We start from the raw sequence: 115,343 nt of genomic DNA, 5'->3' as shown, positions 1-115,343 counted from the left end.
CCTGAAGGACTACCGACCATGACTTTCCATCTGATCAACGCCGCCGTTCTCTGCGCCGCTACCATCTTCCTGGTCAACCGCGCCTTCGCACTGTACGACCTGGTCAACGCAGCGACCGTTTCCGAGCACATCTGAAACGGCCGCGCCGCCCCGGTTGTGCCCGGCAAACGCTGAGGCCGGCTTCAGGCGAACGGGTCCATCTGCCGCTTCAATTGCTCCCTTGCCCGAGACAAACGCGAACGCACCGTGCCGATCGGCACCCCCAGCGACGTCGCCGTCTCCTGATAGTTGCCGTCCATTTCCAGTGACACCTCGATCACCTGCTGCATGTTCGACGGCAGTGTGCCGATGGCCTTGACCACGCGCACCAGTTGCCGGTGGCCGTCTACCTGGTGGCCGATGTCGCCCTGGCTTTCGAGTTCGGTGTGGGTGTGGTCCTCCCAGCTTTCCTGATAAGGCTGGCGATACATCTTGCGAAAGTGATTACGGATCAGGTTAAGCGCGATCCCGCATAGCCATGTCTGTGGTTTGCTCGCGTTCTGGAATTTGTGCTCGCTGCGCAGCGCCTCAAGAAAAGTGCATTGCAGGATGTCGTCGACATCGTCCGGATTCATCACCCTCTTCTGAATGAACCCACGAATCATCTTCACCTGATCGCTGGTCAACTGCCGAATACCAGGCGCCGGCTGACGACGGGTTGGGGAATCAATGTCGAGTATCGCTAGGCTTTGAAACATCAGGGCTCTTCCTTGTTTGAAGTGTGTTAGCCCTATAGCGATATGCATGCCACCCGATAAAGCTTCTCAACTTGCTGATTTATATAGCTAAATATTTTTAACAGAGATATCACTGTGCAAAATCTTGCGCGAAGGCACTGATTCTCAGACGGTTTTTGGCACAGATTCGTCGAATGCCGGGTTGATGGAACCGGACACCCCGCACGACCACTCAGAGCGCATGACCACGCTCAGAACCGTCCTATGAAAATCACCGCCCCAGCTGCTCCTCAAGCGCTGCACAGCCCTGCGCCTGCACCCGCGAGCAATAACGCAGCGCCGGTCACGCCTTTGCGCAGCAACACGGCCAACACGGGCGGAACCTCGCCCCAGCAGGTCTCGCGGCTCGCCGCCGCCCTGGTGCAGCAAAGCCGTGGTTTGAGCCAGCGCGAACTGATCGCCGGCAGCAACGCGCTGCAATCGCGAGCGGTGAAACTCGGCGAACTGTATTCACTGTTGATGGGCACCCAGGACACTGGTTTGGACGACGCCGCGCGCAACATGCGCAAGCAATTGCAGAAACAGCGGGCCGCCAGCCTGGCGCAGATACTGAGTTTTGCCGATGGTGATCCGGCAAAGGCCCATGTGGTGTTGCAGGCCGCGAGAAAGCAGGCGCAGGCCGATGGCGCCACCGGCGAGCATGTGCTGCTGACCCAACAGCTGAAGCTGCTGCGGCGCAAGTACGGCAAACGTGCTCGCGCAGGCACCAACAGCGCCAAGGGGTTCGCCAGATCCGGGGTCGACAGCAAGCGGCGTGGCGCGGTGCGCAACCTGTATGGCGTCGCGGTTTGCGGTCAACAGAACATCACCGGGCTGATCGATGCGCTGCTCAGCGAGCAGGAGGAAGCCGGCGGCTTCGAACTCGATCTGCGGGACATGCGCAGCGCCATCGCCGACGATTTTTCGGCCCTCACCCCTTCTACCTCGGCGCAACAGTTGCGCACCTTGATGCACGGCCTGAACACCGCGCGTCACGTCGCAACCCTGCTGCAAGGCTGCGAGCATCTGTTGGGCCGCATGCGCAACAAGAACCCCGGCCTGCAAGTCGATCCCGCCGCCTTTCTCAAGCACCTGCTGGCGCTCTCGGGCAAAGGCATGAGCCTTAACGAAACCCTGCAACTGACCCAACACATCGGCGGCCCGCAACTCAGGCATCAGTTGGCATTCCTCAATGGCCTGCGGCCGATGCTGCAACAGCTGCCGGTTCTGCTCTGGCGCGACATGAAAAGCCGGCAGAACGCACTGGGCAATCTGCTCATTCTCATGGCCGAACTGACTCGGCAGGAACAGAACCAGCTCCAGGGGGGCCTCGCCTGATGGATCGTGTCATCAACCTGCTCAACCAGCTCGCGCTCGCGGCCATGCGTCGTTCCGAAATCGTCGGCGCATTCGTGGTCATCGCCATCGTATTCATGATGATCACGCCGTTGCCCACCGGCCTGGTGGACGTGCTGATCGCGATCAACATCTGCATCTCGTGCCTGCTGATCATGCTCGCCATGCATTTACCAAGGCCGCTGGCGTTCTCGACCTTCCCGGCGGTGCTGCTGCTGACCACCATGTTCCGGCTGGCGCTGTCGATTTCCACCACCCGCCTGATCCTGCTCAATCAGGACGCCGGGCATATCGTCGAGGCGTTCGGTCAATTCGTGGTCGGCGGCAACCTGGCGGTGGGCATGGTGATTTTCCTGATCCTCACGGTGGTCAACTTTCTGGTGATCACCAAGGGTTCAGAGCGGGTTGCCGAAGTCGGTGCGCGCTTCACCCTGGATGCGATGCCCGGCAAACAGATGTCCATTGACAGCGACTTGCGCGCCAACCTGATCAGTGTGTTCGAAGCCCGCAGGCGGCGTTCCGAACTGGGCAAGGAAAGCCAGCTGTTCGGCGCCATGGACGGCGCGATGAAGTTCGTCAACGGCGACGCCATCGCCAGCCTGATCATCGTCGCCATCAACATGATCGGCGGCATCGCCATCGGCGTGGTGCAGCACAACATGAGCGCGGGCGACGCGTTACAGGTCTACACCGTGCTGACCATCGGCGACGGCCTGATCGCGCAGATTCCGGCGCTGCTGATCTCGGTCACCTGCGGCATGATCATCACCCGCGTGCCTGATGAAGACCGCGCCGAAGCCAACATCGGACGCCAGATCGCCGAGCAGATCACCAGCCAGCCCAAAGCCTGGATCATCGCCGCTGTGGCGATGCTCGGGTTCGCCGCCCTGCCCGGCATGCCGACGGCGGTGTTCATCGTCATTGCGATCATTTGTGGCTGCGGCGGGCTGTTGCAGTTGCAACGGGCAAAACCCAAGGCCGAACAGGCCCAGGCGGCCGCCGTCGCGCCCGAGATGAATGGCCGCGAAGACCTGCGCACCTTCTCCCCCAGCCGCCAGTTCGTGCTGCAGTTTCACCCCAGCCAGAACCCGGCGCAGATCGAAGCGCTGGTCAGCGAGATTCGCCAGCGGCGCAATCGGCTGGTGGTGCAGTACGGTCTGACGCTGCCCTCGTTCATCATCGAGCAGGCCGAGCACCTGCCCCCGGACGAATTCCGCTTTTCGGTCTATGAGGTGCCGTTGCTCAAGGCAACTTTCACCCAAAGCCATGTCGCGGTGGACGCGCGCGCGCTCGACGCATCGCCCGACAGCGCGGTATACGGCAGCACCGAGCGCCAGGAGGGCCAGTGGGCATGGCTGCCGGCGGACGCCCCTGAACTGCTGGACCAGCATGTCGAGCGGGTCGATGCCATGACGTTGATCATCGAGCGCATGGAGCGCGCGTTGCAGTCCTGTGGCCCGCAGTTCATCGGGCTGCAAGAGACCAAGGCGATCCTCGGCTGGCTGGAAAGCGAACAACCGGAGCTCGCGCAGGAGATGCAGCGGGTCCTGCCATTGGCGCGGTTCTCGGCGGTCTTGCAGCGCCTGGCCTCCGAATGCGTACCGCTGCGGGCGATCCGGGTGATCGCCGAAACCCTGATCGAACACGGCCAGCACGAACGGGAAGTGACGGTGCTTGCCGACTATGTGCGCATCGCCCTGAAGTCGCAGATCTACCACCAGTATCGCGGCGCCGAGGGCTTGCTGGTCTGGGTGCTGACTCCGGAAAGCGAAGGCATCCTGCGCGACGCGCTGCGTCAGACCCAGACCGAAACCTTCTTTGCCCTGAGCAACGAAACCAGCCAGTTGCTGGTGCAACAGCTGCACATCGCCTTCCCGTTGCGCGCGGCCGAACAGGCCGTGTTGCTGGTGGCGCAAGATTTGCGCAGCCCGCTGCGGACCCTGCTGCAGGAGGAGTTTTATCACGTGCCGGTGCTGTCGTTCGCTGAAATCAGCAACGCGGCGCAGGTCAAGGTGTTGGGCCGGTTCGAGCTGGAAGACGACCTCGAAGAGGCATTCGAGGATGAGCACGATCAAGGCCTCGACGCGCTGGACAACGAGGACGCGGCTTGAGTACCTGGAGAATCGCGCATGTTTGAATTACGGGTATTGACCGGCCTGCATCAGGGCGCGGCGTTGCCACTGGTGGGCGAGCAATGGTCGATCGGTTCGGATGCCGAACAGGACCTGGCCCTGCACGATCCCGGCGTCGAACAGCTGCATTGCCGGCTGCGACGTCAGGGCGACAGCTGGGCGTTGAACGCCGCCGACGGCAGCATCTGTGACGAGGAAGGTCATCGCCATGCAACTGCCGAACTGACGCCCAACAGGGCGTTCGTGCTCGGTTCGGTGTGGCTCTGCGTTTCCCCCGCCGAAGACGCCTGGCCGTCGGTTCCGGCGCTGATCCCGCCCCCTGCACCCGAGCCGCAACCGGAGCCTGCGGTCAGCGCGCCGCCGCTGGAGAAAATCGAATCGCGCTCACGCATTCTCAACCGCACCACCGGGATCGTGATCGGCGTGTTGCTGGGGATCGCCGGCAGCGCCTGGAGCCTGACCCGCAGTGCCGGTGTTGCGCCTGAGTCCGTGCCCGTCAGCGCTGTAGCTCAAAGGCCGATCCCGCCTGCAAGCAAGCCCGGATCCGCAGCCGAGCCTACGCACAAACGCATTCAACTGGCCGACCTCGAAGACACCAGACGTCAGCTCAACACCATGCTCAGCGACCGCCTTCTCAGCGAGGTCAATGTGCAGCAAACCCCCGAGGGCCTGGCACTGAGCGGCAACCTCAAGGCCGAGTCGCGGGTGGTGTATCAACGCATGCTGCAACGCTTCAAGGATCGCTACCAGTCGCCTGTCGCGTTGATCGACAACGTCAGCACCTCCAGCAACGGTCTGCCGTTCACCATCGTGCAAATCATGTCTGGGCCCCACGCGCATCTAGTCACCGCCGACGGCCACCGGTTGTATATCGGTGACGAGCTGGAAGGCCTGCGCCTGACCCGCATCGACGACAAAAGCATTCAGTTCGATGGCGATCGGCATTACGAGGTGAACTGGTGAACGCCGCCCTCGACCAATGGCAAGCCGCACATGCCAGGCGCTTGAGTTCCTTCTCTGCGGTGCAGGTGAGCGGCCGGGTCAGCGCCGTCAGCGGGATTCTGCTGGAGTGCCAGATTCCGGCGGCGAAAGTCGGGGACCTGTGCGAAGTGAGCAAAGCCGATGGCAGCACCATGCTGGCTGAGATCGTCGGTTTTACCCGCGATTGCACCCTGCTCAGCGCCCTCGGCACGCCGGACGGGATTCAGGTGGGCGCGCCTATCCGTCCTCTCGGCATGGCCCATCGCATCGGGGTCGATGACAGCCTGTTGGGCAGCGTGCTCGATGGCTTTGGCCGGCCGTTGCTGGAAGATTCCCAGGGCGCGTTTGCCGGGCCGGGTGATCGGCGCGTGACGCTGCCGGTGATCGCCGATGCGCTGCCGCCGACGCAACGCCCACGGATCACCCACGCCCTGCCCACCGGTGTGCGCGCCATCGACAGCGCGATTCTGTTGGGCGAAGGCCAGCGGGTCGGGCTGTTTGCCGGTGCCGGTTGTGGCAAGACCACGCTGATGGCCGAACTTGCGCGCAACATGGCGTGCGACGTGATCGTCTTCGGTCTGATCGGCGAGCGCGGTCGTGAACTGCGCGAGTTTCTCGATCACGAACTGGACGCCACTCTGCGCAGTCGCTCGGTGCTGGTCTGCGCGACATCCGACCGTTCCAGCATGGAACGGGCCCGGGCGGCGTTCACCGCCACGGCCATTGCCGAGGCCTATCGCGAGCGCGGCATGAAGGTGCTGCTGTTGCTGGACTCACTGACCCGGTTCGCCAGGGCCCAGCGGGAAATCGGCATTGCTGCGGGCGAACCCCTCGGGCGCGGCGGCCTGCCGCCTTCGGTATACACCTTGCTGCCGCGCCTGGTGGAACGCGCCGGGATGAGCGAGCGCGGCTCGATCACGGCGCTGTATACGGTGCTGATCGAGCAGGACTCGATGAACGATCCGGTGGCCGATGAAGTGCGTTCGTTGCTCGACGGTCACATCGTGCTGTCGCGCAAACTCGCCGAGCGCGGGCATTACCCGGCCATCGACGTGCAAGCCAGCATCAGCCGGATCCTCAGCAACGTCACCGGCCGCGAGCACCAGCAGGCCAACAACCGTTTACGACGGCTGATGGCGGCCTACCGGCAAGTGGAGATGCTCCTGCGCCTTGGCGAATACCAGCCCGGTGGCGACCCTGTGACCGATTGCGCGGTGCGACTCAACGAGCCGATCAACGCCTTCTTGCGTCAGGACTTGCGCGAACCGGTGCGGCTGCAGGACACCCTCGATGCGCTGATGCAACTGACTTCGCAGTTGCCGGAGTGATGCGATGAAAACCTCGCATGAACTTCCATTACGCCCGAACGCCACCGTGTCTTCTGGCAAGCGCAGATCCATTGTGGGAGAGAGGTTGCTCGCGAGAGCGGGCCGTCTGGCGTTGCAGGTGCTGACTGTGCCGGCGCTTTCGCGAGCAAGCTCCCTCCCACGGCTATTGGAGCATCAACAAAAATGGGGGAGACACGGCGTTGGACGAAGACCTTGAAATCGACCCGCAGCGTCAGGCGCTGGAACAGGTGATCGGTGTACTCACGCCCTTGCGTCAGCACCGCCAGGCCAGCGCCGAGCGGGCTCAACGTCGCGCGCAACAGGCGCTGGAGCAGATGCAGACCCAGCTGCAACACACCCGCGAATCCCTGACCCACGAGCGCGATAACCAGCGCCAGAGACGTCAGGGCTTGAGCGATACGCACCTGAACAAGCCAATGTCGCTCAACGACCTGGAGCGCTGGCATGAAAAGGAGAACCGCATGCTCGATCGCCTGGCTTACATCCGTCAGGACTTGCAGCAACAGCGATTGGGCATCGATCAGCAGTACGCATCCCTTGAGCAGGCCAGGGAAGCAGTCAAGGCCTCGCAACGCGCAGTGGAAAAACTGGCCTGTCTGGCCGAAGCCCTCGATGAACAAGGTTGAATCGCCATGAACAGTCCAATCAAAGCCCCGACTCATCCACGCCCTCAGGTCCAACCCCGTCCCGCACCGAGTGAGCCGGCTGCCACAGCCGACAATCGCCCCGCCCTGGGCAATCTGCGCCGCGGTGAATCGGATCGCTTGCGCTCTGCCTGGAACCAACCGGCTGCGCAAGAAGCCCTGAACGCTGACGGCCTGTTTTTCTCGCAATTGCTGGTGCTGCCGGTGGGCGAAAAAACCGATCAATCGGGGTATTCGGGCAGCGGATTCAGCCTGTTGCCACCCAGCGATGGAGTACCGACGCAGTTAATCGATGAACTGGCCCAGCGCCTGCCGGATCAGCCCGACGGCCCGTTCAGCGTCACGTTGCTGATGCCCAACCTGGGCAAGATTCAGGTCAACGCCAACAAGCGCGACAACCAATGGACCGTCGAACTGGGTTTTGCCCGCAGAGGCCTGCTCAAACGTCTGCAACCTCATCAACACGCCTGTGAAAGCGCCCTCGCCGATGCGTTGGGACAGGACGTCGATCTGTCCTTTCGTGAGGACGATCGGGCATGAACGCTCTGTCTCTGCGTAAGGTCAACGCACGCGAAGCGCTGCTCAGCCGTCGACTGGGCGCGGGCGTGCGCCTGAGGTTCAGCGCTCATGGGTTCGACGGCGAATTGAATCTGGGACCCTTGCAGGGCGATGCAACGGCCGACTATCCGCTGAGCTGGTTCGCCAGCGCTGTCGGCGTCATTGGCTTGAGCGACGCCGAAGCTCTGCTCAATCTGCTGGGCGAACTCCCGGTCACCCTCGCCGGAGAAACTCAACCCTGGTACTGGCAGGCGATCAATCAACGCTTGAGTGCGCCCATCGCGGAACTGCTTTGCCCTCTCGAACCACACAGCGATATCACTGCACTGCCTGCTGCCCTGACAACGCTGCGGATTCAGGTTCAATTGGGCGATCAGTCGTTCACAGGCCTGATCCGTGGCGAGCCTGAGACGCTATTGCGCTTGCTCGATGGCGTCCTCTGGGATGCCCATCGGCAAACGCTCGACGACCACTGGCCGCTGAGCCATCCGCTCGAACTCGGGGAGCTGTCGTTGACCCAGGCGCAACTGGCTTCGCTGCAACCGGGCGATGTGTTACTGGCGCCGGTCTGTCACTTCGACAGCGACGGCAGCGGCCGCCTGCATCTGGCGGGACGGCAATGGGCAGTGCGAACCGACCGCCACGAACGGCAGCTGTATGTGCAGTTCAGCCACGAGGAAATTCTGGAACATGGCCAATGAAGCGCTGTACGACGAAGCACTGGACATCGCGCCTGACAATGAATACGACGAGACCTCTGACGGCTACGAGGATGAACAACCGCACACTCATGCCGAGCCGGATTGGCAGGAACCTGCGAGCGAACACCCTGAGGCTGAAAAGCCGCTGAACCTCGACCCGCTCGATCAGCTGCCGATGGCCCTCACCCTGCGTTGCGGCAGCCTGAATCTGACCCTTGGTGATTTGCGCCGAATCGCCGCCGGAAGCGTGCTCGAAGTCAGCGGCGTGACGCCGGGCTACGCCACCCTTTGCCATGGCGACCGCGTGGTGGCCGAAGGTGAACTGGTGGACGTCGAAGGCCGACTGGGGCTGCAGATCATCCGGATGGCGACGCCGGCATGATCATGGACGGGATGAACCCGGTACTGCTGGCGCTGGTTCTCGGCGCCTTGTCGCTGATTCCGTTTCTGCTGATCGTCTGCACGGCCTTTCTCAAGATCGCCATGACCCTGCTGATCACCCGCAATGCCATCGGGGTGCAGCAAGTGCCACCGAACATGGCGATGTACGGCATCGCGCTGGCCGCGACCATGTTCGTCATGGCGCCGGTCGCCCATGAAGTCCAGCAACGGGTTCACGACCATCCGCTGGAAATGGGCAGCACCGACAAGTTGCAGGCCAGTGCCAACACGGTGATCGAACCGCTGCAACGCTTCATGACCCGCAATACCGATCCGGACGTGATCGCCCATCTGCTCGACAACACGCAACGCATGTGGCCCAAGGACATGGCCGATCAAGCCAGCAAAAGCGACCTGCTGCTCGCGGTTCCGGCCTTCGTGCTCTCCGAATTGCAGGCGGGGTTTCAGATCGGCTTTCTGATTTACATCCCGTTCATCGTCATCGACCTGATCGTCTCCAATCTGCTGCTGGCGCTGGGCATGCAGATGGTCTCGCCGATGACCATTTCCCTGCCGCTCAAGCTGTTGCTGTTCGTCCTGGTGCAAGGCTGGACGCGACTGCTGGACAGCCTGTTCTACTCCTACATGTGAGGCGGTCATGGAAGCGTTGGCGTTGTTCAAGCAAGGCATGTTTCTGGTGGTCATTCTCACTGCGCCGCCACTGGGTGTCGCGGTGCTGGTCGGGGTCATCACCTCGCTGGTGCAGGCCTTGATGCAGATCCAGGACCAGACCCTGCCCTTCGGCATCAAGCTGGCCGCCGTCGGGCTCACCCTGGCCATGACCGGGCGCTGGATCGGGGTCGAGCTGATCCAGTTCATCAACATGGCCTTCGACCTGATTGCCCGTTCCGGAGGCCCGCACTAGATGCCGTTCGACGCTCAGGGGCTGTTCGAACTGATGCTCGGCATGGGCCTGGCAGCGGCGCGATTGCTGCCGTGCATGATTCTGGTCCCCGCCTTCTGCTTCAAATACCTCAAGGGCCCGCTGCGTTATGCGGTGGTGCTGGTGGTGTCGATGGTCCCGGCGCCAGCGATCAGCCGGGCGCTGTCGTCCTTCGAGGATGACTGGTTTTCCATCGGCGCATTGCTGCTCAAGGAAGCGGTATTGGGGACGTTGCTCGGCCTGTTGCTGTACGCGCCCTTCTGGATGTTCGCCTCGGTCGGCGCACTGCTCGACAGCCAGCGCGGCGCATTGAGCGGCGGCCAGCTCAACCCCGCGCTGGGCCCGGATGCAACGCCGCTGGGCGAGCTGTTTCAGGAAACCCTGATCATGCTGGTGATCCTGTCCGGCGGGCTGTCGTTGATCACCCAGGTGATCTGGGACAGTTATCAGGTCTGGCCACCTACCGCCTGGCTGCCGGGCATGACCGTCGACGGGCTGAATGTGTTTCTCGAACAGCTGAATCAGACCCTGCAACACATGATGCTCTATGCCGCGCCGTTCATTGGTCTGCTGCTGTTGATCGAAGCCGCGCTGGCGATCATCGCCCTGTACGCCCAACAACTGAACGTATCGATTCTCGCCATGCCGGCCAAGAGCATGGCCGGCATCGCGTTTCTGCTGATTTACCTGCCGACCCTGCTGGAACTGGGCAACGGGCAGATTCTGCAACTGGCTGACCTCAGGCATCTGCTGACGCAACTGGTGGCGGTGCCGTGAGCGAAAAAACCGAAAAGGCCACGCCCAAACAGCTGCGCGACGCTCGCGAAAAAGGCCAGGTGGGACAGAGTCAGGACCTGAGCAAATTGCTGGTGTTGCTGGTGGTCAGCGAGATCACGCTGAGCCTGGCCGATGAAAGCGTCGCGCGCTTGCAGCACCTGATGTCGCTGTCGTTTCAAGGCATTGGCAAGCCGTACATGCACACCCTCGAGCAAGTGGCAAGCGAGGGCGTGACGGTGCTGATCGGCTTCATTCTCAGCAGCGTTGGCATGGCGATGCTGATGCGCCTGGTCGGCAGCTGGATGCAGATCGGTTTCCTGTTCGCGCCCAAGGCCTTGAAGATCGACATCAACAAGCTCAACCCCTTCGCCCACGCCAAGCAGATGTTCTCAGCGCAGAGCCTGACCAGCCTGTTGCTCAGCGTGCTCAAGGCGGTGGCGATCGCAGCGACATTGTATGCGGTGGTCAAGCCGTCACTGGGGGCGCTGATCCTGTTGTCGAACACGGACCTGACCACCTACTGGCACTCGTTGCTGCAACTGTTTCGGCACATTCTGCGCGCGACCCTGGGTCTGTTGCTGGTGATCGGTATCGTCGACTTTGGACTGCAGAAGTACTTTCACGCCAAGAAACTGCGCATGAGCCATGAAGACATCAAAAAGGAATACAAGCAGTCCGAGGGCGACCCTCACGTCAAAGGCCATCGCCGGCAACTGGCCCACGAGCTGTTGAACCAGGCCCCGACCGCACCGCCCAAGCCGGTGGAGGAGGCCGACATGCTGGTGGTCAATCCCACCCACTTTGCCGTGGCGCTGTACTACCGACCAGGACAGACGCCGTTGCCGCTGATCCACTGCAAAGGCGAAGACGACGACGCGCTGGCGCTGATCGCTCGCGCGAAGAAGGCCGGGATTCCGGTGGTGCAAAGCATCTGGTTGGCGCGCACGCTGTACAAGGTCAAACCCGGCAAACACATCCCCCGCCCGACCTTGCTGGCGGTGGCGCATATTTATCAGGTGGTGCGGCAACTGGAAGACGTGACCGATGAGGTGATTCGGATCGAGGAGGATTAGCCTTTGCATGGCCACCGTGTTCTGACGTGGGAGCTGATCGGGCACGCAAACCCTGTAGCAGTCCACCTCACGGCATCGGGCGGGTTTCCTGGGACATGAATTCGGTGATCCGTGAACGCAACCAGCGCTCGGCCGGGTCGTTGTCGTGGACCCCGCTCCAGACCATCGACAGTTCCGCAGGCTCGATCGGGAATGGCGGATCTTCGGCACGCAGCGCGCAGCCTTCAACCAACGCGCAGGCCGCGTAATCCGGGACGGTGGCGATCAGTTCGGTCCCCGCCAACAGCGCACGCAAGCCGCTGAACTGGGGCACTGCGACCACCACCCTTCTCGCCCGCCCGACCTTGGCCAGGTCGATGTCGATGTTGCCGCTCAGATCGCCCGAGAACGAGACCATGGTATGCGGGCGCTCGCAGTAGTCGTCCAGGGTCAGCGTGCCGGGGCGTTTATCGCCGCGCAGCACCTTGCAGCCGATATCGCGCAGCTTCTTGCGCTTGGCGTTGGCCGGCAGATCGGTGGTGTAGCTGATGCCGACCGAGATCTCCCCCGACGCCAGCAATGCCGGCATCAGCAGATAATTGGCCCGGCGCACCACGACGATGATCCCCGGTGCTTCTTCGCGCAGTCGATTGAGCAGCGGTGGGAACAGGCCGAACTCGGCATCGTCCGACAGGCCGAGGCGGAATACGTCGCAACTGGTGGCGGGGTCGAACTCCTTGGCCCGGCTCACCGCCCCGGAGATGGTGTCCAGCGCCGGTTGCAGCTCCCTGAGAATATCCAGAGCGCGGGCAGTCGGCTCCATCGCCCGGCCGTTGCGCAGCAGCAGCGGATCGTCGAACAGGTCACGCAGGCGCGCCAGCGCGGCACTGATCGCAGGCTGGCCCATGAACAGCTTCTCGGCCACGCGGGTCAGGTTTCGTTCGAACATCAGCGATTCGAAGATCACCAGCAGGTTCATGTCGACGCGGCGCAAGTCGTTGCGATTCATTGAGCGATTCCGGGTTGGGCGTGGAAATACAGATTTTTGCCAAAAGCTTCCCAGATATACACATCTGACGCACATCTGAATTGAACGAATGTGCTGTCTGCGCGGCGATTGGCTTTTCCGACGCAAGAGCACTCTCGGACTAAAAAGCGCACAGCACATCAATCGTCGCGGGCGCGCGCCTGTCAGATTGGCTGTCTGAATCCGTACTCTTTAGAAGGCCGTCTGATGGCAAGCCGATTGTCCCTGCTGACCCTGGCGTTACTCGCCTGCTCTTCCGACCTGATGGCGGCCACCGAGGACGGTGAGCATGGTTTTCTCGCTGACACCACGCTGAACGTGCTGGCGCGCAACTTCTTCCTGCAAAACGACTACCGCACCGGCCACCCTGACCAGAGTTATCGCCAGGAATGGGCACAGGGTTTCATCGCCAACCTGCAATCGGGGTTCACTCAGGGCACGTTGGGCGTCGGCGTCGATGCTCACGGTTTCTATGGGCTCAAGCTCGACAGCGGACGCGGACGCGCCGGCACCGGTCTGTTGCCGCTGGACAGCGAAGGTCGGGCCGCCGATGACTACTCCGACGCGGGTGGCGCGCTGAAACTGCGGCTGTCGAAGACCACGCTGAAGATCGGCGAGATGGAAGTGGAAACGCCGGTGCTGGACACCGGCGACAAGCGCCTGCAACCGGAATACGCCACCGGCCTGTTTCTCGACAGCCGCGAGATCGAGGGGCTGAAACTGGTCGCCGGGCATTTCAGCGCATTCAAGAACGAAAACGCCTCGACCTCACATGGTGATTTCGACGGCTACGGCGCCAGCACCCGAGGCCGTGCGATGAGCCTGGCCGGCGTCGAGACCACCGGCAGTGCGCCGGTTGGGGGCTCGGTCTATGCCTCGCAGCTCACCGACACCTGGCGCCAGTACTACGGCAACCTGCATTACCTCGATGTGCTCTCGGACGGCAGCTCGCTGCTGCTGGACAGCAACCTCTATCGCACGCTGGATCAGGGCAGCGAACGCGCCGGGGCCATCGACAACACCGCCTACAGCCTGTCGGCCAAGTACAGCCTTGGCGTCCAGGCCTTCACGCTGGCCTGGCAGAAGATCGATGGCGACACGCCGTTCGACTTTGTCGGTGGCGACTCGATCTATCTGGCCAACTCGATCAAGTACGCCGATTTCAATGGCGCTCACGAACAGTCCTGGCAGCTGCGTTACGACCTGGATGCCAGTGCGTTCGGCGTCCCGGGCCTGCATTTCATGACCCGCTATGTGCGCGGCAGCCAGATCGACGGCACCCATGCGCCACAGGGCGCGGTGTACCAGCCGTTCGATGACGAAACAGGCAGCTATCAGCCGATTCAGGGCAAGGGCGGGCGGCACTGGGAGCGCGACATCGATCTCAAATACGTGGTGCAGTCAGGCCCCGCCAAGGACCTGTCGCTGAACGTGTCGCACGTCTCCCATCGCGGCAACGATGCTCAGGGCGGCGACGATATCGACCGGTTGTATGTTGTGGTGCAGTACCCGCTGGATCTACTCAAGTAAGCGTCGCCGATAACCGCCCGGCTCGTTGGGCTGGCACACAATCCTGCACGAGGGAGCTTGCTCGCGAAGGCTTGGGATCAGACGCTGAAAATTGGCCGGATGTATCGGCCTCTTCGCGAGCAAGCTCCCTCCCACATGGGGTCGCGGTGATATTGACCAATGTGGTCGACGTCTCAGTCAGACGATACGAAGGTGCCTGGTAAAACCGAGGTCCATCGTGGGAAGGAGCTTGCTCGCGAAGGCTGGGCGTCAGACGCTGAAAATTGGCCGGATGTATCGGCCTCTTCGCGAGCAAGCTCCCTCCCACATGGGGTCGCGGTGATATTGACTAATGTGGTCGACGTCTCAGTCAGGCGATACGAAGGTGCCTGGTAAGCCGAGGTCCATCGTGGGAGGGAGCTTGCTCGCGAAGGCTGGGCGTCAGACGCTGAAAATTGGCCGGATGTATCGGCCTCTTCGCGAGCAAGCTCCCTCNCCGAGGTCCATCGTGGGAGGGAGCTTGCTCGCGAAGGCTGGGCGTCAGACGCTGAAAATTGGCCGGATGTATCGGCCTCTTCGCGAGCAAGCTCCCTCCCCACATGGGGTCGCGGTGATATTGACTAATGTGGTCGACGTCTCAGTCAGACGCCACGAAGGTGCCTGGTAAACCGAGGTCCATCGTGGGAGGGAGCTTGCTCGCGAAGGCTGGGCGTCAGACGCTGAAAATTGGCCGGATGTATCGGCCTCTTCGCGAGCAAGCTCCCTCNCCGAGGTCCATCGTGGGAGGGAGCTTGCTCGCGAAGGCTGGGCGTCAGACGCTGAAAATTGGCCGGATGTATCGGCCTCTTCGCGAGCAAGCTCCCTCCCACGTGGGGTCGCGGTGATATTGACTAATGTGGTCGACGTCTCAGTCAGGCGATACGAAGGTGCCTGGTAAACCGAGGTCCATCGTGGGAGGGAGCTTGCTCGCGAAGGCTGGGCGTCAGACGCTGAGAATTAGTCGGATGCGCTGGGAGATTTCAATCCGCGCAGCACGCCAGCGCCTGAGCCATTGAGCGACGCCAGTTGAACGGAGTCACACCGATCACGCGCGTGAACACTCGGGTGAAGTGCGACTGATCGGCAAAGCCGCAGTCCAGGCTGATCTGGGAAATGGTCAGCCCCGAGTCGCTCAACAGGCCCTTGGCTTTGTCCAGGCGCATCTGCAGGTACCAGTCGCGGGGAGACAGGCCGGTGTTTTTCTTGAAGGCGCGGGAGAAATGACTGCGCGACAGCGAACACTCGCTGGCGATGCCGGCAATCGACAGACCCTTGTCCATCTGGCTGGACATCAACTCCTTGGCCCGCCGCTCCTGCCACGGCGACAAGGCGACTTTTTCGGCGCAAGGCTGTGCGTGCTTGAGCTCGGCGCCGGAGGTGAGATGCGCCGACAACTCGCGAACGACCTGCTCGAGCAGCTCGGGTTCATCGGTGGGCAACGACCGCAGGGAGGCCAGCAGCGCACGAAACACTGACGGGTTGATGGCATTCATTCCAGGCTCTCCAGCTCACGAGGGGGCGTCTATGGAGTCTGGTTCGGCGAGACCTTAAAGTCCTTTTCCCGGCATTAAATGTTCTGAATGGTTAATAATTCAACCCCTTGAAAAGCGGCGTTGCAGAGGCTTTAAGAAGTTTTAAGGATCGCCACAAGGACACCGTCGACGGACGGGACTATGGTCAACCCTCTGTCTGTAAGGCACGGTTCGCTGCGAGGGACGCAAGTGACCACCCGATACGTTGCTGGTATCTCGATCCCTGACAGCGCGATGGCACGCGCGGCGACCGAGTTGATGCGCGAGACCCAATCCGGGCTGCTGTTCGATGCAGCCCTGCGTACTTTTGTGTTCGCCAGCCTGCTGGGCAAAAGCCACGAACTGCGCCACGACCCCGATCTGCTGTACATCGCCGCGCTGTTTCTGCGCATTGGCGTGACCGCGCTTTATCGGCATTCCCAGCAGCGCTTCGAGGTCGACAGCGCCGATGCCGCCGCCGAGTTTCTCTGTGGCTACGGCCGCTGTCCGGAGGACATCGCTCAGGTCTGGGACGCCATCGCGCTACACACCACCCCCGGCATTCCGCAACACAAGCCCGCCCTGCCCGCGCTGCTGTCGGCGGCAGTGGAAACCGATCTGTTCGGTGTCCATTGCAAGGCACTATGCCCCGGCGTGCTGGCCCGGGTGCTCAGCGCATTTCCCCGGGAGCCGGGGTTCAAGATCAAGCTGCTGCACACCCTGGCCCGCGGTCAGATGCACCGACCACAAAGTACCTTAGGGACGATTAATGCCGATGTCCTGTCGTTCCATGATCTGCATCTAAAGGTCGGGTTTTGCGAACGCCTGCTGGAGTCCAAATGGCCGTATTGAGGCATTGGCTTCGCTCAGCCAGCACATGACCTAAAGAAAACACAGCCCCCTGTGGGAGCAACCGCAGGCACGACGGTCGCGATGGGGCCGGGACATCCAATCGATCTCTGCAAGCCGAACCTACGCATTCGCCAGCGTCGTAACCTGCGCAAGCTCCCACAGGTTTTGTGCATGGCAACAGACCTGCAGCGTGAGCCAGCAATGCCGAATCTCGTCAAGAAGGCACTTCGCTCAGCCAGACCCAATGCGGATTAAGTAGCAGCGGTTCGATCAGAGAGCCCATAACCAGAGGCAAACACAGGCCCTTGTGGGAGCAACCGGAGGCACGACGGTCGCGATGGGGCCGGAACATCCAGCCCATAACCAGATGGCAAACACAGCCCCCCTGTGGGAGCAACCGCAGGCACGATGGTCGCGATGGGGCCGGAACATCCAGCCCATAACCTGAGGCAGGTCTGAATCTAACCCGCCACCGGCAGCGTAAACACGAACGTCGCGCCGCCGTAACGGGCCGGCATGGCGTGCAGCTGGCCGCCATGGGCATTGATGATCGAGCGACAGATCGCCAGCCCCATGCCCATGCCTTTGTCCTTGGTGGTGAAGAAGGCGTTGAACACCTTGTCCAGATGCTCGACCTCGATCCCCGGCCCGCTGTCTTCGATGCTGACCACCAGGTATTCGCTGCCCACCACCTCGCTGGTGATCGACAGCCGCCTCAGCACCTGGTCACCGGGGCTCAGGGCGTCCAGCGCGTTGAGGATCAGGTTCAGCACCACCTGCTGCAATTGCAGGCTCGAACCGTAAACCAGTAACGGCGAGCGGGTCAGGTGGGTGGTCATCAACACGCGGTGCTGCTCGACCTCCGCCTGAGTCAGGGCCACCACATGGCGAATAACGTCGTTGATCAGCAATTGTCGCCGGTGCTGCTCGCCCTGTTGCGCCAGCGATTGCAAGGCATTGACGATCGCCCCGGCGCGCCTGCCGTCCTGCACGATGTCGCGCAGCCCGCAAAGCGCTTCCTCGATGTTCGGCGTCTCGCGGCTAAGCCAGCGCAGGCTGGCGGCGGCGTTGGAGACCATGGACGCCAGCGGCTGATTGATTTCGTGGGCAATCGAGGCCGCCAGTTCTCCCATCGCCGTGGCCTGAGAAACCTGAGCCAGTCGCGCCCGAGCGTTACGCAGGGCGGCTTCGATGTCCTGACGACGGGCGTTTTCTTCCAGCAATTGCTGCTGCAAGTGCGCCAGCATTTCCACCAGCCGCTCCTGTCGCGTTTCGTCGGCCAGATCCTGAGTCGCCTTCAACACCGAAGCGAGATCGAGCGTGCCCTGCCCGTCGGGAATGGGAATCGACGCGTGGGCGTCGAGCACAGCTTGCTGCTGGCGCGCCTGACTGTCGCGCTGCGCTTCACGATGCTCAGCACTTTGATCGAAGCCCAGATCGGGAATGTCCTGGAACTGTTGCCACTGGCATCGACACGAGCGCAGATCGGCCAGCAGACCGGCAGTACTCTGATAACGCTCGTCGGGGTTTTTCGCGATCAGCCTGAACACCAGCTGCGACAGCGCGGGTGGAATGTCGCCGCGAAACAGGCTCAAGGCCGGCGGTCGGCGGGCGACATGGCTGTACACCCATTCCAGCGCATCCGCAGCGTCAAAGGGCAAGCGCCCGGCCAGCCACTCGTAAAAGGTCATGCCCAGGGAATACAGATCGCTACGCTGGTCAGCGCGGCGATCGACACGGCGCGCCTGCTCCGGCGCCATATACGCCAGCGTGCCGCAGATCGAATCCGACACCGGCGGGAAGCCCGACGGGTCAGCCTCGACACTCAACTCCAGACCACCGAGGCGCACGACCCCGTCGGCACCTTCCAGCAGATTGCAGGGCTTGATATCGCGATGCAGCCGACCGCTGGCATGCAGCTCGGCCAGCGCCGCCGCAGCACCTGTGGCCAACTGCAAAAAACGCTCGATGGCGAAGGGCTGCTCGGCCCGTGCGTCGAGGGGCTGACCCTGCGGATCGTTGGGGATCATTCTGCCGACGCACTCATGCGCTGGTGCATTTTCAACAACTCGATGACATTGCGCGCGTCCATCTTGGTCATGACGTGCTTCTTGTGAACCTTGGCGGTGACCTCGCTGGTGCCCAGTTCCACGGCAATCTGCTTGTTCATCTTGCCGGTGACCAGCAACGCCATGACCTCTTTCTCTCTGGGGGTCAGGCTGTTGAAGCGCGCTTTCACGTTGCAGGTCAGGCAGCGCTCGGTCAGATTGAGCGCGTCGCTGGCCAGCGCTTCGCGCACCAGATCCAGCAGTTGCTCGGGCTCGAAGGGCTTGGTCAGGAATTCCCTTGCGCCGGCCTTGATCGCCTTCACCGACATGGCGATGGTGCCGTAGCCGGTCATGAAAATGATCGGGAAATGCAGCCCTCGAAGCTGTAACTCGTCCTGCAGGTCGAAACCGGTGCCCTGCGCCAGATTGACGTCCAGCAGCAGGCAGCTCGGCGCCTCCTCCACGGGTTGCGCCAAAAACGCCTCGGCGCTTTCAAACGTGCGGCAGGCAATGTCTTCCGAATGCAGCAGACGCTGCAGTGCGGTGCGGATGGCTGCATCGTCATCGACCACATACACCCTGGGTGTCGCTCTCATAAACACTTCCGTCGGTTCAGCGGCCAGCCGCCAAGGCTCTCTGATGTCGGGCATGATACCCGTCAGGACCAATCGGCGTAGCCCTGCTGGCCTGCAAGCTGGCCATTGACGATGGAATTTCTCGGCTTCTCGGATCTGGTTTGAACGTATCGCCGGCCAGCTCCTGAGTCTGACCGATGCGCAGGCACGTACGGGTTGCCGCCAGCATCCGGTAAAAGCGGAACGGCCCTTGAGCCGACACCATCAACAGCGACTTGGTGGCCAGCCGCACCATGCAGTCCATGATGCAGGAGCGCGCCAGCGTCGCGCATTGCAATGCAGTGCAGGCCTGTTCAAGGGTGAAGCGCCCTTCCAGATCGGCCAACTGCCGCAGCACGGTACGCTCATCGCGACTGAGCAGCCGATAACTCCAGGCCAGCGAGGATTGCAGGGTTTGCTGGCGCGGCGGCGCGGTACGCAAGCTGGCCGACAGCAGGTGCACGCTGTCATCCAGCGTCCCGACCAATTGATAAAGGCCCAACGCACAGGCGCGGGCGGCCGCCATTTCCAGCGCCAACGGGATGCCATCGAGCCGTCGGCAGACCTCACCCACCAGCTCGATGCTGTAGTCGTCGAGTTCGCCATCGGCCGTGCTCGCCACCTGGCAATCCAGCGCTCGCCAGTGCCGCAGAAACACCTGGGCCGAGTGGCAATGCAGGATGGCTTCACGGGTTGCGTCCGGCGCAGGCGCAGTCAGTGGCGGCACCTGAAGGCTGCGCTCACCGGCAATCCGCAACGGCTCGCGGCTGGTCGCGAGAATCTGCACGCTGAATGCGCCGGACAACAAGACCTCCACCAGCCCGGCGACTTCATCGATCAGGTGCTCACAATTGTCGAGGATGATCAGCCCGGGGTGCCGGGCCAGGTGCTGCATGATCAATGGCAAAAGGGGATCAGCACTGCCACTGTCGACTCCCAGCGCAGCAGCCAATGCCTGTGGCAATGATTCGGCGCTCTGGAATTGTGCCAGCGCCACGAACCACACCGGGGTCGAACCGGCGTCGAGCCGTTGCCGCCCCAGTTCCACCGCCAGGCTGGTCTTGCCCACACCGCCAGGGCCCGTCAAGGTGATGAACGCCCGAGGGTCGCTCAATGCGGCGTTGATCTCGTCCAGCAGGGTTTCGCGCCCGACCAGATCGACCGCTGCCGGAAGCCGCTGCACTCCGACCGGCGAATGCAATGTTTGTGTCTCTTCGAGCAATGCGCCTTGCGCACAAACCTCGCTACCCAGCAACAGATAACCCCGGCCGGGAATCGTGCGGATCAGGTCGCGGTCGCTCCCCAGCGCCTTGCGCAGTGCCGAGATATGCACTTGCAGGTTGTTTTCCTCGACGACCGTGTCCGGCCAGACCCGCTGCAGGATCTGCTCCTTGGTCACCAGTTGCCCCTGTTGGCGAATCAACAGTTCGAGAATATCGAAGGCGCGGGTGCCAATACGCAGGGCAACGCCGTCTTTGAAGACATCCCTGAGTTCCAGGGACACGGTAGCCTGACCGAGACTTATCATCTTATTCACGCAGTCCTTAGAGTGGATTCGCACGCCCTGAATTCGCCGACAGTCACGCAGCGTCTATCGCTTGCGTGGCCGTACAACGCAGCAGATCCATTTTTAGTCAGTGCCCATCTAATCAGCAAAAAACGTTAACCGATATTATCCGTAGGGGTAGTTACTTGGCAGTAATCGCTCTAAGCCTGCAATCTTTGTGCACTGTGTGAACCCATTATCAACAGATGTCCGGCCGGCGATAAAGGCTTATGTCGTTGCGTCGGGGGCAATACCCTTTTGCGTTCTCGGCCCATTCTCCAAGGGTGCCGACTGCTCTAACTTCGCTGGCACTGGATGACCTCACCGGTCGATCCGCCCCTTGCCACTGACATGAGCAGACCGCCATGACCACTCCGCTGACCTCCACGCTGCAGGCACCGGCCCGGGAACTGACCCGCGCCATGGTGCTGCTGTTCGCCTTCTGCTGCGGCGCCATCGTCGCCAATCTGTATTACGCCCAGCCTATCGTTGAACTGATTGCGCCGGATCTAGGCCTTTCTGCGAGCAGCGCCAGCCTCATCGTTTCCCTCACCCAGGTGGGCTATGCCCTCGGCCTGTTGTTTTTGGTGCCCCTTTCTGACCTGATCGAAAACCGCAGGTTGATGATCGCCACCGCTGTGGTCGCCGCGGCCAGTCTCCTGGGTGCAGCCACCATGGAGCATGCCAACGGTTTTCTGCTGGTGTCGCTGATCGTCGGTTTCAGTTCGGTGTCGGTGCAGATGTTGATTCCGCTGGCCGCGCATCTGGCCCCGGAACAGTCACGCGGTCAGGTCGTCGGCAATATCATGAGTGGTCTGCTGCTGGGGATTCTGCTGGCGCGGCCGCTGTCGAGTCTGGTGGCCGACCACTTCGGCTGGCGTGCGGTGTTCATGTACGCAGCGGTGGTGATGCTGGCGATCATCGCGGTACTGGCCTTGACCATTCCTCGGCGAGTACCGGATCACAAAGCCTCTTACGGCCAATTGCTCAAATCCCTGGTAACGCTGATGGGGCGGCATGCCGTGTTGCGCCAACGGGCGCTCTATCAAGGCTTGTTGTTCGCCGCCTTCAGCCTGTTCTGGACGGCGGTACCGGTTGAACTGGCGCGGCATTATGGTCTGTCACAAAGCCAGATCGCGCTGTTCGCTCTGGTCGGTGCCATCGGTGCCATTGCCGCGCCCATTGCCGGTCGCCTGGCCGACGCAGGTCTGACGCAACGGGCATCACTGATCGCACTGATTCTTGCCCCTGTGGCGTTTCTGCTGGGCTTGAGCAAACCGGGCTACAGCGTCATCGGCCTGGCGATTACCGGTGTGCTGCTGGATTTCGCGGTGCAGATGAGCATGGTGCTGGGGCAACGGGCGATCTATGCGCTGGACCCGGCCAGCCGTGGACGCTTGAACGCGCTGTACATGACCAGCATCTTCGTCGGTGGCGCCATCGGTTCGGCGCTGGCCAGCGGGCTTTACGAGCGTCACGGCTGGGAAGGCGTGATCGCCCTCGGCGCGGGGTTGCCGGTGCTGGCGTTGGTGGTGTTTGTACTGATCAACCTGAAACGATCACAGGTCGACTGATCGACCGTTGGGCCCGTTTCGCACATAAGCCCTGAAGCCTCGCTTCAGGGCTTTTCGCTTTGCGCGAGCTATATTCGCTGCTGCCAGCCTTTGCGCGCCAATGGCAACGCCTGCAGGCGTTTGCCCAACGCTTCGCTCATGGCATTGCCCAGCGCCGCAGCCATGGGCCCCTGAACGATTTCAGCCGCCCCGAGAAACGCTTGCCCGGGTTGATCGATCAAGTGCACTTCAACCTGTTTCGGCAAGGCCGGGAAGCGAATGATCGGATAGCCGCTCCAGTCATAACTGCGCACGCCCCCGGCGTCGTAGTCCACCTGTTCGTAGAGTGTCCAGCTGGCGGACTGCACGATGCCGCCCTCGACCTGATTGCGCAGCCCGTCTGGGGTGACGATCTGCCCGACGTCCACGGCGGTCACCACCCGGTCGATGATCACGTCTCCGGTCTGGCGCTGCACGTGCAGCTGAACGGCGATGGCGCAGTAACCCATGATGTTCTTGTAGCGAGCGAAGGCGAAACCGATACCGCTGCCGGGCCCGGCCGCCTTTTGCGGCCAGTTGAAGGCCTTCGCGACTTTCTCGATCACCGCCCGGGCGCGCGGGTCGCTGAGGTTCTGCAGACGGAACTGCACCGGATCGGCCCCGGCCTGAACCGCCAGCTGATCCATCGCGCTTTCGATGGCGAAAACGTTGATGTGCGCCCCCAGTGAGCGCATCGCCGAGGTGCGGAATGGCATCTGCGTGACGAAGGTCATGTTGATGCGGCTGCTGGCGACGTCATACAGCGGCACGACGTTACGATCACCATCGCCTTCGGGCTGGGCAATCGGCACCGAAGGCGCCGGCGTGAAGGGTCTGGCCAGCAACCAGGCAGGCATCAGGCGCCCGGCGTTGACGATGCGTTCGTTGTGCGGCGTGGTCCACAGTTCTGTATTCCAGCGCTGCAAGCGGCCGGAATCATCCAGCCCCACGTCCAGCTCGACCCGCATGGCCGAGCTGTAGGGTTCCCACAGGTTCTCCTGCTCGCGCATCCATTGCAGGCGCACCGGTTTGCCTGGCATCGCCATGGCGATCAGCGCGGCATCGGCGGCGGCGTCATCGGCACCGTTGTGCCCGTAGCACCCGGAACCCTCGACGTGAATGCAGCGCACCTGCGCCATCGGCAGCCCGAGCATTTCGGCGATCCCCGCACGCAACGGATATACGCCCTGAGTGTGGGTCCATACGGTGAGCAGGCCTTCCTTGAACCAGGCGACCGAACACGAAGGGCCGATGGAGCCGTGCATCAGGTATTGCTTGGTGACTCTGGACTTCCAGCCGTGCGGCGCCGGCGCATCCGGCGTGCCTTTGTTGGTGATGGGGTAACGCCGGGCGGGCAATTCGGTGAGCAGTTGATGAATGTCTCGCGAGTCGGGTATCGGGTCGCCGTTCGACCATCGGGCCAGTTCGTAACCCTTGCGCATCGCCTTGATCGCCTGCCATTCATCCTCGGCGACCACCGCCAGGTAGCTGCCATCGCGAACCAGCCTGATGACGCCGCTCATCTGCTCGATAGCCGCCTGATCGATGTCCAGCAACCGACTGCCGCGTCTGGGCGGACGAATGACCCGCGCATGCAACATGCCCGGCAGACGCATGTCCTGCACGTAACTGGCGCCGCCGCTGACCTTGGCGGGAATGTCCAGACGTGGCAGCGAGTGCCCGATCAGGGTGAAGCTGTCGGCAGGTTTGGGCGGTGAATCCTTGCTCGCGTAACGGTGTAGCTGAACACCCGCCACGGCCTGAACGTACGTCATCGAACGGCCGTCGCGGCCATGAACCACCGCGTCGCGGGTACTCAGCGCTTCGACCGGCTGAGCCCACTGCCGGGCTGCGGACTCCAGCAACAACTGCCGCACCTGAGCGGCGGCATTGAACAACGCCGTACCACTGTCGAACATGGTGTGGCTGCCAGCGGTATAGCCCTCGTTGGGCGTCAGCGCAGTGTCGGCGGTCAAGAAGCGGATGGCCTGGGGCGCAACGTCCAGACGCTCGGCCGCCACTTGCAGCAGTGCAGTCCTGACCCCGGTCCCCAGCTCGACCTTACCGGTGTAAACGGTGATGCCGTCTTTTTCGTCGATGCGTATCCAGGCATCGAGAAACGGATTGGTGCGCAGGCTGCCCGGAAGATCGGGCGCCAGCACCTGGGTGCCCAAGGTGTCGACCTCCGTGTCGGCAAACGCGCGACCGGCGCCGGGGACCATGGCAAACCCCACCACCAGCGCGCCATTGATGAGGAACGCGCGACGACTCTGGTCCACTGTCTCCTGCGAACGGCTCATGGCTTCACCCCGCTGGCGATCACCGCCTTGATTGCGGAAAAGATCCGCAGGTGGGTGCCGCAACGGCAGAGATTGGGCGCCATGTGTTCGCGAATCTGCTCGTCGCTGGGATTGGCCACCTCTTCGATCAGCGCCTGTGCGCGCATGATCATTCCGGCGATGCAATAGCCGCACTGCGCAGCCTGCTGCTCGATGAACGCCTTTTGCAGCGTGCCCGGTTTCTCGGCGCTGCCAAGACCCTCTACCGTCCTGACCGCTTTGCCGGACGCAGCCTCAGCGGGCAACAGGCAGGAAAACACCGGTTTGTCGCCGACCATGACCGTGCAGGCGCCGCATTGGCCGAGACCGCAGCCGTATTTGGCGCCATTGAGCTGCAGATGATTACGCAGGGCGTACAGCAGTGGCATGTCGGGATCGATGTCCAGTTGATGATCCTTGCCATTGACGTTCAAGGTGATCATTTCGACGCGCCCTCCTGACGAATAGTGGTCACGGTCTTTTCAAGGTCCGCCCAGGGTTGCGCGGCACAGGCCTGACTGCGCAGATAGCCAGCCAGCGCGGCGATGTGCGAGTCGTCCAGTGAATCGGCAAATGCCGGCATGTAATGGCTCGGTGCGCGGGGGGACATTGGAATGCCTTCGAGAAGGGTCTTTATCAGGTTGCGCGGAGTGTCAGCAGTCGCTGCCGAAACGACGCTCAGACCCGGGCGTCCGTCGACCGTGCGCATCGGCGCCCCGCCACCATGGCAGCCGGCGCAGGCACCGACGAAGAGCGCCGCACCCGCTGCGTTGTCGGGCACGGCCGAGGTGCTGGCAGCGCAATCGGGACCCGCTTTTGCGCCAGCGCCGCGAAGGCTCAGAATGTAATCGGCCATGGCCTGCGCATCCTCCTCGGGTAGCTGGGCGATGCTCAGGCTGACCGGCAACATCGGTCCGGCGGCGCCGCCGTGATGATCGGCCACCTCACCTCTGAGGTAGGCGACCAGTTGCGGCGCAGACCACGGATTGGCGGCCTGCGCCATGCCGGTCAGCGCCGGCGCGTGCCAGCCGTCCACCAGCCCACCGGCCAGATGCTCACTGGCCTTCTCGCCACCAATGAAATTCAGCGGTGTGTGACAGGACGAACAGTGACCGGCACCTTCGACCAGATAACGGCCGCGATTCCACATGGCCGACTGCCCTGGCACGTCCACCAACGGGTCATTGCGCAGGAACAGCAGATTCCAGAACGAAACCAGCGGGCGGAAGTTCATCGGGAACATCATGTGGTTTTCCGGCGCACGGGCCCGCACCGGGTCGACGCTCATCAAATAGGCATAGGCGTCGGCAATGTCGGTGTCGGACATTCGGCTGTAGTGCACATAGGGGAACGCCGGATAGAGAAAATGCCCGTCGCGGGAGACACCTTTACGCATGGCCCGCACGAACGCCTCCGGTGGCCAGGCGCCGATGCCGGTTTCACGATCCGGGGTGATATTGGTGGTGTACAGCGTCCCGAACGGCGTCACCAACGGCAGACCGCCCGCCATGTAAGCGCCGCCGGGTCGGGTATGGCAGACGGCGCAGTCGCCCTGCTCCACGACCCGGGCACCGCGCTCGACACTGGCGGCGTCCGCCATCGCCGGTTTGTCGAGGGGGGCAATAGAGGGGCGCCACATCATTGCCGCACACACAGCCAGGCCGATCAATGCGATCAGCGATAATGCCCAGAGCGATTTTCGCTTCATGGTCGGGCCTCTCAGGATTCACGGTTATCGAGCGAAAAATCTAGCTATACCGCCATCGCCTGACTTGTACGGCTGTGCTCAATCGATCAAAGGCACATGCGCCGCACGCTGATACGGCCCGTATTCCACCGGCACCCACTGGAAGTGTTTGCTGACGCTTTCGATGTGGCCAGTGCCAGGGAACGGCAAGTGCGCGGCGGCAACCCAGATTTTGCTGCTGGCCGCGCTGGTGAACACCGTGTCGCGGCTGGCGATGGCGTTCTTGCTGTTTTCATCGAAGGCGATGCTCACTTCGGGGTGCTCGAACTGCACGGCGAGGTTATGCACCAGATCACCGATGAACAGGATGCTCTGGCCTTTGGAAGTGAACTGGTAGGTGGTGCTGCCCGGCGTGTGCCCGGCTTCCAGCGTGGTGCGCACTTCGGCGACCGGCGCATCGCCCGGGTTGAAGGTCTTGAAACGCCCCGCCGCGATGTACGGCGCAGTCGATTCCTGGGCAATCTTGAAGAACGGTCTGGCCTGCTCCGGAACACGTGTCAACGCTTTCGGGTCGAGCCAATAGTCGGCCTCAGGCTTGGCTGCGTACACCGTCGCATTGGCGAAGATCGGCTGTTTGTTGGCATCCACCAGCCCGCACACGTGATCCAGATGCAGGTGGGTAAGCAAGATGGTATCGACCTGATCGGGCTGATACCCCGCCGCTTTCATGTTCTGCGAGAGCATGCCGGCGGTTTCGCCGATGCACTGCCCGGCGCCGGTGTCCACCAGAATCAGGTTTTTGCCGGTGTTGATCAGAAAGGCGTTGAACGCAGTCTGGACGCCGGGGGTTTCGATGGCGTGCCGGGCCAGCATCGCGCGAATCTGCTCGGGCTTCATGCCCTTGAGCAGCTTGGGGGACAAATCGTTGTAGCCGTCGAACAAGGCCGTGACTTCGTATTCGCCTACCGCCAGGCGAAAATAACCCGGCGCCTGGGTTTTCTGCTGGGCCGGTGGTTGCGCGGCGGCCACGGCTGAACCCAAGGCCAGAGCCAGGCCGATGCTGCCAGTCAGAAAAAGCAGGGATGAACGCATGAGAAGCCTCGAAGCACTGGAGAGAGAGGCGCTCGATAGTGCGACTGACAAGAATGTCGGGATTGAAGCAATGTGCTTGTTTTGCGCACGCCCGCGTGGCCCGGGACAGACGCCCCATCCGTTATAGACATCCTGCCCTCAGAGTCCCTACCATCCGCTGCGCGCGTGCCACGGCGACCTGCATCTTTCTAGCGGATATCCCTCAATGTCGACAGCTGTCCCCCATTACTCGCTGGCCTGGAGCCTGCTTCTGTTGCTGGCCGATGTGATCGCCTGGCATCTGCTGGCCGATCGCAACCGGATGACCCGCATCGCCATTCGCCTTGGCGGGTTCATCGCTTTCAGCCTGGTGATCATCAACGCCGGCATCAGCCCGCTGGAAGCGCCGGCCTGGCCCGATAACAGCGCGCTGCAGTTCGGCGCCACGGCACTGGCCATCGTCTGGTGGATGTACGCCGCCCGTACCCTCACGGTGTTACTGGGCCTGTTGCTGACCGGGCGGGTTGGGCACAGCGGGCGTCTGTTGCAGGAAGTGATTGGCGCGGTGATCTTCCTGATCGCCATCGTGGCTGCAGCCGGTTACGTGTTGCAGCTGCCGGTGAAAGGTTTGCTGGCGACATCCGGGGCGATGGCGATCATCGTCGGTCTGGCGTTGCAAAGCACGCTGGCCGATGTGTTTTCCGGGATCATCCTCAATACCACCAAGCCCTATCAGGTCGACGACTCGATTTCCATCGACGGCATGGAAGGCAAGGTCATGGACATCGACTGGCGCGCCACGCACCTGCTGACCGGGGTCGGGACCATGGTAGTGATCCCCAACTCGGTGGCGGCCAAGGCGAAAATCGTCAACTTGAGCCGACCGGTCAATATTCACGGCGTGTCGATCAACATCATGATGTCGCCGCACATTCGGCCGCGCCGCGTGCTGGATGCGCTGGAGCGGGCGCTACAGGGCTGTAGCGCGCTGCTGCAAACGCCAAGGCCGCGGGCGGTAGTCAAGGACACCAGCCCGACCACCATCGAATATTCGGTCACCGGTTTCATCAGTGATCTGGGCACCAAGAGCGATGTGCGCAACCTGCTGTTCGATCTGGCCTACCGGCACCTGGAAGCGGCGGGCATCGCCTGGCAATCGGAAACCACTGCCGAAGCGGTCTCGCGGCCTCGCGCTCTGCTCGATGAAGTGAAGATCTTTCGCACCAGCTCCGCCGATGAGAAGGCTGAACTGGCGCAGGCCATGGTCGCCCGCGAGTACGCCACCGGGCAGACCATCATCGAACTGGGGGAAGTCACCGACGGGCTGCTGGTCATCGCCACCGGCGTCGTCTCAGCGAACATTCCGGACGGCAACGCCATGGTCGAGGCCGGGCGCATGGGCCCGGGCGAAGTGATGGGCGAACAGAGCGTCCTCGACGATACGCCGTCCGAGGCACGCTTCATCGCCCTCACCTCCTGCGTCATCTACCGCATCGAAAAAGCTGCCACTCGCAAGTGCATGGAGCACCGTGCGGACATCACCACCGCCCTCAACAAGCTGCAGGCCATTCGCAAGCAGAGCAGCCAGCATGTGTTGCTGCGCAAACCGGTGGTGATCAAGAAGAACAACTTTCTGGGGTGGCTGCAGAAGCGCTGACTCAAGGGACGGTCCGCAGCGGGCTGGTTATTTTTCCCAATCCGCCTTGGCGATCTTCAAGCCGTGCAGCCCGTTGTACTCGGCGCGTTTCGGTTGCTCCCAGCCCTGCAGCAAGGTGGTGTCCACGTCGTAGATTTCCACGCCCAGCGGACGACAGACGCTCAGCGGGTCCTGCGCTTGCGGGCCCCACATCGGCAGCGACAAGTCGCCACCCGGGCAGGTCGACAGCGCGCACAACAGGTCGATTTCAGCGAAGAACTCCAGGTAGTCGCCCTTCTGCGCCGGGCAGGCTTTCATGAAGTACATGTCGTCATGGTTCAGACCGGTGCACTGGAAGATGTTCAACACGTCATGCACGTCGAACTCGGTCAGGCCGTGGGGCAGCACCGCGCGGGTCAGGTTGGAATGGCAGTGATGATGAAAGTCCTCACCAGTGAGCATCTTGTTCACGTATGGGTCGCAGCGGGTGCCGAGCAAGTCGTGCAGACGACCGCCGTGTTCGTCGATGCCGTAACCGGCCAGGCTGTCATCGGTGATGGTGACCATCGGCCGCAGAAACGGCAGGTTCGACCACAGACGGTCGTGAGTGGTGACATGCGCGCCTTGCAGTTGGCGGGTACGTGCCGCCCACATGCGTTCCCGCGGGTCATTGGCGTTCCAGACGTTGAAGTCACCGACCTGCGGGCCGACCGGCGTGGTGACGCGAAACACCTGGCCAGCCTTGACCTTCCACGCCCGCCCGGTGCGAATCGGCACTTCGAATTGTTCGACCAGCGTGCGGCGGTCCCGACCTTCGCGAATACGTTCATAGAACGCAGTATCGACCTGCAAGGCCGCGCCTTTGCTCACCTGGTAAGCGGCTGGGTAGTCTTTGTACATGGCAATCTCCTGACGTAGTGATAATGCTGTAGCTGTCCGGCTTGCCAGCGATAGCGATTCCCAGAGCGCCACCGCCGACAAGCCGTGGCGCTACCGAGGCCGCGGATCCGGGCGGGAACTGGTCAGCAATTCCAGTGCCTGGTGTTCGGAATCGTTGAGGTAGCTGTCCATGGCCTCGCCCGCTTCGACGCGAAGGCCGTCGATCAGCAATTGATGAATGTGCCGGTCGCGTTCGAGCCAAGGCGCCTGGTAGCGGGCTTCGTCGGGAGCGGCGGAAAACACCAGACGCATCTGCGCCACGATGTTGGTGAAGAATTCGTCGAATGACGGGCTGTGCAGTAAACCCACCACCTGCTGATGAAAGCGCAGGCTGTGAGTGCCGAATGCGCGCCAGTCTTCACGTTCGCAGGCCAGTTGCGCCGCTTCGATGGCATCGGCCATGCGCACGGATGAATGATCCGCCAAAGGCTTGCCGAGCAGTATGGCTTGGGATTCGAGGGTGCGCCGGACCATGAACAGATCGCGCACATCGTCCACGCTAAGGCGACGAACGATCACGCCCTTGTGGCGCACGTATGTGGTCAGGCCTTCGCGACCCAGCAGGTGCAACGCCTCGCGCACGGTGTTGCGCGAAGCGTTGTAACCGCGCACCAGTTCGCTTTCCACCAGCGACATGCCCGACAACAAGCGCCCGTTGATGATGTCTTCGCGCAGCTCGTGCGCAACCTGATCGGCCAGCGACAGGCCGTTTTCCTTAGCGATGGACACAATGCGCTTCCTGAAGAGTCTGGATTGTTCACAACACTGCTCACCACATTGTTCAACAACCCGGTTTCATTCAGGACAGCACATGCCGTGCCAGCTTGGTTAGATTCTTTTTCCAATACTCCGCGTACACCCTGCCCAGATATCTCGAATCAACGCCTTCATCATCAATGACTCCTCCCACCGATCGGTAACATCCTGGCCGTTGCGATCAGTCATCGCGTACGGAGGCGGCCCGAGTTCGCAGGTAAACGACAGACTGCCCTGCACGTCCGTGCGCTTTAGCCAGTCTTCGATGCCGTATTTCCACCACTCACTGAACAGCGCGACCCACGGCTGGTGTTGTTCGAAACTGATCGGCAACTGCACCTGCTCACAGCTCGCCACCCGCCCATGAAAGCCCCAGCTGTTACGCAAGATGGTCTCGATCTGCTCTCGGTCATCCTCCCCTGGCGGCAAGGGGATCTCGCGACCCACTACGTAATGCGACAAGTCCGCCAGGAGTTTCAGATCGGGCAATTCCTTGAGCAGATCGAGGGTGAAATGCAGGTCGTTGGTCACCCGATAGCGATGGGTTTCCAGTAGCACCGGAAAATCCACCTGCTCGGCCAGCCGTTGCCAGCCGTCGATAAGCTGCACCGCTTCTTTCAAGGAGCGGGGTCGGGCGTCGGCCTGAATGGTCAGGTGATGGCAACCATACTGACTGGCAATCTCCAGTACAGGCTTGAGGTCATCCACGGTCTGGGGAAACAGCTGCCCTTCGATCTGCAACCCAAGACTGCTGGCCAACCTCGACAATTCCCGGGCCGTGTCCGGCGCATAGTAGTGATCGGTGATGCCATCGAAGCCCGCCTCGGCGATCTTCGTCAGTTCATGTTCAAGGGCCGTGGGCAACACCCCCTGCGCGTTCTGCATGGCCCACATCGATTGAAAGACCACGAACTCCCGCTTCGAGGCCTCAGACATGGGCACCTCGCAGTAAGGCTTTTAGCGAAACGCTGGTGTCTGGCAATTGCTCCAGCGGCAACACCAACCGGCTCTCGATCAGCCGCTCGCAGAGCTTGATGTCCTTGGCGAGGCTGTTGCCGATGCCCCAGCCGCTGGCCCCCTGCAAACGCGCCTGTGCGTCGAGATACAACAGCAGAAAACCTGCATCGGCGAGCTCCCGTTCGATCACCTGAGCGTTGGGCGCCAGGGTGCCGACGGTCTGCAAACCGAATTCGTAATGATCGGACCAGAAGCCCGGCACCGTGCTGAACGCCTGCCGCTGACCGAGCATGTTAAGCGCAGCAAGGCGTCCCTGGGCTTCGGCATTGCGCCAGGTTTCCTGGCGGTGAAACTGGCCATCGTCACGCTGAAATTCACACACGTCCCCTGCTGCGAAAATGTCCGGCGCACTGGTTTGCAGAAAGTTGTCGACCTTGATGCCACTGCCAATTGCCAGACCCGCCTGTTGCGCCAGTTGCAGATTGGGTTGCATGCCGATGCCCACCAGCAGCACATCGCAGGCCAGTCGCTCGCCACTTGCCAGTTGTACTGACTCGACTCGGTCAGCCCCGTGAAATCGCTCGATTTGCGCACTGAGGTGAATGCTCACGCCCATGCGCCGGTGCAGGGTCAACAGCGCCTCGGACAAACGTTCAGGCAAGGCTCTGGCGGCCAGTCGAGCACCGGCTTCCAGCACCGTCACTTCGCAACCTTTGTCACGCGCCGTAGAGGCGACTTCCAGGCCAATGAAACCGCCGCCCGCCACCAATAAGCGGCTGCCGGGTTGGAGGCGTTCCTGAAGCGTGATGGCCTCGTCGAACGTGCGCAGATAATGCACGTTAGTGAAGTCCCGGCCACCCAGATCGAGACGGCGGGATTGCCCGCCCGTGGCCAGCAGCAACTTCGTGTAACCCAGCGACACACCGCTGTCCAGATCGACACGATGCTGAGCCGGATCGATGTTGAGGACCCGGACGCCGCTCAGATGTTCGATCCCCGAAGCAATGAAACTCGCCTCGCTGAACAAGCTGCAAGTCTGGAGCGAGGATTCGCCCTTGAGCAGTGCCTTGGACAGCGGCGGGCGTTCGTAGGGCAGATGCGCTTCATCACCGATCAGCACGATGCGCCCGGCATAGCCGGCCTCGCGCAGGGTCAACGCCGCACGCCCTCCGGCGTGTCCGGCGCCGACAATCACCATCGCCTCGTTCTGGCTCATGCGCCGGTTCCTTGCGTGTCCAAAAGCACCCTACCGCCCTCGACCTTGACCGGATAAGTCTTGAGGTTGACGCAGGCCGGTGCGTTCAGCGCCTTGCCGTTGCGATAGTCGAAGCGGCCATTGTGCTTGGGGCACTCGATCACGAAGTCCATCACCAGCCCATCGGCCAGGTGAATCTTTTCGTGGGTGCAAAGCCCGTCGGTGGCGAAGTATTCGCTGTTGTGCGAGCGGTAGACCGCATAGGTTTTCTGCTGGTGATCGAAGCGGATGACATCCTCTTCATCGATCTCGTCGACGTGACAAACCTCTACCCATTGATTGCTCATGGCAGTGCTCTCTTGTTCTTCGGTGAGTGGCGAGTGGCGAGTGTTTCAGCTGAACGCCGATTCCTGACGTTCAGTGGCTGCAGCGGCTTCCACTGGCGCTTCCTTGATCGGACGCTTGATATAAAACGAGGGATCTTTTCGCTGCTTGAGCAAGGTTGGAATGATTTCCCGATACGCCTCGACAAGGCTGCTGTACGGCGGCGGGCAATCGTGTTTTATTTCTTCGTGAAGTTTCGCCAGCGCGTGATAAGGCACCATCGGAAACATGTGATGTTCCAGGTGATAGTTCATGTCCGAATAAAAGAACCGAAACACCGGATTCATATAAATGGTGCGGCAGTTTTTCCGGTGATCCAGTTCATCTTCCGCCAGGCCCACATGTTGGGTCAGGCCGAACACATAACTCAGCCAGCCGCCGTACATCGTCGGCAACAGCACGTACATCAGCGGCAGCCAGGAATTGAGGTACAGCGCCGAGGCGATCACCAGACCATGCAACGCCAGCCAGACTCGTGCAGTGCGATACACCTTGGGCCATTCGGACTCGGGAACGAAGACTTTCTCTTCGGCACTCATCTGCCCCGATGCGTGCAGGAACAGCGATTTGAAGCTGTTGTAGACGTGGGGCAACGAGAGCAACTTGAGCACGATCATGTTCAGGCGCGGCGGACGCGGTTCGACGATCTCCGGATCGCGGCCGACGATGATCGTGTCGGTGTGATGACGGGCATGGCTCCAGCGCCAGACCTGCGGCTCGTACATGACCATGAAGCAGGCCAGTTGATAGACCACGTCGTTCATCCAGCGGGTCTTGAATGCGGTGCCGTGGCCGGTCTCGTGCCAGCGCGAGTTGGCGGCAGTGCCGTACAGCAGGCCATACACCAGAAAGAACGGCACGCAGGCCGCGCTACCCCAGAACACATAACCGCCCAGACCGCTGAGGAGCATCGCGCCGAGCCACAGCGCGGTGTCGCGAATCGCCCGGCCATCGCTGCGCTGCATCAACTCTTTCATGCGCTTGCGCGGCACCGGGCACTGATACCAGACCGCCGAAACGAGCCCGGCCTCCTCGGCCAGCCGCGCCTGTTCGCCGGTCAGGCTGTAGTCTCTTCCACGTTCAGGATCGAAGGGTATCTGGGACATTGTTATTGTTCTCCGAAGATTGAAAACCGCGTTGTTTAATCACTTCGCTGATTCAAACTATAGAGATGCCAACCGCCGCAACAAGCGCTTGAAAGTATTCTCTCTCAAGCTATCATCCAGCGCTGTCAGCGCTTGATAGTTTTCTATCAAGCCATCTTCAAGGGGCAGTATGAATAACAAGAAACGCCCGACCATCGCCACCGTTGCGCAGCATGCCAACTTGAGTGTCGCCACTGTCGATCGAGTGCTGAATGCCCGTGCGCCGGTCAATCCGGACACTGCGCAAAAGGTCCATGAAGCCGCTGAAGCGGTGGGTTATTTCGCCGCCCGCCTGATCTCGCAACGCATCAATGAAAAGAAACCCGCCTATCACTTCGGCTTCCTGCTGCTGGGCACTTCGCAGACCTTCTACAAGACCCTGAGCGATGCCATTGTCGAACAGGCGCGGGAGGCACGGGCGGCGAATATCGTCTGCCACGTCAAGCTGATTCACGACCGCGCGCCTCAGTCCATCGCCCGGCAGATTCATCAGATGGCCGAGCACTGCGACTGCATCGCCTTGGTCAGTTTCGAGCATCCACTGGTCATCGAAGCCATCGAGCAAGTGCGGCAGCAAGGCGTGCCAGTGGTGTCGCTGCTGACCGAGCTGCCGACCCGGCAACCGGGGGCTTATGTCGGCACCGACAACCATGAAGTGGGGCGTACCGCCGGCTGGCTGATCGCCCACGGGTCGCACCCGGCGGGCGGCAGCGTGGCGGTGATGCTTGGCGGGCACCGGTTTCTGGGGCATGAGCAACGTGAGGCCGGAGTGCGCAGCTTCTTCGAGGAAAAGGCCCCGCAGTTTCGCGTGCTGCCGCCGATCGTCACCCTCGACAATGGTGCGATTACCGAAGAGGCAACCCTGGATTTGCTGGCCCGGCACTCGGACCTGCGCGGCATTTATGTGGCGGGAGGCGGTGTCGAGGGCGTGATCAGCGCGCTGGCGGCCACACCGCAGCGCCCGCCAATGTGCGTGATTCTGCAGGAGCCCACAGTGGAATCGCGCCAGGCCATGCGCAAAGGCCTGGTGACCCTGGTCATCGACTCACAGCCACGCCTGATCGCCAAGGAGCTGATCGAGTTGATGGTGCAATTGCCCGGCGCCGAGCAGATCGACCCGCAACGGCACAGGGTGCTGGTGCCGTTGCAGATCGTGACGCCGGAGAATATTTGAACATGCACTAGAGTGGCGTGCTGCTGTGGGGGGAGTCAGCTCGCGAACGCATTCGGTCTCCCACCTTTCTGTTTCTGATACATCGCCTTCGCGAGCAAGCTCCCTCCCACGGCCTTCGGCCAGAAGCAGACCTTCGCGCACCGTAATACCTGACACGCATCGATCATCGTGGGAGGGAGCTTGCTCGCGAATGGCGAAATGTCAGCCAGTGCAGTTGTCACTGACACTATGCCGTCGCGAGCAAGCTCCCTCCCACGGCCTTCGGCCAGAAGCCGCCTTCGCACACCGTAATACCTGACACACATCGATCACATGGGAGGGAGCTTGCTCGCGAATGGCGAAATGTCAGTCAGTGCAGTCGTCACTGACACTATGCCTTCTCGAGCAAGCTCCCTCCCACGGCCTTCGGCCAGAAGCAGAACGTCGCACACCGTAATAGCTGACACGCATCGATCATCGTGGGAGGGAGCTTGCTCGCGAATGGCGAAATGTCAGCCAGTGCGGTTGTCACTGACACTGTGCCTTCGCGAGCAAGCTCACTCCCACGGCCTTCGGCCAGAAGCAGACCGTCGCACACCGTAATACCTGACACGCATCGATCATCGTGGGAGGGAGCTTGCTCGCGAACGCATTCGGTCTGACACATTTCTGTTTCTGATACACCGCCTTCGCGAGCAAGCTCCCTCCCACGGCCTTCGGCCAGAAGCCGCCTTCGCACACCGTAATACCTGACACACATCGATCACATGGGAGGGAGCTTGCTCGCGAATGGCGAAATGTCAGTCAGTGCAGTCGTCACTGACACTATGCCTTCTCGAGCAAGCTCCCTCCCACGGCCTTCGGCCAGAAGCAGACCGTCGCGCACCGTAATACCTGACACGCATCGATCATTGTGGGAGGGAGCTTGCTCGCGAATGGCGAAATGTCAGCCAGTGCAGTTGTCACTGACACTGTGCCTTCTCGAGCAAGCTCCCTCCCACAGGTTCAGTGGTCGCCAGATCCTCTGTAAACCAGCCTCAAGCCAGCCGCTTGACCCGCATCGCCTCCACCGCCTCGGCAAACCGTCCAGCCTCCCATCGTTCACCCAGAGCCAGTGCCATCAACTGCTGTCCGGTCTGTGGCGCCATGCCGTGCAGCGGCGGATCGGTGTCCAGGTTGGTGGGGAACGAATAGCCGTCCGCACTCATGGCGATCACCGCGTGCATGCCCTCCTCGTTCAGCTCGCCCTGCTCCAGCCGTTTGAGCATCACGGGATACAACGCCAGCATCATCTTGTCACGGTTGACTGTTTCCATCGGCTTGCCGAACGCCGAGGAAATCTGCAGCAGATTGGCCATGCGAAACTGGTCCGTCGTGCGATTGGTTCCCGCCGCATGAAACAGCGCCGGGTTGAAGAACAGCAGATCGCCCTTGTTCAACGGGACCTGAATCGCGTGAGCGGCAAAGTAGTCGATGAACGCTGGATCACGCCACGCCAGATAGCCCAACTCATAGTGCTGAGAGAACGGCAACAACAGCGTCGGCCCCGTCTCCAGCGGCATGTCGGTGTGCGCCACCGCCCCTTGCAGGGTCAGGTTCTGTGACAGCCGATGCATCGGCAGCGGGAAACGCGCGGCCACTTCATCGCTCTGGAACCCCAGGTGATAGTCGCGGTGAGGCTGTTGCGCCTGCCCGCCCGGCGTCACCACATTGACCTGCGCCGTGGCCTGAAACCAGGGCCCCAGCCAGGCCTCGGCAATCAGGCCGAGCAACGGATTGGCGTAATACTCGATGAACGAATCCGGTGAATGTTCGGCCGCCTTCTGCAACGAGTTCCAGATCCGCTGATTGGCCCCGGCCTTGGCGAAATGGTCGGCGCGTACCACGCTCTGCGCTTCAGCCGCGATGATCTGGCGGAACACCTCGCTCTGGCGGTCGATAACCGACAAATCAGGATACGTATTACGTACTGCCATAACACCTGAGCCATCGCGGAATACAGCGTGAAGCTCGCTCAGCGTTCCCTCTCGATCCCGCTCGGCGGCAGCCCGAAGCGTGTTGGCGTCGTAGATCACCACGCCGCTGACCACCTCTTGCGCGAGGGGAAAGTCCGCGAGATTTACCCGCTGCTCGCACAGCGCGGCGAACGCCCCGACGTCGATGTCCCGGGATGTTGCAAACAGGCTCACAGCCCGACTCCGGCGACCCCTTCCAGCGTCAGCGGTGCATCCGGACGCGGGGTCGAGCCATCGCCACAGCCCATGATGCCCTGCTCCATATCGATCACGGCGCCAGTGGTCATCCCGGATTGATCGGACAGCAGATACGCGACGCTGTTGGCCACTTCCTGAGGTTTGAGCAAGCGGCCGAACGGTGCCTGGGCTTCGGCGCGTGCAAGCCAGCCGTCGTCGGCACCGTGGTACTGGCGCTGGATCTGGTCTTCGTGAGGCGTGTCCATCCAGCCGATGTTCAGGCCGTTGACCCGGATGCGATTGCGCAAGGTGCTGAAGGCGACGTTCTTGGTCAGGACGGCCAGTGCGCCCTTGGATGCGGCATACCCCGACAGGAACGACTGCCCGCCATGGCCGGAGACGCTGAGAATGCTGACGATCGAGCCTTCGACATTATTGGCGATCATCAGCTTGATGCATTCCTGCATGAGGAAAAACGGCGCCTTGACGTTGACCGCGAAGATGCGGTCGAACAGCTCCGGTGAGGTGTCGATGATGCTGCCGCGATCCGACATCCCGGCGCAGTTGACCAGGCCGTGAACCGTACCGAAATGTGCCTTGGCGGCAGCGACGACCCGGCGGCAGTCGTCGACGTTCTCCATGTCGGCTTCGACGAAAAAGGCCTGGCAGTCCAGTTCAGCCAGTTGACGCACCTGCTGTTCGCCCTTGTCGCGGCTGCGACCGCAAATGATCAGCCCCGCCGCGCCGCGTTGCGCGAGGGTATGGGCCACCGCGGCGCCCAAGCCTTGGGTGCTGCCGGTGACGACGAAATAACGACCGGTGAACGAGGTAGAAAGATCCAATGCTGACATGCCTGTCTCCTGCTGTTGTTGTTTTTGGCTGCGGGTAATCGTCATGACAATAGAATTTAATTTCCATCTGTACAACGAATGGAACTGAGACTAGCATTGCGATCACCTCACAGAGGCCCGAATCGACCTCAACAAGACCTCAGCAGAGGCTCAGGGGATTCCCATGCTCGACCGCGCCAGACGTTTTTCCATCAAGCAGATCGCCGCCCAGGCGGGTGTCAGCAAAGCCACGGTCGACCGTGTTCTGCATGAGCGCGGCAGCGTGCATTACCAGACCAACCGGCGCATCCAGCAAGCCCTGGAAGAACTGGAAGCCCAGGAAAAATCCGGACCCGCCGTGGGCCGCACCTTTCACATCGACATCATCCTGCACACCCCGAAACGCTTCAGCGACGCGGTGCAGGAAGCCATTCATGCGCAACTGGGCAGCCTGGCGCCGTTCCGCATCTTTCCGCGTTTACACATGTACCAGGAGATCGACACCCAGCAGATGCATGACCTGATCCTGCGCTGCGCGGGCAAAGGCAGTCAGGGCCTGATCCTCAAGGCCGCCGATGAACCGCAGATCAACGAAGCGGTGAATCAGGTAACGGCGGCCGGTGTTCCGGTGGTGACGCTGGTGTCCGACCTGCCTCAGAGCGAGCGCATCGGCTACATCGGCATGGACAACCGCACCGCCGGGCAAACCGCTGCCTACCTGATGGCGAGCTGGCTGGACAAGGTCGCGCAGGACGTCGCCGTGGTGATCAGCAGTGAGTTGTTTCGTGGCGAAGAAGAGCGCGAGATGGGATTTCGCACCTGGCTGCGCAGCCGTGCGCCGCATCTTCGGGTGGTCGACATCACCGGTGGGCTCGGCGTTTATGAGCCCACGCTGGAGCGGGTGACTCAGGCGTTGAAGGCCAACCCTTCGATCAAGGCCATCTACAGCGTCGGGGGCGGCAACCGCGCCATCGTCGATGCCTTCGCGGCGCTCGATCGCGAGCTCGCAGTATTCATTGGTCACGATCTGGATCAGGAAAACCGGCAGTTGCTCGCCGAGGAAAAAATCGCCGCGATCATCGATCACAACCTGCAGGTCGACGCCCGCCATGCGTTCCTGCACATCCTGCAGTTCCATCGCCTTTGGAAGGTCGATCCGATCCCCGCCTCACAGGTGCAGATCGTCACGCCGTTCAACCTGGCGCACTGAATATTGTTTCAACCCCGAAATCGACACCCGCAACCGATCTACCCGACAACAACAATCCCAGGAGATCCACCCATGCTACGCATCGCAGTTCTCGGCGCAGGCCGCATCGCCAACATCCACGCGGCCAACGTCGCGGCCAACCCTGATGTGCAACTGTCGGTGATCGCCGACCCATGGCGCGAAGGCGTCGACACGCTGGCGGCGAAACTGGGTTGTGCTGCCGCCTATGACTGCGCCGAAGCGATTGCCCGCGACGACGTCGATGCGGTGGTGATCGGCACCCACACCGACACCCACATCGATTACATGCTGCGTGCGGTCAAGCTGGGCAAACCGGTGCTCTGCGAGAAACCCATCGACCTGGATTTCGGCAAGGCGGCGCAAGCGGTTGAGGATGTCGAGCGCCTGAATGGCAAAGTCATGCTCGGCTTTAACCGTCGCTTCGACCCGGACACCTTGCAGATGCGCAAGGCAATCGCCGAGGGCAGCATCGGCGAGGTACGTCAGGTGGTAATCACCAGCCGCGATCCGGGGCTGGCCTCGCTGGACAACCTCAAACACTCCGGCGGCATTTTCCGCGACATGACCATCCACGATTTCGACACCGCGCGCACCCTGCTGGGCGAAGAACCGGTTGAGGTATTCGCCATTGCCAGCCGCCTGGTGGAGCCTGCGTTGGCGCAACTGGACGACTGGGACAGCGTGATGGTGCTGTTGCGCACCGCCTCGGGCAAGCAATGCCACATCAACTGCTGCCGCGAAGCGGTTTATGGCTACGACCAGCGCCTGGAAGTGTTCGGTTCCAAAGGCATGATCCTCAACGACAACCATCGGCCGAGTACCGTGCGCAGCTACAGCGCCAGCCAGACCGAGGTGCGCGAGCCGCTGCTGAATTTCTTCCTGGAGCGCTACGCCGACTCGTACCGCAATGAGTTGAACCAGTTCATCGACGCCGTGCGCGCCGACGAGCCGTTGCCGACCAACGCGCGGGATGGCTTGAAGGCGCTGCATCTGGCGAACTGCGCGCTGGAATCGATCAAGACCGGGCGTGCAGTGAAGGTCGAGGTTTAGAAATCCTTTAGCGCGTCTGGGGGTTAAGACAGTGGCGAAGGCGGTGTGTGAGGCAGTTCCTCTATAACTGACACACCGCTTCGCTGCCGTCGTGACCTCCGGCGTCTCCCACAGGACCGTGTAGAAGCGCGGATCGTTGGCACAACGCAATACCTGTGGGAGCTGCTGGAGCTGTGCGACAGTGGCGAAGGCGGTGTGTCAGGCAGTTCCTCTATAACTGACACACCGCTTCGCTGCCGTCGTGACCTCCGGCGTCTCCCACAGGACCGTGTAGAAGCGCGGGTCGTCGGCACAACTCAATACCTGTGGGAGCTGCTGGAGCTGTGCGACAGTGGCGAAGGCGGTGTGTCAGGCAGTTCATCTACCATCAGCGTGCCGGGTGGACCGGGGATTTCGATGTTTATCCCGACTCGACTCTAGGCGACTGGCTCAAGGTTCAGGAAAGGCGCGGCCGACGTCTGGCCGCCAGCTGCAACGACGGTTGAGTATCACTTGAAATCCCGGCTGCGCACATCCAGCCCGGTGAGCAGCGGGGTCAGGTCGAACAGCCGTTGGGCGATGATGTGGCGGACGCCTTTCTGGTACTCGAACTTGCCGAACACCTGCATCAATTGCGACCCCACCAACACCTTGCGCTGACGCTCCGCCAGGTCGCGCCAGACCACCACGTTGATCATGCCGTGTTCGTCCTCAAGGGTGACGAAGGTCACGCCGCTAGCCGTACCGGGCCGTTGCCGTCCCACCACCAGCCCCGACACGCTGAAGCTGCGCCCATGCTCCTCGGTCAGCAGATCTTTCGAACTGCGAAAGCGCTTCGCCGCCAGTTTGGTGCGCAACAAGGCGAGCGGGTGCGGGCCCAATGTGGTGCCGAGGGTGTCGTAATCGGCCACCAGATCCTGGGCCACGCTGGGCAATGGCAAAGGCACCTGCGCTTCTTCACCAAAGCAGTCATCGCCAAACAAGGGTCGCTGCACTTCAACGCCGGCGATCTCCCAGCGCGCGCGATGACGATGCCCCACCAGCCCGCGCAATGCCCCGGAATCGGCCAGCGACGCACGGGCGCGATTGTCCAGATCCGCGCGCACGCACAGGTCGGTGACATCCTTGAATGGCCGCTGACTGCGCGACTGTTCGATGCGGCGCGCGTCGTCCTCACGAAAACCACGGATCATCCGCAGCCCCATGCGGATCGCCAGATTGCGGGTGTATTCGGGGGTTTCGACCGGTTCCAGCGAACAGTCCCAGTCGCTGTAGCGCACATCCACCGGACGCACTTCGATGTGGTGACGACGGGCGTCCTGCAACAACTGATCAGGGCTGTAGAACCCCATGGGCCAACTGTTGATCAGCGCGCAGGTGAAGGCGGCAGGCTCGTGGCATTTGAGCCAGCAACTGGCGTAGGTCAACAGCGCGAAACTGGCGGCGTGGGACTCGGGAAAACCATAGCTGCCGAAGCCCTTGATCTGCTCGAAAATCCGCTGAATGAATTCATCCGAGTAGCCCTTTTCCTTCATCCGTTCGCTGAGTCGAAGGCGATGGGGTTCCAGCCCGCCGTGACGTTTCCAGGCAGCCATGGAGCGGCGCAACTGGTCGGCCTCGCCGGGCGAATAGTCAGCGGCAACGATCGCCAGCTGCATGACCTGCTCCTGGAACAAAGGCACGCCGAGTGTGCGCTCGAACACTGCCCTGAGCTCTTCGGAAGGATAAGTGACGGGCTCCTCTTTGTTCCTGCGCCGCAGAAACGGATGCACCATGTCGCCCTGAATCGGGCCGGGGCGCACGATGGCCACTTCAATCACCAGATCATAAAAACTCCTCGGCTGAAGGCGCGGCAACATCGACATCTGCGCCCGGGACTCGATCTGAAACACGCCGACGGTGTCGGCGCGGCTGATCATTTCGTAGGTCGGTGCGTCCTCACCCGGAAGCGTGGCGATGGTCCAGCGCTGGTGCCGGTGAAGTTCGATCAGATCGAAGGTGCGGCGCAATGCACTGAGCATGCCCAAGGCCAGAATATCGACCTTGAGCAGCCCCACGAGGTCCAGATCGTCCTTGTCCCATTGAATGATCGTGCGGTCGGCCATGGCCGCGTTTTCAACTGGCACCAACGTTTCCAGCGGGTGCTCGGAAATCACGAAACCACCGGGATGCTGGGAAAGATGACGAGGGAAGCCGATCAGTTCGCCGGTCAGGGTCAGGACCCGGCGCAACACCGGGCTGTCGGGCTCGAAACCACATTCGCGCAGGCGCTCGGCTGGCGGCATGCTGTCGCTCCAGCGGCTGAAGCAATCGGCCAGGGCGTTGATCTGGTCCGGGGGCAAACCCAGCACCCGTGCGACATCGCGCACCGCACCCGCGCCGTGATAGGTGCTGGCGACAGCGGTGAGCGCCGCCCTGCCCCGACCATAACGCCGAAACACATATTGAATGACTTCTTCGCGCCGTTCGTGCTCGAAATCGACGTCGATGTCCGGCGGCTCGTTGCGTTCTTCGGAGATGAAGCGCTCGAACAGCAGATTGCTGTTCGCCGGATCCAGCTCGGTGATGCCCAGCGCGAAACACACCGTCGAGTTGGCCGCCGAGCCTCGGCCCTGACAGAGAATGCTCTTCTCGCGGGCAAAGTTGACGATGTCGTGCACGGTGAGGAAGTAGCTTTCGTACTTCATCGTGGCGATGATTTTCAGTTCTTTCTCGATGTTCGCCCGTGCCACGGCGGGCACACCTGCGGGCCAACGCCAGCGCGCGCCCTTCTCGGTGAGGTGCCGCAGCCAGCTGCTGGGTGTCTGATCGGCGGGCACCAGTTCGCGGGGGTACTCGTAACGCAACTGGCCCAGATCGAAGGTGCAGCGCCGGGCAATGTTAAGGGTCTCGGCCAGCAAGTGCGGCGGATACAACTGCGCCAGTACTGATCGCGGACGCAAATGCCGCTCGCCATTGGCAAACAGCCGATGCCCGGCCTCGGCCACGGTGGTGTGATGGCGCACGGCGGTCATGGTGTCCTGCAACGCGCGCCGGCCTCGGGCATGCATATGAACATCACCACTGGCTACGGCGGGAATCCCGTGCATGCGTGCCAATGCGAGCAGCATCGACAGCCGTTTCTGATCGTCCGGGCCACAGTGGAGCTGCACGCTCAGCCACAGAGACTGCCCAAAGATTTCCCGCAACCAGTGCCCTTGCTCCTCGAGCACCTCGGCGCGCTGATCCAGATCCGGAACCCACAGCGCCAGCAGGCCCGCAACCGGTCGCTGAAGGTCTTCGCGCAATAACCGGTACTCACCCTTCTTGCTGCGCCGTCGGCCTTGGGTGATCAAACCGCACAGAGCCTGATAGCCCGCCAGATTCTCCACCAGCAGCACCACTTTCGGGCCGTTCTCGATGGAGATCTCGCTGCCGATGATCAACGGCAGTTCGCAATCCTGTGCTGCTTGCCACGCTCGCACTATTCCGGCGAGGGTGCATTCATCGGTGATCGCCAAAGCCTTGTAGCCATGCTGCTTCGCGCGCTCGAACAACTCCCTGGCGCTGGACGCCCCACGCTGAAAGCTGAAGTTGGACAGGCAGTGCAACTCGACGTAATCGCAGCTCATGCGAACCAGCCATGCAGCGACAGGCCGCTGTCATCGCCGACGCTGCGATACGCCCAGCCACGCTGGCCGTTGCGGGTTTCGATGAGGAAATAATCGCGACGCATGTCGCCGCCGTCCCACCAACCTGACTCGATACGTTCGGGGCCTGCCAGCACCCGTACGCCGGATTCGCTCAGTTGCTCGGGTTCGCGCAACAGCCAGCCCGGACGCGGCACCTTCTGGCTCGCAATGCTGGGCTTGCCCGGGCTGGTCGGTAACCACGTGCACTCCGGGCGGTGGTCTGGACGAAACCCCAGACCGCTCACGGCCTCGTCTCCCAAGCGTGCACGCAAGCGCTCACGCAGTTGCTCCCAAGGCATGCTCTGTTGCGGGCGGTCATCGAACAGCTCACGGCGTGAAGGCACGAACGCGGGTAAGTCTTCGGCCTGCAAACGCAAGGCGCGCACCGGCGACGGCACCACGACTTGCTCCAGACGGCCGCGTGCCAGTTCGAAAAGCATGTTGGCTTCGCGCTCGGCGCTGAGCAGCCCCACCGGAATCTGGGTGTCGGGCGCCACACTGCCCACGCTGGGCACGTGCTCCAGATGAATGACGAAGCGCTGCACCCCGCTGTCGCGCCCGCCGAGGAAAAGCGCCAGGTCGGCGATCATGCGCTTGAGCGGAAACAGCAAGGCTTGATGGGATTCGACGTCGAAGTTGAGTTCGATACGGGTGTTGAACCGATCCGGTGGCACGTAACACTCAAGCGCCACGGGCCTGCGCCCGAGCACGCTGTCCAGATGTTGCAGCACCTGCGCCGGGAAGCGTCGTGCCAGAGTGTCCCGAGGCAAGGCCAATACCTGACGCAGCCTGTGCAGGCCCATGCGGCCAAACGCGGTCGACACCTCCTGGGACAAGCCGATGCGGTTGACCGGCATCTGTTCCAGAGTCCGTTGCAGGCTCTCATTGCAGGTCACTGCCAGCCCGTCGTGGGCGTTGGCCAGCATGCGCGCCGCCACCGGGTTGGGCGCCACGACGATGCGATGAGTGAAGCCCAGCTCGGTCAACTCCTGACGCAGGCGGGCTTCGAATACCGGCCATGGCCCGAACAGACCAAAGCTGGATTCGACCTCCATCAACAAAACACGCGGATATTTCAGGCTGACCTGCGAACTGAAGCGATATGCCCAGGCTGCCAATAGCTGCTGCCAGCGCTCGGTTTCGTCAGGGTCATATTCGACCGTGGCGAATTCGCGAGTCATGGCGTGCGCTGCGGTCAGCGACTGGCCGGGACGCAAGCCCAGCTCCCGAGCAGCCGCGTTGACGGTTTGCAGAACGCGACGCTGCGCTGTGCCGCTGATCAACGCCAGCGGTTCTTCGGGGTTGGCGCGACGACGCATGACGCCGTCCAGCGCCAGTTGCGGCAGCAGGACACAGGCCCAGAGCATGGAAACCTCAGGCGTCAGTAGTAAACGGGATGGGAGATGAAGGTGCCAGCCCGCCACGGCACTTGAGTACTCGAAGCTGGCTCGGCCGCACGTCGATGGCGATGCGCAAGGCAGCGGGCGACGGGTTGGCAGCGGCCTGTTGCCCTCGACAGGCGAAGGCCAGGGTTTCACCGGTTTCGGCAGCCACCTGCAAACGGCGCAAGGCGCGGTCATCGACCTTATTCGGCCAGCACAACACCGCCCCGCAACTGCCCGAACGCAGGCACTGTTCAACAGCCCACAAGGCATCCCGCTCACTGGCTTCGATCACCGACAACTGACGCAGATCGACTCCAGCTGCCTGCCAGGCCTGGGGATAGGGCACGTAAGGCGGCGCCACCAGCACGATGCGTTCGCCGCTGTCGGCCAGACGCGCCAGGGTCGGCCACAGCAAGCGCAGTTCGCCGCTGCCATTGGCAGCAATCAGGATTTCGGTGAGGGCTGCCGGTGGCCAGCCGCCGATGGGCAAAGCCGAATCGAGCAAGGCATGGCCGGTGGGTTGCGCGGCAACCGGCTGAACCTGTGGACGCCCTTTCCAGACCCGACGCTCGTCCAGCAGCGCATCGAGACTGACCACCGCGCCCATCATTCCCGCCTTACCAGACCGCAGAACACGCCTTCAATGGCGAAATCCTGATCAGGTCGTACGACAATCGGCGCATAGGCCGGGTTACGCGGCAACAACCGGAACTCATCGTTGCCACGCTCAAGGCGCTTGATGGTCACTTCACCATCGAGGCGGGCGACGACGATCTGCCCGTCCTTGGCGTCTGCACTTTGCAGAATGCCCACCAGGTCGCCATCGAAAATACCGTCTTCGATCATCGAGTCGCCTTTGACCCGCAGCAGGTAATCGGGGACGCGCAGGAAGGTGCGGCTGTCCAGAGTGAAAGTGTCGTGAATGTCGATGTCAGGGCCGATCGGCGCACCGGCGGCCACGCGGCCGAGTACGGGAATTTCCAGCATTTCGGCCCGAGGGCGGCTTTGTACCAGCCGAATGGCTCGCGCCTGGTTGGCGGTGACTTCGATGAAACCGGCTTCAGTGAGGGCCACGATGTGCTTGCGGGCTACGCTGCGCGACGCAAAGCCAAAGGCCTCGGAGATTTCCGCAAGGCTCGGCGGCTGGCCATTCTGGGCGATGCGATCCCGAATGAACGTGAGGATGGCAGCGCGTTTGGAGGATAGAGTCGTCATGGAGCACATTTGTACTCTTTTCGGATAATTCTGGCTAGAGCCATTTATCCAGTCCTGCCGTAAGTCCTTTTTCGACACAACTTCACACAAACCACTTGCACGATCAATCTTATGGTATACCATCAGACCAAATACAAGCCCCACCCACAATCTGATCAAGAACCTGGGAGTCATTCATGAGTTTCGAAATTCGCAAGATCGTCAGCTACCAAGAAGAAACACTGATCGAAGGCGGCAAGGCCACTGACACGCCAGTGACCATGGTCGGCCTGGCCGTGGTGATGAAGAACCCGTGGCTGGGTCGTGGTTTCGTCGAAGACCTGAAGCCGGAGATCCGCGCCAACTGCTCCGATCTGGGCGCAATGATGGTCGAGCGCCTGACCGGCCTGATCGGCGGTGCCGACAAGATCCAGGCCTATGGCAAAGCTGCCGTAGTCGGCGCTGAAGGTGAAATCGAACACGCCTCTGCGGTCATCCACACCCTGCGCTTCGGCAACCACTACCGCGAAGCGGTCAAGGCCAAGAGCTACCTGAGCTTCACCAACAAGCGCGGTGGCCCAGGCACTTCGATTCAGATCCCGATGATGCACAAGGACGACGAAGGCCTGCGCTCGCACTACATCACCCTGGAAATGCAGATCGAAGACTCGCCGCGCGCCGACGAAATCATCGTGGTGCTGGGCGCTGCCAACGGCGGTCGTCTGCATCCGCGCATCGGCAACCGTTATATCGACCTGGAAGAGCTGGCTGCTGAAAAGGCCCAGTGATATCCGCCAGACATACTAATAAGGTCTTGTGCAGGAGCGATCCATGATTCGGCTCACCGCTGAACGCACCCCGGCCGGCACCAGTTATCTGGCGACCGGCCAAGGCCATCCCGTGGTTCTGATCCACGGGGTTGGTCTGAACAAGGAGATGTGGGGAGGACAGATGGTCGGTCTGTCCCCGCACTATCGAGTCATTGCCTACGACATGCTCGGCCATGGCGCAAGCCCCCGTCCGGACCCTGAAACCGGGTTGCCGGGTTACGCCGAGCAACTGCGTGAACTGCTGGAACACCTGGACCTGCCGAGCGCCACGGTGATCGGCTTTTCCATGGGCGGGCTGGTGGCGCGGGCGTTTGCCCTGCACTACCCGCAGCACCTGGCGGGGATGGTCATCCTCAACAGCGTGTTCAACCGCAGCGCCGAGCAGCGTGCCGGGGTTATCGCACGCACCAGTCAGGCGGCCGAACACGGCCCCGATGCGAACGCGGCCGAGGCACTCACTCGCTGGTTCAGCCGCGAGTATCAGGCAGCGAATCCGGCGCAGATCGCAGCGATCCGGCAGATCCTCGCCAGCAACGATCCGCAGGGTTACCTGACCACTTACAAACTGTTCGCCACCCAGGACATGTACCGCGCCGACGATCTGGGCGAGATTCATGCGCCGACGCTGATCGCCACCGGCGAGCTGGACCCCGGTTCTACCCCGGACATGGCTCGTCAACTGGCGATGCGCATTCATGGCGCGCAGGTGCAGATACTTGCCGAGCAGCGGCATATGATGCCGGTGGAGTCGCCGCGTCTGGTCAATCAGATGCTGCTGGATTTCCTCAAGCAGGCAGACGCGCAAAACCACTCGGCAAAGGGGATCGTTGCATGAGCCTTACCCGTTTCCAGATGTGCATCGACGGCCAATGGGTCGATGCGCTGTCCGGCAAGACCTTCGAAAGCCTCAACCCGGCGCTCGCCCAACCCTGGGCTGAATTGCCTGATGCCGATGAAGCCGACGTCGAACGGGCTGTACAAGCCGCACAGGCGGCATTCGAGAATCCGGCGTGGCGAAAACTGACCGCCACTGCGCGAGGCAAACTGCTGCGCCGGCTGGGCGATCTGATCGCCGAGAACAAGGAGCATCTGGCTCAGCTTGAAAGCCGCGACAATGGCAAACTGATTCGCGAGACACGCGGCCAGGTCAGCTACTTGCCCGAATTCTTTCACTACACCGCAGGCCTGGCCGACAAGCTCGAAGGCGGCACCCTGCCGCTGGACAAGCCTGATCTGTTTGCCTACACGGTGCACGAACCGATGGGCGTGGTGGCGGGGATCATTCCCTGGAACAGCCCGCTGTACCTGACCGCGATCAAGCTGGCCCCTGCGCTGGCGGCCGGCAATACCATCGTGCTCAAGCCGTCCGAACATGCCTCGGCAACTATTCTGGAACTGGCGCGTCTGGCCCTCGAAGCCGGCATTCCACCGGGCGTGGTCAACGTCGTGACCGGCTATGGCCCGAGCACCGGCGCCGCCCTCACCCGCCATCCGCTGGTGCGCAAGATCGCCTTCACCGGCGGCGCGGCCACGGCGCGGCATGTGGTGCGCAGCAGTGCGGAAAACTTCGCCAAGCTGTCGCTGGAACTGGGCGGCAAATCGCCGAACATCATCTTCGCCGATGCCGACCTGGACAGCGCCATCAACGGTGCCGTGGCCGGGATCTACGCCGCATCCGGTCAGAGCTGCGTATCCGGCTCGCGCCTGTTGGTGCAGGACGAGATCTACGACGAATTCGTCTCACGTCTGGTCGAGCGCGCCCAACGCATTCGTATCGGCAACCCGCAGGACGAAACCAGCGAAATGGGCCCGATGGCCACCGCGCAACAACTGGCCGTCGTCGAAGGCCTGGTGGCTGACGCCCTGGCCGAAGGCGCACGCCTGCGCACCGGTGGCAAGCGCCCGCACTTGGACAGTGAAGGCTGGTTCTACGAACCGACGCTGTTCGAGTGCGACCGCAATTCGATGAAGATCATGCAGGAAGAAGTGTTCGGGCCTGTGGCTTCGGTGATCCGTTTCAAGGACGAAGCCCAAGCGCTGGCCATCGCCAACGACTCGCAGTTTGGCCTGGCAGCCGGTATCTGGACCCGCGATCTGGGCCGCGCTCATCGTCTGGCGCGGGACGTGCGTTCCGGCATCATCTGGGTCAACACCTACCGCGCGGTATCGGCCATGGCGCCGATCGGTGGCTTCAAGAACAGCGGCTACGGTCGCGAGAGCGGTATCGATTCGGTACTGGCCTACACGGAACTTAAAACGGTGTGGATCAACCTCTCGCAAGAACCGATGCCCGACCCTTTCGTGATGCGCTAAGAGGCTTTCGACATGATCGAACCCGGAATCTACAAAGACGTCATGGCCTCGTTTCCGTCTGGCGTCACGGTGGTCACCACGCTGGACCCGCAAGGTGGCATCGTGGGCATCACCGCCAGCGCGTTCAGCGCGCTGTCGATCGACCCGGCATTGGTGCTGTTTTGCCCCAACTACGCCTCCGACACCTACCCGGTGCTGCGCGACAGCAAGCAGTTCGCCATTCACCTGCTGTCCGCTGACCAGACCGCCGAGGCCTATGCCTTCGCCGGCAAGGGCAAGGACAAGGCCAAAGGCATCGAGTGGCACTTGAGCGAACTGGGCAATCCGCTGCTGATGAAAGCCACGGCGATCATCGAGTGCGAGCTGTGGCGCGAGTACGACGGCGGCGACCACGCCATCATCGTCGGCGCGGTGAAACACCTGATTCTGCCCGAGGTACCGGTCACGCCGATGGTCTATCACCGGGGCAAGCTGGGACCATTGCCGGTTCTGGTGTGATATTCGTTGATAAAGAGTCGATTCAGACCCATCTTCACCGATGGGCCTGATGGTTGGCGGCACGCAGCGTGATAAACTGCGCGACGTTTTGGCCCTACGGCCCCTAACCACCCTTGGCTGTCCCGGATGATCGCGGATTCGATCATCGCGCCGTTGTACCGCACGGACAGCCATCTTCAGAGCGGACTCCATGAAACGCCTGCCACTCGACGACAGCTTCAAGGTCAATCGCAACCCCGTCACCCTGCGGGAAATCGTGCTGGATAAACTGCGCAGCGCGATCATGAATTTCCAACTGCTGCCAGGTGATCGTCTGGTCGAACGCGACCTGTGCGACCGTCTGGGTGTCAGCCGTACTTCCGTTCGCGAAGCCCTGCGCCACCTGGAGTCCGAAGGTCTGGTGGAATTCGCCGACGCCAAGGGGCCTCGCGTGGCGATCATCACCCTGGAAGACGCCTGCGACATCTACGAGCTGCGCTGTGTGCTTGAAGGGTTGATCGTGCAACTGTTCACCCTGCGCGCCAAGGCCAAGGACATTCGTGCCCTGGAAAAAGCCCTCAACGAAAACACCAAGGCGCTGGAAGAAGGCGAGCTGCAACAGGTGCTGGACTCGGTGCAGAGCTTCTACGACGTGCTGCTCGAAGGCTCGGGCAACCATGTCGCTGCCACCCAATTGCGCCAGTTGCAGGCGCGCATCAGCTATCTGCGCGCCACCTCGGTCTCCCAGGAAAACCGTCGCGGGGCGAGCAATTCGGAAATGGAAAAGATCGTCGCGGCAATCAAGAGCGGCGATCCGCTGGCCGCGCATCAGGCGTCGGTCGATCACGTGCGCAGCGCGGCCAAGGTGGCGCTGGATTACCTCAAATCCAAACAGGACGATGGCACCAAGGTGCGCGACATCGTCGAACCCGTGGTTCTGAAGGAACCGCGCATAGGACGCTGACATGCCCGCTCCGCGCTTTTGTCCGCAATGTGGCAGCCCTGACCTCGCTCAGCGCACTCCCGACGGAGACACCCACGAGCGGCTGATGTGCGGAGCGTGTCAGTACATCCATTACATCAACCCGAAGATCATCGCCGGTTGCATCATCGAGCGCGAAGGCAAGTACCTGCTGTGCCAGCGCGCCATCCCGCCCCGTCCCGGTACATGGACCCTTCCAGCGGGTTTCATGGAAGCCGGCGAAACCACCGAGCAGGCGGCGCTGCGCGAAGTCTGGGAAGAAAGCGGCGTGCGCGCCGAGATCATCTCGCCCTACTCGATCTTCAGCGTGCCGCAGATCAGCGAGGTGTACATCGTGTTCCGCGCCATCGCCCTGGAAGTCACCGACCAGTTCGGCCCGGAAACCCTCGCCTGCCACTTCTTCGCCCCCGAAGACATCCCGTGGGACAGCATCTACTACCCCGCCATCCGCCAGATCCTGGAACGCTACATCACCGAACGCCAGGCCGGGGTGTACGGGATTTATGTGGGGAATGACGACAGCGGGAAGATTCATTTCATTCGGTGATTTTCCAGCGCCCGCTTTTTACTGATCGTTACTGATCGTTCCCACGCTCCGCGTGGGCATGCAGACCTCGACGCTCCGCGTCGGCGCCCGGTGGACGCAGAGCATCCTGGACTGCGTGACCACGCGGAGCGTGGGAACGATCATATGAGCCCGACGAAACCCTACCCCGCAAACCCCTCGACAATCACGATCTCGGCATGGGCCACGCCGTGTCGGTGGCTCATTGCTTCCTGATACTCGACCAAGTGATAACAGCCCTTGGACTCGTACTCATCCGATTCACAGTCACCCCATTTGGGAAACGCCCTACAGTCGAACCGATTTTTCAGGAATAGACTGTCCCCCCTTCGAATTCCAACGTCGAACCCGGATGGAGCGTTTCAATGAACGACAACAGAAGACCCATCAAAAGCCGCTCGACCCTCTGGGCAAGACGCATCACCGAAGCCCTTTCACGCAGCAACATCTCCCCCAATCAGATCTCCGTCGCCAGCCTGGGTTTTGCCGCCGCAGGCGTTCTGGCGCTGAATATCGACACCGGCATTGTGGGCTCCCTCCTCTGCGCGCTGGGCATTCAACTGCGCCTGCTGTGCAACCTGTTCGACGGGCTGGTCGCGGTTGAAGGCGGCAAGAAATCCACCTTCGGCAGCCTTTACAACGAATTCCCCGACCGACTGGCCGACAGCCTGCTGATCGTTGGCCTTGGTTATGCCATCAACCACCCTGAGCTAGGCTGGTTCGCCGCTCTGGCGGCAGCGCTCACCGCCTATGTCCGGGTGTTCGGCGGTTCGCTGGGCTTGACGCAACACTTCATGGGCCCGATGGCCAAGCAGCACAGGATGGCCGTGATGACCAGCGGGCTACTGGTCAACACCTTGGAAACCAGTGTGTTCGGCACCTATTACGCGTTGCTGGTTGCGCTGCTGATCATTGCGGCCGGCTCCACCCTGACCTGCGTCACACGAACGCTGGCCATCTGCAAGCAACTCGAGGAGGCGTCTCATGTGGATCAGTAAATGCCTGATCGCGCTGATCCGCTTTGTGATCGGCGCCACAGCACGGTGGGAAAGCCCGCCGGATCTTTCCCGCCAGCGAATCTACTTCGCCAATCACACCAGCCACATGGACACCCTGGTGGTCATCGCTGCGCTGCCGCCCGAGGCGCGGCGCGACGTCAAGCCGATCGCTGCAGCCGATTACTGGGGTAAGAACCGGTTCCTGTCGTACATCTCGCAAAACGTGCTCAACGCAGTGCTGATCGAACGCCACCCCGCTCCCGGTCAAAATGCACTGGAGCCTGTGTTCGAAGCGGTGCGTGCAGGCCACTCGATCATCATCTTTCCGGAAGGTACTCGATCCACGCGGCCGTTGCCGGGTGAATTCAAATCGGGCCTGTATCGGCTTCACCAAAGCTTCCCCGACGTCGACCTGGTGCCCATCTACCTGGAAAACCTCCACCGCTCCATGCCCAAGGGCAAGCATGTGCCGCTGCCGATTCTGTGCACGATCCGCATTGGCAACCCTCTGAACATCCAGGCGGGCGAAGACAAACAGGCGTTCCTGCAACGCGCCCGTGAAGCGATTGTGAGGCTATCGAAATGAGTCTGGATCAGAAATTCCTGTGGCTGTTTGGCGCGATGGGCGGCCTGCTGGCTTTCGCTTCGATCACCGGATGGCTGGTCGCGCGGCGCGCTCGAAGCGAGGGTGCAATCGCGACGGCGCAAAACCTGCAACAACGCATCAATGCGTGGTGGGGGATGCTGATCATCCTCTTCCTTTCGCAACTGTTGGGCAGTACTGCGACCGTGGTGCTGTACGGTTTCATCTCGCTGTTCGCGCTCCGCGAGTTCATCACCCTGGCGCCTACTGCTCGCAGCGACCATAACGCACTGTTCTCGGCTTTTTTCATTCTGATCCCGCTGCAATACACGTTGATCGGCACCCACTGGTATTCAATGTTCACCCTGCTGATTCCGGTGTACGCCTTCCTGCTCTTACCCGCGATTGCGGTACTGAGCGGAGACACCGACGCCTTTCTCGAGCGCTCGGCGAAAATCCAGTGGGGGGTGATGATCTGCGTTTACTGCATCAGTCACGCGCCGGCGTTGCTGCTGCTGGACCTGCAAGGTTTCGAAGGGCAGAACGCCCTGCTGCTGTTCTACCTGGTGTTTGTGGTTCAGATCAGCGATGTCTTGCAGTACGTGTTCGGCAAGCTGTTCGGCAAGCACAAGGTCGCGCCGCGGGTCAGCCCGTCAAAAACAGTGGAAGGCCTGATCGGTGGTGGACTCTCAGCCACCCTGATCGGGGGATGCATGTTCTGGATCACACCGTTCAGCTTCGTCGAGTCACTGCTGATGTCGCTGGTGATCGTCGTCATGGGCTTTCTCGGCGGCCTGGTCATGTCGGCGATCAAACGCAGCCTCAGCGCCAAAGACTGGGGAACGATGATCAAGGGTCACGGCGGCATGCTGGACCGCATGGACTCCGTGTGTTTTGCGGCGCCCATCTTCTTCCATATGACCCGGTACTTCTTCTCCGTCTGATACCGCAGTAGCCGCGCGGCTTGCCAGCGCCAGCGATCCTTGAATCACCATCGCCAGCAAGCCGGGGCGCCTTTCATAGCGCGGGGCTACCCCGCAAACGCCTCGACAATCACGATCTCGGCATGGGCCACGCCGTGTCGGTGGCTCATCGCCTCCTGATACTCGACCGAGTGATAACAGGCCAATGCCTGCTCGTAGGATTCGAACTCGATGATCACGGTGCGCTGCGGGGTCTTGCGGCCTTCCAACGCTTCGGCGCGGCCGCCGCGTGCCAGAAACTTCCCGCCGTATTTGGCGAATGCCGCAGGCCCGCGCTGGGTGTATTCGGCGTATTGCGTCGGGTCGGTGATGTCTACGTGGGCAATCCAGTAAGCCTTCATTCGCACTCTCGCTGATTAATCAATGTTGTGGTTTCAAAACGCTGGAATCTGTGAAATATTCTGTCTTATGGTATACCACTATTTTCCATCTCATAAAACAGAGATCCCGAGTATGGCGTTCGACCGCATCGAAGACATCATCGAAGATTACCGCCAAGGCAAGATGGTCCTCTTGGTCGATGACGAAGACCGCGAAAACGAAGGCGACCTGCTGCTTGCGGCCGACCGCTGCACTCCACAGGCCATCAGCTTCATGGCCAACGAAGCGCGCGGTCTGATCTGCCTGACGCTGACCGACGATCATTGCCAGCGGCTGGGCCTGGAGCAAATGGTGCCGAGCAACGGCAGCGTGTTTTCCACGGCCTTCACGGTATCGATCGAAGCAGCGACCGGCGTCACCACCGGCATTTCCGCAGCCGACCGGGCGCGCACCGTGCAGGCGGCCGTTGCACTGGATGCCCAGCCGGAAGACCTGGTGCAGCCCGGTCATATCTTTCCGTTGCGCGCCCGCGAGGGCGGTGTGCTGACCCGCGCCGGGCATACCGAGGCCGGTTGCGATCTGGCGAGTCTTGCTGGCTTCACTCCAGCTTCGGTGATCGTCGAAGTGATGAACGACGACGGGACCATGGCTCGCCGCCCTGACCTGGAACGCTTCGCGGAAAAGCACGGCATCCGCATCGGCACCATCGCCGACCTGATCCATTACCGCCTGAGCACCGAACACACGGTGGTGCGCATCGGCGAACGCGAGTTGCCGACGGTACACGGCACTTTCCGCCTGATCAGCTACGAGGATCGCATCGAAGGCGGTGTCCACATGGCCATGGTCATGGGTGATGTGCGCCGAGACGAACCGACGCTGGTGCGCGTGCATGTGGTGGATCCGCTGCGCGACCTGGTGGGCGCGGAATACAACGGCCCGGTCAACTGGACGCTGTGGGCCGCCCTGCAAAAGGTCGCCGAAGAAGGCCGAGGCGTCGTTGTGGTGCTGGCCAATCACGAATCTTCCCAGGCGCTGCTCGAACGTATCCCGCAGTTGACCCAAGCGCCGCGCCAGTACACCCGTTCGCAGTCGCGAATTTATTCGGAAGTCGGCACCGGGGCGCAAATCCTGCAAGACATCGGCGTCGGCAAACTGCGTCACCTGGGCCCTCCGCTGAAATACGCGGGCCTCACCGGCTACGATCTGGAAGTGGTTGAAAGCATTCCGTTTCCTGGCACCGTACAGCCCGCTTCGAGCTGATACGTTTCACCGGTCAATCACCGTTTGGCCCTGTAAACACGGGGCCTGTCCTTACAAAAAAATCAAAAATACGAGGTTTTCAGAACGGCAAAGTGCTTGCAGAAAGTTTGGAATACCATAATATGACATTCCGTAGGCCGTAGCTTTTTTCAGTCAGTGGCGCCCGCAAGGGACAGCACAAACAACAGCCCCTGACCGGCCCCGTTTTTCAAGGCTTGAGGATGAGAATCCGAAGGCCCACTGCTCCCGACAGGCGGGCAACAGAAGCCCGCTCAAAAACACAACAAATGAGGGCGTGAAAATGGTGTTGATTCAACGTGCAACAGCGGTCCTGGCAGCGGGTGTGTTGGCCTTCTCGTGTCACGCCGCGATGGCTGCCGACAGCGTCAATTTCGTCAGCTGGGGCGGCTCGACTCAGGATGCACAAAAGCAGGCCTGGGCCAACTCGTTCACCAAGAGCTCCGGCACCGCCGTGGTTCAGGACGGCCCTACCGACTACGGCAAACTCAAGGCCATGGTCGAGAGCGGCAACGTGCAGTGGGATGTGGTCGACGTCGAAGCCGACTTCGCCCTGCGTGCCGCCAGCGAAGGCCTGCTCGAACCCCTCGATTTCAACGTGATCAAGAAAGATCGCATCGACCCACGCTTCGTCTCGGACCACGGCGTCGGCTCCTTCTACTTCTCCTTCGTGCTCGGCTACAACGAAAGCAAACTCGGCAAGGCCAAGCCGGATGACTGGACCGCCCTGTTCGACACCAAGACCTACCCCGGCAAACGCGCGCTGTACAAATGGCCGAGCCCTGGCGTGCTGGAGCTGGCGCTGCTGGCTGATGGCGTGCCCGCCGACAAGCTCTATCCGCTGGACCTGGATCGCGCTTTCAAGAAGCTCGACACCATCAAGAAAGACATCGTCTGGTGGGGTGGCGGCGCTCAATCGCAACAACTGCTGGCGTCCGGTGAAGCTTCGCTGGGCCAGTTCTGGAACGGCCGCACCTATGCCCTGCAGCAGGATGGCGCACCGGTTGGCGTGAGCTGGAAGCAGAACCTGGTCATGGCTGATTTCCTGGTGGTACCGAAGGGCGCGAAGAACAAGGACGCAGCGATGAAGCTGATTGCCGAGGCGTCCAGCGCCAAGGGTCAGGCAGACTTCTCCAACCTGACCGCCTATGCGCCGGTCAATCTGGACAGCGTTCAGCGCCTGGACTCGGCCCTCGCGCCGAACCTGCCAACCGCCTACGCTAAGGATCAAATCACTCTCGACTTCGCGTACTGGGCCAAGAACGGTCCGGCCATCGCGACACGGTGGAACGAATGGCTGGTCAAATAAAAATGACGGCCCTCGCGTCCCGTCAATCCAAGCCTGTCGGTGGTGCGTCCAGCACCGCCGGCGCGGCACCCGCTCAGGCCGTGACGATGAAACAGACAACCCCGTTGTCGCAGCGCTGGAAAGGCAGCCGCAACCTGCTGCCCGCCCTGCTCTTTCTCGGTCTGTTTTTCTTCGCGCCGTTGATCGGTCTGTTGCTGCGCGGCGTACTGGAACCGACGCCGGGGCTGGGTAACTACGAGCAACTGTTCGCCAACTCCGCTTATGCGCGAGTGCTGTTCAATACCTTCTCGGTGGCGGGTCTGGTCACGCTGTTCAGCCTGTTGCTGGGCTTTCCGCTGGCCTGGGCGATCACGCTGGTGCCACGCGGCTGGGGTCGCTGGATGCTCAACATCGTGCTGCTGTCGATGTGGACCAGTCTGTTGGCGCGCACCTATTCCTGGCTGGTGCTGTTGCAGGCATCGGGTGTCATCAACAAGGCGTTGATGGCGATGGGCATCATCGATCAGCCGCTGGAAATGGTGCACAACCTGACCGGCGTGGTGATTGGCATGAGCTACATCATGATCCCGTTCATCGTGTTGCCGTTGCAGGCGACCATGGCCGCCATCGACCCGATGGTGCTGCAGGCCGGTTCCATCTGCGGCGCGAGTCCCTGGACCAACTTCTTCAAAGTGTTCCTGCCGCTGTGTCGCTCGGGCCTGTTCTCGGGCGGTCTGATGGTGTTCGTCATGTCGCTCGGGTACTACGTCACCCCGGCTCTGCTCGGCGGCGCCCAAGACATGATGCTGCCGGAATTCATCGTCCAGCAGGTGCAATCGTTCCTCAACTGGGGTTTGGCCAGTGCCGGCGCCGCGTTGCTGATCGTGATCACTCTGGTGCTGTTCTATTTCTACCTCAAGCTGCAGCCGGAATCCCCGGTCGGCGCCACTAACGCGAGGTAAACCGCCATGCTCCTGACTCCCAATGCCATGAGCCCGCGCCTGCGCTGGGGCCTGTATTCGGTCACCGGGCTGATCGCGCTGTTTCTGCTGCTGCCGATCGTGTTCATCGTGCTGCTGTCGTTCGGCTCCTCGCAGTGGCTGGTGTTTCCACCGCCCGGCTGGACGCTGAAGTGGTATCAGCAGTTCTTCAACAATCCGGAATGGATGGCAGCCGCTTTCGCCAGTCTGAAAGTCGCGGTACTGACGACCATCTGTGCCGTAGCGTTGGGCCTGCCGACCGCTTTCGCACTGGTGCGCGGACGCTTTCCGGGGCGCGACATGCTGTACGGCATCTTCACCCTGCCGATGATCGTGCCGCTGGTGATCATCGCCGTGGCGGTCTATGCGCTGTTTCTCAAGCTCGGTTATACCGGCACGCTGTTTTCTTTCGTGGTCAGCCACGTGATCGTCGCGCTGCCCTTCACCATTATCTCGATCATCAACTCGCTGAAGCTGTTCGATCAGTCCATTGAGGATGCAGCGGTCATCTGCGGTGCCTCGCGGATTCAGGCAGTGCTCAAGGTGACATTTCCGGGGATTCGTCCCGGCATGGTGGCCGGTGCGCTGTTTGCCTTTCTGGTGTCGTGGGATGAGGTGGTGCTGAGCGTGATGATGGCCAGCCCGAACCTGCAGACCCTGCCCGTCAAGATGTGGACCACCCTGCGCCAGGACCTGACCCCGGTGATCGCCGTCGCCTCGACGCTGCTGATCGCCCTGTCGGTACTGGTGATGTTTATCGCCGCGACCCTGCGTCGCCGCAACGAAGCGAGGATGCCTTCATGAGCGCCGTGATCAAAGATTCCGCACAGCCACAGCAGACCCTGGTCAGCCTGTGCAACCTGAACAAGCATTACGGCGATTTCGCTGCAGTGGACAACATCTCGCTGGACATCCAGGACGGCGAATTCCTGACTTTCCTTGGCTCCAGCGGCTCGGGCAAGAGCACCACGCTGTCGATGCTGGCGGGGTTCGAGACGCCCAGCTCCGGCGAGATTCTGGTGTCGGGTAAATCCCTGGTGAACGTGCCGCCGCACAAGCGCGATATCGGCATGGTGTTCCAACGTTATTCGTTGTTTCCGCATCTATCGGTGCGCGACAACATTGCCTTCCCGCTCGCAATCCGCAAGCTCGCCCCGGCCGAGCGCAACAAGCGCGTCGACGCGATGCTCAAGCTGGTGCAACTGGAACAGTTCGCCCATCGCCGCCCTTCGCAACTGTCGGGCGGGCAGCAGCAGCGCGTTGCGATCGCTCGGGCTCTGGTGTACGAGCCACGGATTCTGCTGATGGACGAACCTCTTGGCGCGCTGGACAAGAAGCTGCGTGAGGATTTGCAGGACGAGTTGCGCCAGCTTCATCGCCGGCTCGGCATCACCATTGTTTACGTGACTCACGATCAGGAAGAAGCCATGCGGCTGTCTCAGCGCATCGCGATTTTCAGCCACGGCAAGATTGTCGGGCTTGGCAGTGGTTATGACTTGTATCAGAACCCGCCGAATGCTTTCGTTGCTTCGTTTCTGGGGAATTCCAATTTCCTCAAGCTCAAGGCGCAGGGCAATGGCGTGGCGACGTTCGAGGGGCAGTCGCTGTCGATCCGGCTGACGGCGGGGCTGGTGACGGATCAGGATGTGTTGTTGATGATTCGTCCGGAAAAGGCCCAGGCGTTGAGCGTCGAGCAGGCGGCGTTGCAGCCGTTGCAGACTGGCTGGAATGAGGTCAGTGCGAAGGTGGGTGAGGTGTTGTTTTTGGGGGAGAGTCAGACGTGTACGGTGATGACTCAGGGTGGGACGAGTATGACGGTCAAGGCGCTTTCTGCAGCCGGGATGCCGCTCAAGGCCGGGGATCAGGTGCGGGTTCGGTGGGCTACGGCGGATGCGTGTGTTTATACGCAGTGGGCGGAGAGTGATTTGAACAAGGCGGCTGGGGCGCATTGATTTTCGTCCGTAGGTTCAGCGTCGCTGAAGAGCGTTCTGGCTAACGCCAGAGCTGTTTCGCCTTCGGCGAGTTACTTTTTCAAGAGCCGGAGTGCCGGACCATCAAAAAGTAACCAAAAGGCCCTGCTCCTGGTTGGGCCCGACTTCGTCGGGTACCTTCACTCCGGCGACGCTCCGTGGGCCCGCCGCCGACCGGCCATCCATGGCCGAACGGCGGCTCTCGCGGCATCCATGCCGCTCGGCCCACTCCACGCCACCTGCGTTCAGCCTGCACCCAAGTCGCGATTTGTGGTGTGTGGGCTATTGCGCGCTTAGAAGCAAAAGCAGGAGCAAGAGCAGCAGGATCAGGATCGGGATCTTCGGTGCTCCTTGTAGCAGTCCGGCTTCGCCGGCGATGGTGTACTCATGATCGCCACCGTCGGCGAGCCGGACTGCTACGGTGTTGTGTATCGAGCCGAGATTTTAGAGTTGAACACCGATCTCTGTGGGAGAAGCCGGAGCTGTGCGAGGGTACGGGCCGCGATTCGGACGAGGCGGTGGATCAGTTAGCAGATGAGCCATCAGACACACCGCCATCGCTGCCAGCACCCTCGCACAGCTCCGGCGTCTCCCGCGGGTATTGGGTAAAAACCGCGGGCTGCGTTCGTCAACAGTCAAATCCTCCCTATTCTCACCTATGCTCTGAAGACCCGCGCCTCGCCAACGTGCAGTCCTGGAGCTTCCCTGATGAAAACACTGCCCGTCCTGTGCGCCCTGCTGCTTCCCGTTTTCTGCGCTTACGCCATCGCTGAAGACTGGAAGCTCGCCAAAGACGAAGACGGCATCAAGGTCTACCTCAACAGCGCACCTGGCTCGCAGTATCAGAGTTTTCGTGGGGTGGCGCGGATCAAGGCCGACGTTCAGACCCTGAGCTATCTGCAGGAAAACCTCACCATCGCCTGCAAATGGCTGTACGCCTGCGCCGACATGCGCCTGCTGAAAGTCGACGGCGACAGCTCGTTCGTCTACCTCACCACCGCCCTGCCATGGCCCGCCGCTACGCGTGACATGGTGCTCAAGGTGCAGACTGAACAAGGCGACGACGGCAGCGTATTGCGGCATTTGAGTGCCGTGAATGACATGGAGCCAACCGTACCGGGGATGATCCGCGTCGAGCAGTTGCAGGGGATCTGGCAGATGGTGCCCAAGGGCGAGCGGGAAACCGAGGTGACCTATCAACTGCAGGCAGAACCTGCAGGTGATATTCCGTCGTGGCTGGCGAACAGGTTCGTGATCGATGCACCGATGGTGACGCTCAAGACCCTGCGCGCCGTTGCCGAACGCCAGGGTGGGCATTCGGCCGAGAGCGACAAATAACCTGTTACTGACCTCAGTCGGTAAACCCCAATCGCGCCGCCTTGCTCTTCTCCTGCGCCCGCCCGCGAGTCGCCAGGCAGTAATACAGCGGGCACGTCACCAGCAGCCCCGCTAGCCAGGACAAGTCGACGCCTTCCAGATAGTTGGCGTAAGGCCCGACGTACAGCGAGGTATTGGCGAATGGCAGCTGGACGATGATGCCAATGAAGTAGGCGATGATCGCGTGAGGATTGAAGCGCCCGTATATCCCGCCGTCCGAACTGAAGATCGAGGCGATGTCATAGCTGCCGCGCTTGATCAGGTAGAAGTCGATCAGGTTGATCGAAGCCCACGGCACCAGCACGATCAGCAACGTGAGGATCAGGCCGATGAACTGCGAGATGAAGTCGCTTGAAGCACCCACCGCCGTGATGCAGCAGCCCGCCAGGATCAACGTCGCCAGCACCACGCGCACCTTGATGCTTGGCGTCCAGTTACCGGCAAAGGTCTGGATCGATGTGACGATGGAGAGCACCGCGCCATAAAGGTTCAAGGCGTTGTGGCTGATGATGTTGAGCAGGAACAGCAGCATCAGGATCGGGCCCAGAAAACCGGTCGCCTGCTTGACCGCCACCATCGCCTCCGTGCCTTCAGGGGTGGCCAGTACCGCCACCGCGCCAAAGCTGAACGACAGAATGGTGCCCAGGGTGGCGCCGAAATAGGTCGCCCAGAATGGTTTGGCAATGCCGATATCGCACGGCAGATAACGCGAGTAGTCGGACACATAGGGCGAGAAACTGATCTGCCAGATGATGCCCAGGCAGATTGTCGCCAGCCAGCCCGACAGATTGAAGCTGCCTCGACTGAAGAAGTCCAGTGGCAGGTCCTGACTGAAGATCATGATGAACCCGGCCAGCAGCGCTGCGCCCATGACCCAGGTGCCGATGCGGTTGAGGGTATGGATGAAGCGATAGCCGATTACGCCAATGGCCGTGGCGCTCAGGGCACCGATCACCACGCCCACCGGCAGCGGCACCGCAGGCAGCATGCCGTGGATAGACTGCCCGGCCAGCACGATGTTGGAGATGAAGAAGCCGACGTAGATCAGCGCTGCGAAGAACACGATCAGCAGTGCGCCGTAACGGCCGAACTGACCGCGGCTCTGAACCATCTGCGGAATGCCCATGCGCGGGCCTTGTGCCGAGGCGAGGGCAATCACCACCCCGCCGATCATGTGGCCGAGGGCAATGGCTATCAAACCCCACAGCAGATTGAGGTGAAACACCTGAACCACCATCGCCCCGGTCACAATCGGCAACGGGGCGATATTGGTGCTGAACCACAAGGTGAACAGGTCCCGTGCCTTGCCATGGCGCTCGGCCAGGGGCACGTAGTCGACGGTGTGGTTTTCGATCAAGGGTGTGGTGTGGCTGTCGCGGGAATCGGAAGTAGTCATCGTCTCGCCTGAGTGCTTGTCTTTGTTCTTGTGTTCTTGCCGAGCTAAAACCATGAAGCGCCACTGCAACTCTCGAGCCACCGTGGCGCCTTCAACGCCGCAAACACTTCCCTGCACTCACGAGCCACACAACCATATTATGGTATGCCAACAATTTACAACCATCTCGCCGCATATTTTGTGCGGATGGCAAGACTCAGACGTCGCTGGAAAAACCGGTTCAGCACCGTCTGAACCGCCGCTCTACAAGGGCCCTGAGCCGTTTATCGAGTACCGCCAATCAGCCTGCACAAAAGAAAAACACTTGCACGATTAGTATTACGGTATACCATCAGACACATAAAAACCGGCTGACTGCTTTACACCCCGGCCACCGACCGCAGAGGTAGCAAAATGATCGACGCAAACGCCTATAAAAACGTCATGGGCTCCTTCCCTTCCGGCGTCACGGTGATCACCACCCTCAATGACGACGGTGAAGTGGTCGGCCTGACCGCCAGTGCTTTCAGCTCGTTGTCGATGGACCCGCCTCTGGTGCTGTTCTGCCCCAACTACAGCTCCGATTCCTACCCGACGCTGATCAAGAACAAGCGCTTCGCCATTCACCTGTTGTCCGGCACCCAGCAGAGCGAGGCCTACGCCTTCGCCCGCAAAGGCAAGGACAAGGCCGCCGGCATCGAGTGGACCTTGAGCGAACTGGGTAACCCTCTGCTGGCGAACGCGACGGCGATCATCGAATGCGAGCTGTGGCGCGAGTACGAAGGCGGTGATCACGCGATCATGGTCGGCGCGGTGAAGAACCTGATCCTTCCCGAACAGCCTGCGAGCCCCATGGTGTATTGCCGAGGAAAGATGGGCGCCCTGCCCGTTCTGGCCTGATCTGTAGGCACTTGAAGATCCACGACACAAAGTATTACGGTATACCGAAAACGCCTGACTGCTCTTGATCGAGCGGTAAGAAAAATCTGAGGTAAGCGTCATGAAATTTTCGTTGTTCGTGCACATGGAACGCTGGGATGAATCCGTCAGCCACCGGCAGCTGTTCGAAGACCTGACCGAGTTGACGCTGATGGCCGAAAAAGGCGGCTTCAGCACTGTGTGGATCGGCGAACACCACGCCATGGAATACACCATTTCGCCGAGCCCTATGCCGCTGCTGGCGTATCTGGCCGGCAAAACCACGACAATTCATCTGGGCGCCGGCACCATCATCGCGCCGTTCTGGCACCCGCTGCGGGTGGCCGGTGAATGCGCACTGCTGGACGTGATCAGTACCGGGCGCATGGAAGTGGGTCTGGCGCGCGGCGCCTACCAGGTCGAGTTCGACCGCATGGCCGGCGGCATGCCTGCGTCTTCTGGCGGTCAGGCGCTGCGTGAAATGGTCCCGGTGGTCAAGGCGCTGTGGCAGGGCGACTACGCCCACGACGGCGAGATCTGGAAATTCCCCACCTCCACCAGCGTGCCGAAACCGGTGCGCACTCCGCCGATGTGGATCGCCGCCCGCGACCCGGATTCGCATAATTTCGCGGTGGCCAACGGCTGCAACGTGATGGTCACCCCGCTGATGAAGGGCGATGAAGAAGTCGTCGACCTGAAGAACAAGTTCGAAACCGCACTGGCCAACAACCCGGACGTGCCACGCCCTCAGTTGATGGTGCTGCGTCACACCCATGTCCACGCAGAGAACGATCCGGAAGGCTGGAAAGTCGGCGCCAAGGCGATCTCGAAGTTCTACCGCACCTTCGATGCCTGGTTCGGCAACAAGACCACGCCGGTCAATGGTTTCCTCGCGCCAAGCCCTGAAGAGAAGTTTGCCGAGCGCCCCGAGTTCGCCCTCGAAAGCCTGCACAAGACGGCCATGATCGGCACCCCGGAAGAGATCATCCCGCGCATCAAGTACTACCAGGAACTGGGCGTCGACGAGTTCAGCTTCTGGTGCGACAACAGCCTGCCCCACGCCGAGAAGAAGAAGTCCCTTGAGTTGTTCATCAAGCACGTGGTGCCCGCGTTCCGTTGATTGAACATTGTTGATCTTGATATCGATCGTGCCCAGGCTCCGCGTGGGCATGCATCCCGTGACGCTCCGCGTCACCAACAGCGGACGCAGAGCGCCCGGAGCGGCATTCCCACGCAGAGCGTGGGTACGATCTAACGGCATACACACATCTGTAGCAGTCGGCTTGCCGGCGGTGGCGCCCTCGGAATCGCCCAGGCAGCAAGCCGTGCTGCTACACGTGATCGTGCCCACGCTCTGCGTGGGCACCCATCCCGTGACGCTCCGCGTCACAACAGCGGACGCAGAGCGTTCTGAGCGGCATTCCCATGCAGAGCGTGGGAACGATTAATGCGCAAGTCCGGCTTAGTGGTTGTAAGCACTCTCGTTGTGCTCGGCTAGGTCCAGACCCATTTCTTCGACATGCTCATCGGCGCGCAAGCCCACGACGGCCTTGACCACCTTGAGAATCACCCAGCTGACTGCGAAGCAATAAACCGTGGTGAACGCTACGCCTTTGATCTGCGCGATAACCTGTCCTCCCAGTGTCACGCCTTCAACCAGACCGCCCAGCGACGGCACGCAGAACACGCCGGTCAACACCGCACCGATCATACCGCCGATGCCGTGCAGGCCGAACACGTCGAGGCTATCGTCGTAGCCAAAGCGCTTTTTCAGCACGGTCACGCTCAGGTAGCAGAACACGCCGCACAACAGGCCGATGGCCAACGCACCGCCAACACCGACATAGGCGCATGCCGGGGTGATGCCGACCAGACCCGCCAGTGCACCGCTCGCCAGACCCAGAGCACTCGGTTTACCGACCTTGAACCACTCGGTGAACATCCAGCCCAGAATACCGGCGCACGCGCCCAGTTGGGTGTTGAGCATGACGATGCCCGACAACCCGTTCAGGCCGCCGCCGGAACCGATGTTGAAACCGAACCAGCCAACCCACAGCATCGCCGCACCGACCATGGTCAGGCTCAGGTTATGCGCAGGCATCGGTGCGTTTACGTAGCCTTTGCGCTTGCCCAGCATCAGGCAGGCCGCCAGCGCCGCGACGCCCGCGTTGATGTGCACCGCTGTGCCGCCAGCGAAGTCCAGCACGCCCCAGTTGTGCATCAAGGCGCCCGCCCCGCCCCAGACCATGTGCGCAACCGGCGCGTACACCAGGGTGAACCAGATCGCCATGAACAGCAGCGCAGCGGAGAACTTCATGCGTTCGGCGAATGCACCGGCAATCAGCGCCGGGGTGATGATGGCGAAGGTCATCTGGAAGGTCACGAACACGCCCTCCGGAATGTCGCCGACCAGGCTTTCAGGCGTCATGCCCGCCAGAAACGCGCGGCTCAAGCCACCGACGAAGCTGTTGAAACTCACCTGCCCCTCGACCATGTTGGTGGTGTCCACCACCATGCTGTAGCCATAGATCACCCAAAGCACGCCAACCAGCCCGGCAACGCCGAAGCACTGGGTGAACAGCGAAAGCATATTCTTGGCCCGAACCAGACCGCCGTAGAACAGCGCCAGACCTGGCAGGCACATGAACAGCACCAGTACGGCGGCGGTGACCATCCAGGCCGTGCTGCCGGTGTTGAGTGTCGGGGCGTCGGCCGCATGGGCCAGAGGAACGAAAGCGCTGAGCGCCAGTAATGAAAGAAGGGATTTGCCGGGTAGACGGTTAACCATTTTCGAAGCTCCTGCAATGAATGGAAAAGTGTCTGGCAGATAGCGATGTGATGAAACGTCGGGCCTTGCTGGCCTCTTGAGATGGACAAAACAAAAAATGACCGACGGAAAATGGCCTCTGTAGCAGCACGGCTTGCCGGCGGTGGCGTCATCAAGATCGCTGCCGCCGGCAAGCCGGACTGCTACAGGGCGTCGCGCGCAGTGATTGCTTAGTACTGCGTCCCCGGAATCCACGAAGTCCCTGCCAGTGGCACCCGGGCCATGGCCGCCGATTCCACGGTCAGCGCCACCAGATCCTCGGGGTCGAGGTTATGCAGGTGGGACTTGCCGCAAGCACGGGCCATGGTTTGTGCTTCCAGGACCAATACACGCAAATAGTTGGCCAACCTGCGCCCGCCTTCTACCGGGTCCAGACGTTTCGACAGTTCCGGGTCCTGGGTGGTGATGCCCGCAGGGTCGCGGCCGTTCTGCCAGTCGTCATAGAATCCGGCGGCTGAGCCGATTTTCTTCAGTTCTTCGTCCAGCCGCGGATGGTTGTCGCCCAGTGCGATCAATGCCGCCGTACCGATGGCGACGGCATCAGCACCCAACGCCATGGCCTTGGCCACGTCTGCACCGTTGCGGATACCACCGGAGACGATCAGCTGCACTTTGCGGTGCATGCCCATCTCTTGCAGCGCCTGAACGGCCTGGGGAATGGCCGGCAGAATCGGGATGCCAACGTGTTCGATGAACACTTCCTGAGTCGCCGCCGTGCCGCCTTGCATGCCGTCGAGCACGATCACATCGGCACCGGCTTTCACCGCCAGCTTGACGTCGTAGTACGGGCGGCTGGCGCCGATTTTCACGTAGATCGGCTTTTCCCAATCGGTGATTTCGCGGATCTCGGCAATCTTGATCGCCAGGTCATCCGGCCCCGTCCAGTCCGGGTGACGGCACGCCGAGCGCTGATCGACGCCGATTGGCAAGGTGCGCATACCGGCCACGCGCTCGGTGACTTTCATGCCCAGCAGCATGCCGCCGCCCCCGGGTTTAGCGCCTTGCCCCAGCACGATTTCGATGGCATCGGCCTTGCGCAGATCGTCCGGGTTCATGCCATAACGCGACGGCAGGTACTGATACACCAGATGTTGCGACTGTCCGCGTTCTTCAGGGGTCATCCCGCCGTCACCGGTGGTGGTGCTCGTGCCGGCGATGGTCGCGCCACGGCCCAGGGCTTCCTTGGCGTTGGCCGATAGCGCGCCGAAGCTCATGCCGGCGATGGTCACCGGAATCTTCAGGTGGATCGGCTTCTTGGCGAAGCGGTTGCCGAGGATCACGTCGGTGCCGCATTTTTCGCGGTAGCCTTCCAGCGGGTAGCGGGAAACACTGGCGCCAAGCAGCAGCAGGTCATCGAAATGCGGCAGCTTGCGCTTGGTGCCGCCACCGCGGATGTCGTAGATGCCGGTTTCGGCGGCACGCTGGATTTCCTGGATGGTCATGCGATCGAAAGTGGCAGACTCGCGCAGTACTGGCGGTGCTTTTGGAGTAGTGGAATCGCTCATGGTCTTGCTCCTGAATCAGTACGCGGAGGCGTTGTCGACTTTGAAGTTGTACAGCTGACGGGCCGAGCCGTAGCGCTTGAAGTCCGAGGCTTTTTCGTTGAAGCCGGCGCGGTTCAGCAGCGCTTGCAGCTCTTCGATGTGTTCGGCGCGCATTTCTTTCTCGATGCAGTCCGAGCCCAGCGATTCGACGCTGCCTTTAACGAAGATCCTGGTCTCGTACAGCGAGTCACCCAGTGCATCGCCTGCGTCGCCGCACACCACCAAACGTCCGGCCTGGCCCATGAAGCAGCTCATGTGGCCGATGCTACCGCCGACGACGATATCGATGCCCTTCATGGAAATGCCGCAACGCGCACCCGCGTCGCCCTCAATCACCAGCAGACCGCCGTGAGCGGTGGCGCCAGCGGCCTGGGAGGCACTGCCTTTGACGCGTACGTAGCCCGACATCATGTTTTCGGCGCAGCCGACGCCGACGTTGCCGTGCACGGTGACCGACGCCTTCTGGTTCATGCCCGCGCAGTAGTAACCGGCGTGGCCCTGGATATCCACGGACACCGCTTCGTTGACGCCGACGGCCAGGTTGTGGGCGCCGTTGGGATGCGTGACGACCCACTCGCGCTCTTCAAGATTCTTGACCTGGTCGTGCAATGCCTGGTTGAGATCGCGGACGCTTGAGGTAGATAGATCAATAGTTTTCATGTGCGTGCTCCTTAAGCCGACTCGCGTTCCCAGATGTACATGGTGGCGGGAACGGGTTCCCAGACCTTGGCTTTCTCAATGCCCGGCAGGCTCGACAGCGCCTGATATTCCGAAGCCATGGCGACGTAGTCATCGGTCTCGGCGAGAATCGCCGGCTTACAGGCAATCGGATCGCGGATCACCGCAAAGCCGTTGCGCGTGCCGATGGCGAAGGTGAAAAAGCCGTCGAGCGCTTCCAGCGAACTGTCCAGCGCGGTCTTCAGCGAGTCGCCCTGTTGCAGGCGCCAGGCCAGATAACCGGCCGCCACTTCGGTGTCGTTCTCGGTGTCGAAGTTGATCCCTTCGCGGCGCAGTTCCTGACGCAGACGGAAGTGGTTGGACAACGAGCCGTTGTGCACCAGGCACAGGTCGGCGCCGGTGGAGAACGGGTGGCTGCCTTCCATGGTCACGGCGCTTTCGGTGGCCATGCGGGTGTGGCCGATGATGTGGCTGCCCTTCATGCTGCCCAGGCCGAAACGCTCGGAAATCTCCTTCGGCAAACCCATGCCCTTGAGGATTTCGATGCTCTTGCCGGCGCTCATGATGCGCACGGTCGGCGCCAGCTCACCCAGCGCGGCGCGCACGGCGGCCTCTTCAGCCTGGATTTTCAGCACGATGGCGCTGGCGTTCTGGAACCAGTCCAGTGATGCGCCAAGCTTGCCTTCCAGCGCCGACACCAGCGCCTTGAAGTCGTAATTGTCAGTGGTCGCCTGCAAGGTCAGCTTGACCCAGCCGTCGCCCACTTCGTCGCCGTAAATGGCGAAGCCGGCACTGTCCGGACCACGGTCGGTCATGGCCGCAAGCATGGGCTCAAAGAGCTTGCCAAGCTGGGATTCCAGCGCCGGGTTTTTAAGATAGAGCCCTACAATTCCACACATAAAGGCAGTCCTCACTTCGTTCGGGAGCGGCAAGCTTCAAGTTGCAAGCAGACCGCATGGATAGAAAATTCGATGTGCGCCACAACGCTGCTTTTGCTTGTGACTTGTGGCTTGCAGCTCATCGCTGCTTTAAAAGAATTCGGTGTAGCGCTTGATTTCCCAATCGCTCACATGGCGGCTGTATTCCACCCATTCCATGCGTTTGAGCTTGATGAACTCGCCGACGATTTCGTTGCCCAGTACCTCGGCGAACAACGGGTCGGCTTCCAGCGCGTCGCAGGCTTCCTTGAGCGATTGCGGCAAGGTCTTGATGCCGCGTGCGGCGATCTCTTCCAGGCTCAACTTGTAGAGGTTCTCGTTGCAGACGTTGTCGATCTCAAGCTTGCGATCGATGCCATCCAGGCCCGCGGCGATGATCGCGGCGCTGACCAGATACGGGTTGCAACCAGCGTCTGGCAAACGGAACTCCAGACGTCCGTAGGGCACGCGAACCATGGCCGAGCGGTTATTCGAACCGAATGCGATAAAAGCTGGCGCCCAGGTCGCGCCGGACAGCGAGTTGCCGACTACCAGACGCTTGTAGGAGTTGACGGTCGGCGCGGCGAAGGCGCAAAGCGCCGGGCCGTGGGCGAGCAGACCGGCAGCGAAGTGATAGGCCATTTTCGACAGGCCCATGCCGCTCGGGTCGCTGGCGTCGTGGAACAGGTTCTTGTTGGTCGCGCTGGCGATCGACAGGTGAAAGTGCATGCCGTTGCCTGCGCGTTTCGGGTCGGGCTTGGGCATGAACGAGCAGATCATGCCCATGTCGTTGGCGATCTCGCCGGCGGCCATGCGGAAGAAGGTGAATCGGTCGGCCGACTCCATGGCATCGCTGTAGGTGTAATTGATCTCGAACTGGCCGTTGGCGTCTTCGTGGTCGATCTGATAGATGTCGAAGCCCACTGGCTGCAAGGCTTCGGTCAGGCGCTCGAGGAACTCACGGGAGCGCGACAGGCCTTTGTAGTCGTAGCAGGGTTTGTCCAATGAATCGCTGGCGTCGACCAGTTGCAGTCCACCGGCGGCATCGCGCTTGAACAGGCTGAATTCAGGTTCCAGACCGGTGTTGAGGGTCCAGCCGCGGTCGCTGAGGCGCTCGACCTGTTTCTGCAGCACGTAACGGCTGTCGTAGGGCCATGGTTTGCCCTCCACATGACCGATGCACACGACCCGGCCATAGCCCTTCTGCCATGGCACCGGGGTCAGGGATGATAGATCGCCCTTGGCCATGAAATCAGGGCCATGAGGCTCCATGCCCATGCCGCAGATGGCGAAACCGGCGAACCCTGCACCGTCTTCAGCGACCATTTCCAGACCCGACACCGGCACGGATTTAGTCTTGGACGATCCATGGATGTCGACGAACTGGGCCAGCACGTATTTGATCCCGTGCTCCTCGATCAGCCGCTGTGTTTCGGTTGGCAACATGAGTGTTCACTCCTGGCGAAAGGCAAAACGTTGAGGTTGAGAACCGCTGTTTCGCTGCCTGCTCGGTACTTATTCCGATCAGGAAACTTACTTTCCCAACAGGAATGCAAGTGCCTTGCCAGTTTGGTATGCCACGCTGAGATAGGACGACGAAGCAGAATTTCCACTCTATATATGGGAATATGGTTTTCGCTGTGGGAATAAACCGGCGACATTTGAACAGCCGGCGCCTGCATCGCACATTCCTGGTGCGAAATTAAAATTATCGAACGGAAACCGTGCATAGCCGATGAATACGCCTGACGAAGAACAACCCAAGTTGAAACTCGAGCAGTACTTAGGGATTCAGATCAAGCGCCAGCGCCAGGCGCAGGAACTGAAGCTGGCCGATGTCGCGCGCATCGCCGGGATCAGCCAGGGCATGTTGAGCAAGATCGAGAATGCCCAGGTCTCCACCAGTCTGGATAACCTCAGCCGCCTGTGCGACGTATTGGGCATGCCCATGTCCAAGCTGTTCAGCCAGTACGACCAGCAAGGCAGCAGCGCGCTATTGGTCAAACATGATGAAGGGCTGGAAGTGGTGCGTCGCGGCACCGAGAAAGGCCACACCTATCACCTGCTCAACCACACGCGTGGACCGAAGAAGAGCTTCGAGGCGTACATGGTGACCATGGATGACGCCAGCGAAGAGTTCCCGACCTTCTCCCATCCCGGCACCGAGTTCCTGCATCTGCTGGAAGGCGAGCTGGTGTATCGCCACGGCAATCAGCTGTACCACATGGAAGCGGGCGACAGCCTGACCTTCGACGGCGACATCCCCCATGGGCCGGAAGAACTGGTGCAGGTGCCGATCCGGTTGTTGTCGATCATGAACTACGGCGGTTCTGCGGAATGAAACCCGCATAGCCCGTCGTCCTCACGCTCTCGCGCATGATCCTTCCCACGGTCGAGCGCATGATCGTTCCCACGCTCCGCGTGGGAATGCATCTGTTGACGCCCCGCGTCACATCACCAGCCGACGCAGAGCGTCAAAGGCCGCGTTACCACGCGGAGCGTGGGACGAGCACTGAATCGGCTGACGCCCCCCCCCCCCGCAGACGCACCCATAAACAATGATCGTTCCCACGCTCTGCGTGGGAATGCATCCCGTGACGCTCTGCGTCATTGCGCAAACCGACGCAGAGCGTCAAAGGCGGCGTTACCGCGCGGAGCGTGGGAACGATCAAGCTAGCCCAGTAAATTTCCCCTCAGTTAAAAAAGTTTCCAGAAACCTCTGGACGCGCAGTTTCCGTTCGCCTATAAAACAGCCTTCGAGAATATTTAATTCCTGATAGGAATTTTTATTCGTCCCTGAAAAAACTGTTTACCCCTGAATCTTCGCTTCGCATCGAGCTGCCGCCACTTTCCAGAGGAACCGCCATGCAACACGAAAAGAACCATTTCATTCTCAAGATCAGTTGTCCGGCGACCTCCGGCATCGTCGCGGCGGTCACCTCGTATCTGGCGGGCAATGCCTGCTACATCGGTGAAATGGCGCAGTTCGACGACGAGTTCAGCGGCAAATTCTTCATGCGCGCGGTGTTCCGTTTCAACGATGGTCACGTCGGCGACATCGCCGAGTTGAAAGCCGGCTTCGAGGACGTCGCCAAGGCGTTCGGCATGCAGTGGGAACTGCACGATACCCGCGAGCCGATGCGGGTATTGCTGATGGTCAGCAAGTTCGACCACTGCCTCACCGACCTCCTCTATCGCTACCACAAGGGCGAGATGGACATGACCATCACCGCCATCGTTTCCAACCACCTGGACCTGCGGCCAATGGCCGAGCGCGAAGGCATTCGTTTCATCTACCTGCCGGTGACCAAGGACACCAAGGCCCAGCAAGAAGCGGCGCTGATGAAAGTGGTGGATGAGACCGGCACCGATCTGGTGGTCCTGGCCCGCTACATGCAGATCCTCTCCGATGACCTGTGCAAGCAGCTTTCGGGCCGGGCGATCAACATTCACCACTCATTCCTGCCGGGTTTCAAAGGCGCCAAGCCGTATCACCAGGCTTATGAGCGTGGCGTGAAACTGATCGGCGCCACCGCGCACTACGTCACCAGCGATCTGGACGAAGGCCCCATCATCGAGCAGGAAGTGCAGCGCGTAGACCACGTTTACCTGCCGGACGACCTGGTCGCCACCGGCCGCGATACCGAAACGGTGGCCCTGTCCAAAGCGGTGAAATACCACCTGGAGCATCGGGTATTCCTCAACAAGGACAGAACGGTGATCTTCCGGTGAATACCTCCAAAGTGATTGACGGCAAGGCCGCTGCGGCCCGGGTACTGGCCAACGTGAAAGCCGATGTGAGCAAACTGAAAAGCGACGGCATCGAGCCGGCGCTCGCAGTGATTCTGGTGGGCCAGGACCCGGCGAGTCAGGTCTACGTGCGCAACAAGATTCTGCGCGCCGAAGAGGCCGGTATCCGTTCGCTTGAATATCGCCTGAGCGCCGAGACAACTCAGGCTGAACTGCTCAAGCTGATCACAGAGCTTAACGATGACCACAGCATCAACGGCATCCTCCTGCAGTTGCCACTTCCTGCGCACATCGAAGAAGCCCTCGTCCTGCAAGCCATCGCACCGGGCAAGGATGTCGATGGTTTTCACAGTGAAAACGTCGGTGGCCTGAGTCAGGGACGCAACGTGCTGACGCCCTGCACCCCCAGCGGTTGCATGCAGTTGCTCGACGACACCTGCGGCGACCTCAGCGGCAAACACGCGGTGGTCATTGGCCGTTCCAACATCGTCGGCAAGCCGATGGCGGCGCTCCTGCTCAAGGCGCATTGCTCAGTGACCGTGGTGCATTCGCGCAGTGTCGATGCCAAGGCGCTTTGTCGTCAGGCCGACATTGTGGTCGCCGCCGTAGGCCGGCCACGGATGATCGATTCCAGCTGGCTCAAGCCGGGCGCCGTAGTGATCGACGTCGGGATCAACCGTATTGAAGAAGACGGCCGCAGCCGTCTGGTGGGCGACGTCGATTTCGACAGCGCCCTGCCCCAGGTCTCGGCCATCACCCCGGTGCCTGGCGGCGTCGGCCCGATGACCATCGCCTTCCTGATGAAAAACACCGTCACCGCGGCGCTTCAGCAGTTTCATTCCCGACAAGCCCACGCGCAGCAGTCCACAACGCAAAGCAGCCCTTCGGAGGCCGTATGCCTTTCAATCTCCTGAAATACGGGCTCAGCTCGGAATACCCGGTCGAGGTCGATCTGCCTGCGCCCAAGGAACTCAAGTCCTCCTATGACGTAGTCATCATCGGCGGCGGCGGTCATGGCTTGGCCACAGCGTATTACCTGTCGAAGTACCACGGCATCAACAACATCGCGGTCCTGGAAAAGGGCTACCTGGGCGGCGGCAACACCGCGCGTAACACCGCTGTGATCCGCTCCAACTACCTGACCAGTGAAGGCGTGAAGTTCTACGCCGAATCGGTGCGAATGTTCGAAGGCCTGTCCAACGAATTCGACTTCAACATCATGTACTCCCATCGCGGCCAACTGACCCTGGCCCACACCGATGCCACTGTGCGCTCGTTCCGTCAGCGCGCTGAAGTGAACAAGCACTTTGGCGGGCGCACCGAGATGATCGACCGCCAGCAGATTCGCGAACTGGTGCCAACGCTCAATCTCGACCCAGGCCATATCCCGGTGCTCGCGGGCCTGTGGCACATGGACGGCGCAACAGCCCGTCACGACGCCGTGGCCTGGGGCTATGCCAAGCAGGCGGCCAAGCGTGGGGTGGAGATTCACCAGCTCACTGAAGTGCAGGAACTGGTCATCGAAAACGGCACCATCACCGCCGTGAAGACCAATCGCGGCACCATCAAGTGCGGCTGCGCCGTGCAGGCTGTCGCGGGCATGAGCTCGCAAATGATGAAGAAGGCCGGGATTCGCTCGCCGATCCAGACCTTCCCGCTGCAAGCCATGGTGACCCAGCCGTTCAAGCCGTTCCTTGACCCGCTGGTGAGCTCGTCCGCTCTGCACTGCTATGTGCAGCAAACCAGCCGTGGCGAGGTGGTGTTTGGTGGCGGCTCGGATCCGTATCCGCTGTTCAACACCCGCTCCACGCTCGACCTGAAAGAAAGCCTGCTGGCCCACGCCATCGAGATGTTCCCGTTCCTGGCCAACGCCAAATTGATGCGTCAGTGGGCCGGGATTACCGACATGACCCCGGACTACAGCCCGATCATGGGGCTGTCGCCGGTGAAAAATTATTACCTCGACGCCGGCTGGGGCACCTGGGGTTTCAAGGCCACGCCTGTCTGCGGCAAGACCATGGCCGAACTGGTGGCCAGCGGCGGCAAGACCCCCGATCTGATCAAGCCATTTGGCCTGGAGCGGTTTTCGACCTTCCAGCAAGTCAATGAAATGGGCGCCACCGCGGCCAGCCACTAACCGCCTTTGAGCAGGAGCAACCGATGAAAGTCATGACATGCCCCCTCAACGGGCCGCGCAATATCAGCGAATTCACCTACGGCGGCGAGTTCAAGCAGATGCCCGATCCGCAGACCTGCACCGATGCCGAGTGGGCCGATTACGTGTTCAACAGCGAAGACACGTTGGGCGTGGTTCGCGAGTGGTGGATGCACAACCCGTCCAGCTACTGGTTTCTCGCCGAACGCCACACCGGCAGCGATGAAATCCTGCGCACCTTCGATCCGAAGGAAGTCTTTAACAGCCGAGTCGAATTCAACGCCGCCGCCACCAAGGAGAACGCCCAATGAGCCGTCTAGCCGCTCCCATGGGCCTGCTGATCGACCGCAATCAGCCGCTGGCTTTCAGTTTCGACGGCAAACCCTATCAGGGCTTTGCGGGCGACAGCATCGCCAGCGCCCTGCTCGCCAACGGCCGTTTCCTGCTGTCCCGCTCGTTCAAGTACCACCGCCCGCGCGGCCCGCTGACCATGGCCGGCCAGGACGCCAACACCCTGGTGCAACTGCCGAGTGAGCCTAACGTGCTGGCCGACAGTCACCTGCTGGAAAACGGCGTGCAAGTCACCGGGCAGAACTTCAACGGCTCGCTGGACAACGACAAGGACGCCTACCTCGGCAAATTCTCGAAGTTCATGCCGGTGGGCTTCTACTACCGCTCGTTCTACAAACCCAAGGGCGCGTGGAAGCTGTGGGAGCCAATCATTCGCAAGAAAGCTGGTCTGGGCGTGCTCGACCTGAAATTCCAGCCCGAGTATTACGACAAGGCCTATCTGTTCGCAGACCTTGCGGTGATTGGCGCAGGCCCGGCCGGGTTGCAAGCGGCACTGACCGCCGCCAACGCCGGCGCCAAGGTACTGCTGGTCGAACAACAGCCGGTGCTCGGTGGTTCGTTGACCTACGCACGCTTTGACATAGAAGGCGCCCGCGCTGAAACCCTGCGTCGTGAGCTGGTCAATGCAGTCGAGGGCCACGCCAACATTCAGGTGCTGAAAAAGGCCACTTGCAACGCCTGGTTCACCGACAACTACCTGCCGGTGATTCAAGGCAAGCGCATGTATAAGGTCCGCGCGACGCAGTGCCTGATCACCAGCGGCTCGTTCGATCAGCCGGTGATCTTCCGCAACAACGACTTGCCGGGCGTGATGCTGACCAGCGCCGCTCAGCGTTTGATGAAACTCTACGCGGTCAAACCGGGCAAACGCGCCGTGGTGCTGACCGGCAATGACGATGGTTACCTCGCCGCTCTTGATCTGCAGGAGCAGGGTGTCGAAGTCGCAGCGCTGGTCGACATGCGTGGTAATCCTGCTGATCGCACGCTGCTGCTGGCCTTGGAAAAGCGCGGCATCACCTGCCATCTCGGCAGCACGGTATTCGAGGCCCTGCACGAAAAAGGCATGCGCCACGTCAGCGGCGCCGACATCCGCAAGATCACCGGTCAGGGACAGGTCGCGAACAGCGGGCTGACCCTCGATTGCGACCTGCTGTGCATGTCCGGCGGCTACATGCCGGTTTATCAGCTGCTGTGTCAGGCCGGCGGCAAACTGGCCTACGACGATCACCTGGCTGAGTTCACCCTGAGCGGCCTGCCGAAAAACCTGACGGTTGCAGGTTCAGCCCACGGCTACCACGCGCTGGACAATGTGCTGGCCGATGCCGTTCATGCTGCTGCCGATATCGTCATGGCCTTGAACCTGGAACTGGCCACCAAGCCCTTGCCGATGCGCCCCGAAGCGCAGGTCAATTTTCCGTGGCCGATTTTCCCTCACCCCAAGGGCAAGGATTTCGTCGATTTCGATGAAGACCTGCAAGTGCGCGACATCATCGATGCCACCAAGATCGGCTACCGCGACTTGCAACTGGTCAAGCGCTACTCCACGGTTGGCATGGGGCCGTCGCAGGGTCGTCATTCGGCCCTGCCGACTGCGCGTCTGGTGGCGGCTTCCACCCAGCGCAGTATCAGTGAAACCGGCGTCACCACTGCCCGTCCTCCTTTCGAGGCGGAGAAACTGGCCCACGTCGCTGGCCGTGCGTTCGACCCGTACCGCCAGACCCCGATGCACAAGCGGCACCTGGACGCCGGGGCCAAGATGATGCCTGCCGGGATCTGGCAGCGCCCTGCGTTTTACGGTAAGGCCAGCGAGCGCGACACGTGCATGCAGGCCGAAGCGCTGCACGTGCGCAACAAGGTCGGGATAATCGACGTTTCCACCCTCGGCGGTCTGGACGTGCGCGGCCCGGATGCTGCCGAACTGCTCAATCGCATGTACACCTTCGCCTTCCTCAAACAGCCGATCGGCCGTTCGCGCTACGCGCTGATGACCAACGAACACGGCGTGGTGATCGACGACGGCGTCTGCGCGCGCTTCGGCGAAAACCATTTCTACGTCACCGCCACCACCAGCGGCGTGGATCGCATTTATCAGCAGATGCTCAAGTGGAATGCGCAATGGCGCTTGAACGTCGACATCGCCAACGTCACCGCAGCGATTTCAGCGGTCAACGTGGCGGGTCCGGATTCACGCAAGGTGCTGGAGAAGGTCTGTCACGATCTGGATCTGTCGGCAGAAGGCTTCCCGTATCTGGGCGTACGTCAGGGCACCGTGGCCGGGATCAAGGCGCGGCTGTTGCGCGTCGGTTTCGTGGGTGAACTGGGCTATGAAATTCACGTTCCCGCGCGTCATGCGCTGAAGCTGTGGGATGCGCTGATGGCGGCTGGCAAGGACTTCGACATTCGTCCTTTCGGCGTCGAAACTCAGCGTCTGCTACGGCTGGAAAAAGGCCACGTGATCATCAGTCAGGACACCGACGGCATGACCCACCCGGCCGAGATCGACATGGGCTGGGCGGTCAGTCGTACCAAGCCGTTCTTCGTGGGACGCCGCTCGGTGGACATCCTCGAAGCCCAGCCACAGAAACGCAAACTGGTGGGTTTCACCCTGCCCAAAGCCAGCCCGCAACCGCTGGAAGGCCATCTGGTGCTGACTCATTCAGGAAGCAGCGGGCCGGACATCAGCGGCAACGTGACCTCCTGCGAATACTCGCAATCACTCGACAAGATCATCGGCCTGGCTTACGCCAACTTCGATCAAAGCCAGCCAGGGCAGCAGATTCCGATTCGGGTCGAGGGCGGCGTAGTCGTCCAGGCCACCGTGGTGAAACTGCCCTTCTTCGACCCTGAAAACCAGCGCCAGGAGCTCTGACAATGTCCAGCCTTACTGCACAAAGCCAACGGGCGTGCGCACCTCTACCACTCGGCGCGCTTGCAAAGTGCGCACTGGTCGACCTGACTGACATCCCGCGGGTCGGTTTTCGTGGCCAGCACAGTGCCGAATACCTGCAAGCCCGTGGCTTCGAACTGCCTGATGCTCCCAACCGCGCCGTGACTCAGGCCGACGGCAGCCACGTCGCGCGCCTGTCGCAGACTGAGTACTTCATCCTCGGCAGCCTGGGTGATCGTGGCGAACGCGTCGCCGACGAAGAAGCACGCTGGGAGCTGGACCACAGCGCCAACTACCTGCTGCCTCGCGAGGACAGCCACGCCTGGCTTCAATTGAGCGGGACATGCATTGCCGAGGTGATGGCGAAACTGTGTGGCGTCGACCTGCGCCCACAGGCGTTCGCAGCGGGTGCGGTTGCACAGACGTCGGCGGCGCGGATCAACGTGATCGTGATCAACCTTGGTGAACAGGGGGCGCCTGCGTTTCAGATCCTGTTCGACCGGGCGTCCCTTGAGTATTTCAAGGCTGCGATGCTGGATGCCATGGCCGAGTTTGATGGGCAGTTGTTGGGGGTTGACTCACTCTGCCGCTGACCACTGCCTCTGTAGCAGCAAGGCTTGCCGGCAGTGGCGATAACAAGCATGTCACCGCAGGCACGCCGCGCTGCTACGAATTCTGCACAGTATGGAGCCCGTCATGAACATCCTCGAAACTCCGGAAAAGGACACCGACTACAGCGTCCCCGCCCTCGCCCGCGGCCTGAGTGTGCTGGGCATGTTCAATGCCCGGACGCGTAGCCTGAGCATTCAGGAGATCGCCGAGCGGCTTGGCGTGAGCACGTCGGCGGTGTACCGCATCCTGTTCACCCTGACCAACATGGGCTACCTGAACAAGCACAACACTCAGTACGAACTCGGCGCGCGGGTGATCAGCGATGGCTTCAGCTATCTGGCCAGTCGCGACATCGTTGAAGTCGCGATGCCGCACCTCAACGAACTGCGGGATCGCACCTCGCTGTCCTGCCATCTGAGCATTCGCGAACACACCGACAGTCTCTATCTGTACCGTGCCTTCGCGGCGCAAAGGCTGTCGGTGAACATCCCCGTGGGCACACGCATCGCCTGTCACTGCACGGCCATGGGCCGCATGCTGCTGACCGCGCTGAGCGATAACGAGCTGGGCGCGCTCTACCAGCATATTCGGCTTGACGACTACCCGACACCCGCGCCGCGAACCTTGCCGGAACTACAGGCGCTGATCGAGGGCGACCGGAACCTGGGATGGGTGCTGCATCGCTCGGATTATTCGACGGCGATCGCGACTGCGGTAAAAGATCACAACGGCAAGGTCGCTGCCGCAATCAACCTGTCCGGGCCCGATGCCGTGATGGACCCGGCAGGTGCGAAGGAAAGGTTTCTGGGCTTGTTGCTCGAATGCAGCGCGAAGATCAGCCGCGACTTGGGGCATCGCGACTAATCTGCCATCAATGCCCGAACAACGCCTGAATCTGCGGATAGGTCATGCTGCTCTGAGTCACCGCCTCCGAACGCCCTTCTTCAAGGAAACCACGGGCCAGTTCCTGCGCATGCCCCCACAATGTCTGGGCCACAGCAGAGCCTGCGCTCAGACGGTGCACCCCAAGTTTTGCCAGTTCATCAGCGACCGGCAGCCCGGGACGTGCAAGCACGTTGATCGGCAAATCAGCCCCCTGAACGATGGCCCTGATTGCTTCGACATCGATCACCGCCGGGACGAACAACCCGTCAGCCCCCGCCTGCTGGTACAACCGGCCACGCTTCAAGGTTTCTTCGACCTTGGACGCGTCATCCACCAGGTTGGCCAGATACACATCGGCACGGGCATTGATGAACACATCCAAGTTGTTCTTCGCCGCCATTTCCTTGATCGCTTCGATCTTGCGCGCCAGCAATTCGGGAGCATCGGGGCCGTCTTCCAGGTTGATGCCCACCGCGCCGACATCCAGCACCCGCTTGACGTTTTCCGCGACCCTCAGCGGCTCATCCGAATAGCCGTTCTCCATGTCCACCGACAGCGGCACCTTGATGATGCGCACGATGCTCGCTGCCACACTGACTGCCACCTCTATCGGAAATACCCGGCCATCGGCATAGCCTTGAGACCAGGCCACACCTGCGCTGGTGGTCGCCACTGCGGTGGCGCCGAGGTTTTCAAGCAGGCGTGCGCTTCCCGCATCCCAGGCATTGGGCAGACGCAGAACGGTGGATTGATGGTGCAGGTCACGAAACGCTTTGGCAGAAGCAGGCATGTTCATCTCCATTGAATACGTGTGGTGTGCGAGCAGAACGAATGAGTCTAGAACAGCGAAGCCTGAGTAGAGGGGACATCATTGCGGCGCTTTTTGGCTGGCTGCGGCATCCCGCCTTCCAGCGTCAGCAACAACTCCTTGGCCGCCAGACCACCGGCAAAACCGGTCAGCGCGCCCGAACTGCCGATCACCCGGTGACAAGGCGCAACGATGGAAATCGGGTTCTTGCCATTGGCCGCGCCCACTGCACGCACCGCCGCCGGATTGCCGATCTGAATAGCGATATCGAGGTAGCTGCGGGTTTCACCGAAGGGAATGGTCAGCAAGGCCTGCCAGACTTTCTTCTGGAATTCGGTGCCGTGAAAATCCAGCTCAAGATCGAAGCTGTTACGGGTGCCCGCAAAATACTCGGCGAGCTGTCGTTCGGCCTGATCAAGAATCGCGCTGCCCTGGTCCTCGCTCATGTGGCCCAGCGGCACGCGATTGGGGCGGTCGTTTTCCCAGAGGATCGCCGCCAGGCACGGCCCTTTGGCGATCAGCTTCAACTGCCCGACCGGGGATTCGATAAAGCGATAGGTGAACGCCATTGCGAGCCTCCTGGTGAATGTCGACCTGGCCTTGGATGACGTCAGGCGGGTCGGAATGGGCCCATGTTAACCGCCACGCTTATCCGGGCCATCCAGTTCTTGCGATCAAATTCGCGATCAGCCGCCCTTGGCCTTGCCCGCCACGTCGGCTGCGGAATTCCAGATGTGCATGGCGGCGTAGGCGCGCCAGGGTTTCCAGGCTTCGGCCCGCGCTTTGTGCAGAGCCAGACGGGTCAGGCTCGGGTCCTGCAGGGTCATGAGGTTCATCAGCACCAGGTCCGACGCCGGCCATGCATCCGGATCGCGCCAGGCGCGCATGGCGATGTATTCAACCGTCCACGGGCCGATGCCCGGCATCGCCAGCAACTGACGACGCAGCTCACCGACGTCATCGCCATGGCTGACGTTCAAGGAGAGTTCGCCGCTGGCCACCGCTGCTGCAACGCGTTGCAGGGTTTCGACGCGCTTTCCCGGCATGCCGATCTTGTCCAGATCGACCCGTGCCAGCGCATCGGGGGTCGGAAACCGCCAGGCCAGTGGCTCGATGGGGCTTTCGGGCACCTGAACCCCTGCACGCTGCACCAGACGCCCGACAATGGTGGTCGCGCCCTTAACGCTCACCTGCTGACCGACGATGGTCCGCACCACCAGTTCGAACCCCGCAAAGGCACCCGGTACGCGCAATCCGGGTCGCGTCTGCACCAGCGATGCCAGCCACGGATCGCTCGAAAGACCCTGGTCGATCTCATCCGGGTTGGCGTGCAGGTCGAACATGTGGGAAATGGGTTCGACCAGTGCATCGATGTGCCGGCTCACCTCCCCGTGCACCGTGGCGATCAGGTGATCCTGTTGTGGTGCCATCGCTACTGACAGCGTGCCGACGCTGCCCTTGAATTCGATATTGCGCAGGTACACGCCATCGATCACCGCCTCGACTCCCGCAGTCATCCGTGCCGCGAAAAAATCGAGCATGCGTTGCCAATCGAAAGGGGGATTGAACGGTAAAAGTCGGGTGGCCTGGAGGTGCGAAGTGTCGAGCATCGGGAGCGCCGGGGGAGAATTCAGACCAGCTGAACGCTAACGCAGCCCTTCTGAGAACACAACGAAACTGAAGTCGGAGCGGCTTCTGCAGCAGCACGGCCGGGCTGCTACAGAGTCGAGGGGTGGGACCAAGCACTCAGCTCGGGCAACCCACTGCCCCGCCGTTGAGGTTCTGCTTGTAGTTCTCGTACTGCAGCGTGGCCTTGCCGTTGTTCCATTTCAGGGTCAGCACCAGCATCGAGTCGAAATCGTCGCCCGTCCAGTCGTTGACCAGCTTCAATTTTTCGCCCGACGCCTCCTGAGCGACCTTGTTGATCAACTCCGGCAGGTAACCGTGGGACCAGGCAGTGTAGATGGTGGAGTCGTGGTATTTGTCGCGCATGAACTCGTCTGCCAGGTCGCTGGTGTCGTTGGCGGCAAAGTCGATGTTGACCGGCAAACCGAGTTTGATGGCGCTGGGGCCGACGGTCATCAGCGGCCGCAGGTAGCTGTAGGAATGATCGCCGGCACCCTCTTCGACATGGCGACTGGGGTTCGCGGCGAAGATGAAATCGGCCTTGCCGAAGGTCTCCGGCAGGACCGTGGACAGGTCGATGGCGCGATTGAGGCCTTGGCAATTCAGCTGGCCCAGGCCCATGTCGGGTTTTTCCGCGTGGCGCAGGAACACCAGGGTTTGCGTGCCGTTTTTAGGTTCGGCATGCACGCCGCGGCCTACGGTGAACCAGAACACCGCTGAGCAGATGAGGAGAATCGGCAACAGGAAATAAGCGAAGCGCTGGAGCGCGGCGGCAAACAAGGGTGATTTGAAAAAGGTCATGATGGCCTGTGTTCCGATGATGCGTGAAGGGCTCTGCGCCCTGTGCAACGTCCCTGTGAACTGGCGATTGGCTAGCGACTGCAGACTAGCGAAGCTTTATGTCCGTATGAAGAATGACCATCAGAGGTGAAATTGCCTCAGAGGTTGCACGCAAACCTCTGATTTTCCGGATTAATCGCCGAATGGTATGTAAGAGGATGTATCAGCAGACGGTCACGCCACCACTTCACGTGCCTTGTAGCGGCTGCATATGATGGCGCTGATCACCACCGCCAAACCCGCAATGCTGTAGACCCAGGACGGCGACGCGATGGGAAGCAACACCCCCGCCAGCAAAGGCCCGACCCCGGCGCCAACGTCGCGCCACACTGCGTTGCCGGCCAATGCCTGCACCCGCCCCGGCCCCGGATTTCGCTCCGCCACCAGGGTGGTCACCAACGGCAATTGCAGGGCGCGCAGGATCAACACACTGCCTGCACCGATGATCAGCCAGTGGAAGCCGAACGCCGTCAGCGCAAGGGTGGTCAGCGCGGAAAACACCACCAGCATACGCACCGCTCCGAACGCGGCGGCCGCGCGCCCGCCCAAGGGGCTCAGGAGCATTTCCGAAACATAACGCAGCGCCAACAGCACGCCGGCGATGAACACCGCATTGCCGCCAAGGACGGTTTGCGCCTGCAACGACAGGCCAAAAATGAAAAGCCCGTCCAGCGCGACACCTTCGATGAAGGACCACATGGCGATGCTGTCCGGTGCCCTGAAACGCCTTCCCGTTGCAGTCGGCATCGCATGAGGGATCTTCGGTAAGCCCTTGGCGACCCACAGCGCCGCCAGTGAGAAGAACGCCAGGATCAGGAAAATCAGACGTGGGCCGAAATGCAGGCTGATCAGCGCGCCTATCGGCAAGGCCAGCATCGGCCCGATGGCGATGATCGCCCGCGAAGTCCCTGCCCGGCGTGCCGCGCCGCCCGGTTCGGAAGTCGCCAACGCCTGGGTCGACAGATTAAGCGCGCCGAACGTCAGCCCCCAGCCCAGACGCAAGATCAGCAGCCACCAGAAACCGGTGAAGAACGAGTTGCCGAACGCGCAGAGCGCCGACACCAGTGCCGCCAGCATCACGGTCGGGCGATCACCATGCCTGGCGTAGAAACGCACCACATAGCTGTAGCCGAAAATCCGCACCAGCCGGTTGGCCGCCAGCAGAATCCCCGCCTCCGCCAGGCTGATGCCGAACGCATCGGCGTTCATCGGCAGTAACAGATACAACAGGACATCGCTGGGCAGGCACAGGCTGAGAACGGTCGCCGAACGGCGGGAAGCTGAATCGGCATCTCGGGCAGTGGCAGACATGCGCTGAAAGGTCCTGTAACACAATTGAAAAGGCAGCATGCAGACCGGGACGGCTGCTGACAACTGCTCATTCCTACTTTCCGCGAAAATTCTGAGTCGGTCGCCTGAGTACAGGAAATCGACGCGGTTGCGGGAATTGTCGCGGTCCATTGTGGGAGGGAGCTTGCTCGCGAAAGCGTCGTTACATCCGGCACTGAGGGTGACTGAGCCACTGCATTCGCAAGCAAGCTCCGTCCCACATGGGTTCTGTGCAAGCCGGTGGATCGGGACCGACGGCCAACATCGCTCCACCTTTCATCCGATCCCGAGTTGACGACGGACGCACTTTGGTGTTTCCTGAAACCGGTTTCAGAGCAACACACGCTCTTCGTAAAAGCCTGCTGATAAATCCAAAAAAGGGTCAGGCCGTGAACAACATGTCAAACCCGACGCGTGCCCGCGTCACCATGAATGACGTCGCCGACATGGCCGGCGTTTCCAAAGCCAGCGTCTCGCGCTTCATTGGCGACGACCGGCAACTGCTGTCCGAGGCCATAGCCCAACGCATCGAACACGCCATCGAAACCCTCGGCTATCGCCCCAACCAGATGGCCCGCGGCCTGAAACGCGGCCGTACCCGCCTGATCGGCATGCTGGTGGCCGACATCCGCAACCCCTATTCCATTGCCGTGATGCACGGCGTCGAAACCGCCTGCCGCAAGCACGGCTACAGCCTGGTGGTGTGCAACACTGACCGCGACGACGAGCAGGAGCGCCTGCATCTGGCAGCGCTGCGCTCGTACAACATCGAAGGCCTGATCGTGAACACCCTCGGCCATCATCTGGATGAACTGCGCGAACTGCACACCGAACTGCCCATGGTGCTGGTGGATCGCAAGGTCGATCAGTTACAGAGCGATCTGGTCGGGCTGAACAATATCGCAGCGGTGAAACAGGCGCTGGATCACCTGCAACAAACGGGCTATCGCGACATCCTCATGGTGACCGAACCGCAAGACGGCACCAGTTCGCGGGTCGAGCGCGTTGACGCCTTCAAGGCAGGAATCGCCCAGCGTTCCGGCATGCGTGGCAGGGTGCACCAGACCGGCGACAACCTGCGCGATCATCTGCGCGAATTCCTCGCCCAGACCGGCCATGGCCCCAAAGCCCTGTTCACCGGGAACGGCGTCGCCACCCTCAGCACTACCTGCCAGTTGCACAATCTGGGCTGCCATCTGTTCGACGACATCGGCCTGATCGCCCTCGATGACCTGGACTGGTACCCCTTGGTGGGCAGCGGCATCACTTCCCTGGCGCAACCGACCCACGACATTGGCGTGACGGCCTTCGAGTGCCTGCTCGGCCGTTTGCGTGGCGATCAGGAGCCGGTGAAGACCTACGACTTTCCTGCCGAATTGATCGTACGCGGCTCCACCCGACAGCGATCCTGAATCCCCCTTTTCACTACCGCAGGTCTTCAGACCTGATGATTTGAAGAACTTTCTTCGAGGCTGTTGTCTCGAAGAAAAATGAAACCGGTTTCAGAGGACAATAACAATGAATCGATTCCCCGTTGCCATCAGCCTGGGCGCCTTCGGTGCCGACCTCGTACGCCAACGCGGCCAGGCCAGCTTCATTCCGCTGCTGGTGGAAGCTGGTGTGACCCGCATCGAACTGCGCGAAGAACTGTTCAGCGGTCGCGAAGACCTGCAAGCCCTCGGCGAAGCCATTCGCGCTCAGGGCCTGGAATGCCTGTATTCGGCGCCGCTGGAACTGTGGCTCGAGGGCCAGAATCAACCGAATCCGCAACTTGATGCGACGCTGCAACGGGCCAGCGCCTGTGGTGCAGCCTGGCTGAAGGTTTCATTGGGCCATCTGACCGAAGACAGCGACGTCGCCGCGCTGGCCGACCGCCTGGCCCGTTACGACGTGCATCTGTTGGTGGAAAACGATCAGACGCCACAGGGCGGTCGTATCGCGCCGCTCGCTGAGTTCTTCGCCCGCGTCGACGCGCTGCAGATGCCCATTGGCATGACTTTCGATATCGGCAACTGGATGTGGCAGGAACAGTCTGCCTTCAGCGCCGCGCGGGAGCTGGGCCGCTATGTCGAATACGTGCATTGCAAGGCTGTAGTGCGCACTGCGGCAGGCAAGCTGATCGCCGTGCCACCAAAAGCCGCCGATCTGCAGCAGTGGGAGCAACTGCTCAAGCACATGCCCAGCGGCCTGCCTCGCGCGGTCGAATACCCGCTGCAAGGCGACGACCTGCTGGAAGTGACCCGGGCTCAGGTCGACGCCCTCGCCCACCTCGGCCAGTCGTCCATCGCCGTTCAATCCGCCAGCGAGACCCTGAGCCATGTCTGAGATCGATATCCTTTCCTTCGGCGAAACCATGACCATGCTGGTCGCCGAACAGACCGGCGATCTGGCTCAGGTTCGTCATTACGAGAAGCGCATCGCCGGCGCCGACAGCAACGTTGCCATCGGCCTGTCGCGGCTGGGTTTCAAGGTGGCGTGGCTGAGCCGGGTCGGCAACGACTCGATGGGCCGCTTCGTGACCGACAGCCTGCAACAGGAAGGCGTCGATTGCAGCCATGTGGCGGTCGACCCCGCGCACCCGACCGGCTTTCAGTTCAAGTCGCTGGAGCTGGAAGGCGCCGACCCGGTGGTCGAATACTTCCGTCGCGGTTCGGCGGCCAGCCATCTTTCGGTGAACGACATCGTTCCCGACCTGCTCAAGGCGCGGCACCTGCACGCTACTGGCATTCCGGCGGCGCTGTCGGATACCTGCCGCGAGCTGTCCCATGTGCTGATGACGCAGATGCGCGATGCCGGACGCAGTGTCTCGTTCGACCCCAATCTGCGGCCTTCGCTGTGGTCCAGTCAGGCTGTGATGATTCGCGAGGTCAACCATCTGGCGAGTCTGGCGCACTGGGTCATGCCAGGCATGGCCGAAGGCGAATTGCTGACCGGCTACGACACCCCTGCCGACATCGCAAAATTTTATTTGGACATGGGCGTCGAGGCGGTAGTGATAAAGCTCGGCGCAAAAGGCGCGTATTACCGCACCCAGCTGAACGAGGCCTTCGTGCCGGGCGTTCCAGTGGCCAAGGTCATCGATACGGTTGGCGCGGGCGACGGCTTCGCGGTGGGCGTGATCAGCGCCCTGCTGGAAAACCTCGGCTTCGCTCAAGCGACGGCGCGGGGTAACTGGGTCGGTAGCCAGGCGGTTCAGAGCCGTGGCGACATGGAGGGCCTGCCCACCCGCGCCGCATTGCAAGCCGCCGAACTCAACGAATCCCCGCGACGACAGACCGCCTGATTCGCTCATTCATTTGCGTGCACACACTGTTCCCATTCACCTGCTGCGACAAAAACAACATGCTCAGGGAGCCTGAAATGGAAAAGCTACTCGAAAACGTCAAGCACGCCGGCCTCAAACGTCGCTGGCTGCTAATCATGCCGATCGTGTTCATCACCTACAGCCTGGCCTATCTGGACCGCGCCAACTACGGCTTCGCCGCAGCCTCGGGCATGGCCGAAGACCTGCACATCACCCCCGGCATGTCGTCGTTGCTGGGTGCGCTGTTCTTCCTCGGCTACTTCTTCTTTCAAGTACCTGGCGCGATCTACGCGCAGAAGAAGAGCGTGAAGAAGCTGATCTTCGTCAGCCTGATTCTCTGGGGTGGCCTGGCGACCCTGACCGGGATCGTCTCCAACGCCTACATGCTGATCGGCATTCGCTTCATGCTCGGCGTGGTCGAAGCGGCGGTGATGCCGGCAATGCTGGTGTACCTCTGCTACTGGTTCACCAAGGCTGAACGCTCCCGGGCCAACACCGTGCTGATCCTCGGCAACCCGGTGACCATGCTCTGGATGTCGGTCGTGTCGGGTTATCTGGTGGCGCATTTCAGCTGGCGCTGGATGTTCATCGTCGAAGGTCTGCCTGCGGTGATCTGGGCCTTTATCTGGTGGCGTCTGGTGGACGAGCGCCCGGCTCAGGCCAAGTGGCTGACCGCTGAAGAGAAAACTGAACTGCAAGCGCGTCTGGACGCCGAACAGGTTGGCATCAAACCGGTGAAGAACTACGCCGAAGCCTTCCGCTCGCCGAAAGTCCTGCTGCTGGCTGCGCAGTATTTCTGCTGGAGCATCGGCGTGTACGGTTTCGTGCTGTGGCTGCCAACCATCATCAAAAAAGGCATGCAGATGGACATGGTCGAGGCCGGCTGGCTGTCGGCGCTGCCATATCTGGCAGCGGTGATCGGCATGGTGCTGGTGTCCTGGGCCTCGGACAAACTGCAGAAACGCAAACTGTTCGTCTGGCCACCGCTGCTGCTGGCCGCCATCGCGTTCTACGGCTCCTATGCGCTGGGCACCGAGCATTTCTGGTGGTCCTACACGCTACTGGTGATCGCCGGCGCCTGCATGTACGCGCCTTATGGTCCGTTCTTTGCGATTGTGCCGGAAATCCTCCCCGTGAACGTCGCGGGCGGCGCCATGGCGCTGATCAACAGCCTCGGTGCACTGGGCTCGTTTGCCGGTTCGTATCTGGTCGGTTACCTCAACGGCGCCACTGGCACCCTGAGCGCGTCCTACCTGTTCATGAGCGGCGCGCTGCTGGTTTCGGTGGTGCTGACCCTGCTGCTCAAACCGGACAACTCCACAAAACCGGTGCGCGATGAGCCGAATGTTCGTCGCACGCCTGCGCATCCCTGATCTGGAAATCATTCGATGAACAAGCATGTCGTTCTCTACAAAAAACTCTCGGCGCCCCTGATGGAGCGCCTGGAGGCACAGGCGCAAGTCACCCTGATCGACGATCCCAAAGGCCCTGACGGCATCGCCCGATTGCGCGATGCCCTGCCGCAAGCGGACGGTTTGCTTGGGGCCAGCCTCAAACTCGACGCGCAACTGCTTGATCTCGCACCGAAGCTCAAGGCCGTTTCGAGCGTTTCGGTGGGTGTCGACAACTACGACATCGACTACCTGACGTCGCGCGGCATTTTGCTCACCAACACCCCGGACGTGCTGACCGAAACCACCGCCGACACCGGGTTTGCGCTGATCATGGCCACCGCCCGGCGTGTGGTGGAACTGGCGAGCATGGTGCGTGACGGCCAGTGGACCCAGAACCTCGGAGCGAAGCATTTCGGCACCGATGTGCACGGCAAAAAGCTCGGGATCATCGGCATGGGGCGGATCGGTGAAGCGGTCGCACGACGGGGCCACTTCGGGTTCGGCATGCCGGTGATCTACCACAGCCATTCGCGCAAACCCGCGGTGGAAGCGCGCTTCAATGCCCAGTACCGGAGCCTGGAGGCGCTGTTGCAGGAAGCGGATTTTGTCTGCCTGACCCTGCCGTTGACCGCAGAGACCGAAGGGCTGATCGGCGCCGAGCAGTTCGCGCAGATGCGCCCCGAGACGATCTTCATCAATATCGCACGGGGCAAGGTGGTGGACGAACAGGCACTGATTCACGCGCTGCAGAACAAGCAGATCCGCGCGGCGGGTCTGGATGTGTTCGAGCGTGAGCCTATCGCTGCGGATTCGCCACTGTTGAAACTCGACAACGTCGTGGCGACGCCGCACATGGGCTCGGCCACCCACGAAACCCGGGAGGCCATGGCGAGCTGTGCCGTGGACAACCTGCTCAGCGCGCTGGCCGGAGAACGGCCAGCGAATCTGGTGAATGAAGAACTCTGGAATCGCTGATTTTTAGCAGTCCGCCTTGCCGGCGGTGGCGTCATCAACATCGATACCGCCGGCGCGCCAGACACTGCTACAGACGTTCATCACCCCACAGGTGAGGTCAAATCACAAAACGCGTCACCATCGCCTTCAGATCCACCGCCAGACGCGACAGTTCGTGGCTGGCGGCGCTGGTCTGGTTGGCACCCGCTGCGGTCTGGGCCGCCAGATCGCGAATGTTCACCAGGTTGCGATCCACTTCCCTCGACACCTGCGCCTGCTCCTCCGAAGCACTGGCAATGACCAGATTGCGCTCGTTGATCTGCGAAATCGCCTCGGTAATGAGTTCCAGTGCGTCACCCGCCGAATTGGCCAGGCTCAAGGTGCTGCGCGTGCTGTCGGTATTGCGCGACATCGACTGCACCGCATCGCCGGTGCGGGTCTGGATGCCGGCCACCATCTGCTCGATTTCAGTAGTCGACTGCGCCGTGCGATGGGCCAGCGCCCGCACCTCGTCGGCCACCACCGCAAAACCGCGCCCTGCTTCACCGGCGCGTGCCGCTTCGATGGCGGCGTTGAGCGCCAGCAAGTTGGTCTGCTCGGCGATGGAGCGAATCACATCCAGCACCTTGCCGATATCGCGCCCCTGCTCCGCCAGACCTTCCACCAGGCCGGTGGTCGCCTGAATCTGCTGGGTCATGTCCTGAATCGATTTGACGGTCTCGACCACTCGATCACGGCCCTGACGCGCAGTCTGATTGGATCGCTGCGAGGCTTCGGATGTCGACACCGCATTGCGCGCCACCTCCTCAACCGCTGCGGTCATTTCGTTGACGGCCGTCGCGGCCTGTTCGATTTCATTGTTCTGTTGTTGCAGGCCACGAGAGGATTCTTCCGTTACCGCACTAAGCTCTTCCGCCGCAGAGGCCAGTTGCGTGGCCGAGCCGGAAATCAGCTCGATGGTCTTACGCAGGTTTTGCTGCATGGTCGCCAAAGCCTTCAACAGCTGTGTGGCTTCATCCTTGCCGTCGACTTCAATAGGTCGGGTCAGATCGCCAGCAGCAATTTCTTCGGCAACACGCACCGCTCTAGACAGCGGGTTAACGATACTTTTAGTCAGCAGCCAGGCCAGAAAGATGGTCATGAGTGCGGCAATGACCGACACCGAAATAACGCCGATATTAGCGCCGTCATATTGTTGTTTTGAAACAACGGTTGCCTCGGCCGCGCTTTGCTTATTAATGGTGATGAGCTGATTAAGCTGCACGCCCATGAGGTCGGTGGCGTCTTTCATGCGCGTGTTGATCAAGTTGCGCATCTCTTCCATCTTTTCCTGACGAGACAGGTCCAGCACCTGTGCCTGAACATCAAGAAAGGTGGCCAGGGTTGCTTCAAATTGACGATAAACCGCCAACTCTTCGCCCTCGGCAGGCAACGCGGCGTAGTTCTTTTTAGCGTCTTGCAACTTGCCGATCAGCTCGGCGATACGCCCATCCGTTTCCCGCAGGGCGGCGGGCTCACGGTTGACCAGGGTGCGGAACGAGGTGATGCGCAGGCGCAGCGTGTTCTCCAGCATGTTGCCCAGATAACCCACGCTGGGCAGCTGATTGGTTTCCATGTCGGTGGTCGCCTGTCGAATGACCGACATGCGATTGAGCGCAAAAAAGCCTAACCCGATCACCAGTACGGCGATGAAGGCGAACCCCAGAAATGCACGCGGTGCGATGTTCATGTTTCTTATCGACATGGAATGTCTCTCTTGAAAGATCCGGCTGAGTGCGTCCATGCGAAGATCAAACACCAGAAACTGCAGTTCGTCTCTTCGGTAAATGATGGCCGCCATGTGAAATGCTGCCATGGCAATTCTCCTGCGCCATCTGTTCTATCGGCCAGACCCGCCTATTTATTCAGTCCTCTTTAATGTTTTTTTAAAACGTGGGTTTTGTTGTATCCGACATTAAAAAGAAAACGTTTGCGTGTTAACTCCGTGTTACATCTGGCTCAAAGTTGTGATTTTTCATCTGGATTTCACACGAGGCGGTTATCCTGCGTCACTGCCTGAGCGGCAGTGGAAATGATGGCCGTATGCCTTATCTTCAAATAACGATTCAGCAGCAACTGGAAGTGTCGTGCAGCTATAACGGAATATGACGGACCTCAAGGAAACGTAAATTATTTCTTTCTGTAGGATTATTTTCCCATCCATGTCAGAAGTCGGTGCTACCTTTACCTGACTCAAGAACTATGGATCCACGCTTCGACGTACGTCATACAGAACAATGCAACGCGATGCTCTGGCTCACGCGTTGGCCGTTCTTCGAAGCAAGCGTACAGACACCGTTTTCCTGCCCTGCGGAGCTTTAAGAATTGCTCGATTGAACGAGGTGGGCCCCATGAACAAAGTCACGTTTCCCAATGCCTGCCAGCTGATGCGCTGGCATTTTCATCCGGTTGGCTTCGAAGCCAACATGGACGCACCCAGCAGTATGGTCGCGCGCCTGTTCGACCGGGCCAGCGGTGAAACGGTGATCGCCATCGCGGGTATACCCTGCCAGACGGTGATGAATGCCATGGACGTGGAGCGGATCATCGAGGCCATCGAGCTTGAGCTCGAAACCTTTGCCCCGCAGCAGACGCTGTATCTGAACCAGGCTTGACCTCACCCAGCCAGCGCCTCGTCAGTCCCCTGTAGCAGTCCGGCTTGCGGCGGTGGATTCCTCAGGCTCGCCACCGCCGTCAAGCCGTGCTGCTACCGAGTCATTCTCGCGACTCCTGTACAACCCCACGCCGATCCTCGAAAAACGCCTTGTCCCCGGCAATCCGCGCCGAGGCCTTGGGAATCGCGGCGTCGTCATTGCCCGCCGCATCGATGAACCAATAGCAATGGCGCACCGCGCGGGTGATGGCGACATAGGCCAGGCGTAGCACCTCATCTTTCTGCGCGTGATCGAACGCTTCCAGATCGCCCTCCTTGCCCAGACCTGCCATCTGGTAAACCTGATTCTTGTAAGGCGACTGGGTCAGGTGCTGGCAATCGCCGAGCAGGAATACTGCGTCGGCCTGCAAACCCTTGGAGCTGTGGTAGGTCAGTTGCTTGAGGCGACGCTCTTGGGGCGGCAAGGCGTAGTCGGCATTGACCACCGCCTGCAACGCCTCCGGCAATTTGCTGCGCTCGCTGCCTTTACGATACAGCAGGAGCACCGAATCCCCGGCGTTGTAATGCTCGATCAGGCTGGCCACCAGACGATCGTCATCACGATCCAGCACCGTGACCGGCAGCAACTCCTGGACCGGGCCGCTGGCCCTGGCCTTCTTGCCGCTGATCGCCGGAGCCGCACGCACGATATGTTCGGCAGCGTCGATGATGTGCTGATGGCTGCGGAAGTTGTCGCTGAGCATGACCTTGGTGGTGCCCGGCGACGGGAACTCCTTGGGGAATTCCATGAAGAACTTCGGCGAACTGCCGCGCCAGCCATAGATCGACTGCCAGTCGTCCCCCACACACAACAACGAGGATCGCTGCGCGCCACGGCCGACATGCAACGCCGGCCCTCGGCTGCGGATCTCCCGAAGCGTGGCGCGGATCCACGAAACGATCTGCGGCGAGACGTCCTGAAACTCGTCGATCATCAAGTGCGACAGTGGCCGCAGCCCTTCGTCGCTGACCAGCTTGAGGTTTTCCGGGGAGTTTTCCCCGAACAGCGAAAACATCCGGTTATAAGTCATCACCGGCGGCGTCTGCTCCAGCAAGTGATCCTCGAAGGCTTTCCAGAACAGGCTCAGGCCTTCGAAGAAGAACCGGTCCGGGTCCTGATCGGAAAAACTCATCTGCGACACGGCGTCCGGAACGTCCAGCCCGAGGTTCTCGATGAACCCGGCAGCTGCCACGAAGCAGTCCAGCAAAGGCGCCGCACTCAGCTCGCCCTTGACCTTGTAGTCGAAGCCCGGCCCCGCCACTGCCGCGCCAGAGAGCGACTGCATCATGCCGCGCGACGCTTCGTAGTTCTCCAGCCAGATCACCGGCTTGCGGCAGAAGGCCTGGAACAGCGTGCGCTTGATCACCCATTCGGCCCAGACTGGCAGTTTGGCGTCCGGACGGCGCAGGTGCTGGTCTTCGCTGGGGTCGAAACCCAGCACGATCCACGCGTCCAGTTCAGCGGCATAGCCATGCACATGGAAGGTCAGTCCGCTGACCTCGACAGTCTGACGCATCGGCTCCACGCCCTGAATCGGCCAGGCCCCGGCGCGTATCCACAAATCCTCGATCACATCGCACAGTTCTTCATCGCGCCTGGACGACAGCCCCATGACGGTAATGCGTTTTTGCACGTCCGGGTGATCGCGGTCCAGCTCCTTGAGTTGCAACGAGTGCCTGTACAAAGGCGCCATTACCTCGCGGAAACGCTGGTTGGCGGCATACAGATCGCGGTAGCAGAGGTTCATCTGCTGACGCTGTGCGTCGTTGATCCGCAGATCGAACGGGTTGCTGTCGGCGCCATCGTCAAGCAGGTTGCCGCCGAACAGGTTACCACTCTGACTGCTGAGGTTTTCGAATGCCTGCAACTGTTCGAAGCCCGGCAGGCTGCGCACCAGCGGCAGAATGCGCGAGTGGAAGGTGCGCACCACATCACGGGCCTGTCGCAGCGAAAGGTCGTGCCCCCACAGCGCCATGATCTCGATCAGCTTGTTGATGAAGTCCTTGCGCGATTCGCGGGTGAAGGTCACCACGGTCATCGAATCCAGCTCGAAGCCCAGATAGTGAACGAGCAGCAGGACCCGGAGCACCAGCGAGGTGGACTTGCCCGCCCCGGCGCCAGCGATGACGTACGTGGAGGGTGTTTCGCTGAAGATCATCTTCCATTGCGCCGTGGTCGGCTGCGCGTGAGCAGGCAGCTTCTCGGCGACATCGGCCTTGATGCGTTTTTTCAGTTCGTTGGGAAGCGGCAGGCGCCAGTCGTCGAACAGATGGTCGTCAACCCGGGGCCCTCGATGCGCCTCGGGCCGGGTGTCACGAATCACCAGGACACGCCGGCCCTCTTCGATGCCGTCCAGATGCCCTTCGGCATAACCCTCGTTCATGCCCTCGGCGTGACCATTGAGAAAACCATCGGCATGGCCCTGGGTCCACGAAGGCACGTGCTGGGCCTGCATTTTTGATAAACCGCGTCCGATCATCCGCGCCAACAGACGCTTGAAGAATGGCAGACGCTCAGGGACGGACAGATCAGGCGGCAGCTGGTGGGGTGGCTCGGTGGGGAAATCGTGCGACACGCGGGCTCCGGATATCAGCGTTCAACGACAAAGCGCCTATGGTCGCCCCATTCGCCGTCAAGCTCCAGCGAAATGCTTTCGGGTCAGGGGGTTAGCCGATCAAGTGCAGGTAACAGGATAAATAGAGGAATCGATAAGTATTTAATATTTCGATCATAATGACGCAAAAATTACGCTTTTTATCGATATATAATTGATAGATGATCGCTCCATCGACTGAAGAGTCATCACCAGCGGCGCTGCTGCCTAGGCCGGCCCTGCTAATGGAGGAACTGATCATGCTGCAACTTCGACCTTTCAAATCCCTTGGCGGCGCCGATCACGGCTGGCTGAACGCCCATCACCACTTTTCGTTCGCCAACTACTACGACCCAAGCCGCATGAGCTGGGGCCAATTGCGAGTGTGGAACGACGACGTGATTCAAGCTGGCACCGGCTTCCCGCGTCACCCGCACCGCGACATGGAAATCATCACTTATGTGCGTGAAGGCGCTATCACCCACGAGGACAGCCTGGGCAACCGTGGCCGAACCGAAGCGGGTGATGTGCAAGTGATGAGTGCCGGCACCGGCGTGGCCCACAGCGAGTACAACCTTGAGTCGAAGGAAACCCGCATCTTCCAGATCTGGATCATGCCGGACGAGGTCGGTGCGCCACCTTCCTGGGGTGCCAAGCCATTCCCGAAAGGCAACCGCGAAGGCTTCGTGACCCTGGCCAGCGGCAAGACCGATGACGATATCGAGCTGCGCATTCGTGCCAATGCTCGCCTGGTGGCCGCGAACCTCAAGGCCGGTGAAACAGCCGAATACACGCTGGATGAAGGCCGCCGCGCGTATCTGGTACCTGCCACTGGCAGCATTGAAGTCAACGGCCTGCGCGCCGTGGCCCGAGATGGTGTGGCGGTTGAAGACGAGCGCGTATTGCGGGTCACGGCCATCGAAGACAGCGAAATCGTCTTGGTAGACGTCGCCTGATCTGACAACGGCGCAATAGCAAAAGCCCCGACTTCGTGAGAAGCCGGGGCTTTTTTGTGTGCCGAGCGCTGAGGCGAAGCCTCGTTATAACTTGCGCAACAGGACCTTGGTCACCCGCCGCTCTTGAACCATCACCACCTTCAACGACCAACCATCCCACTGCAACTCGTCGCCCGTCACCGGCAAACGGTCGAGCAGGCTCATGACCAGCCCTGCCAGGGTCTGATACTCATCGGTGGCGCGCGCCTTGAAGCCGATTCGCTCACGCAGATGACTCAGGTTCATGGCGGCATTGACCAGCACGCCTTCACCCTCCTCGACCAGATCCTGACCTTGCGCTTCACTCGCATCCGGCAGCTCGCCCGCGATGGATTCGAGAATGTCAGTCATGGTCAGGATCCCGACAAAGTCGCCAAATTCATTGACCACGAAAGCGATATGCGTGGACTGCGCACGCATCTGGTCCAGGGCATTGAGAATCGAGAAGCTGTCCAGCAGGTTGATCGCGGTGCGCGTCAGGTGCTCAAGATTGGGTTTGCTGCCCGCCAGCAATGCGTTGAGCAGTTCCTTCTTGTGCACGAAGCCCAGCGGTTCTTCGACACGCCCTGAACGAATCAGCGGCAATCGCGAGTAGGCCGACGCCATCAACTGCTGGCGAATGCTCTCCTCCTCGTCCGCCAGATCGATCAGGTCGACATCGGTACGCGCAGTCATGACACTGCGAATCGGTCGCTGAGCCAGCTGCAGCACGCCGCTGATCATCACTCGCTCGCGGCGGCCGAAAACCGCGTCCTCGGCGTCGCCATCGAGCATGTCGACGATGTCCTCGCCGACCTCCTCGACACCCGGTTTACGCCCACCCAGCAAACGCAGCACCGCGTGGGCCATGCGCTCCCGTCGGGGCAGATTGCCCTTCAAGCTGCGTTTTCGCCGCGAGCGGGCCAGCTGATTGAAGACTTCGATCAGGATCGAGAAGCCAATGGCCGCATACAGATAGCCCTTGGGAATATGAAAGCCCAGGCCATCGGCGGTCAGGCTGAAACCGATCATCATCAGGAAGCCCAGGCACAGCATGATGACGGTCGGGTGCGCGTTGACGAATGCAGTCAAGGGTTTGCTGGCGATGATCATGATGCCGATCGAGAAAATCACCGCGATCATCATCACCGACAGTTCATCGACCATGCCCACGGCAGTGATCACTGCATCCAGGGAGAACACCGCATCGAGCACCACGATCTGCGCGACGATGGGCCAGAACAAGGCGTAAGTCGTGCTGCCCGATTGCTGGGTGACATGACCTTCCAGCCGCTCATGCAACTCCATGGTGGCCTTGAACAACAGGAAAATGCCGCCGAACAGCATGATCAGATCGCGCCCGGAGAAGCTTTTGTCGAAGACCTCAAACAGCGGTTCGGTCAGCGTCACCATCCACGAAATGCTCGCCAGCAAGCCTAGACGCATGATCAAGGCCAAAGACAGGCCCAATACCCGAGCGCGGTCACGCTGCTCGGGGGGGAGCTTGTCGGCGAGGATGGCAATGAACACCAGATTATCGATGCCCAGCACCAGTTCCAGCACGATGAGGGTCAGCAGGCCTAGCCAGGCCGTGGGATCCGCAAGCCATTCCATGGGTCAGTCATTCCCTTTGAGTGATAAACAGACACGCACGAAAAATCCTGACGCACTGTGCAGTGGGCCGAGTCTGGCGGATGTCAGGTAAATCAAGCGCGGGTCAGCGCCAAGGTGCAGAGGGTGACGATCAGCAGTCAATGAGCGTGATCGGCGACTGGGAGGTTCCAGTGAAAGAGACATGGGTGTCCTGAGTTCAATACGGGAAGCGATCCTACCCCGCGCTTGGAAGTGTCTTACAGGACATAACTGTTACAAATGTTTTGACAGGTGTTGCTGGGGCACAGTTGACACCGCTTTTGTAGCAGGGCTCCGGCTCTATGCACATAAGCAGGATCAGGCACCAAGGCGCATCCGGTGTTGCGCAGGTCCAAGTGTCCTGACCAGACTCCTGTGGGAGACGCCGGAGGCCACGACGGCAGCGATTGCGGAGGGTCAGCTCACAGATGGTTCGACTGACACAACTGTTCGCGGCTGTCGCACAGCTCCAGCTTCTCCCACAGAGTTCGGTGTTAAACCCAGGATGTCGAACGACCCAAATCCCGGTAGCAGCCCGGTCGGGCTGCCACAAATTTGCGTGAGGCGGGTTACAGCGACTTCTGCCAGAACAGCGCGCGGCCCATCTGCGGGTCGAGCTGATAATCGGCGAAGCCCAGCTTCTGATAGGCGCCCTGGGCCACCTTGTTGCCCTCCAGCACTTCGAGGGTGATCTTGCAGCAGCCGCGCTGGCGGGCGATTTCCTCGACTTTGCTCAGCATCTTCTGGCTGATGCCCTGCCCGCGCGCGGAAGCAATCACCACGACGTCGTGGACATTCACCAGCGGACGGCAGGCGAAGGTGGAAAACCCTTCGAAGCAGTTCACCAGCCCGACCGGCTCACCCGCAATGAAGGCCAGCACGCTGAAGGCGTGAGGACGTTTGGCCAGTTCGATCGCCAGTTGCTCCCGGGTATCCATCGACAGCGACTCGCCGCCACCCATGGCGTCTTCGGCGTATTGATTGAGCAGGAAGCCGATGGCTTCAGCGTGAACCGGATTGCTATAGCTGGCTTGCAGGACCAACACCTCAGGGGCTTGCATTGACTTCCTCTACAACTCAAGGGGGTATCAGGCAATCGGGCTTTGCGCCCATTTACCGCGTGGCCCGGATTCTACCGTGAGCCGCACCAAAATATCCCGATACAGAAGTAGGAAATTTCTCGATACGCACAAGGATCGCTCTCTGCTGCACCGAGAAAAGGCGACGCAATGGCTTTAGTGACTGACCAGTCGCAAAAGGGTCGCAACCCGCTATGCTCTCCGAGCCGAACTGGTTTGATTGTCGAACAATCCGACCGACGGTCATGAACTGTTTTTGTTTGGACTTCGTGCGCCAGAACAGCGCATTCCGCGGTCAGGGAGTTTGTGTAGCAAGATGAATTTTTTCCTACAAAAAGCGGCTATCCCGCATGCCAGACATTTCCGAGAAAAAAAGTCGAAACTTCTGCAAATGCCCCGGGTCAGCACAATAGAGCGCCTATGCTATTGGTTGAAGCCCGAGCAGAGGCCGCTTTCACCCTGTCCTTCACTATGCAGTCGGTAAATGGGTATCGATCTTGCGTAGGTCTTGTTTGTCTGGCCATAGGACATGGCCAATTAAGACTCAAGTGCTGTACCAACACTGCGTATCGAATGGGAGAAAACGATGATTAGTGCCGCTGTCAAAACCCAGAAGGGAGAGAGTTTTAATCAGCCGGCCAGCGAGCTGACCCATCTGCCGGTCTTCGCAACGACGAGCGCACCCCTGCTGCAACTGCCCCCTGTACAACCAGGCATGTCGATGGCCAACAGGAAGAAAATCCTGTTCGTGACTTCGGAAATGGCCGATCTGGTGAAAACCGGCGGCCTGGGCGATGTGTCTGCTGCACTGCCGCGCGCCATGCGCCACCTGCACGATGTACGCGTGCTGATTCCCGGCTATCCACAGGTCATCAATAGCGGAAACCCGATTCACATCATCAGCGAACTCAGCGGGCATGCCGCGCTGCCTCCCTGCAAGATCGGCCGTATGGACATGAAAGACGGCCTGGTCATTTATGTATTGATCTGCCCGGAACTGTACGAACGCGAAGGCACGCCCTATGGCGACAACCATGGCCGCGACTGGTCTGACAACCACATCCGTTTTGCCCGTCTGGGTCTGGCAGCCGCCGACTTCGCCGCAGGTGCGGTAAAAACCCAGTGGTGCCCGGAACTGGTTCACGCCCATGACTGGCCAGCGGGTCTGGCGCCTGCTTATATGAAGTGGCGCGGTCAGAGCACGCCGACCATCTTTACCATTCACAACCTGGCGTATCAGGGCTTCGTCAGCTCCGCGTCAAGCCGTGAGCTGGGCATTCCGGATTCTGCACTGGGCCCGGATGGCATGGAGTTCTACGGCCGCCTGTCGTTCATCAAGGCGGGCATGGCTTACGCCAGCCACATCACTACGGTCAGCGCGACCTATGCCAAGGAGATCACCACTGCCGATTTCGGCTGCGGTCTGGAAGGCTTCCTGCAAAGCAAGGCCAATCGCGGCCAACTGAGCGGGATCCCGAATGGCATCGATGAAAGCTGGGATGCGGCCACCGATGAACACCTGATCTGCCGTTTCGCGCCCAATGAATGGACGCGCAAGGAAATCAACGCCGATCACGTGCGTGAGCTGTTCGAACTCGAACCTTCGACGGGCCCCCTGTTCGCCGTCGTATCGAGGCTGGTCTATCAAAAGGGTCTGGACCTGACCATCGGGGTTGCCGAACATATCGTCAACAACGGTGGCCAGATTGCGATCATCGGCCGTGGCGAGCCGGATGAAGAAGACGCCATGCGCGCCCTCGCCGCCCGTTTTCCCGGTCAGATCAGCGTGCGTGTGGGCTTCAACGAAACCGATGCCCGGCGCATGTTCGCCGGCAGCGACTTTCTGCTGATGCCTTCGCGTTACGAGCCTTGCGGCCTGAGCCAGATGTACGCCCAGCGCTTCGGTTCGTTGCCGGTGGCCCGTCGTACCGGCGGTCTGGCGGACACCATCGAAGACGGTTGCACCGGTTTCCTGTTCGATGAGTCCACCGTGGAAAGCTATACCGAAGCCCTGACCCGTGCCTTCAAGGTCTTTGCCAACCCGCCATTGCTCAACGCCATGCGATGCCGCGCCATGGCTGCCCCGTTCGACTGGCATAAAGCCGTTGAGCCCTATGCAGATCTTTACCAGGAGCTGTTGAAGAAGAACGTGGGCGCTGCGCTGCAATACTGATTCATGAACTGAAGAAAAAGGGGTAACGGATGCCTTCGCGCACGGATCAGAACTGGCGCCACGGCGCCGTCTTGCTGGATCCCGAACACACCCGGTTCGCCCTCTGGGCACCGGATGCAGGTTTTGTCAGCGTCGAGATAGAGGACGGGCCGTCACGAGCCCTTCTGCCACAGGAAGACGGCTGGTTTGTCCTGGAAACTCGATGTTCGGCAGGCACGCGATACCGCTACAAAATCGATGAAGACCTTCAAGTACCTGACCCGGCTTCCCGGGCTCAGGTCGGTGAGGTACATGGTCACAGCCTGGTCGTCGATCACAATGCCTATCAATGGCAGACCGCTAACTGGAGCGGCAGGCCCTGGCATGAAGCGATCATCTATGAATTGCATGTCGGCGCACTCGGCGGTTTCGCCGGGGTCGAGCAGCACCTGCAACGTCTGGCCGAAACAGGCATAACCGCTATCGAACTGATGCCCATCGCGCAGTTCCCCGGGCAACGCAACTGGGGTTATGACGGTGTGCTGCCTTACGCGCCGCAATCCTCCTACGGCACGCCGGATCAGCTCAAACATCTGATCGATACCGCCCACGGCCTGGGCCTGATGGTGATTCTCGACGTGGTTTACAACCACTTCGGCCCCGACGGCAATTACCTGGGCGCCTACGCCAGGCATTTTTTCCGCAGCGACAAGAAGACGCCGTGGGGCGATGCCATCGACTTTCGTCGTCGCGAGGTGCGTGACTTCTTCATCGACAACAGCTTGATGTGGTTGCTGGATTACCGCTTCGATGGCCTGCGTTTCGACGCTGTTCACGCCATCGAGGACCCGACCTTTCTGCAGGAACTCGCGCAGCGGGTACGGCAACAGGTCCCGCAGAGCCGTCATGTGTGGCTGACGCTGGAAAACGAATTCAACGAAGCGAGCCGGATCGATGAGGGTTACGACGCGCAATGGAACGATGACGGCCACAATACGCTGCATGTGCTGCTGACCGGTGAAACCGACGCCTATTACACCGACTTCGCCGAGCAACCGACGCACAAGCTGGCGCGTCTGTTGAGCGAGGGTTTCGTTTATCAGGGCGAATCCACCCGCCACGGTCATGCTCGCGGAGAGCCGAGCGCGCACCTGCCACCCACCGGGTTCGTGCTGTTTCTGCAGAACCACGACCAGATCGGCAATCGCGCACTGGGCGAGCGCCTGGTGCAGCTGTGCCCGCCTGAAGCGTTGCGCGCCGCCACCGCGTTGTTGCTGTTGTCGCCGATGATTCCGCTGATGTTCATGGGGGATGAATGGGGCGCCAGCGAGCCGTTCCTGTTCTTCACCGATTTCCACGACGAGCTGGCCGACGCCGTGCGCGAAGGTCGTCGTGGCGAGTTTGCCGACTTTGCGGCGTTCGCCGACCCGGCCCAGCGTGAGCGCATTCCCGACCCGAACGCCTTGCAGACCTTTCAGGCCTCGCGCCCGGCAATCGATGCGGCGTACCTGGAAACCGACAAGGGCCAGGACCACCGCAACTGGCAGGCGCTGTACCGGGAGCTGTTGCAGGTACGTCATGGCGAGATCATTCCGCGCCTGCAGGGGGCCAAGGCGCTGGGCGCTGTGGTGTTGGCCGACAAGGCGGTCAGCGCACGCTGGCAGATGGGCGATGGCAGCACGCTGCGCATCGACCTCAACCTGGGCGCGCACGCGGTGCAGATCGACACCCACGTCGTGCAGCATGTTCTTCATGAATCCCATCCAAAATCGGCCGAACTTTCCCAAAACGGCAACCTCAATCCATACACGGCCATTGTCAGCCTGATATCGAGTGACGTTGTGGAGGAACAGGATGAGCAATGAGCAACTGGAAATGCTGGCGGCCGAGGCAGGGTTGTCGGTCGACTGGAAAGACGCCAACGCACGACCGCAACGGGTCAGCCCCGAGGTGCTTCGCAAAGTCCTCGACGGGTTGGGTTACCCTGCTGAAAACGATGAACAGATCAGCGCCAGCCTCAAGCGTCTGCAAGACCAGAGCCTGTCCACCACGCCTCCGCCGCTGCTGACCGTCGACCACGGCACCAGCCTTGATCTGTCTGCCTGGTTCAAACCGCAAACACCCTTTGTGCTCGATCTGGAAGACGGTTCGCGCCTGGATGCGAAACTGACCGCAAAAGCCGAGCTGCCCGCGCTGGCGACGGTGGGCTATCAGCAGTTGGCAATCGACGGCCAGCACCTGACCATCGCTGTGGCACCGAAGACCGCTTACTCGCTGGCCATGGCCACCGATACCAGCGTGCCGCGCGCCTGGGGCCTGACGCTTCAACTGTATTACCTGCGCCGCGAAGGTGATGGCGGATTCGGCGACACTCAGGCCCTCGAAACCTTCGCTCGCTCGGCGGGCGAACGCGGGGCAGCGGCGATTGCGATCAGCCCGGTTCACGCCATGTTCGCCAATGACAGCGAGCGTTTCAGCCCGTATTCCCCTTCCAGCCGTCTGTTCCTCAACGCGCTGTACGCCGCACCCGGCGCGATCCTTGGCGAGCGCGCCGTGCGCATTGCCATCGACGAAACCGGCCTTGGCGACGAACTCAAGCGTCTGCAAGCCCTGCCCTTGATCGACTGGCCCGCTGCGGCGGCCGCCAAATGGAAAATCTTCCGTTCGCTGTACGCCGCTTTCATCGGCAGCGGCCATCCGTTGCACGAAGACTTCAACAGCTTCCGCCACGCCGGCGGCGAAGCGCTGGAGAACCATTGCCGCTTCGAAGCGCTGCGTGATGAAGGCGAAAAACTCGGTATCGGCGGTAATTGGCATGAATGGCCCGAGCAGTACAAAAATCCTCGGAGCAAGGCCATCGATGAGTTCGCCGCCAGCCATGGCGAGCAGATCGGCTTTCACGCTTTTGCCCAATGGCTGATCGCCCGCGGCCTTGAGCGCGCCCAGACCGCAGCGCGCAGCAGTGGCATGAGCATCGGGCTAATCGGCGACCTCGCCGTGGGTGCCGATGGCGCTGGCAGCCAGGCTTGGAGCCGTCAGGATGAATTGCTGTCGGCGCTGACCGTGGGCGCACCGCCTGACATCCTCAATCGCTCGGGGCAAAGCTGGGGCATCTCCGCGTTCTCGCCCACAGGCCTGAAACGCAATGGCTTCCGCGCCTTCATCGAAATGCTGCGCGCCAACTTCGCCCACGCGGGCGGCCTGCGCATCGACCACGTGATGGGTCTTCAACGTTTGTGGGTCGTGCCATTGGGCTCGCCGCCCAGCGAAGGCGCCTACCTGAACTACCCGCTGGACGACATGTTGCGTCTGCTGTGCCTGGAGTCCTGGCGACACAAGGCCGTGGTACTGGGCGAAGACCTCGGCACCGTGCCGGAAGGCTTGCATGAAAAACTCTCGACCCGGGAAATTCTCGGCATGCGCGTGCTGTTGTTCGAACAGGACAACGGCCACTTCAAGCCGATCATCAAATGGTCCGACGACGCACTGGCGACCACCAGCACCCACGACCTGCCGACCCTTACCGGCTGGCTGACCGAGCTGGATATTGACTGGAACAAGACGCTGGGTCATATCGACGAAGACACCGAACGCCACTGGCGCGAAGGCCGCGAACGGGAACGCCAGGGGCTGCGCGCTGCGCTCAAGCAGAACTACGGCATGCACGACAGCACCGAAAGTGAACTCATCGACGGCAGCGTGCGTTACCTGGGCCATACCCGCGCACCACTGGTGCTGTTGCCCATCGAGGACGCACTGGGGATCGAGGAACAGGCCAACTTGCCTGGCACCATCGACAGCCACCCCAACTGGCGCCGGCGATTGCCCGCAGACAGCGCTTCATTGCTGGATGACGCCAATGCCGCGCGTCGTCTGGAAATCCTCGCAGCGGCGAGACAACAGGCAGCGGAGCGTGATCAATGAGTCAACCTGTGAACCCATCGCTCAAATCCCTTCGCGCGACCCAACGTCTGCAGTTCCACAAAGACTTCACCCTGGATGACGCGGCAAAGCTGGTGCCCTATTTCGCCCAGCTTGGCATCAGTCATGTGTACGCGTCTCCGCTGCTCAAGGCGCGCGCCGGCTCTATGCACGGCTATGACGTGGTCGACCCGCGCATTATCAATCCCGAACTGGGTGGCGAGCCCGCCCTGCGTCGGCTGGTGGCCGCCCTGCGCGAACACGGAATGGGGCTGATTCTGGACATCGTGTCCAACCACATGGCGGTCGGCGGCGCGGACAATCCGTGGTGGCTTGACCTGCTGGAGTGGGGTCAGCGCAGCCCCTACGCGAAATTCTTCGACATTCAGTGGAATTCCCCGGACCCGTTGCTCAAGGGCCAGTTGCTCCTGCCCTTCCTGAGCACCGATTACGGCACAGTGCTGCAGAACGGCGACGTCGCGCTGCGCTTCGATGCTGAGCACGGCAGCTTCCGGGTCGAGCACTACCAGCATCATTTCCCGATCAACCCGGGTACCTATGGACCGCTGCTGGCTGCGGCCAAACGTGCGGAGCTGGACGAACTGGCACAGCGCTTCGCGCAACTGGACGAGTTTCCCCAGGCCTATGAACGTGCCCGTCAGGCCAAGGCTGAACTGGTAGAACTGCTCAAAGCCAAACCCGAACTGGGCAACGCCATCGAAAGCGGTCTTGCGCAGTTCGATTCGCGCACGCCCGAAGGCTTCGACAGGCTGCATCAGCTGCTGGAACATCAGGATTACCGCCTCGCCAGCTGGCGCACCGCTGGGGACGATATCAACTGGCGGCGCTTCTTCGACATCAACGAGCTGGGCGGCCTGAAGGTCGAGCGCTCGCAGGTGTTCGAGGCCACCCATGGCAAGATTTTCGAGCTGATCGCCGGGGGCCTGGTGGACGGTTTGCGCATCGACCACATCGACGGCCTTGCCGACCCACGCGGGTATTGCCGTAAGCTGCGGCGGCGAGTCGACAGCCTGCTCAAACAGCGCCCGGCAGGCACCGAGCTCAAACACCTGCCGATCTTCGTTGAGAAGATCCTCGGCGCCGACGAGCAACTGCGCAAGGACTGGGGCGTTGACGGCACCACCGGCTACGAATTCATGAATCAGGTGTCGCTGCTGCAGCACGATCCCAAGGGCGAAGCGGTCTTGGGGGACTTGTGGGCCAGGGTCAGCGGACGCACCGCCGACTTCAATAAAGAGGTACTGGAAGCCCGCGATCTGGTGCTGCATGGCAGCCTGGCGGGCGACTTCGAAAACCTCGCTCAGGCTTTGCTGCAGGTAGCACGCAGCGATGTGATGAGCCGCGACCTGACTCTGGGGGCGATACGTCGCTCGCTGTTGGCACTGGTCAGCAACTTTCCGGTTTATCGCACCTACATCACCGCCTGCGGACGCTCCGACGAGGACGAGCGTTTCTTCCAGCAGGCCATGACAGGCGCGCGTGAGATGCTCAGCGAAGGCGACTGGCCGGTGCTCGACTATCTGGCCCGTTGGCTGGGAGGTGAACGCCTGCGGGACTACCCGGACGTCAAAATGCGCGAGATACGCCGCAAGGCCCATAACCGCTTTCAGCAGCTCACGTCCCCCGTGGCTGCCAAGTCAGTGGAGGACACCTCGTTCTATCGCTCCGCTGTGCTGCTTTCGCGCAACGATGTGGGCTTCCATCCGCAACATTTCAGTGCACCGGTAGAGGATTTCCACCGGGTTTGCATCGAGCGCGGTGCAAGCTTTCCGGAAAATCTGCTGACCACTGCAACCCACGATCATAAGCGTGGCGAGGACACGCGCACACGGCTCGCCGTACTCAGCGAACACGCCCCTTGGTACGCTGAACAGGTGGAACGCTGGCAGCAACTGTCCGCGCCTTTGAAGACCGGCGAGACCTCGATCAGCCCCGGTGACGAACTGATGCTGTACCAGGCGATTCTGGGCAGTTGGCCCTTGGCACTGGAGGGTGAAAGCGCCTTTGAAGACTATGCGAAACGATTGACCCAGTGGCAGGAAAAGGCGCTGCGTGAAGCCAAATTGCACAGCAGCTGGAGCGCCCCCAACGAGGCTTACGAAACGGCCTGTCGTGAATTTTTGCGGAGCCTTTTGCTGAGCCCGGACGCGCTGGCCTTGCGTCAGTCCATTGGTGCAACCGCTCATCGCATTGCCCCCGCGGGCGCGCTGAACAGTCTGGCGCAAACTTTGCTGCGAATGACCGTGCCCGGTGTTCCTGATCTGTATCAGGGCACTGAGTTCTGGGATTTCAGCCTGGTGGATCCGGACAACCGTCGTCCGGTGGATTACCCCGCACGGCAACGCGCGCTGAGTGAATCCACAGCCCTCACCGAGCTGCTTGCCCAGTGGCAGGACGGCCGAATCAAACAGGCGTTGATCGCGCAGGTGCTCATGCTGCGCAATCAACATCCCGCGTTGTTCAGTGAAGGTCGATATCAACCGCTCGAGGTGATCGGCGAACAGGCCGCTCACGTCATGGCATTTGCCCGTGAAACGGAGGATATGCGGGCTATTGTTGTGGTTCCACGTTTGCCGGCTGAACTATTGGGTACCGCGCAAACTCCATTGATCAACGCAGCACATTGGGGCGATACACGAATCATCCTGCCGTTCGCTGATTCAGATCCAAATTGGAAGGGACTTTTTTCACAGGCTACAGTCACAACCAACAAGGAATTGTCGCTCAGCGCAGCGCTCAAGGAATTTTCTGTAAATCTGCTTATTCAAACCTTGTAATACCCGGGAGTGTCGAGATGAGTGCCGACGATAAAAGAATCAGCGAGCTGGCCCACCAGATCTGGGAAACGGAGGGCAAGCCCCACGGTCAGGATGCACGCCATTGGGAAATGGCTCGCAAACTGGCAGAAGCCGAAGCCAAGGCGCCGAAAAAAGCCGCCGCTGGCAAAACCGCCAAGCCCAAGGCTGAACCCAAGGCGGTAGCGGCTAAACCAGCAGCAAAGGCAGCAGCAAAACCTGCCGCCAAAGCCGCTGAAAAACCGGCTGCCAAACCTGCCGCGAAACCAGCCGCCAAGGCGCCGGCAAAACCGGCGGCCAAGCCGAAGGTCGCAGCCAGCGGCGCAGAAGGTTCTGCAGCCAAACCTGCGGCAAAACCTGCCGCCAAGCCAGCTGCAAAGCCTGCGGCGAAAAAAGCGCCACCCGCCGCCAAGCCACCCGCGCCCTGACTATTCGTCTTCGACGAGTACCCATCGCGCAGCAGACCTCTACCGCAGGGATCGCCTGAAAACGATCGTCAACACCTGCGGTAACTACCCGCCTGTTCCTCCAGCAATGGCGCAGTACGACCCTGCGACAAAGGCTCTGTTCGCCTTCAGGAAAATCATTCGAACGTCAGGAATACACATGAGCAAGCAAGAGAAGCAAACCGCCCCCCAGAATGAATCCGCCAAGGCCGACAGCCCGCAAGCCAATCCTTCGCGCATTCGGGAGGGCCTGCCCTTCCCGCTCGGCGCCAACTGGGACGGCCTAGGGGTCAACTTCGCGATCTTTTCTGCCAATGCGACCAAGGTAGAGCTGTGCCTGTTCGACTCCACGGGCGAAGAAGAGCTGGAGCGCATCGAGCTCCCCGAATACACCGACGAGATCTTTCACGGCTACCTGCCCGACGCTCACCCGGGCCTCGTTTATGGCTACCGCGTGTACGGCCCTTATGACCCGAAAAACGGCCACCGCTTCAACCACAACAAACTGCTGATCGACCCGTATGCCAAGCAGCTGGTCGGCGAACTGAAATGGTCCGAAGCACTGTTTGGCTACACCATCGGCCATCCGGACGACGATCTCAGTTTCGATGAGCGCGACAGTGCTCCGTTCGTGCCCAAGTGCAAGGTCATCGATCCGGCCTATACCTGGGGCCGTGATCAGCGCGCCAACGTGCCTTGGGAAAAAACCATTTTCTATGAAACCCACACCCGGGGTTTCACCATGCGTCACCCGTCCGTTCCCGACGAGCTCAAGGGTACTTTTTCCGGGCTGATGGTCGATGACGTGATTCAGCACATAAAGGGCCTGGGCGTGACCTCGGTCGAGTTGCTGCCGATCCATGCCTTCGTCAACGACCAGCATTTGCTGCAAAAGGGCATGACCAACTATTGGGGCTACAACACCATCGCCTTCTTCGCCCCGGACCCGCGTTTCCTGGCTCACGGCAAAATCGCCGAGTTCAAGGAAATGGTCGCGCACATGCACCATGCGGGGCTCGAGGTCATCCTGGACGTGGTCTACAACCACACCGCCGAAGGCAACGAACGCGGCCCGACCCTGTCCATGCGCGGTATCGACAACGCTTCGTACTATCGCCTGATGCCAGACGACAAGCGCTTCTACATCAACGATTCCGGCACCGGCAACACGCTGGATCTGAGCCATCCCTGCGTCTTGCAGATGGTTACCGATTCGCTGCGCTATTGGGCCAGCGAGATGCACGTCGACGGCTTCCGGTTCGACCTGGCGACCATTCTGGGCCGCTATCATGATGGTTTCGACGAGCGCCACAGCTTCCTCGTGGCCTGCCGTCAGGACCCGGTATTGCGCCAGGTGAAACTGATCGCAGAGCCTTGGGACTGCGGCCCTGGTGGCTATCAGGTCGGCAAGTTCGCGCCGGGCTGGGCGGAATGGAACGACAAGTTCCGCGACACCGTGCGCGCCTTCTGGAAAGGCGACGAAGGCCAGCTTGCCGACCTTGCCAGTCGCCTGACCGCCTCGGGCAACATGTTCAACCAGCGCGGACGCAGACCATATGCGTCGGTCAACTTCGTCACCGCGCACGATGGCTTCACGCTGCACGATCTGGTGTCGTACAACGACAAGCACAACGAAGACAACGACGAGAACAATCAGGACGGCAGCAATGACAACCGCTCCTGGAACCACGGTGTCGAAGGTCCGACCGAAGACCCGGAAATCAACGCCCTGCGCCTGCGGCAGATGCGCAACTTCTTCGCGACGCTGCTGTTCTCCCAGGGCACACCGATGGTGGTGGCCGGTGACGAGTTCGCCCGCACCCAGCACGGCAACAACAACGCCTACTGCCAAGACAGCGAAATCGGCTGGGTCAACTGGGATTGGGATGAAGACGGCAAGGCCCTGCACAAGTTCGTCAAACGCCTGATCAAGCTGCGCATGACCTATCCGATCCTGCGACGCGGCCGTTTCCTGGTCGGTGATTACAACGAGGAGCTGGGGGTCAAGGACGTCACCTGGCTGTCGCCAAGCGGCGATGAGATGACCATCGAGCAATGGGAGGACGGCAACGGTCGCTGCCTCGGCATGCTGATAGATGGCCGTGCGCAGGAGACCGGCATCCGTCGCCGCGGCGCCGAGGCAACCATGCTGCTGGTGGTCAACTCGCACCACGAAGGGGTCAATTTCAAGTTGCCGGAAGTGCCTGAAGGCGTGAACTGGATCGGCCTGGTCGACACCAATCAGCCGGATATTCGTGGCAAGGAGCAGTTCGAGTTCGGCACCGAGTACACGGTAACCCCGCGTTCGTTGCTGCTGTTTGAACTGCAGAAGGAAGATCAGGCGTAAGCCACCTCACGAGCACCCGCTGATCTGCGGGAGGGCGCTTGCCAGCGAAAGCGTGGTGTCAGGCAATGACATGTCACAGCCACCAAGCCTTCGCGAACAAGCTCCCTCCCACAGGGTCCAGGGCAAGATTATGATTCGCTTCCACCCAGATCCGGGCGACTCACTCACATCAACGCCGACAACCTCACATCCGCCGCCAGCACCCTGTGCAGCTGCCCGTTCGCGGCAAATATCGGCACCGACACCGTCACGCAAAACGCATCGGTTGCAGATGAGCGATACACCGGGGTGATGTAGCTCGCCAGTTGCTCAGCCACCTCACGAAACCACGGCCGCTGCGCCCAGTTCCGGCCCTTGTAGCTCAGCGCTTTCGGGTCACTCTCCATCCCGACGTTTTCGCTGATCTGCGTGCCGTTGCGGTCGACCATGTAAAACAGTTCAAAGCGCTGGTCACGACGCAGAATGTCGCCCATGGACCGTTCGGCCGTGCCGACGTCGCCAAGCATCGCCGCTTCGCTGGCAAGCTGCTCGACACTGGTCTGAATCGCCTTGTGCATCTGCAGCCGAAAGCCGCCCAGACCATTCAACAAATGATCGCCGCTGGTGCGCACCGCATCACTGTGGGTCAGTACCTGCCCCGCGTCGCCCAGCAATTCTGCCGCGACACCCGCAATGTTCTGCACGTCGCGATTGATCGCGTGGACGGCAATCCCGATGTGCTCAGTCCCAGAGGCAATATGGCCGACGCGTTGGTCCAGTTGATCCATCGCCGCCTGAGTGCTCAGCAGGTCTGCGCCCATGCGCGTCATGCCTTCACGGCCATCGGCAACCGCCGCGTGCATGGTCTTGCCGGCAGTGCCCAACTGGTCCATGTCGGCACGAAAGCGCTCGATGATCTGGCTGACTCGAGTGGTGGACTCCGTCGTGTGTCCTGCCAGCCGACGCACCTCGTCGGCGACCACCGCAAAGCCCCGCCCATGCTCCCCGGCACGAGCCGCTTCGATCGCTGCATTCAGAGCCAGAAGATTGGTCTGCTGCGAGATGCTGGCAATCACGCCGAGCACCTGACTGACCTCCTCCAACTGCCCGAACAACTGGCCGATCACCTCGTCCAGTTTCTGTTCACTGGCGCCAATGGCATCCACCTGATCCAGCACCTGTTCGCCGGTCTGCTGGCATTGGCGCAGCGTCAGCGTGACTTCGCTTGAGAGCTTGGCGACTTGCGCGGCACCGGGCACCAGTTCGGTGTCGAGCGAGGTGCTGACCTGCTCACTGGCGCTGGCGATCAACTCCGACGCCTGAGCCAGCATCTGCCCGCTCTGCTCGGTGGCGCGGGCGATGCGTGCCAGTTCCGGGGCATGGGCGGCGATGTCCACCGACGCCGCCAGGCTTTCTCCCAGCCGCTGGTGCAAAGTCTTGCTGAAGCCGTTCAGACGAGCATTCAATGGTGAGTGCTCGGACAGCTGCACCGTCAGATCCAGATCATCGAACAAGAGGTTCAGAGCGTCATCGTCCTGAGCCCGGCGTTTGTTGGTGCGCAGTGATAACATTCGGCGTCTCCCGTGTAATGCCGAAGGCACTGCAAGCACAGTGCCATCAGCGAGGACTGCGCACGGCCACGTTTACCTTGCTCAATGGCACGAGCAAATGCACGTATTGCAACGCTCGCTGCATGCCGAAGACGTTTTTGGTGCATTCACACCGCTATCCGTATCGATCACTGCGTGTAGACTGCTTCGCGCTTTTCTACGCCTATGGAGCCTGCCCGTGGAACTACGCCAATTGCGCTATTTCGTGAAGATCGTCGAGCTGGGCAGCCTCGGTCGGGCCGCGCTGGAGCTGGATGTCGGCGTCTCGGCCCTGAGCCAGCAGATCGGCAAACTCGAAAGCGAGCTCAGTACCCGTCTGCTCAATCGCACCACCACCGGGGTGACTGCCACCAGCGCAGGGCTGGCGTTTCTGCATCACGCCCAGCTGACCTTGCGGCAGGCGGAGAATGCAGTGCTGGCCGCCCATCGCGGTCGCATGAGTGGGTACGTAAGCGTCGGCTTGCCGCCGACCACCGCCACGGTGCTCGCTCTGCCGCTGATCAACGCCATGCGCGAGCGCTATCCGGACATCCAGTTGCACCTGGTAGAAATGCTCTCGGGGCACTTGGCCGTGCAACTCAACGCCCGACAGATCGACTTGGCCATCCTGTTCCAGCTCGAAGGCGGCAAACGCTGGAGCGTCACGCCACTGCTCGACGAAAAACTCTTCGTCATCGCATCTCCTGCACTGCCCGATGCACCGACGGGCGATAGCGTGCACCTCGCCGAACTCGGGCACCTCCCCTTGGTGGCGCCCAGTGCACAGCATGGCCTGCGCTCGACCTTGATGACGGCTTTCGAACGGGCGGGCGTGGTGCCCAACATCATCATGGAAGTCGATGGCCTGGCGGTGCTGATGAATGCGGTAAGAGCGGGCCATGCCGCGACGATTCAGCCGGGTGCAGCGGCTGCACTCAAGGGAGAATCCGGCCTGTCGCTGGTGCAGATCGCCGACGCCCATGTGGGCCGCCGCAATCTGCTCGCGACCCTCGCCGATGATGAGCTGTCGCCTGCTGCTCTGGCCACGCGGGTAGTCATCACCGAGGTCGCAAGGCAATTGGTCAACAGCCAGCAGTGGCCGGGAGCGAGCTGGATCGGTGAAGGCTGAGATCCGAGGATGAGGCGCTGTAGCMGCCCGGCTTGCCGGCGGTAGCGATCTTGAGCACGTCACCCCCGGCAAGCCGTGCGGCTACAGGGGGTGGTGTTGCGCCAGGCGATTCARTGATCGTTCCCACGCTCTGCGTGGTRACGCCGCCTTCGGCGCTCTGCGCCGGCGTGCGCTGTGACGCGGAGCGTCACGGGATGCATTCCCACGCAGAGCGTGGGGACGATCATTACCGCCCACAAACCCTGTAGCCGTCCGGCTTGCCGRCGGTAGCGATCTTGAGTGCGTCACCGCCGGCGAGCCGTGCTGCTGCAGGGGATGATGTTGCGCCAGGCGATTCAGTGATCGTTCCCACGCTCTGCGTGGTAACGCCGCCTTCGGCGCTCTGCGCCGGCGTGCGCTGTGACGCGGAGCGTCACGGGATGCATTCNTGTTGCGCCAGGCGATTCAGTGATCGTTCCCACGCTCTGCGTGGTAACGCCGCCTTCGGCGCTCTGCGCCGGCGTGCGCTGTGACGCGGAGCGTCACGGGATGCATTCCCACGCAGAGCGTGGGGGACGATCATTACCGCCCACAAACCCTGTAGCCGTCCGGCTTGCCGGCGGKAGCGATCTTGAGYACSTCACCSCCGGCAAGCCGTGCTGCTGCAGGGGGTTGTGTTGCGCCAGGCGATTCAGTGATCGTTCCCACTCTCTGCGTGGTGACGCCGCCTTCGGCGCTCTGCGCCGGCGTGCGCTGTGACGCGGAGCGTCAC

The 115,343-nt window shown here is 61.2% G+C and carries 97 protein-coding genes and 1 pseudogene; 58 read left to right on the top strand and 40 right to left on the bottom strand.

The window, feature by feature from the left end:
* Positions 1-182: 182 nt before the first annotated feature.
* On the bottom strand, positions 183-737 hold the full coding sequence (locus tag BWR59_RS25740; protein WP_081568507.1) for an RNA polymerase sigma factor: 555 nt from the start codon (positions 735-737) through the stop codon (positions 183-185).
* 243 nt (positions 738-980) lie between these two features.
* Between BWR59_RS25740 and sctW the strand changes: the two genes are divergently transcribed.
* The 12 genes from sctW (at position 981) to sctU (ending at position 11,650) form a co-directional block, all read left to right on the top strand.
* Positions 981-2,093, top strand: a complete 1,113-nt coding sequence (gene sctW / locus BWR59_RS25735) for a type III secretion system gatekeeper subunit SctW (protein ID WP_081568506.1) — start codon at positions 981-983, stop codon at positions 2,091-2,093.
* Complete coding sequence (gene sctV / locus BWR59_RS25730; protein ID WP_081568505.1) at positions 2,093-4,222, top strand: type III secretion system export apparatus subunit SctV; 2,130 nt, start codon at positions 2,093-2,095, stop codon at positions 4,220-4,222. The genes sctW and sctV overlap by 1 nt, the downstream gene beginning before the upstream one ends.
* 18 nt (positions 4,223-4,240) lie before the next feature.
* Entirely contained in the window at positions 4,241-5,206 is a 966-nt protein-coding gene (sctD, locus tag BWR59_RS25725; protein ID WP_081568504.1) for a type III secretion system inner membrane ring subunit SctD, read from the top strand.
* On the top strand, positions 5,203-6,552 hold the full coding sequence (locus tag BWR59_RS25720; RefSeq protein WP_081568503.1) for a FliI/YscN family ATPase: 1,350 nt from the start codon (positions 5,203-5,205) through the stop codon (positions 6,550-6,552). The genes sctD and BWR59_RS25720 overlap by 4 nt, the downstream gene beginning before the upstream one ends.
* Before the next feature lie 200 nt (positions 6,553-6,752).
* Positions 6,753-7,199 (top strand): YscO family type III secretion system apparatus protein, encoded by a 447-nt coding sequence (locus tag BWR59_RS25715; protein WP_081568502.1) that lies wholly within the window; start codon positions 6,753-6,755, stop codon positions 7,197-7,199.
* Between the two features lie 6 nt (positions 7,200-7,205).
* On the top strand, positions 7,206-7,757 hold the full coding sequence (locus BWR59_RS25710; RefSeq protein WP_081568501.1) for a type III secretion system HrpP C-terminal domain-containing protein: 552 nt from the start codon (positions 7,206-7,208) through the stop codon (positions 7,755-7,757).
* A complete protein-coding gene (locus BWR59_RS25705; protein WP_081568500.1) occupies positions 7,754-8,476 on the top strand; it encodes a hypothetical protein in 723 nt (240 codons plus the stop codon). Before BWR59_RS25710 ends, BWR59_RS25705 begins: the two co-directional genes overlap by 4 nt.
* A complete protein-coding gene (locus BWR59_RS25700) occupies positions 8,466-8,858 on the top strand; it encodes a FliM/FliN family flagellar motor switch protein (RefSeq protein ID WP_081568499.1) in 393 nt (130 codons plus the stop codon). The genes BWR59_RS25705 and BWR59_RS25700 overlap by 11 nt, the downstream gene beginning before the upstream one ends.
* Positions 8,855-9,508, top strand: coding sequence for a type III secretion system export apparatus subunit SctR (sctR, locus tag BWR59_RS25695; protein WP_081568498.1), 654 nt, complete (start codon positions 8,855-8,857; stop codon positions 9,506-9,508). Before BWR59_RS25700 ends, sctR begins: the two co-directional genes overlap by 4 nt.
* Positions 9,509-9,515: 7 nt before the next feature.
* Complete coding sequence (gene sctS / locus BWR59_RS25690) at positions 9,516-9,782, top strand: type III secretion system export apparatus subunit SctS (protein WP_081568497.1); 267 nt, start codon at positions 9,516-9,518, stop codon at positions 9,780-9,782.
* A complete protein-coding gene (gene sctT, locus BWR59_RS25685) occupies positions 9,783-10,577 on the top strand; it encodes a type III secretion system export apparatus subunit SctT (RefSeq protein ID WP_081568496.1) in 795 nt (264 codons plus the stop codon). It begins immediately after the preceding gene.
* Complete coding sequence (sctU, locus tag BWR59_RS25680; RefSeq protein ID WP_081568495.1) at positions 10,574-11,650, top strand: type III secretion system export apparatus subunit SctU; 1,077 nt, start codon at positions 10,574-10,576, stop codon at positions 11,648-11,650. Before sctT ends, sctU begins: the two co-directional genes overlap by 4 nt.
* 67 nt (positions 11,651-11,717) lie before the next feature.
* Here the strand turns inward: sctU and BWR59_RS25675 are convergent, their stop codons facing one another.
* Positions 11,718-12,638 carry a LysR family transcriptional regulator gene (locus BWR59_RS25675; RefSeq protein WP_081568494.1) on the bottom strand — a complete coding sequence of 307 codons (921 nt, stop codon included), beginning with the start codon at positions 12,636-12,638 and terminating at the stop codon, positions 11,718-11,720.
* A 282-nt stretch (positions 12,639-12,920) separates the two neighbouring features.
* On the opposite strand from BWR59_RS25675, the gene BWR59_RS25670 reads away from it, so the two are divergent.
* Positions 12,921-14,186 carry an OprD family porin gene (locus BWR59_RS25670; RefSeq protein WP_230982092.1) on the top strand — a complete coding sequence of 422 codons (1,266 nt, stop codon included), beginning with the start codon at positions 12,921-12,923 and terminating at the stop codon, positions 14,184-14,186.
* A 998-nt stretch (positions 14,187-15,184) separates the two neighbouring features.
* Here BWR59_RS25670 and BWR59_RS25665 read toward each other — a convergent pair.
* On the bottom strand, positions 15,185-15,697 hold the full coding sequence (locus BWR59_RS25665; protein WP_081568492.1) for an AraC family transcriptional regulator: 513 nt from the start codon (positions 15,695-15,697) through the stop codon (positions 15,185-15,187).
* Positions 15,698-15,925: 228 nt separating this feature from the next.
* Here BWR59_RS25665 and BWR59_RS25660 point away from each other — a divergent pair, with 228 nt between their 5' ends.
* The gene (locus tag BWR59_RS25660) at positions 15,926-16,567 is read left to right on the top strand and encodes a phosphohydrolase (protein WP_230982089.1); all 642 of its coding nucleotides are present in this window, start codon (positions 15,926-15,928) and stop codon (positions 16,565-16,567) included.
* A 461-nt stretch (positions 16,568-17,028) separates the two neighbouring features.
* Here BWR59_RS25660 and BWR59_RS25655 read toward each other — a convergent pair whose 3' ends face one another.
* The 3 genes from BWR59_RS25655 to BWR59_RS25645 are packed head-to-tail and all read right to left on the bottom strand — an operon-like array spanning position 17,029 to position 20,757.
* On the bottom strand, positions 17,029-18,597 hold the full coding sequence (locus BWR59_RS25655; RefSeq protein WP_081568491.1) for an ATP-binding protein: 1,569 nt from the start codon (positions 18,595-18,597) through the stop codon (positions 17,029-17,031).
* The gene (locus tag BWR59_RS25650) at positions 18,594-19,211 is read right to left on the bottom strand and encodes a response regulator (protein ID WP_081568490.1); all 618 of its coding nucleotides are present in this window, start codon (positions 19,209-19,211) and stop codon (positions 18,594-18,596) included. The genes BWR59_RS25655 and BWR59_RS25650 overlap by 4 nt, the downstream gene beginning before the upstream one ends.
* A gap of 16 nt (positions 19,212-19,227) precedes the next feature.
* On the bottom strand, positions 19,228-20,757 hold the full coding sequence (locus BWR59_RS25645) for a winged helix-turn-helix domain-containing protein (RefSeq protein WP_081568489.1): 1,530 nt from the start codon (positions 20,755-20,757) through the stop codon (positions 19,228-19,230).
* A 383-nt stretch (positions 20,758-21,140) separates the two neighbouring features.
* On the opposite strand from BWR59_RS25645, the gene BWR59_RS25640 reads away from it, so the two are divergent.
* Positions 21,141-22,349 (top strand): MFS transporter, encoded by a 1,209-nt coding sequence (locus BWR59_RS25640; protein ID WP_081568488.1) that lies wholly within the window; start codon positions 21,141-21,143, stop codon positions 22,347-22,349.
* A gap of 68 nt (positions 22,350-22,417) precedes the next feature.
* On the opposite strand, the gene BWR59_RS25635 is transcribed toward BWR59_RS25640, so the two are convergent.
* From BWR59_RS25635 to BWR59_RS25620, 4 genes are all read right to left on the bottom strand, one after another.
* On the bottom strand, positions 22,418-24,667 hold the full coding sequence (locus BWR59_RS25635; RefSeq protein WP_081568487.1) for a molybdopterin cofactor-binding domain-containing protein: 2,250 nt from the start codon (positions 24,665-24,667) through the stop codon (positions 22,418-22,420).
* On the bottom strand, positions 24,664-25,128 hold the full coding sequence (locus BWR59_RS25630) for a (2Fe-2S)-binding protein (protein ID WP_081568486.1): 465 nt from the start codon (positions 25,126-25,128) through the stop codon (positions 24,664-24,666). The genes BWR59_RS25635 and BWR59_RS25630 overlap by 4 nt, the downstream gene beginning before the upstream one ends.
* Entirely contained in the window at positions 25,125-26,393 is a 1,269-nt protein-coding gene (locus BWR59_RS25625; RefSeq protein ID WP_081568485.1) for a cytochrome c, read from the bottom strand. Before BWR59_RS25625 ends, BWR59_RS25630 begins: the two co-directional genes overlap by 4 nt.
* Before the next feature lie 78 nt (positions 26,394-26,471).
* On the bottom strand, positions 26,472-27,464 hold the full coding sequence (locus BWR59_RS25620; RefSeq protein WP_081568484.1) for an MBL fold metallo-hydrolase: 993 nt from the start codon (positions 27,462-27,464) through the stop codon (positions 26,472-26,474).
* 205 nt (positions 27,465-27,669) lie between these two features.
* Here BWR59_RS25620 and BWR59_RS25615 point away from each other — a divergent pair, with 205 nt between their 5' ends.
* Entirely contained in the window at positions 27,670-29,100 is a 1,431-nt protein-coding gene (locus BWR59_RS25615) for a mechanosensitive ion channel family protein (RefSeq protein WP_081568483.1), read from the top strand.
* Between the two features lie 27 nt (positions 29,101-29,127).
* On the opposite strand, the gene BWR59_RS25610 is transcribed toward BWR59_RS25615, so the two are convergent.
* From BWR59_RS25610 to BWR59_RS25585, 6 genes are all read right to left on the bottom strand, one after another.
* Complete coding sequence (locus BWR59_RS25610; RefSeq protein WP_081568482.1) at positions 29,128-29,979, bottom strand: DUF1989 domain-containing protein; 852 nt, start codon at positions 29,977-29,979, stop codon at positions 29,128-29,130.
* 90 nt (positions 29,980-30,069) lie between these two features.
* Complete coding sequence (locus BWR59_RS25605) at positions 30,070-30,747, bottom strand: GntR family transcriptional regulator (RefSeq protein WP_081568481.1); 678 nt, start codon at positions 30,745-30,747, stop codon at positions 30,070-30,072.
* Between the two features lie 99 nt (positions 30,748-30,846).
* On the bottom strand, positions 30,847-31,710 hold the full coding sequence (locus tag BWR59_RS25600; protein ID WP_081568480.1) for a TIM barrel protein: 864 nt from the start codon (positions 31,708-31,710) through the stop codon (positions 30,847-30,849).
* A complete protein-coding gene (locus BWR59_RS25595; protein WP_081568479.1) occupies positions 31,703-32,947 on the bottom strand; it encodes an FAD-dependent oxidoreductase in 1,245 nt (414 codons plus the stop codon). Before BWR59_RS25595 ends, BWR59_RS25600 begins: the two co-directional genes overlap by 8 nt.
* Complete coding sequence (locus BWR59_RS25590) at positions 32,944-33,273, bottom strand: MocE family 2Fe-2S type ferredoxin (protein WP_081568478.1); 330 nt, start codon at positions 33,271-33,273, stop codon at positions 32,944-32,946. The genes BWR59_RS25595 and BWR59_RS25590 overlap by 4 nt, the downstream gene beginning before the upstream one ends.
* A 45-nt stretch (positions 33,274-33,318) precedes the next feature.
* Positions 33,319-34,416, bottom strand: a complete 1,098-nt coding sequence (locus tag BWR59_RS25585) for a fatty acid desaturase family protein (protein ID WP_081568477.1) — start codon at positions 34,414-34,416, stop codon at positions 33,319-33,321.
* Positions 34,417-34,585: 169 nt separating this feature from the next.
* Between BWR59_RS25585 and BWR59_RS25580 the strand changes: the two genes are divergently transcribed.
* On the top strand, positions 34,586-35,629 hold the full coding sequence (locus BWR59_RS25580; RefSeq protein WP_081568476.1) for a LacI family DNA-binding transcriptional regulator: 1,044 nt from the start codon (positions 34,586-34,588) through the stop codon (positions 35,627-35,629).
* Positions 35,630-36,645: 1,016 nt separating this feature from the next.
* Here the strand turns inward: BWR59_RS25580 and BWR59_RS25570 are convergent.
* Entirely contained in the window at positions 36,646-37,797 is a 1,152-nt protein-coding gene (locus tag BWR59_RS25570; RefSeq protein WP_081568474.1) for a phytanoyl-CoA dioxygenase family protein, read from the bottom strand.
* The gene (locus BWR59_RS25565; RefSeq protein ID WP_081568473.1) at positions 37,794-38,651 is read right to left on the bottom strand and encodes an SDR family oxidoreductase; all 858 of its coding nucleotides are present in this window, start codon (positions 38,649-38,651) and stop codon (positions 37,794-37,796) included. The genes BWR59_RS25570 and BWR59_RS25565 overlap by 4 nt, the downstream gene beginning before the upstream one ends.
* 163 nt (positions 38,652-38,814) lie before the next feature.
* On the opposite strand from BWR59_RS25565, the gene BWR59_RS25560 reads away from it, so the two are divergent.
* On the top strand, positions 38,815-39,840 hold the full coding sequence (locus BWR59_RS25560; RefSeq protein WP_081568472.1) for a LacI family DNA-binding transcriptional regulator: 1,026 nt from the start codon (positions 38,815-38,817) through the stop codon (positions 39,838-39,840).
* A 72-nt stretch (positions 39,841-39,912) separates the two neighbouring features.
* On the top strand, positions 39,913-40,911 hold the full coding sequence (iolG, locus tag BWR59_RS25555; protein ID WP_081568471.1) for an inositol 2-dehydrogenase: 999 nt from the start codon (positions 39,913-39,915) through the stop codon (positions 40,909-40,911).
* Between the two features lie 488 nt (positions 40,912-41,399).
* Here the strand turns inward: iolG and BWR59_RS25550 are convergent, their stop codons facing one another.
* From BWR59_RS25550 to lexA, 4 genes are read right to left on the bottom strand one after another with little or no spacing between them, the layout of a single operon-like run.
* On the bottom strand, positions 41,400-44,501 hold the full coding sequence (locus tag BWR59_RS25550) for an error-prone DNA polymerase (RefSeq protein WP_081568470.1): 3,102 nt from the start codon (positions 44,499-44,501) through the stop codon (positions 41,400-41,402).
* Complete coding sequence (locus tag BWR59_RS25545; protein WP_081568469.1) at positions 44,498-45,928, bottom strand: DNA polymerase Y family protein; 1,431 nt, start codon at positions 45,926-45,928, stop codon at positions 44,498-44,500. Before BWR59_RS25545 ends, BWR59_RS25550 begins: the two co-directional genes overlap by 4 nt.
* Before the next feature lie 7 nt (positions 45,929-45,935).
* Positions 45,936-46,553, bottom strand: a complete 618-nt coding sequence (imuA, locus tag BWR59_RS25540; protein WP_081568468.1) for a translesion DNA synthesis-associated protein ImuA — start codon at positions 46,551-46,553, stop codon at positions 45,936-45,938.
* Positions 46,553-47,170 (bottom strand): transcriptional repressor LexA, encoded by a 618-nt coding sequence (gene lexA, locus BWR59_RS25535; RefSeq protein WP_081568467.1) that lies wholly within the window; start codon positions 47,168-47,170, stop codon positions 46,553-46,555. Before lexA ends, imuA begins: the two co-directional genes overlap by 1 nt.
* Before the next feature lie 167 nt (positions 47,171-47,337).
* On the opposite strand from lexA, the gene BWR59_RS25530 reads away from it, so the two are divergent.
* The 6 genes from BWR59_RS25530 (at position 47,338) to BWR59_RS25505 (ending at position 52,289) form a co-directional block, all read left to right on the top strand.
* Positions 47,338-47,928: an amino acid synthesis family protein gene (locus BWR59_RS25530; RefSeq protein WP_081568466.1), complete on the top strand. Its 591-nt coding sequence runs from the start codon at positions 47,338-47,340 to the stop codon at positions 47,926-47,928.
* A gap of 43 nt (positions 47,929-47,971) precedes the next feature.
* Positions 47,972-48,805 (top strand): alpha/beta fold hydrolase, encoded by an 834-nt coding sequence (locus BWR59_RS25525; RefSeq protein ID WP_081568465.1) that lies wholly within the window; start codon positions 47,972-47,974, stop codon positions 48,803-48,805.
* Positions 48,802-50,283 carry an aldehyde dehydrogenase gene (locus tag BWR59_RS25520; RefSeq protein WP_081568464.1) on the top strand — a complete coding sequence of 494 codons (1,482 nt, stop codon included), beginning with the start codon at positions 48,802-48,804 and terminating at the stop codon, positions 50,281-50,283. The genes BWR59_RS25525 and BWR59_RS25520 overlap by 4 nt, the downstream gene beginning before the upstream one ends.
* A 12-nt stretch (positions 50,284-50,295) precedes the next feature.
* On the top strand, positions 50,296-50,781 hold the full coding sequence (locus BWR59_RS25515) for a flavin reductase family protein (protein ID WP_081568463.1): 486 nt from the start codon (positions 50,296-50,298) through the stop codon (positions 50,779-50,781).
* A gap of 190 nt (positions 50,782-50,971) precedes the next feature.
* Positions 50,972-51,724: a GntR family transcriptional regulator gene (locus tag BWR59_RS25510; RefSeq protein WP_081568462.1), complete on the top strand. Its 753-nt coding sequence runs from the start codon at positions 50,972-50,974 to the stop codon at positions 51,722-51,724.
* 1 nt (position 51,725) lies between these two features.
* A complete protein-coding gene (locus BWR59_RS25505) occupies positions 51,726-52,289 on the top strand; it encodes an NUDIX hydrolase (protein WP_081568461.1) in 564 nt (187 codons plus the stop codon).
* Between the two features lie 161 nt (positions 52,290-52,450).
* On the opposite strand, the pseudogene BWR59_RS33070 reads toward BWR59_RS25505, so the two are convergent.
* A pseudogene (locus BWR59_RS33070) lies at positions 52,451-52,570 on the bottom strand (DUF1330 domain-containing protein); the annotation flags it as partial.
* Between the two features lie 102 nt (positions 52,571-52,672).
* On the opposite strand from BWR59_RS33070, the gene BWR59_RS25500 reads away from it, so the two are divergent.
* The 3 genes from BWR59_RS25500 to BWR59_RS25490 are packed head-to-tail and all read left to right on the top strand — an operon-like array spanning position 52,673 to position 54,832.
* The gene (locus BWR59_RS25500) at positions 52,673-53,305 is read left to right on the top strand and encodes a CDP-alcohol phosphatidyltransferase family protein (protein WP_081568460.1); all 633 of its coding nucleotides are present in this window, start codon (positions 52,673-52,675) and stop codon (positions 53,303-53,305) included.
* Complete coding sequence (locus tag BWR59_RS25495) at positions 53,292-53,891, top strand: lysophospholipid acyltransferase family protein (RefSeq protein WP_081568459.1); 600 nt, start codon at positions 53,292-53,294, stop codon at positions 53,889-53,891. Before BWR59_RS25500 ends, BWR59_RS25495 begins: the two co-directional genes overlap by 14 nt.
* A complete protein-coding gene (locus BWR59_RS25490; protein ID WP_081568458.1) occupies positions 53,888-54,832 on the top strand; it encodes a phosphatidate cytidylyltransferase in 945 nt (314 codons plus the stop codon). The genes BWR59_RS25495 and BWR59_RS25490 overlap by 4 nt, the downstream gene beginning before the upstream one ends.
* A gap of 86 nt (positions 54,833-54,918) precedes the next feature.
* Here BWR59_RS25490 and BWR59_RS25485 read toward each other — a convergent pair whose 3' ends face one another.
* Entirely contained in the window at positions 54,919-55,212 is a 294-nt protein-coding gene (locus tag BWR59_RS25485) for a DUF1330 domain-containing protein (protein ID WP_081568457.1), read from the bottom strand.
* Positions 55,213-55,324: 112 nt separating this feature from the next.
* Here BWR59_RS25485 and ribBA point away from each other — a divergent pair, with 112 nt between their 5' ends.
* From ribBA to BWR59_RS25455, 6 genes are all read left to right on the top strand, one after another.
* Entirely contained in the window at positions 55,325-56,455 is a 1,131-nt protein-coding gene (gene ribBA, locus BWR59_RS25480; protein ID WP_081568456.1) for a bifunctional 3,4-dihydroxy-2-butanone-4-phosphate synthase/GTP cyclohydrolase II, read from the top strand.
* Positions 56,456-56,756: 301 nt separating this feature from the next.
* Positions 56,757-57,782, top strand: coding sequence for an ABC transporter substrate-binding protein (locus BWR59_RS25475; RefSeq protein ID WP_081568455.1), 1,026 nt, complete (start codon positions 56,757-56,759; stop codon positions 57,780-57,782).
* Entirely contained in the window at positions 57,767-58,723 is a 957-nt protein-coding gene (locus tag BWR59_RS25470) for an ABC transporter permease (protein WP_143490939.1), read from the top strand. The genes BWR59_RS25475 and BWR59_RS25470 overlap by 16 nt, the downstream gene beginning before the upstream one ends.
* Positions 58,724-58,729: 6 nt before the next feature.
* Complete coding sequence (locus BWR59_RS25465) at positions 58,730-59,545, top strand: ABC transporter permease (protein WP_081568454.1); 816 nt, start codon at positions 58,730-58,732, stop codon at positions 59,543-59,545.
* On the top strand, positions 59,542-60,693 hold the full coding sequence (locus BWR59_RS25460; RefSeq protein WP_081568453.1) for an ABC transporter ATP-binding protein: 1,152 nt from the start codon (positions 59,542-59,544) through the stop codon (positions 60,691-60,693). The genes BWR59_RS25465 and BWR59_RS25460 overlap by 4 nt, the downstream gene beginning before the upstream one ends.
* A gap of 726 nt (positions 60,694-61,419) precedes the next feature.
* Positions 61,420-62,049, top strand: a complete 630-nt coding sequence (locus BWR59_RS25455) for an START domain-containing protein (RefSeq protein WP_081568452.1) — start codon at positions 61,420-61,422, stop codon at positions 62,047-62,049.
* A gap of 13 nt (positions 62,050-62,062) precedes the next feature.
* Here BWR59_RS25455 and BWR59_RS25450 read toward each other — a convergent pair whose 3' ends face one another.
* Positions 62,063-63,484, bottom strand: coding sequence for a cytosine permease (locus BWR59_RS25450; protein ID WP_081568451.1), 1,422 nt, complete (start codon positions 63,482-63,484; stop codon positions 62,063-62,065).
* Positions 63,485-63,877: 393 nt separating this feature from the next.
* Here BWR59_RS25450 and BWR59_RS25445 point away from each other — a divergent pair, with 393 nt between their 5' ends.
* Together BWR59_RS25445 and BWR59_RS25440 are read left to right on the top strand one after the other, a co-directional pair.
* Positions 63,878-64,363, top strand: coding sequence for a flavin reductase family protein (locus tag BWR59_RS25445; protein WP_081568450.1), 486 nt, complete (start codon positions 63,878-63,880; stop codon positions 64,361-64,363).
* Between the two features lie 100 nt (positions 64,364-64,463).
* Entirely contained in the window at positions 64,464-65,501 is a 1,038-nt protein-coding gene (locus BWR59_RS25440; RefSeq protein WP_081568449.1) for an LLM class flavin-dependent oxidoreductase, read from the top strand.
* A gap of 342 nt (positions 65,502-65,843) precedes the next feature.
* Here the strand turns inward: BWR59_RS25440 and BWR59_RS25435 are convergent, their stop codons facing one another.
* From BWR59_RS25435 to glnT, 5 genes are all read right to left on the bottom strand, one after another.
* Positions 65,844-67,169, bottom strand: coding sequence for an ammonium transporter (locus BWR59_RS25435; RefSeq protein WP_081568448.1), 1,326 nt, complete (start codon positions 67,167-67,169; stop codon positions 65,844-65,846).
* Between the two features lie 209 nt (positions 67,170-67,378).
* Entirely contained in the window at positions 67,379-68,713 is a 1,335-nt protein-coding gene (locus BWR59_RS25430) for an FMN-binding glutamate synthase family protein (protein WP_081568447.1), read from the bottom strand.
* Between the two features lie 15 nt (positions 68,714-68,728).
* A complete protein-coding gene (locus BWR59_RS25425; protein WP_081568446.1) occupies positions 68,729-69,412 on the bottom strand; it encodes a protein glxC in 684 nt (227 codons plus the stop codon).
* A gap of 11 nt (positions 69,413-69,423) precedes the next feature.
* The gene (locus BWR59_RS25420) at positions 69,424-70,329 is read right to left on the bottom strand and encodes a glutamine amidotransferase family protein (protein WP_081568445.1); all 906 of its coding nucleotides are present in this window, start codon (positions 70,327-70,329) and stop codon (positions 69,424-69,426) included.
* Between the two features lie 129 nt (positions 70,330-70,458).
* A complete protein-coding gene (glnT, locus tag BWR59_RS25415; RefSeq protein WP_081568444.1) occupies positions 70,459-71,793 on the bottom strand; it encodes a type III glutamate--ammonia ligase in 1,335 nt (444 codons plus the stop codon).
* Between the two features lie 289 nt (positions 71,794-72,082).
* Between glnT and BWR59_RS25410 the strand changes: the two genes are divergently transcribed.
* The 8 genes from BWR59_RS25410 to BWR59_RS25375 all read left to right on the top strand — a co-directional run bounded on the left by BWR59_RS25410 (position 72,083) and on the right by BWR59_RS25375 (position 80,966).
* On the top strand, positions 72,083-72,688 hold the full coding sequence (locus BWR59_RS25410) for a helix-turn-helix domain-containing protein (protein ID WP_081568443.1): 606 nt from the start codon (positions 72,083-72,085) through the stop codon (positions 72,686-72,688).
* 524 nt (positions 72,689-73,212) lie between these two features.
* Positions 73,213-74,079: a formyltetrahydrofolate deformylase gene (purU, locus tag BWR59_RS25405; RefSeq protein ID WP_081568442.1), complete on the top strand. Its 867-nt coding sequence runs from the start codon at positions 73,213-73,215 to the stop codon at positions 74,077-74,079.
* Entirely contained in the window at positions 74,076-75,011 is a 936-nt protein-coding gene (gene folD / locus BWR59_RS25400; protein ID WP_081568441.1) for a bifunctional methylenetetrahydrofolate dehydrogenase/methenyltetrahydrofolate cyclohydrolase FolD, read from the top strand. Before purU ends, folD begins: the two co-directional genes overlap by 4 nt.
* Positions 74,993-76,234: an FAD-dependent oxidoreductase gene (locus BWR59_RS25395; protein WP_081568440.1), complete on the top strand. Its 1,242-nt coding sequence runs from the start codon at positions 74,993-74,995 to the stop codon at positions 76,232-76,234. The genes folD and BWR59_RS25395 overlap by 19 nt, the downstream gene beginning before the upstream one ends.
* A gap of 23 nt (positions 76,235-76,257) precedes the next feature.
* Positions 76,258-76,563 carry a sarcosine oxidase subunit delta gene (locus tag BWR59_RS25390; RefSeq protein WP_081568439.1) on the top strand — a complete coding sequence of 102 codons (306 nt, stop codon included), beginning with the start codon at positions 76,258-76,260 and terminating at the stop codon, positions 76,561-76,563.
* Positions 76,560-79,472 carry a 2Fe-2S iron-sulfur cluster-binding protein gene (locus BWR59_RS25385; protein WP_081568438.1) on the top strand — a complete coding sequence of 971 codons (2,913 nt, stop codon included), beginning with the start codon at positions 76,560-76,562 and terminating at the stop codon, positions 79,470-79,472. The genes BWR59_RS25390 and BWR59_RS25385 overlap by 4 nt, the downstream gene beginning before the upstream one ends.
* Before the next feature lie 2 nt (positions 79,473-79,474).
* A complete protein-coding gene (locus BWR59_RS25380) occupies positions 79,475-80,083 on the top strand; it encodes a sarcosine oxidase (protein WP_081568437.1) in 609 nt (202 codons plus the stop codon).
* Positions 80,084-80,186: 103 nt separating this feature from the next.
* A complete protein-coding gene (locus BWR59_RS25375; protein WP_081568436.1) occupies positions 80,187-80,966 on the top strand; it encodes an IclR family transcriptional regulator in 780 nt (259 codons plus the stop codon).
* Between the two features lie 7 nt (positions 80,967-80,973).
* On the opposite strand, the gene BWR59_RS25370 is transcribed toward BWR59_RS25375, so the two are convergent.
* From BWR59_RS25370 to BWR59_RS25350, 5 genes are all read right to left on the bottom strand, one after another.
* On the bottom strand, positions 80,974-81,777 hold the full coding sequence (locus BWR59_RS25370) for an isocitrate lyase/phosphoenolpyruvate mutase family protein (RefSeq protein WP_081568435.1): 804 nt from the start codon (positions 81,775-81,777) through the stop codon (positions 80,974-80,976).
* A gap of 47 nt (positions 81,778-81,824) precedes the next feature.
* Positions 81,825-82,364, bottom strand: a complete 540-nt coding sequence (locus tag BWR59_RS25365; RefSeq protein WP_081568434.1) for a methylated-DNA--[protein]-cysteine S-methyltransferase — start codon at positions 82,362-82,364, stop codon at positions 81,825-81,827.
* A 117-nt stretch (positions 82,365-82,481) separates the two neighbouring features.
* Positions 82,482-83,405, bottom strand: a complete 924-nt coding sequence (locus BWR59_RS25360; RefSeq protein WP_081568433.1) for a DNA-3-methyladenine glycosylase — start codon at positions 83,403-83,405, stop codon at positions 82,482-82,484.
* 136 nt (positions 83,406-83,541) lie between these two features.
* Complete coding sequence (locus BWR59_RS25355) at positions 83,542-84,222, bottom strand: hypothetical protein (RefSeq protein ID WP_081568432.1); 681 nt, start codon at positions 84,220-84,222, stop codon at positions 83,542-83,544.
* Positions 84,223-84,435: 213 nt separating this feature from the next.
* Complete coding sequence (locus BWR59_RS25350; protein WP_081568637.1) at positions 84,436-85,572, bottom strand: MFS transporter; 1,137 nt, start codon at positions 85,570-85,572, stop codon at positions 84,436-84,438.
* 407 nt (positions 85,573-85,979) lie between these two features.
* Here BWR59_RS25350 and BWR59_RS25345 point away from each other — a divergent pair, with 407 nt between their 5' ends.
* From BWR59_RS25345 to BWR59_RS25325, 5 genes are all read left to right on the top strand, one after another.
* Positions 85,980-87,002 carry a LacI family DNA-binding transcriptional regulator gene (locus tag BWR59_RS25345; RefSeq protein ID WP_081568636.1) on the top strand — a complete coding sequence of 341 codons (1,023 nt, stop codon included), beginning with the start codon at positions 85,980-85,982 and terminating at the stop codon, positions 87,000-87,002.
* A gap of 106 nt (positions 87,003-87,108) precedes the next feature.
* A complete protein-coding gene (locus tag BWR59_RS25340) occupies positions 87,109-87,915 on the top strand; it encodes a TIM barrel protein (RefSeq protein WP_081568431.1) in 807 nt (268 codons plus the stop codon).
* Positions 87,908-88,873, top strand: coding sequence for a sugar kinase (locus BWR59_RS25335; protein ID WP_081568430.1), 966 nt, complete (start codon positions 87,908-87,910; stop codon positions 88,871-88,873). Before BWR59_RS25340 ends, BWR59_RS25335 begins: the two co-directional genes overlap by 8 nt.
* 77 nt (positions 88,874-88,950) lie before the next feature.
* Entirely contained in the window at positions 88,951-90,267 is a 1,317-nt protein-coding gene (locus BWR59_RS25330; protein ID WP_081568429.1) for an MFS transporter, read from the top strand.
* Between the two features lie 15 nt (positions 90,268-90,282).
* Positions 90,283-91,263, top strand: coding sequence for a D-glycerate dehydrogenase (locus BWR59_RS25325; RefSeq protein WP_081568428.1), 981 nt, complete (start codon positions 90,283-90,285; stop codon positions 91,261-91,263).
* Positions 91,264-91,360: 97 nt separating this feature from the next.
* Here BWR59_RS25325 and BWR59_RS25320 read toward each other — a convergent pair whose 3' ends face one another.
* On the bottom strand, positions 91,361-92,986 hold the full coding sequence (locus tag BWR59_RS25320) for a methyl-accepting chemotaxis protein (RefSeq protein WP_081568635.1): 1,626 nt from the start codon (positions 92,984-92,986) through the stop codon (positions 91,361-91,363).
* A 628-nt stretch (positions 92,987-93,614) separates the two neighbouring features.
* Between BWR59_RS25320 and BWR59_RS25315 the strand changes: the two genes are divergently transcribed.
* Entirely contained in the window at positions 93,615-93,896 is a 282-nt protein-coding gene (locus BWR59_RS25315; RefSeq protein ID WP_081568427.1) for a DUF1652 domain-containing protein, read from the top strand.
* A gap of 100 nt (positions 93,897-93,996) precedes the next feature.
* Here BWR59_RS25315 and BWR59_RS25310 read toward each other — a convergent pair whose 3' ends face one another.
* A complete protein-coding gene (locus tag BWR59_RS25310) occupies positions 93,997-96,510 on the bottom strand; it encodes a UvrD-helicase domain-containing protein (RefSeq protein ID WP_168184533.1) in 2,514 nt (837 codons plus the stop codon).
* Positions 96,511-96,788: 278 nt separating this feature from the next.
* Between BWR59_RS25310 and BWR59_RS25305 the strand changes: the two genes are divergently transcribed.
* Positions 96,789-97,484 carry a pirin family protein gene (locus BWR59_RS25305; protein WP_081568633.1) on the top strand — a complete coding sequence of 232 codons (696 nt, stop codon included), beginning with the start codon at positions 96,789-96,791 and terminating at the stop codon, positions 97,482-97,484.
* An 84-nt stretch (positions 97,485-97,568) separates the two neighbouring features.
* Here BWR59_RS25305 and BWR59_RS25300 read toward each other — a convergent pair whose 3' ends face one another.
* Positions 97,569-99,116, bottom strand: a complete 1,548-nt coding sequence (locus BWR59_RS25300; RefSeq protein WP_081568426.1) for a TerC family protein — start codon at positions 99,114-99,116, stop codon at positions 97,569-97,571.
* Between the two features lie 587 nt (positions 99,117-99,703).
* Positions 99,704-100,195: a GNAT family N-acetyltransferase gene (locus BWR59_RS25295; protein WP_081568425.1), complete on the bottom strand. Its 492-nt coding sequence runs from the start codon at positions 100,193-100,195 to the stop codon at positions 99,704-99,706.
* Between the two features lie 604 nt (positions 100,196-100,799).
* On the opposite strand from BWR59_RS25295, the gene glgA reads away from it, so the two are divergent.
* From glgA to glgX, 6 genes are all read left to right on the top strand, one after another.
* Positions 100,800-102,386, top strand: coding sequence for a glycogen synthase GlgA (gene glgA / locus BWR59_RS25290; protein WP_081568424.1), 1,587 nt, complete (start codon positions 100,800-100,802; stop codon positions 102,384-102,386).
* 29 nt (positions 102,387-102,415) lie between these two features.
* Positions 102,416-104,230, top strand: a complete 1,815-nt coding sequence (gene treZ / locus BWR59_RS25285) for a malto-oligosyltrehalose trehalohydrolase (RefSeq protein ID WP_081568423.1) — start codon at positions 102,416-102,418, stop codon at positions 104,228-104,230.
* Complete coding sequence (malQ, locus tag BWR59_RS25280; RefSeq protein WP_081568422.1) at positions 104,220-106,289, top strand: 4-alpha-glucanotransferase; 2,070 nt, start codon at positions 104,220-104,222, stop codon at positions 106,287-106,289. Before treZ ends, malQ begins: the two co-directional genes overlap by 11 nt.
* Entirely contained in the window at positions 106,286-109,084 is a 2,799-nt protein-coding gene (locus BWR59_RS25275) for a malto-oligosyltrehalose synthase (protein ID WP_081568421.1), read from the top strand. Before malQ ends, BWR59_RS25275 begins: the two co-directional genes overlap by 4 nt.
* A 17-nt stretch (positions 109,085-109,101) precedes the next feature.
* Positions 109,102-109,530, top strand: coding sequence for a DUF2934 domain-containing protein (locus BWR59_RS25270; RefSeq protein WP_081568420.1), 429 nt, complete (start codon positions 109,102-109,104; stop codon positions 109,528-109,530).
* 178 nt (positions 109,531-109,708) lie between these two features.
* Positions 109,709-111,895, top strand: coding sequence for a glycogen debranching protein GlgX (gene glgX / locus BWR59_RS25265; protein WP_081568419.1), 2,187 nt, complete (start codon positions 109,709-109,711; stop codon positions 111,893-111,895).
* Positions 111,896-112,059: 164 nt separating this feature from the next.
* Here the strand turns inward: glgX and BWR59_RS25260 are convergent, their stop codons facing one another.
* A complete protein-coding gene (locus BWR59_RS25260; protein WP_081568418.1) occupies positions 112,060-113,445 on the bottom strand; it encodes a methyl-accepting chemotaxis protein in 1,386 nt (461 codons plus the stop codon).
* Between the two features lie 217 nt (positions 113,446-113,662).
* Here BWR59_RS25260 and BWR59_RS25255 point away from each other — a divergent pair, with 217 nt between their 5' ends.
* Positions 113,663-114,592, top strand: a complete 930-nt coding sequence (locus BWR59_RS25255) for a LysR substrate-binding domain-containing protein (RefSeq protein WP_081568417.1) — start codon at positions 113,663-113,665, stop codon at positions 114,590-114,592.
* Positions 114,593-115,343 lie beyond the last annotated feature (751 nt).

Origin of the sequence: Pseudomonas sp. Bc-h, assembly GCF_002080045.1 — a bacterium.
Classification (GTDB): Bacteria; Pseudomonadota; Gammaproteobacteria; order Pseudomonadales; family Pseudomonadaceae; genus Aquipseudomonas.
Note: the sequence above shows the minus strand (reverse complement) of the source record. Positions and strands in the feature narration are given on the sequence as shown.

Excerpts from the sequence above, each read along its gene's own strand:
- BWR59_RS25740 (WP_081568507.1), bottom strand. The coding sequence starts at position 737 with ATGTTTCAAAGCCTAGCGATACTCGACATTGATTCCCCAACCCGTCGT.
- BWR59_RS25420 (WP_081568445.1), bottom strand. The coding sequence starts at position 70,329 with ATGTGTGGAATTGTAGGGCTCTATCTTAAAAACCCGGCGCTGGAATCC.
- BWR59_RS25385 (WP_081568438.1), top strand. The coding sequence starts at position 76,560 with ATGAGCCGTCTAGCCGCTCCCATGGGCCTGCTGATCGACCGCAATCAG.
- BWR59_RS25445 (WP_081568450.1), top strand. The coding sequence starts at position 63,878 with ATGATCGACGCAAACGCCTATAAAAACGTCATGGGCTCCTTCCCTTCC.
- BWR59_RS25585 (WP_081568477.1), bottom strand. The coding sequence starts at position 34,416 with ATGTCCCAGATACCCTTCGATCCTGAACGTGGAAGAGACTACAGCCTG.
- BWR59_RS25375 (WP_081568436.1), top strand. The coding sequence starts at position 80,187 with ATGAACATCCTCGAAACTCCGGAAAAGGACACCGACTACAGCGTCCCC.
- treZ (WP_081568423.1), top strand. The coding sequence starts at position 102,416 with ATGCCTTCGCGCACGGATCAGAACTGGCGCCACGGCGCCGTCTTGCTG.
- lexA (WP_081568467.1), bottom strand. The coding sequence starts at position 47,170 with ATGTGCTCCATGACGACTCTATCCTCCAAACGCGCTGCCATCCTCACG.
- BWR59_RS25510 (WP_081568462.1), top strand. The coding sequence starts at position 50,972 with ATGAAACGCCTGCCACTCGACGACAGCTTCAAGGTCAATCGCAACCCC.
- BWR59_RS25325 (WP_081568428.1), top strand. The coding sequence starts at position 90,283 with ATGAACAAGCATGTCGTTCTCTACAAAAAACTCTCGGCGCCCCTGATG.
- BWR59_RS25450 (WP_081568451.1), bottom strand. The coding sequence starts at position 63,484 with ATGACTACTTCCGATTCCCGCGACAGCCACACCACACCCTTGATCGAA.
- BWR59_RS25270 (WP_081568420.1), top strand. The coding sequence starts at position 109,102 with ATGAGTGCCGACGATAAAAGAATCAGCGAGCTGGCCCACCAGATCTGG.
- malQ (WP_081568422.1), top strand. The coding sequence starts at position 104,220 with ATGAGCAATGAGCAACTGGAAATGCTGGCGGCCGAGGCAGGGTTGTCG.
- BWR59_RS25460 (WP_081568453.1), top strand. The coding sequence starts at position 59,542 with ATGAGCGCCGTGATCAAAGATTCCGCACAGCCACAGCAGACCCTGGTC.
- BWR59_RS25710 (WP_081568501.1), top strand. The coding sequence starts at position 7,206 with ATGAACAGTCCAATCAAAGCCCCGACTCATCCACGCCCTCAGGTCCAA.
- BWR59_RS25485 (WP_081568457.1), bottom strand. The coding sequence starts at position 55,212 with ATGAAGGCTTACTGGATTGCCCACGTAGACATCACCGACCCGACGCAA.
- BWR59_RS25430 (WP_081568447.1), bottom strand. The coding sequence starts at position 68,713 with ATGAGCGATTCCACTACTCCAAAAGCACCGCCAGTACTGCGCGAGTCT.
- ribBA (WP_081568456.1), top strand. The coding sequence starts at position 55,325 with ATGGCGTTCGACCGCATCGAAGACATCATCGAAGATTACCGCCAAGGC.
- BWR59_RS25545 (WP_081568469.1), bottom strand. The coding sequence starts at position 45,928 with ATGCTCTGGGCCTGTGTCCTGCTGCCGCAACTGGCGCTGGACGGCGTC.
- BWR59_RS25600 (WP_081568480.1), bottom strand. The coding sequence starts at position 31,710 with ATGTCTGAGGCCTCGAAGCGGGAGTTCGTGGTCTTTCAATCGATGTGG.
- BWR59_RS25320 (WP_081568635.1), bottom strand. The coding sequence starts at position 92,986 with ATGTCGATAAGAAACATGAACATCGCACCGCGTGCATTTCTGGGGTTC.
- BWR59_RS25350 (WP_081568637.1), bottom strand. The coding sequence starts at position 85,572 with ATGTCTGCCACTGCCCGAGATGCCGATTCAGCTTCCCGCCGTTCGGCG.
- BWR59_RS25455 (WP_081568452.1), top strand. The coding sequence starts at position 61,420 with ATGAAAACACTGCCCGTCCTGTGCGCCCTGCTGCTTCCCGTTTTCTGC.
- sctS (WP_081568497.1), top strand. The coding sequence starts at position 9,516 with ATGGAAGCGTTGGCGTTGTTCAAGCAAGGCATGTTTCTGGTGGTCATT.
- sctV (WP_081568505.1), top strand. The coding sequence starts at position 2,093 with ATGGATCGTGTCATCAACCTGCTCAACCAGCTCGCGCTCGCGGCCATG.
- BWR59_RS25700 (WP_081568499.1), top strand. The coding sequence starts at position 8,466 with ATGGCCAATGAAGCGCTGTACGACGAAGCACTGGACATCGCGCCTGAC.
- BWR59_RS25565 (WP_081568473.1), bottom strand. The coding sequence starts at position 38,651 with ATGTCAGCATTGGATCTTTCTACCTCGTTCACCGGTCGTTATTTCGTC.
- BWR59_RS25525 (WP_081568465.1), top strand. The coding sequence starts at position 47,972 with ATGATTCGGCTCACCGCTGAACGCACCCCGGCCGGCACCAGTTATCTG.
- BWR59_RS25630 (WP_081568486.1), bottom strand. The coding sequence starts at position 25,128 with ATGATCACCTTGAACGTCAATGGCAAGGATCATCAACTGGACATCGAT.
- BWR59_RS25330 (WP_081568429.1), top strand. The coding sequence starts at position 88,951 with ATGGAAAAGCTACTCGAAAACGTCAAGCACGCCGGCCTCAAACGTCGC.
- purU (WP_081568442.1), top strand. The coding sequence starts at position 73,213 with ATGCAACACGAAAAGAACCATTTCATTCTCAAGATCAGTTGTCCGGCG.
- BWR59_RS25655 (WP_081568491.1), bottom strand. The coding sequence starts at position 18,597 with ATGATCCCCAACGATCCGCAGGGTCAGCCCCTCGACGCACGGGCCGAG.
- BWR59_RS25380 (WP_081568437.1), top strand. The coding sequence starts at position 79,475 with ATGTCCAGCCTTACTGCACAAAGCCAACGGGCGTGCGCACCTCTACCA.
- BWR59_RS25595 (WP_081568479.1), bottom strand. The coding sequence starts at position 32,947 with ATGAGCCAGAACGAGGCGATGGTGATTGTCGGCGCCGGACACGCCGGA.
- glgA (WP_081568424.1), top strand. The coding sequence starts at position 100,800 with ATGATTAGTGCCGCTGTCAAAACCCAGAAGGGAGAGAGTTTTAATCAG.
- glgX (WP_081568419.1), top strand. The coding sequence starts at position 109,709 with ATGAGCAAGCAAGAGAAGCAAACCGCCCCCCAGAATGAATCCGCCAAG.
- BWR59_RS25470 (WP_143490939.1), top strand. The coding sequence starts at position 57,767 with ATGGCTGGTCAAATAAAAATGACGGCCCTCGCGTCCCGTCAATCCAAG.
- BWR59_RS25520 (WP_081568464.1), top strand. The coding sequence starts at position 48,802 with ATGAGCCTTACCCGTTTCCAGATGTGCATCGACGGCCAATGGGTCGAT.
- sctD (WP_081568504.1), top strand. The coding sequence starts at position 4,241 with ATGTTTGAATTACGGGTATTGACCGGCCTGCATCAGGGCGCGGCGTTG.
- BWR59_RS25670 (WP_230982092.1), top strand. The coding sequence starts at position 12,921 with ATGGCGGCCACCGAGGACGGTGAGCATGGTTTTCTCGCTGACACCACG.
- sctT (WP_081568496.1), top strand. The coding sequence starts at position 9,783 with ATGCCGTTCGACGCTCAGGGGCTGTTCGAACTGATGCTCGGCATGGGC.
- BWR59_RS25410 (WP_081568443.1), top strand. The coding sequence starts at position 72,083 with ATGAATACGCCTGACGAAGAACAACCCAAGTTGAAACTCGAGCAGTAC.
- BWR59_RS25490 (WP_081568458.1), top strand. The coding sequence starts at position 53,888 with ATGAGTCTGGATCAGAAATTCCTGTGGCTGTTTGGCGCGATGGGCGGC.
- BWR59_RS25295 (WP_081568425.1), bottom strand. The coding sequence starts at position 100,195 with ATGCAAGCCCCTGAGGTGTTGGTCCTGCAAGCCAGCTATAGCAATCCG.
- BWR59_RS25705 (WP_081568500.1), top strand. The coding sequence starts at position 7,754 with ATGAACGCTCTGTCTCTGCGTAAGGTCAACGCACGCGAAGCGCTGCTC.
- BWR59_RS25635 (WP_081568487.1), bottom strand. The coding sequence starts at position 24,667 with ATGAGCCGTTCGCAGGAGACAGTGGACCAGAGTCGTCGCGCGTTCCTC.
- BWR59_RS25620 (WP_081568484.1), bottom strand. The coding sequence starts at position 27,464 with ATGCGTTCATCCCTGCTTTTTCTGACTGGCAGCATCGGCCTGGCTCTG.
- BWR59_RS25500 (WP_081568460.1), top strand. The coding sequence starts at position 52,673 with ATGAACGACAACAGAAGACCCATCAAAAGCCGCTCGACCCTCTGGGCA.
- BWR59_RS25395 (WP_081568440.1), top strand. The coding sequence starts at position 74,993 with ATGCCTTTCAATCTCCTGAAATACGGGCTCAGCTCGGAATACCCGGTC.
- BWR59_RS25475 (WP_081568455.1), top strand. The coding sequence starts at position 56,757 with ATGGTGTTGATTCAACGTGCAACAGCGGTCCTGGCAGCGGGTGTGTTG.
- BWR59_RS25425 (WP_081568446.1), bottom strand. The coding sequence starts at position 69,412 with ATGAAAACTATTGATCTATCTACCTCAAGCGTCCGCGATCTCAACCAG.
- BWR59_RS25580 (WP_081568476.1), top strand. The coding sequence starts at position 34,586 with ATGAATAACAAGAAACGCCCGACCATCGCCACCGTTGCGCAGCATGCC.
- BWR59_RS25340 (WP_081568431.1), top strand. The coding sequence starts at position 87,109 with ATGAATCGATTCCCCGTTGCCATCAGCCTGGGCGCCTTCGGTGCCGAC.
- BWR59_RS25390 (WP_081568439.1), top strand. The coding sequence starts at position 76,258 with ATGAAAGTCATGACATGCCCCCTCAACGGGCCGCGCAATATCAGCGAA.
- BWR59_RS25495 (WP_081568459.1), top strand. The coding sequence starts at position 53,292 with ATGTGGATCAGTAAATGCCTGATCGCGCTGATCCGCTTTGTGATCGGC.
- BWR59_RS25615 (WP_081568483.1), top strand. The coding sequence starts at position 27,670 with ATGTCGACAGCTGTCCCCCATTACTCGCTGGCCTGGAGCCTGCTTCTG.
- BWR59_RS25300 (WP_081568426.1), bottom strand. The coding sequence starts at position 99,116 with ATGGAATGGCTTGCGGATCCCACGGCCTGGCTAGGCCTGCTGACCCTC.
- BWR59_RS25645 (WP_081568489.1), bottom strand. The coding sequence starts at position 20,757 with ATGATAAGTCTCGGTCAGGCTACCGTGTCCCTGGAACTCAGGGATGTC.
- glnT (WP_081568444.1), bottom strand. The coding sequence starts at position 71,793 with ATGTTGCCAACCGAAACACAGCGGCTGATCGAGGAGCACGGGATCAAA.
- BWR59_RS25650 (WP_081568490.1), bottom strand. The coding sequence starts at position 19,211 with ATGAGAGCGACACCCAGGGTGTATGTGGTCGATGACGATGCAGCCATC.
- BWR59_RS25260 (WP_081568418.1), bottom strand. The coding sequence starts at position 113,445 with ATGTTATCACTGCGCACCAACAAACGCCGGGCTCAGGACGATGACGCT.
- BWR59_RS25370 (WP_081568435.1), bottom strand. The coding sequence starts at position 81,777 with ATGCCTGCTTCTGCCAAAGCGTTTCGTGACCTGCACCATCAATCCACC.
- BWR59_RS25530 (WP_081568466.1), top strand. The coding sequence starts at position 47,338 with ATGAGTTTCGAAATTCGCAAGATCGTCAGCTACCAAGAAGAAACACTG.
- BWR59_RS25335 (WP_081568430.1), top strand. The coding sequence starts at position 87,908 with ATGTCTGAGATCGATATCCTTTCCTTCGGCGAAACCATGACCATGCTG.
- BWR59_RS25355 (WP_081568432.1), bottom strand. The coding sequence starts at position 84,222 with ATGACCTTTTTCAAATCACCCTTGTTTGCCGCCGCGCTCCAGCGCTTC.
- BWR59_RS25515 (WP_081568463.1), top strand. The coding sequence starts at position 50,296 with ATGATCGAACCCGGAATCTACAAAGACGTCATGGCCTCGTTTCCGTCT.
- imuA (WP_081568468.1), bottom strand. The coding sequence starts at position 46,553 with ATGGGCGCGGTGGTCAGTCTCGATGCGCTGCTGGACGAGCGTCGGGTC.
- BWR59_RS25505 (WP_081568461.1), top strand. The coding sequence starts at position 51,726 with ATGCCCGCTCCGCGCTTTTGTCCGCAATGTGGCAGCCCTGACCTCGCT.
- BWR59_RS25550 (WP_081568470.1), bottom strand. The coding sequence starts at position 44,501 with ATGAGCTGCGATTACGTCGAGTTGCACTGCCTGTCCAACTTCAGCTTT.
- BWR59_RS25435 (WP_081568448.1), bottom strand. The coding sequence starts at position 67,169 with ATGGTTAACCGTCTACCCGGCAAATCCCTTCTTTCATTACTGGCGCTC.
- BWR59_RS25275 (WP_081568421.1), top strand. The coding sequence starts at position 106,286 with ATGAGTCAACCTGTGAACCCATCGCTCAAATCCCTTCGCGCGACCCAA.
- iolG (WP_081568471.1), top strand. The coding sequence starts at position 39,913 with ATGCTACGCATCGCAGTTCTCGGCGCAGGCCGCATCGCCAACATCCAC.
- sctR (WP_081568498.1), top strand. The coding sequence starts at position 8,855 with ATGATCATGGACGGGATGAACCCGGTACTGCTGGCGCTGGTTCTCGGC.
- BWR59_RS25365 (WP_081568434.1), bottom strand. The coding sequence starts at position 82,364 with ATGGCGTTCACCTATCGCTTTATCGAATCCCCGGTCGGGCAGTTGAAG.
- BWR59_RS25640 (WP_081568488.1), top strand. The coding sequence starts at position 21,141 with ATGACCACTCCGCTGACCTCCACGCTGCAGGCACCGGCCCGGGAACTG.
- BWR59_RS25440 (WP_081568449.1), top strand. The coding sequence starts at position 64,464 with ATGAAATTTTCGTTGTTCGTGCACATGGAACGCTGGGATGAATCCGTC.
- BWR59_RS25625 (WP_081568485.1), bottom strand. The coding sequence starts at position 26,393 with ATGAAGCGAAAATCGCTCTGGGCATTATCGCTGATCGCATTGATCGGC.
- BWR59_RS25305 (WP_081568633.1), top strand. The coding sequence starts at position 96,789 with ATGCTGCAACTTCGACCTTTCAAATCCCTTGGCGGCGCCGATCACGGC.
- BWR59_RS25610 (WP_081568482.1), bottom strand. The coding sequence starts at position 29,979 with ATGTACAAAGACTACCCAGCCGCTTACCAGGTGAGCAAAGGCGCGGCC.
- BWR59_RS25590 (WP_081568478.1), bottom strand. The coding sequence starts at position 33,273 with ATGAGCAATCAATGGGTAGAGGTTTGTCACGTCGACGAGATCGATGAA.
- BWR59_RS25675 (WP_081568494.1), bottom strand. The coding sequence starts at position 12,638 with ATGAATCGCAACGACTTGCGCCGCGTCGACATGAACCTGCTGGTGATC.
- BWR59_RS25560 (WP_081568472.1), top strand. The coding sequence starts at position 38,815 with ATGCTCGACCGCGCCAGACGTTTTTCCATCAAGCAGATCGCCGCCCAG.
- BWR59_RS25465 (WP_081568454.1), top strand. The coding sequence starts at position 58,730 with ATGCTCCTGACTCCCAATGCCATGAGCCCGCGCCTGCGCTGGGGCCTG.
- BWR59_RS25360 (WP_081568433.1), bottom strand. The coding sequence starts at position 83,405 with ATGCTCGACACTTCGCACCTCCAGGCCACCCGACTTTTACCGTTCAAT.
- BWR59_RS25665 (WP_081568492.1), bottom strand. The coding sequence starts at position 15,697 with ATGAATGCCATCAACCCGTCAGTGTTTCGTGCGCTGCTGGCCTCCCTG.
- sctW (WP_081568506.1), top strand. The coding sequence starts at position 981 with ATGAAAATCACCGCCCCAGCTGCTCCTCAAGCGCTGCACAGCCCTGCG.